80 protein-coding genes and 1 pseudogene are annotated in these 93,723 nt (G+C 69.7%); 32 read left to right on the forward strand and 49 right to left on the reverse strand.

Translation table 11 applies throughout. From position 1 onward, the window contains the following. From WU80_RS02435 to WU80_RS02445, 3 genes are all read left to right on the forward strand, one after another. The coding region (locus WU80_RS02435; RefSeq protein ID WP_156371776.1) for a hypothetical protein at window positions 1-265 on the forward strand (265 nt) is incomplete at its 5' end. 83 nt (window positions 266-348) lie between these two features. After that, a complete protein-coding gene (locus WU80_RS02440; RefSeq protein WP_055398712.1) occupies window positions 349-1,176 on the forward strand; it encodes an SDR family oxidoreductase in 828 nt (275 codons plus the stop codon). 67 nt (window positions 1,177-1,243) lie between these two features. After that, a complete protein-coding gene (locus tag WU80_RS02445; RefSeq protein ID WP_055398714.1) occupies window positions 1,244-2,095 on the forward strand; it encodes an SDR family oxidoreductase in 852 nt (283 codons plus the stop codon). Between the two features lies 1 nt (window position 2,096). On the opposite strand, the gene WU80_RS02450 is transcribed toward WU80_RS02445, so the two are convergent. From WU80_RS02450 to WU80_RS02460, 3 genes are read right to left on the reverse strand one after another with little or no spacing between them, the layout of a single operon-like run. Continuing rightward, a complete protein-coding gene (locus WU80_RS02450; RefSeq protein ID WP_055398716.1) occupies window positions 2,097-2,966 on the reverse strand; it encodes a glycine betaine ABC transporter substrate-binding protein in 870 nt (289 codons plus the stop codon). Then, window positions 2,963-4,162, reverse strand: coding sequence for an NADP-dependent malic enzyme (locus WU80_RS02455; protein ID WP_055398718.1), 1,200 nt, complete (start codon window positions 4,160-4,162; stop codon window positions 2,963-2,965). The genes WU80_RS02450 and WU80_RS02455 overlap by 4 nt, the downstream gene beginning before the upstream one ends. Window positions 4,163-4,203: 41 nt before the next feature. Then, entirely contained in the window at window positions 4,204-5,193 is a 990-nt protein-coding gene (locus WU80_RS02460) for a malate dehydrogenase (protein ID WP_055398720.1), read from the reverse strand. 167 nt (window positions 5,194-5,360) lie between these two features. On the opposite strand from WU80_RS02460, the gene corA reads away from it, so the two are divergent. Further along, window positions 5,361-6,464 carry a magnesium/cobalt transporter CorA gene (gene corA, locus WU80_RS02465; RefSeq protein ID WP_055398927.1) on the forward strand — a complete coding sequence of 368 codons (1,104 nt, stop codon included), beginning with the start codon at window positions 5,361-5,363 and terminating at the stop codon, window positions 6,462-6,464. Window positions 6,465-6,541: 77 nt separating this feature from the next. On the opposite strand, the gene WU80_RS02470 is transcribed toward corA, so the two are convergent. From WU80_RS02470 to WU80_RS02495, 6 genes are read right to left on the reverse strand one after another with little or no spacing between them, the layout of a single operon-like run. Next, window positions 6,542-7,135, reverse strand: coding sequence for a suppressor of fused domain protein (locus tag WU80_RS02470; protein ID WP_055398722.1), 594 nt, complete (start codon window positions 7,133-7,135; stop codon window positions 6,542-6,544). Next, window positions 7,132-8,304, reverse strand: coding sequence for an ABC transporter ATP-binding protein (locus WU80_RS02475; RefSeq protein ID WP_055398724.1), 1,173 nt, complete (start codon window positions 8,302-8,304; stop codon window positions 7,132-7,134). Before WU80_RS02475 ends, WU80_RS02470 begins: the two co-directional genes overlap by 4 nt. Window positions 8,305-8,309: 5 nt before the next feature. Continuing rightward, on the reverse strand, window positions 8,310-9,149 hold the full coding sequence (locus WU80_RS02480) for a carbohydrate ABC transporter permease (RefSeq protein WP_055398726.1): 840 nt from the start codon (window positions 9,147-9,149) through the stop codon (window positions 8,310-8,312). Further along, a complete protein-coding gene (locus tag WU80_RS02485) occupies window positions 9,139-10,056 on the reverse strand; it encodes a carbohydrate ABC transporter permease (RefSeq protein WP_055398929.1) in 918 nt (305 codons plus the stop codon). The genes WU80_RS02480 and WU80_RS02485 overlap by 11 nt, the downstream gene beginning before the upstream one ends. An 11-nt stretch (window positions 10,057-10,067) precedes the next feature. Further along, window positions 10,068-11,450: an extracellular solute-binding protein gene (locus WU80_RS02490; protein ID WP_156349385.1), complete on the reverse strand. Its 1,383-nt coding sequence runs from the start codon at window positions 11,448-11,450 to the stop codon at window positions 10,068-10,070. Between the two features lie 49 nt (window positions 11,451-11,499). Then, window positions 11,500-12,021, reverse strand: a complete 522-nt coding sequence (locus WU80_RS02495; protein WP_055398731.1) for a general stress protein — start codon at window positions 12,019-12,021, stop codon at window positions 11,500-11,502. Between the two features lie 161 nt (window positions 12,022-12,182). Between WU80_RS02495 and WU80_RS02500 the strand changes: the two genes are divergently transcribed. From WU80_RS02500 to WU80_RS02520, 5 genes are all read left to right on the forward strand, one after another. Beyond that, a complete protein-coding gene (locus tag WU80_RS02500) occupies window positions 12,183-12,794 on the forward strand; it encodes a DUF4190 domain-containing protein (protein WP_055398733.1) in 612 nt (203 codons plus the stop codon). Between the two features lie 49 nt (window positions 12,795-12,843). After that, entirely contained in the window at window positions 12,844-14,151 is a 1,308-nt protein-coding gene (locus WU80_RS02505) for a magnesium transporter MgtE N-terminal domain-containing protein (RefSeq protein WP_055398735.1), read from the forward strand. Then, window positions 14,148-14,693 (forward strand): DUF1003 domain-containing protein, encoded by a 546-nt coding sequence (locus WU80_RS02510; RefSeq protein WP_055398737.1) that lies wholly within the window; start codon window positions 14,148-14,150, stop codon window positions 14,691-14,693. Before WU80_RS02505 ends, WU80_RS02510 begins: the two co-directional genes overlap by 4 nt. Window positions 14,694-14,798: 105 nt before the next feature. Further along, window positions 14,799-16,118, forward strand: a complete 1,320-nt coding sequence (locus WU80_RS02515; protein WP_055398739.1) for a lytic transglycosylase domain-containing protein — start codon at window positions 14,799-14,801, stop codon at window positions 16,116-16,118. 44 nt (window positions 16,119-16,162) lie between these two features. Continuing rightward, window positions 16,163-17,308 carry an Mrp/NBP35 family ATP-binding protein gene (locus tag WU80_RS02520; RefSeq protein WP_156349380.1) on the forward strand — a complete coding sequence of 382 codons (1,146 nt, stop codon included), beginning with the start codon at window positions 16,163-16,165 and terminating at the stop codon, window positions 17,306-17,308. Window positions 17,309-17,327: 19 nt separating this feature from the next. Here WU80_RS02520 and tatB read toward each other — a convergent pair whose 3' ends face one another. The 4 genes from tatB to sigE form a co-directional block, all read right to left on the reverse strand. Continuing rightward, complete coding sequence (tatB, locus tag WU80_RS02525) at window positions 17,328-17,717, reverse strand: Sec-independent protein translocase protein TatB (RefSeq protein WP_055398743.1); 390 nt, start codon at window positions 17,715-17,717, stop codon at window positions 17,328-17,330. Further along, complete coding sequence (locus WU80_RS02530) at window positions 17,718-19,244, reverse strand: S1C family serine protease (protein ID WP_055398745.1); 1,527 nt, start codon at window positions 19,242-19,244, stop codon at window positions 17,718-17,720. Window positions 19,245-19,430: 186 nt separating this feature from the next. Then, a complete protein-coding gene (gene rseA, locus WU80_RS02535; RefSeq protein WP_055398747.1) occupies window positions 19,431-19,826 on the reverse strand; it encodes an anti-sigma E factor RseA in 396 nt (131 codons plus the stop codon). A gap of 131 nt (window positions 19,827-19,957) precedes the next feature. Then, window positions 19,958-20,716, reverse strand: a complete 759-nt coding sequence (gene sigE, locus WU80_RS02540) for an RNA polymerase sigma factor SigE (RefSeq protein WP_055398749.1) — start codon at window positions 20,714-20,716, stop codon at window positions 19,958-19,960. A gap of 202 nt (window positions 20,717-20,918) precedes the next feature. On the opposite strand from sigE, the gene WU80_RS02545 reads away from it, so the two are divergent. The 5 genes from WU80_RS02545 to WU80_RS02565 all read left to right on the forward strand — a co-directional run bounded on the left by WU80_RS02545 (window position 20,919) and on the right by WU80_RS02565 (window position 25,557). Further along, on the forward strand, window positions 20,919-21,587 hold the full coding sequence (locus WU80_RS02545) for an O-methyltransferase (protein ID WP_055398751.1): 669 nt from the start codon (window positions 20,919-20,921) through the stop codon (window positions 21,585-21,587). A gap of 105 nt (window positions 21,588-21,692) precedes the next feature. Then, a complete protein-coding gene (locus WU80_RS02550; RefSeq protein WP_055398753.1) occupies window positions 21,693-22,331 on the forward strand; it encodes a TetR/AcrR family transcriptional regulator in 639 nt (212 codons plus the stop codon). After that, window positions 22,321-23,235 (forward strand): ABC transporter ATP-binding protein, encoded by a 915-nt coding sequence (locus WU80_RS02555; RefSeq protein WP_055398754.1) that lies wholly within the window; start codon window positions 22,321-22,323, stop codon window positions 23,233-23,235. Before WU80_RS02550 ends, WU80_RS02555 begins: the two co-directional genes overlap by 11 nt. Then, window positions 23,232-24,875, forward strand: a complete 1,644-nt coding sequence (locus tag WU80_RS02560) for an ABC transporter permease (RefSeq protein WP_156349381.1) — start codon at window positions 23,232-23,234, stop codon at window positions 24,873-24,875. Before WU80_RS02555 ends, WU80_RS02560 begins: the two co-directional genes overlap by 4 nt. A gap of 7 nt (window positions 24,876-24,882) precedes the next feature. Beyond that, entirely contained in the window at window positions 24,883-25,557 is a 675-nt protein-coding gene (locus WU80_RS02565) for an isoprenylcysteine carboxylmethyltransferase family protein (RefSeq protein ID WP_055398756.1), read from the forward strand. A gap of 13 nt (window positions 25,558-25,570) precedes the next feature. Here WU80_RS02565 and glgC read toward each other — a convergent pair whose 3' ends face one another. Further along, window positions 25,571-26,785 (reverse strand): glucose-1-phosphate adenylyltransferase, encoded by a 1,215-nt coding sequence (glgC, locus tag WU80_RS02570; protein WP_055398759.1) that lies wholly within the window; start codon window positions 26,783-26,785, stop codon window positions 25,571-25,573. Window positions 26,786-26,998: 213 nt separating this feature from the next. Between glgC and glgA the strand changes: the two genes are divergently transcribed. Further along, window positions 26,999-28,162: a glycogen synthase gene (glgA, locus tag WU80_RS02575; RefSeq protein WP_055398761.1), complete on the forward strand. Its 1,164-nt coding sequence runs from the start codon at window positions 26,999-27,001 to the stop codon at window positions 28,160-28,162. A gap of 29 nt (window positions 28,163-28,191) precedes the next feature. On the opposite strand, the gene WU80_RS02580 is transcribed toward glgA, so the two are convergent. From WU80_RS02580 to WU80_RS02610, 7 genes are all read right to left on the reverse strand, one after another. After that, window positions 28,192-28,365: a DUF3117 domain-containing protein gene (locus WU80_RS02580; protein ID WP_003878471.1), complete on the reverse strand. Its 174-nt coding sequence runs from the start codon at window positions 28,363-28,365 to the stop codon at window positions 28,192-28,194. Window positions 28,366-28,557: 192 nt separating this feature from the next. Continuing rightward, complete coding sequence (locus WU80_RS02585) at window positions 28,558-29,136, reverse strand: DNA-3-methyladenine glycosylase I (RefSeq protein WP_055398765.1); 579 nt, start codon at window positions 29,134-29,136, stop codon at window positions 28,558-28,560. A gap of 2 nt (window positions 29,137-29,138) precedes the next feature. Then, window positions 29,139-29,480, reverse strand: coding sequence for a DivIVA domain-containing protein (locus tag WU80_RS02590; RefSeq protein WP_055398767.1), 342 nt, complete (start codon window positions 29,478-29,480; stop codon window positions 29,139-29,141). A gap of 50 nt (window positions 29,481-29,530) precedes the next feature. Continuing rightward, on the reverse strand, window positions 29,531-30,508 hold the full coding sequence (locus tag WU80_RS02595; RefSeq protein WP_055398769.1) for a glucosyl-3-phosphoglycerate synthase: 978 nt from the start codon (window positions 30,506-30,508) through the stop codon (window positions 29,531-29,533). Beyond that, window positions 30,505-31,380 (reverse strand): dihydropteroate synthase, encoded by an 876-nt coding sequence (gene folP, locus WU80_RS02600; protein ID WP_055398933.1) that lies wholly within the window; start codon window positions 31,378-31,380, stop codon window positions 30,505-30,507. Before folP ends, WU80_RS02595 begins: the two co-directional genes overlap by 4 nt. Window positions 31,381-31,477: 97 nt before the next feature. Further along, window positions 31,478-33,262: a long-chain-acyl-CoA synthetase FadD6 gene (gene fadD6, locus WU80_RS02605; protein WP_055398771.1), complete on the reverse strand. Its 1,785-nt coding sequence runs from the start codon at window positions 33,260-33,262 to the stop codon at window positions 31,478-31,480. A 57-nt stretch (window positions 33,263-33,319) separates the two neighbouring features. Further along, window positions 33,320-33,862, reverse strand: coding sequence for a TIGR00730 family Rossman fold protein (locus WU80_RS02610; RefSeq protein ID WP_055398773.1), 543 nt, complete (start codon window positions 33,860-33,862; stop codon window positions 33,320-33,322). Between the two features lie 60 nt (window positions 33,863-33,922). On the opposite strand from WU80_RS02610, the gene WU80_RS02615 reads away from it, so the two are divergent. After that, window positions 33,923-36,037, forward strand: a complete 2,115-nt coding sequence (locus WU80_RS02615; RefSeq protein ID WP_055398775.1) for a hypothetical protein — start codon at window positions 33,923-33,925, stop codon at window positions 36,035-36,037. Here the strand turns inward: WU80_RS02615 and dapE are convergent, their stop codons facing one another. Next, window positions 36,038-37,102: a succinyl-diaminopimelate desuccinylase gene (dapE, locus tag WU80_RS02620; protein WP_055398777.1), complete on the reverse strand. Its 1,065-nt coding sequence runs from the start codon at window positions 37,100-37,102 to the stop codon at window positions 36,038-36,040. 36 nt (window positions 37,103-37,138) lie between these two features. Here dapE and dapD point away from each other — a divergent pair, with 36 nt between their 5' ends. Beyond that, a complete protein-coding gene (dapD, locus tag WU80_RS02625) occupies window positions 37,139-38,092 on the forward strand; it encodes a 2,3,4,5-tetrahydropyridine-2,6-dicarboxylate N-succinyltransferase (RefSeq protein WP_156349382.1) in 954 nt (317 codons plus the stop codon). A gap of 6 nt (window positions 38,093-38,098) precedes the next feature. Here the strand turns inward: dapD and WU80_RS02630 are convergent, their stop codons facing one another. The 5 genes from WU80_RS02630 to WU80_RS02650 form a co-directional block, all read right to left on the reverse strand. Continuing rightward, window positions 38,099-39,394, reverse strand: coding sequence for an MFS transporter (locus WU80_RS02630; protein ID WP_055398781.1), 1,296 nt, complete (start codon window positions 39,392-39,394; stop codon window positions 38,099-38,101). Between the two features lie 89 nt (window positions 39,395-39,483). Continuing rightward, window positions 39,484-40,899, reverse strand: a complete 1,416-nt coding sequence (locus tag WU80_RS02635) for an acyl-CoA synthetase (protein WP_055398783.1) — start codon at window positions 40,897-40,899, stop codon at window positions 39,484-39,486. Window positions 40,900-40,928: 29 nt separating this feature from the next. After that, window positions 40,929-41,837 carry an alpha/beta fold hydrolase gene (locus tag WU80_RS02640; RefSeq protein ID WP_055398785.1) on the reverse strand — a complete coding sequence of 303 codons (909 nt, stop codon included), beginning with the start codon at window positions 41,835-41,837 and terminating at the stop codon, window positions 40,929-40,931. A gap of 49 nt (window positions 41,838-41,886) precedes the next feature. Then, complete coding sequence (locus tag WU80_RS02645) at window positions 41,887-44,142, reverse strand: CaiB/BaiF CoA-transferase family protein (RefSeq protein WP_055398787.1); 2,256 nt, start codon at window positions 44,140-44,142, stop codon at window positions 41,887-41,889. Continuing rightward, the gene (locus WU80_RS02650; protein WP_055398935.1) at window positions 44,139-45,608 is read right to left on the reverse strand and encodes an aldehyde dehydrogenase family protein; all 1,470 of its coding nucleotides are present in this window, start codon (window positions 45,606-45,608) and stop codon (window positions 44,139-44,141) included. The genes WU80_RS02645 and WU80_RS02650 overlap by 4 nt, the downstream gene beginning before the upstream one ends. A gap of 199 nt (window positions 45,609-45,807) precedes the next feature. Between WU80_RS02650 and WU80_RS02655 the strand changes: the two genes are divergently transcribed. From WU80_RS02655 to WU80_RS02695, 9 genes are read left to right on the forward strand one after another with little or no spacing between them, the layout of a single operon-like run. Further along, on the forward strand, window positions 45,808-46,983 hold the full coding sequence (locus WU80_RS02655) for a cytochrome P450 (RefSeq protein ID WP_055398938.1): 1,176 nt from the start codon (window positions 45,808-45,810) through the stop codon (window positions 46,981-46,983). Beyond that, the gene (locus WU80_RS02660) at window positions 46,983-48,170 is read left to right on the forward strand and encodes an acyl-CoA dehydrogenase family protein (RefSeq protein ID WP_055398789.1); all 1,188 of its coding nucleotides are present in this window, start codon (window positions 46,983-46,985) and stop codon (window positions 48,168-48,170) included. Before WU80_RS02655 ends, WU80_RS02660 begins: the two co-directional genes overlap by 1 nt. 14 nt (window positions 48,171-48,184) lie before the next feature. Beyond that, window positions 48,185-48,730, forward strand: coding sequence for a MaoC family dehydratase N-terminal domain-containing protein (locus WU80_RS02665; RefSeq protein WP_055398791.1), 546 nt, complete (start codon window positions 48,185-48,187; stop codon window positions 48,728-48,730). After that, a complete protein-coding gene (locus WU80_RS02670) occupies window positions 48,730-49,128 on the forward strand; it encodes a Zn-ribbon domain-containing OB-fold protein (RefSeq protein WP_055398792.1) in 399 nt (132 codons plus the stop codon). Before WU80_RS02665 ends, WU80_RS02670 begins: the two co-directional genes overlap by 1 nt. 10 nt (window positions 49,129-49,138) lie before the next feature. Next, a complete protein-coding gene (locus WU80_RS02675; RefSeq protein ID WP_055398794.1) occupies window positions 49,139-50,272 on the forward strand; it encodes an acyl-CoA dehydrogenase family protein in 1,134 nt (377 codons plus the stop codon). Next, window positions 50,269-50,727, forward strand: a complete 459-nt coding sequence (locus WU80_RS02680; RefSeq protein ID WP_055398796.1) for a MaoC family dehydratase — start codon at window positions 50,269-50,271, stop codon at window positions 50,725-50,727. Before WU80_RS02675 ends, WU80_RS02680 begins: the two co-directional genes overlap by 4 nt. After that, window positions 50,724-51,893, forward strand: coding sequence for a lipid-transfer protein (locus tag WU80_RS02685; protein WP_055398797.1), 1,170 nt, complete (start codon window positions 50,724-50,726; stop codon window positions 51,891-51,893). Before WU80_RS02680 ends, WU80_RS02685 begins: the two co-directional genes overlap by 4 nt. Before the next feature lie 12 nt (window positions 51,894-51,905). After that, the gene (locus tag WU80_RS02690) at window positions 51,906-52,976 is read left to right on the forward strand and encodes a zinc-binding dehydrogenase (RefSeq protein ID WP_055398799.1); all 1,071 of its coding nucleotides are present in this window, start codon (window positions 51,906-51,908) and stop codon (window positions 52,974-52,976) included. Then, entirely contained in the window at window positions 52,973-53,581 is a 609-nt protein-coding gene (locus WU80_RS02695; RefSeq protein ID WP_055398801.1) for a TetR/AcrR family transcriptional regulator, read from the forward strand. Before WU80_RS02690 ends, WU80_RS02695 begins: the two co-directional genes overlap by 4 nt. A gap of 4 nt (window positions 53,582-53,585) precedes the next feature. On the opposite strand, the gene WU80_RS02700 is transcribed toward WU80_RS02695, so the two are convergent. The 3 genes from WU80_RS02700 to pruA form a co-directional block, all read right to left on the reverse strand. After that, window positions 53,586-54,332 (reverse strand): MBL fold metallo-hydrolase, encoded by a 747-nt coding sequence (locus tag WU80_RS02700; protein ID WP_055398802.1) that lies wholly within the window; start codon window positions 54,330-54,332, stop codon window positions 53,586-53,588. 167 nt (window positions 54,333-54,499) lie between these two features. Further along, window positions 54,500-55,450, reverse strand: a complete 951-nt coding sequence (locus tag WU80_RS02705) for a proline dehydrogenase family protein (protein ID WP_055398804.1) — start codon at window positions 55,448-55,450, stop codon at window positions 54,500-54,502. Next, on the reverse strand, window positions 55,450-57,081 hold the full coding sequence (pruA, locus tag WU80_RS02710; protein ID WP_055398806.1) for an L-glutamate gamma-semialdehyde dehydrogenase: 1,632 nt from the start codon (window positions 57,079-57,081) through the stop codon (window positions 55,450-55,452). The genes WU80_RS02705 and pruA overlap by 1 nt, the downstream gene beginning before the upstream one ends. An 81-nt stretch (window positions 57,082-57,162) precedes the next feature. On the opposite strand from pruA, the gene WU80_RS02715 reads away from it, so the two are divergent. After that, the gene (locus WU80_RS02715) at window positions 57,163-58,767 is read left to right on the forward strand and encodes a CdaR family transcriptional regulator (protein WP_055398808.1); all 1,605 of its coding nucleotides are present in this window, start codon (window positions 57,163-57,165) and stop codon (window positions 58,765-58,767) included. Between the two features lie 5 nt (window positions 58,768-58,772). Then, window positions 58,773-60,497 carry a fatty-acid--AMP ligase FAAL21/FadD21 gene (gene fadD21, locus WU80_RS02720; RefSeq protein WP_055398810.1) on the forward strand — a complete coding sequence of 575 codons (1,725 nt, stop codon included), beginning with the start codon at window positions 58,773-58,775 and terminating at the stop codon, window positions 60,495-60,497. Between the two features lie 8 nt (window positions 60,498-60,505). On the opposite strand, the gene WU80_RS02725 is transcribed toward fadD21, so the two are convergent. The 7 genes from WU80_RS02725 to fdxA all read right to left on the reverse strand — a co-directional run bounded on the left by WU80_RS02725 (window position 60,506) and on the right by fdxA (window position 73,501). Next, window positions 60,506-60,820, reverse strand: a complete 315-nt coding sequence (locus WU80_RS02725) for a hypothetical protein (RefSeq protein WP_055398812.1) — start codon at window positions 60,818-60,820, stop codon at window positions 60,506-60,508. Continuing rightward, window positions 60,817-62,082, reverse strand: a complete 1,266-nt coding sequence (gene sat, locus WU80_RS02730) for a sulfate adenylyltransferase (RefSeq protein ID WP_055398814.1) — start codon at window positions 62,080-62,082, stop codon at window positions 60,817-60,819. Before sat ends, WU80_RS02725 begins: the two co-directional genes overlap by 4 nt. A gap of 50 nt (window positions 62,083-62,132) precedes the next feature. Continuing rightward, window positions 62,133-62,819, reverse strand: coding sequence for an adenylyl-sulfate kinase (gene cysC, locus WU80_RS02735; RefSeq protein WP_055398816.1), 687 nt, complete (start codon window positions 62,817-62,819; stop codon window positions 62,133-62,135). Window positions 62,820-63,006: 187 nt separating this feature from the next. Beyond that, a complete protein-coding gene (gene pks2, locus WU80_RS02740; RefSeq protein WP_082459673.1) occupies window positions 63,007-69,390 on the reverse strand; it encodes a type I polyketide synthase in 6,384 nt (2,127 codons plus the stop codon). 204 nt (window positions 69,391-69,594) lie between these two features. After that, on the reverse strand, window positions 69,595-71,958 hold the full coding sequence (locus WU80_RS02745) for an APC family permease (protein ID WP_055398943.1): 2,364 nt from the start codon (window positions 71,956-71,958) through the stop codon (window positions 69,595-69,597). A 77-nt stretch (window positions 71,959-72,035) separates the two neighbouring features. Beyond that, complete coding sequence (dapC, locus tag WU80_RS02750; protein WP_156349386.1) at window positions 72,036-73,163, reverse strand: succinyldiaminopimelate transaminase; 1,128 nt, start codon at window positions 73,161-73,163, stop codon at window positions 72,036-72,038. Window positions 73,164-73,174: 11 nt separating this feature from the next. Further along, window positions 73,175-73,501: a ferredoxin gene (gene fdxA / locus WU80_RS02755; protein ID WP_055398945.1), complete on the reverse strand. Its 327-nt coding sequence runs from the start codon at window positions 73,499-73,501 to the stop codon at window positions 73,175-73,177. A gap of 372 nt (window positions 73,502-73,873) precedes the next feature. On the opposite strand from fdxA, the gene WU80_RS02760 reads away from it, so the two are divergent. After that, on the forward strand, window positions 73,874-74,206 hold the full coding sequence (locus WU80_RS02760) for a hemophore-related protein (RefSeq protein ID WP_055398820.1): 333 nt from the start codon (window positions 73,874-73,876) through the stop codon (window positions 74,204-74,206). Between the two features lies 1 nt (window position 74,207). On the opposite strand, the gene WU80_RS02765 is transcribed toward WU80_RS02760, so the two are convergent. The 4 genes from WU80_RS02765 to mshB form a co-directional block, all read right to left on the reverse strand. Further along, window positions 74,208-74,972: a maleylpyruvate isomerase N-terminal domain-containing protein gene (locus tag WU80_RS02765; protein ID WP_055398822.1), complete on the reverse strand. Its 765-nt coding sequence runs from the start codon at window positions 74,970-74,972 to the stop codon at window positions 74,208-74,210. Window positions 74,973-75,012: 40 nt separating this feature from the next. Continuing rightward, window positions 75,013-77,640: a bifunctional FO biosynthesis protein CofGH gene (locus tag WU80_RS02770; protein ID WP_082459674.1), complete on the reverse strand. Its 2,628-nt coding sequence runs from the start codon at window positions 77,638-77,640 to the stop codon at window positions 75,013-75,015. Between the two features lie 94 nt (window positions 77,641-77,734). After that, the gene (locus WU80_RS02775) at window positions 77,735-78,196 is read right to left on the reverse strand and encodes a hypothetical protein (protein WP_055398826.1); all 462 of its coding nucleotides are present in this window, start codon (window positions 78,194-78,196) and stop codon (window positions 77,735-77,737) included. Between the two features lie 93 nt (window positions 78,197-78,289). Further along, complete coding sequence (mshB, locus tag WU80_RS02780) at window positions 78,290-79,204, reverse strand: N-acetyl-1-D-myo-inositol-2-amino-2-deoxy-alpha-D-glucopyranoside deacetylase (protein WP_055398828.1); 915 nt, start codon at window positions 79,202-79,204, stop codon at window positions 78,290-78,292. Window positions 79,205-79,260: 56 nt separating this feature from the next. On the opposite strand from mshB, the gene WU80_RS02785 reads away from it, so the two are divergent. Next, window positions 79,261-79,875, forward strand: a complete 615-nt coding sequence (locus WU80_RS02785) for a TetR/AcrR family transcriptional regulator (RefSeq protein ID WP_055398831.1) — start codon at window positions 79,261-79,263, stop codon at window positions 79,873-79,875. An 18-nt stretch (window positions 79,876-79,893) separates the two neighbouring features. Here WU80_RS02785 and WU80_RS02790 read toward each other — a convergent pair whose 3' ends face one another. The 7 genes from WU80_RS02790 to WU80_RS02820 all read right to left on the reverse strand — a co-directional run bounded on the left by WU80_RS02790 (window position 79,894) and on the right by WU80_RS02820 (window position 91,286). After that, window positions 79,894-81,771: an ABC transporter family substrate-binding protein gene (locus tag WU80_RS02790; protein ID WP_197280994.1), complete on the reverse strand. Its 1,878-nt coding sequence runs from the start codon at window positions 81,769-81,771 to the stop codon at window positions 79,894-79,896. A 45-nt stretch (window positions 81,772-81,816) separates the two neighbouring features. Continuing rightward, the gene (gene typA / locus WU80_RS02795; protein WP_055398836.1) at window positions 81,817-83,706 is read right to left on the reverse strand and encodes a translational GTPase TypA; all 1,890 of its coding nucleotides are present in this window, start codon (window positions 83,704-83,706) and stop codon (window positions 81,817-81,819) included. A gap of 142 nt (window positions 83,707-83,848) precedes the next feature. Next, window positions 83,849-84,580, reverse strand: coding sequence for a respiratory nitrate reductase subunit gamma (gene narI / locus WU80_RS02800; protein WP_055398947.1), 732 nt, complete (start codon window positions 84,578-84,580; stop codon window positions 83,849-83,851). After that, the gene (gene narJ / locus WU80_RS02805) at window positions 84,573-85,229 is read right to left on the reverse strand and encodes a nitrate reductase molybdenum cofactor assembly chaperone (RefSeq protein WP_055398838.1); all 657 of its coding nucleotides are present in this window, start codon (window positions 85,227-85,229) and stop codon (window positions 84,573-84,575) included. Before narJ ends, narI begins: the two co-directional genes overlap by 8 nt. Continuing rightward, entirely contained in the window at window positions 85,226-86,842 is a 1,617-nt protein-coding gene (narH, locus tag WU80_RS02810; protein WP_055398841.1) for a nitrate reductase subunit beta, read from the reverse strand. The genes narJ and narH overlap by 4 nt, the downstream gene beginning before the upstream one ends. Continuing rightward, window positions 86,843-90,532: a nitrate reductase subunit alpha gene (locus WU80_RS02815; protein WP_055398844.1), complete on the reverse strand. Its 3,690-nt coding sequence runs from the start codon at window positions 90,530-90,532 to the stop codon at window positions 86,843-86,845. Window positions 90,533-90,881: 349 nt separating this feature from the next. Further along, entirely contained in the window at window positions 90,882-91,286 is a 405-nt protein-coding gene (locus WU80_RS02820) for a (deoxy)nucleoside triphosphate pyrophosphohydrolase (protein WP_055398846.1), read from the reverse strand. A 300-nt stretch (window positions 91,287-91,586) separates the two neighbouring features. Here WU80_RS02820 and WU80_RS02825 point away from each other — a divergent pair, with 300 nt between their 5' ends. Both WU80_RS02825 and WU80_RS02830 read left to right on the forward strand, forming a co-directional pair. After that, the gene (locus WU80_RS02825) at window positions 91,587-92,408 is read left to right on the forward strand and encodes an aspartyl/asparaginyl beta-hydroxylase domain-containing protein (protein WP_197280989.1); all 822 of its coding nucleotides are present in this window, start codon (window positions 91,587-91,589) and stop codon (window positions 92,406-92,408) included. Between the two features lie 509 nt (window positions 92,409-92,917). After that, window positions 92,918-93,202, forward strand: coding sequence for a 4a-hydroxytetrahydrobiopterin dehydratase (locus WU80_RS02830; RefSeq protein WP_055398847.1), 285 nt, complete (start codon window positions 92,918-92,920; stop codon window positions 93,200-93,202). On the opposite strand, the pseudogene pimE reads toward WU80_RS02830, so the two are convergent. After that, window positions 93,199-93,723: pseudogene (gene pimE / locus WU80_RS02835) on the reverse strand (mannosyltransferase); the annotation flags it as partial. The gene WU80_RS02830 and the pseudogene pimE sit on opposite strands and share 4 nt — an antisense overlap.

A 93,723-nucleotide genomic window follows, 5' to 3' on the forward strand; every position in this document is an offset into this window, starting at 1 on the left:
GATGTGTATAAGAGACAGGCCCAAGCGCCGGCTCAACGAGACGCTGGACCGCTACCCCGGTGCCACGGAGTTCTTCTGGGTGCAGGAGGAGCCGGCCAACCAGGGCGCGTGGCCGCGGTTCGGCCTGGAGCTGCCGGAGCTGCTGCCCGACAAGCTGACCGGGCTCAAGCGCATCTCGCGGCGGGCCATGTCGGCCCCGTCGTCGGGGTCGTCGAAGGTGCATGCCGTCGAGCAGCAGGAGATCCTCGACACCGCGTTCCGCTGATCGCGTACGCGAACCACCCGCGCGTACCTCGGACCGTCGGTACCGGCTAGCCTCGACGCAACTAGACATAAGGAAGGGTGCGCATGCAAGGGTTCGCCGGCAAGGTCGCCGTGGTGACGGGTGCGGGTTCGGGTATCGGGCAGGCGCTGGCCGTGGAGCTGGCCCGCTCGGGCGCCAAGGTCGCGATCAGCGACGTCGACGTCGAGGGCCTGGCGGAGACCGAGGCGCAGTTGAAGGCGATGGGGGCCGAGGTCAAGGCGGACCGGCTCGACGTGACGGAGCGCGAGGCGTTCTTGGCCTACGCCGACGAGGTCAAGGAACACTTCGGCAAGGTGAACCAGGTCTACAACAACGCCGGCATCGCCTACACCGGCGATGTCGAAATCAGCCAGTTCAAGGACATCGAGCGGGTGATGGACGTCGACTTCTGGGGCGTCGTCAACGGCACCAAGGCGTTCCTGCCGCACCTGATCGCCTCCGGCGACGGTCACGTCATCAACGTCTCCAGCGTGTTCGGGCTCTTCTCGGTGCCCGGCCAGGCGGCGTACAACGCGGCCAAGTTCGCGGTCCGGGGGTTCACCGAGGCGCTGCGACAGGAGATGGTGGCGGCCGGCCACCCGGTGGCGGTGACCACCGTGCACCCCGGCGGCATCAAGACCGCGATCGCCCGCAACGCCACCGCCGCCGAGGGACTCGACCCCGAACAACTGGCCAAGCTGTTCGACAAACGGCTCGCCAGGACCAGCCCGAAACGCGCCGCCGAGGTCATCCTGGACGCGGTCCGCAAGAAGAAGGCCCGGGTGCTGGTCGGCACGGACGCCAAGCTCCTGGACGTGATGGTGCGGGTGGCCGGCCCCTACTATCAGCAGCTGTTCGGCCCCGTCATGGGCCGGTTGATGCCCAAGCAGTGAGACCCGCCGTGGCGCGGCCGGTGGTCACCGGATAGCCTGACCCAGCACGCCGCCACTAGGAGTCCATATGGAAGGGTTCGCCGGCAAAGTTGCCGTCGTCACGGGCGGGGGATCGGGGATAGGTCAGGCCTTGGCGCTGGAGCTGGGCCGAGCCGGGGCGAAGCTGGCAATCAGCGACGTCGACATCGAAGGATTGGCAGAGACCGAGGAGCAATTGCATGCCCTCGGCGTGCCGGTCAAAGCCGACCGGCTCGACGTGACCGAACGCGAGGAATTCCTCGCGTATGCGGACGCGGTCAAAGAGCACTTCGGCCAGGTCAATCAGGTCTACAACAACGCCGGCATCACGTTCGTCGGGTCCATCGAAGACACCCGATTCAAGGACATCGAACGGGTGATGGACGTCGACTACTGGGGCGTCGTCAACGGCACCAAAGCGTTTCTGCCCCACCTGATCGCCTCCGGCGACGGCCACGTCATCAACATCTCGAGCGCGCTCGGGCTGTTCGCGGCGCCCGGGCAGGCCGCCTATGTCTCGGCAAAATTCGCCGTCCGCGGCTTCACCGAGGCGCTGCGACTGGAAATGGTGGCGGCCGGCCACCCGGTGCGGGTGACGACGGTGCACCCCGGCGGCGTGCGGACGGGGTTCGCCCGCAACGCCATCTTCGCCGAGGGGCTCGACCAAGACACCTTCGCGGCGATGTTCGAGGAACAGCAGGCCAAGACCACACCGACGCGAGCGGCTCAGCTCATCCTGGCCGGGGTGCTCAAGAACAAGGCCCGGGTGTTGGTCGGGCCGGACGTCAAGGCCATGGACCTGGTGACGCGGTTGACGGGTTCGAGGCCCGAGCGGCTGGTGAGCGGGCCGGTCATGGGCCGGGTGAAGCACGCCGTCGCGCGGCTGCTGCCCAAGCGCTGATTCAACGCCCCAGCGGGTGTTCGGCCAGCCAGCCGCCGGCCACCGCCTGCGGATCGGCCCCACCGGCCACTTGGCGGCGCATGTCGACCAGGGCCGCGGTGTCCAGCACGCCGGCCACTTCGTTGATGGCCAGCAGTTGCCGATCGGCCAGGGCGTTGCGGCGATAGAGCGGCACCACGTTCTCGGCGCGTATCAACGCGGGCTTGCCGTCGACGAGCGTGACCAGGTCGGTGGGCAGGCCCGGGTCGGCGGTTGTCGTCCACCCCGCGGTCAGCTGGCCAACCCGCACCGCGGCGAACATCGTTGTGTCGTCCGGGAATTCGCGCGCGTCGGGCAGCCGGCAGCTGCCCACGGCGGACGGGGCGCGGCGCCCGCTGACGGTGCCGAGACTCAGGCCGCCGCAGTGCTTCGGCAGCGTGCTCAAGTCCGCGCTGACGTCGCTGCCGCCCCACGCCTTGGCGGTGGCGCCGGTCACCAACAGCACGGGCTTGTCCTCGGCGGCCGTCGTGTAGTCGCCCGCGGCGACGCCCTCGGGCAGCGCGGCCACCATCGCGCGGTAGACCTCGGCGTCGGACATGGCCGTCGCGCCGGGCTGCAGGCTCTGCAGCGTGCGGCCGGTCAGGGCGGGCACGACCGTGAACGCGCCCGAGTCCAACCGCGCCATCGGATCGTCAGCGCTCTCGGCGCGCGCCGCGAACCCATAGGACCGCAGCGCGGCGACGTAGACGCCAGCCAGCAGCGTGGACTCGGGGTCCGTCGCCGAACCGACCACCAATTCCGGGCGGGGGCCGTGATCGCCGCCGTCGGCCCCGCAGCCGGCCACCGCGAGCACGGTGGCGAGCAGCGGCGCCGCCAGCCAGCCGGTTCTCACCCCGCGATGTCTGCGGGGTCGGCGGCCAGGGCCACCGCCGTGGCGACCGCGTGCCCGACGCGCAGGTCCAGCGGGCTGGGGACGATCCGGTCGGGGGCCAGGTCGTCGCTGACCACCGAGAAGATCGCCTCGGCCGCGGCCACCATCATCTTCTCGGTGATCCGGCGCGCCCCCGCGTCCAGCGCCCCGCGGAAGACGCCGGGGAAGGCCAGCACGTTGTTGATCTGGTTGCAGAAGTCGCTGCGCCCGGTGGCCACCACCGCCGCGTACTTGGCGGCGACCTGCGGGTGGATCTCCGGGTCGGGGTTGGACAGCGCGAACACGATCGCGTCGGGCGCCATGGTGGCGATCATCTCCTCGGGCACCACGCCGCCCGACACCCCGAGGAACAGGTCGGCGCCGCGCAGCGCTTCCGCCATGCTGCCGGTGAGGCCGTCGGGGTTCGTGCGCTGCGCCAGCACGCTCTTCACGCTGTTCATGTCGGCGCGCCCGGGGTGCAGGATGCCGCGCGAGTCGACCACGGTGATGTCCGAAACCCCCATGGCCAGAAGGAGATTCGTGCACGCGACGCCCGCGGCCCCGGCGCCCGAGACCGCCACCCGCAGCGACGTCATGTCGCGGCCGAGCAACTTGGTGGCGCCCATCAGCGCAGCCAACGCGACGATCGCCGTGCCGTGCTGGTCGTCGTGCATCACCGGGCAGTCCAGCGCCTCGATCACTCGACGCTCGATGTCGAAACAACGCGGCGCGGAGATGTCCTCGAGGTTGACGGCGCCGAAGGTCGGGCGCAACCGCACCAGGGTTTCGACGATCTCGTCGGGGTCCTTGGTGTCCAGCACGATCGGGATCGCGTTCAGGCCGCCGTACGCCTGAAACAGGGCGCACTTGCCCTCCATCACCGGCAGCGACGCGGCCGGCCCGATGTCGCCGAGGCCCAGCACGGCGCTGCCGTCACTGACGACGGCGACCAGCCGGTTCGCCCACGTGTACCGGGCGGCGTGGCTGGGGTCGGCGGCGATCGCGCGACTGACCTGCGCGACGCCGGGCGTGTAGGCGATCGACAGCGCGCGCTGGGTGTCCAGGGGGGCCGTCGGGCCTACCGAAAGCTTGCCGCCTACGTGTGCCTCGAAGATCTCCGCATCGGTGATCGCGCCGGCTTCGGCGCGCGTCTGTATCGATTCAATCAACTCGGACACGCGCTTCAGGGTACTGACTACCGGTTAGTAGACCTAATGGGTCAGATGAGACCCAGCTCGGTCACCGCTTTGCGCTCGTCGACCAGCTCCGCGGTGGTTTTATCGATGCGGCCGCGGGAGAAGTCATCGATGTCCAGCCCCTGCACGATCGACCAGTCGCCGTCCTTGGTGGTCACCGGGAACGACGACACGATGCCCTCCGGCACGCCATAGGAGCCGTCGGAGTAGACCGCCATCGACACCCAGTCACCCTGCGGGCTGCCCAGCAGCCAGGACCGGGCGGCGTCCACGGTGGCCGACGCGGCCGAGGCGGCCGAGGAGGCGCCGCGCGCGTCGATGATCGCCGCGCCGCGCTTGGCCACGGTCGGGATGAAGTCGTTCTCGATCCAGTCCTGGTCGTTCACGACCTCGGCCGCGTTCTTCCCGCTGACCTCGGCGTGGAAGATGTCGGGGTACTGGGTGGCGGAGTGATTGCCCCAGATCGTCATCTTCTTGATGTCGGTGACCTGCGCGCCGGTCTTGCGGGCCAGCTGCGAGATGGCGCGGTTGTGGTCCAGGCGGGTCAGCGCCGAGAACCGCTCCTTGGGGATGTCCGGTGCGTTGCTCAGCGCGATCAGCGCGTTGGTGTTGGCCGGGTTGCCGGTCACTCCGATGCGGACGTCATCGGCGGCGACGGAGTTCAGCGCCTTGCCTTGCGCGGTGAAGATCGCGCCGTTGGCCTCCAGCAGGTCGCTGCGCTCCATGCCCGGGCCGCGCGGCCGGGCGCCGACCAGCAGGGCGAGGTTGACGCCGTCGAAGATCTTGTTGGCGTCCGCGCCGATCTCGACCCCGGCCAGCAGCGGGAACGCGCAGTCGTCGAGCTCCATCACGACGCCCTCGAGGGCCTTGAGCGCCGGTTCGATCTCGAGCAGGCGCAGCTCGATCGGGCGATCGGGCCCGAGCAGCGAACCGCTCGCCAGGCGGAACAACAGGCTGTAGCCGATCTGGCCGGCGGCGCCGGTGACGGCGACCTTGAGAGGACTTGCGCTCACGTCGAAATACTCCTTGTGGAGATAGTCATGCAGATTCGGGTCTCGGCACGAAACTAGCGCACCCTTCTCGGCCGCCAACCTCCGGCCGGATCGTCACGCTTCGGGAAGACGGGACGCGTAGCATGGAGCACCGCTCGTCCAGACCTGCGCTGCGATCGGAGGTGGATGTGTTCCAGGGCTTTGACGCATTGCCTGAAGCGCTTCGGCCCCTCGCGCACGAGCCGCACCCGCCGCAGCCGGACCCCCAGCCCCAGGCCACGCACGAGACGTTGGTCGACTGCGCCGTCTACGCCGACGGCCACCGGCTGCCCGGCAAGTTCAGCTACGCCGAGGCCCGCGACAAGGTGCGCGAGCTGGAGGCGCTCGGCCAGGACGCGTTCGTGTGGGTCGGGTTGCGCGAACCCGACCAAGCTGAGATGCAGGAAGTCGCGGACCTTTTCGGGATGCACCCGCTGGCGGTGGAAGACGCCGTGTGCGCACACCAGCGCCCCAAGCTGGAGCGCTACGACGAGACGGTGTTCTTTGTCCTCAAGACGGTCACCTATGTCCCGCACGAATCGGTGGTCAAGGCCCGCCAGATCGTGGAGACCGGCGAGATCATGGTCTTCGTCGGGAAGGACTTCGTGATCACCGTGCGCCACGGCGAGCACGGCGGCCTGTCCGAGGTGCGCAAGCGGATGGACGCCGATCCCGAGCAGCTGCGGCTGGGCCCGTTCGCGGTGATGCACGCGATCGCCGACGACGTGGTGGACCACTACCTCGAGGTGAGCAGCCTGATCGAGTCCGACATCGACAGCATCGAGGAGGTGGCGTTCGCGCCGGGCAGCAAGATCGACGTCGAGCCGATCTATCTGCTCAAGCGTGAGGTCGTCGAGCTGCGCCGGTGCGTCAGCCCGCTGTCCGTGGCGTTCCATCGGATTCAGGTGGAGAACAAGGACCTCATCTCCAAGGAGGTGCGGCGCTACCTGCGCGACGTCTCCGACCACCAATCCCAGGCCGCGGACCAGATCACCAGCTACGACGACATGCTCAACTCGCTGATCCAGGCGGCGCTGGCCCGCGTCGGGATGCAGCAGAACAACGACATGCGCAAGATGGCCGCCTGGGCCGGTATTTTGGCGGTGCCCACCATGGTCGCCGCCATCTACGGGATGAACTTCCATTTCATGCCCGAGTTGAACTGGACCTGGGGTTACCCGGGGATCATGGCCGCGATGACGCTGGCCTGCCTGGCCCTGTACTTCCAATTCCGGCGCAACAACTGGCTCTAGGCTTCTCTCGCGAGCAGACGCGGAATCGCACGCTTTCGTGATGTTTCATGCGAGTCTGCGTCTGCTCGCGGACGAGCTCAACGCGGTTGTGCGGCGGGGCGATTCGGGTTCAACACGTCCACCCCGTCGTTCTGCCACGCCTGGCGCATGGCCTCGGCGCCCTTCAACCGCACCCAGGCCGCTTCCGTCGCGGTGATCGGGGTCGCCGAGAGGAATTGCACCGGATCGCGGGGCGGTTCCAGCGGCAGGTCGTCGATGTCGCTGGGCCCCAACAACACCGCGGTGAACGGCACCGGCCCCGCGGACCCCGCCCACAGCGGGGAGCCGAGATCGACCAACGCGTCGGCGGTCAACACCAGGCCCTCGACCGCCGGGGTCGCGGCCAGGACCGCGAGGCTGCGGGCGACGCCGGTGACCGGTCCCGGATCGCGCAGGCTGAGGACGACTTCGGCGCGCGGGCCGCGCGTCTGGTCATCGACGATCTGCGTCGGGTCGGTCATCGGATAGCGCGAACAGCCCAGCGACACGTAACGCACCACCCCGTCGCTGCCGCGGAAGCGCAACACCTCGATCGGTTCGGTGCCCAGGAACGTCACGCTCGCCGAATCGGGCTCCGCGTCGGCGAAGTGGCGGTGCAGGTGGGCGCGCACCCGATCCAGGACGGGGCTCACGGCTCCCCGGCGTTGGTCAGGTTCACGCCGGAGCGCGCGTCGAAGACGGCCAGCTTCGTGGTGTCGAATGCCAACTCGATCGAGTGCCCCATCGCCGCTTTGGATTCCGCGGAAACCCTTGCTACGAACTGGTTTTGGTGCGCGTCGGCCTCGGCGGCCAGCTCGTCGAGCTGAGCGGATTGCGCGGCCCAACCGGAGGTGGAGAAGTAGACGTACTTGTCGGCGCCCAGCGACTCGACCAAGTCGACCTTCACCTCGAACACGAGCGCCCTTATGCGCTGGTAGCCGTCGATCAGTGCGGCGTCCTGGAGATGTTCGGGCCGCACCCCGACGATGACGTCCTCCGGGGCCGGGTGCCTCGCGACGGCCGCCTGAACTTCCGGGGCCAGCATCACCTCCCCGAAGGGCAGCGTCAGCCCGACGGGCGTCAATGTGGCCGGGAAGAAATTCATGGCCGGCGAGCCGATGAAGCCCGCGACGAACAGGTTGGCCGGGTGCTCGTAAAGCTCGTCCGGCGCGCCGATCTGCTGCGCGACGCCACCGTGCATGACCACCACCCGGTCGCCCAGCGTCATGGCCTCGGTCTGGTCGTGGGTGACGTAGACCGTCGTGGTGCCGAGGCGCTTTTGCAGCCGGGCGATCTCGCCACGCATCTGGACGCGCAGCTTGGCGTCCAGGTTGGACAGCGGCTCGTCCATCAGGAAGGCCTTGGGGTGGCGCACGATCGCCCGGCCCATCGCCACCCGCTGTCGCTGCCCACCGGACAATTGGGACGGCTTGCGGTCCAGGAGTTCGGTCAGGTCAAGGGTTTTGGCGGTTTCCTCCACCTTGCGTGCGATCTCCGCCTTTTTCATCTTCGCCAGAGTCAGCGGGAACGCGATGTTCTGCCGCACGGTCATGTGGGGGTAAAGCGCGTACGACTGGAAGACCATCGCGATGTCGCGGTCCTTGGGCGCCTTCTCGTTGACCCGCTCGCCGCCGATGCGCAGCTCCCCCGACGAGATGTCCTCAAGGCCGGCAATCATGTTCAGCGTCGTGGTCTTGCCGCAGCCCGACGGCCCGACCAAGATGAGGAACTCGCCGTCGGCGATGGTGATGCTGAGATCCTTTACCGCCACGGCGCCGTCCGGGTAGCTCTTGCTGACGTGGTCCAGCACAATCTCGGCCATCGCAGCTATCCCTTCACCGCGCCAGAGGTCAACCCGGCGATGATTCGTCGTTGGAAGATTAGAACAAAACCGATGATCGGGACCGTGATCACGATGGCGCCGGCCGCGATCGACCCGGTGGGATCCTCGAATTGCGAACTGCCACCGAAGTTCGCGATCGCCACGGGCGCGGTGATCGCCGCCTTGGTGGCCGTCAGCGACAGCGCCAGCAGCAGGTCGTTCCATGCGAAGATGAACACCAGGATCGCCGCGGTCACCACCCCGGGCGCTGCCAGCGGGACGATCACCTTGCGGAAGGCCTGGGCCGGTGTGGCGCCGTCCATCTTGGCCGCCTTCTCCAGGTCCCACGGAATCTCCCGGAAGAACGCCGACAGCGTGTAGATGGCAAGCGGCAGCGCGAACGTGATGTAGGGCAAGATCAGGCCCGGCCAGGTGTCGAACAGGCCGACGAAGCGTTCGATGTTGAACAACGGGGTGACCAGCGAGATCGCGGGGAACATGGTGACCAGCAGGGTGGCGCCGATCAACACCCGCTTGCCCGGAAAGCTCAGCCGGGCAATCGCGTACGCCGCCATCGCACCGAGCGCCACCGCGATGGCGGTCGTGATCAGCCCGATCCCGATCGAGTTGATCAGCGCCGAACTGAACAGGTCACCCCGGAAGATGCCGCGGTAGTTCTCGAAGGACACCGACGACGGAATGAGCTTGCCGTCCTTGACCGTTGACGTCGGCTTGAGCGAGAGGCTGAGGATCCACACCACCGGAAGGAGTGCGTACACAACGACCACCGTGTCGACGACGGCCCAGACCGCGGCGCGCCCGGCGCCTCCCCCGTTAACGGCCATCGAGGTCACCGCCGGGCGCCGCCGCGCCGAACACCTTGATGTAGACCAGTGCGATGATCCCGACGCAGAGGAAGATCAGCACGCTGATCGCCGACCCCAGCCCGACGTTGAAGCCCTTGAACAGGTTGTTGTAGCCCAGGATTGACACCGAGTCGGTGTTGTTGGCGCCGGCGGTCAGCACGTAGATGTTGTCGAAGATGCGGAACGCGTCCAGCGTGCGGAACAGCAGCGCGACCACGACTGCGGGCTTGATGATCGGCAGGGTGATGCGCGCCAGCCGACGCCACGCCCCGGCCCCGTCGACCTGGGCGGCCTTGAGCAAGTCCTCTGGCACCAACGCCAGGCCGGCCAGCAACAGCAGCGACATGAACGGCGTGGTCTTCCACACCTCCGCGAGCACCACGATGCCCAGCGACGGAATCTGCTGGGTCAGCGGCGCGCTGCCGTGCGGCAAAAGGTTGGCCAGATAACCGGTTCCGGGCGTCCACGCGTAATACCAGCTGTACGACGCGACCACCGTGACGATGCCGTACGGCACCAGCACCGCGGTGCGCACCAGGCCCTTGCCCACCAGCGTGCGGTGCATCACCAACGCCAGCGCCAGGCCGAGCACGAATTCGGCGGACACCGAGACGGCCGCGATGCCCAGCGTGACGGCCAGCGCGGTCCACCAATAGCGGTCGGTCAAAACCGTTTGGTAGTTGGTCAATCCGACGAACGCGGTGTCGTCGGGGGTGGCGAGATTGTTGCGCTGCAGGCTCAGCCACACCGCGTAGCCGATGGGGTAGGCCGTCACCGCCAGCATGAGAGTCGCCGCCGGCGCGACGAGCAGGAAGGCAAGCCGCCGCTCCGACAACCGGTTTCGGCTGCGGGTGCCGGGGGCGACGGCGGCCTCATGCGGCTGCACGGCCGTGGCGGTCACGGCAACAGCCCCTTGCCGTCGATGGCCTTCTGCGCCTGCGTGGCGAGCTCGTCGGCCGTCCGCTCCGGGTCGATATCGGTGATGGGGCTCAGCGCCGCCGACAGCCGCAGCGACAACGCCTGGTAGACCGGCGTCCCCGGCCGCACGGCGGCGTCGGTGAGTTGCCGGCGGATGACCGCGTGCATGGGGTACTTGGCCTGGAATTGCGGGTCGGAGTACAACGATGTCCGCACCGCGGGCAGGCCACCCTCCATCGACACGTACTTCTGGCTCTGCACGCTGCGCAGGCAGCGCACCGCTTCGAACGCCTCCGCGCGGTGGCGGGTGGTGCTGGCGACGGCCAGGTTCAGTCCGCCGATCGTCACCTTGGCCGGCCGGTCCGGCGCCACACCGGGATACGGCGCGAAACCGAACACCTTTCGGCTGGCGTCGTAGGCGATGCGGTATTGCTCGTCGCTGGGCACGAACGTGCCGACGTCGTTGATGCTGCCGGCCAGGGCCGGATCCCGGTTCAGCGGCAGGAAGGGGACGCCGCCCTTCACCGCATTCTCCAGCATGGAGGCCAGCACGTACGGCCAGTTGACTTCCAGTGCGGCCTTGCCCTGTTCGACCGCCAGGCGCGCCGTGCCCTCGTCGGTCCGGGTGATCGACGGGTCGGCCCCCGGGGCGGTGGCGACCGACTTGAGGATGCGCAGCGCGTTGACTGTCGCGGCGCGGTGCGCGGGTGTGTCGGTCAAGGTGACCCGGCGGCCGTCCTCGGAAAGCACCGCACCGCCACCGCTGACCAGCAGCGTGTTGAACCACACCACCAGGCCCTCGCCCTCGTTCGCCTGCACGGCGATCCAGGCCGGCCGGCCCTCGGCGTGCAACCGGCCGGCCTCGGTCACCATCGCGTCCCAGTCCTGCGGCGGTTGACTCACCAAATCCGTTCGATACCAGAGCAATTGCGTGTTGGTGGCGACGGGAGCGCCATACAGCTTGTGCTTCCAGCGGGCCGTCGCCAACGGGCCCGGGAGGGTGTCAGCGGCGGCGTCGGCGTCGGCAAGGCCGGCGGGGTCATCCGAGAGTGGCAGCGCCCATCCGGCCTCGGCGAACTCCGCGGTCCACACCACGTCCAGCGCCATCACGTCCAGCCCGCGGTCGTGTGCGCTCAGGCGCCGCGCCAGCTGCACCCGCTGCTCGCCGGGTCCCCGCGGCAGGCTCACGTGCTGGATGGCGAACCGGCCCCCCAGTTGCTTGCTGCACTCCTGGGCGACGGCGGTGAATGCGGTCGAATCGGTGGACGGCGTGAAGAAACTGATCACCAACCCGTTGCCGGCGGACCCGCAGGCCGTCGCCGCCGCCGCGATGGTGACCGCCGCCAGCCCGATGACGCCCATCCGGCGCGCACGACGATTCACCACTGGGTCACACCTCTCGCGCGCGGCCTCAAATCGCCAAGCGCGCCAACAGGTCCCGTGCCCTCTCCGCGTTCTGCGGATCGCAGAGCACGTCATAGCGGCCGGCCACCAGCTGCATGGTCGAGCTGAAATCCCTTGTGCCGCGGGCCATCGCGTAGGGGACGGCGGAGGTGATCAACCCGAAGAAGACCCCGGCCACCAGGCCGGTGGCGAGCGCGGCCCAGGGATTCGGGCTGAAGAAGCCGAGTACCAATCCGATGAACAGACCCAGCCAGGCCCCACTCAGCACGCCGCCACCGAGCACCTTGGCCCAGGTCAGCCTGCCGGTGACCCGCTCCACCTGCATCAGGTCGACGCCGACGATGGTCACCTGCTGGACCGGGAACTCCTGCTCGGAGAGGTAGTCGACGGCGCGCTGCGCCTCGGCGTAGGTGGGATAGGACCCGACCGGCCAACCCTTGGGCGGCGTCGGGAGTCCGGGCGCGCGGCGGCCCGTCGCGCCCGCGGGCGTGGAGCCGGGGACTTGACCGGGCTGGAAAGGACTAGTCATTGCTGCTCATTCTCCTCCGCCCTGGCCGATGCCACATCTCGGACCTCCTAGCCTAGCCAGCGACCTGCACAAACAAAGCCGTCACCGCCCCGGCGAGGGCCGTGCGACGCGCGGCGGTTCGCCGCCGATCGGCCAACCCGGCATCGGCTAGGTTGAACACCATGACAGCGCCCGGCGACGGCTTCGGCGACCCCGCCCACGACGACCAGGCCAAACCGTCGTCCGCCGGCGGCAGCGGGGGCCCGGACCAGCCGGGGGCCGCGTGGGAACCGCCGGCGCCGGACTACCCGCCCCCGGCGTATCCGCCGCCGGGCTACCCCATCGAGTACCAACCCGGCTACGCGGGCCAATACCCGCCGCCCCCAGCCGGATACGGGCCACCGCCCGGCTATGACCAGCCGCCGGGCTACGGCGCGCCGCCCTACCAGCCGGGCCCGTCACAATTCGGGGGGCCGCCGGGCGGCTACGGGCCGCCACCGTATCCGGGCGGCTACTACCCCGCCCCGGACTACCTGGGCGGCTATGGCACCCCGAGCGGCGTCAAACCGGGCACGAACAAGCTCGCGATCGCCTCGCTCGTCACGTCGTTCACCGGCGTGTTCTGCTGCTGCGTCGGCTCGATTGTGGCGATCGTGCTGGGCGCGGTCGCGATCAACCAGATTCGGCGGACCCAGCAGGACGGCTACGGCCTGGCGGTGGCCGGCATCGTCATCGGCGTCGCGACCCTGGTGGTCACCACGATCGTCTTCCTGTTCGCGATGCACTCGCGTTAGCCGCATCCCAGCATCTGCCGTACCGAGCGCGGCTGCCTAGGCTCTCCCCATGGCATCGGTCAACAGGGTCTACATCGCCCGGCTCTCGCGGATGTTGGTGCTGGGTCCGCTCGGCGAATCCTTCGGCCGGGTCCGCGATGTCGTGATCAGCATCAGCATCGTGCGTCAACAACCGCGCGTCCTGGGATTGGTCGTCGACCTGGCGACGCGGCGCAGCATCTTCATCCCGATGCTTCGGGTCGCCGCGATCGAGCCGGAGGCCGTCACCCTCAACACCGGCAGCGTCTCCCTGCGCCACTTCGAACAGCGCCCGGGTGAGGTGCTGGCGATCGGCCAGGTGCTCGACACGCAGGTCAAGGTCAACGATCCCGCGCTGCCCGAATTGGCCGGCCTGGACGTCGTCGTCACCGACCTCGGGATCGAACAAACCCGCACCCGCGACTGGATGGTGAGCCGGGTCGCGGTCCGCAGCCAACGGCGGCTGGGGCGGCGCGGCCCCGTGCACGTCGTGGACTGGTACCACGTGCAAGGCCTGAGCCCGTCGGCGCTGGCGCTGCCGGGTCAGGGCGTGGCGCAGCTGCTGGATCAGTTCGAGGGCTGGAAGGCGGTCGACGTGGCCGACGCCATCCGCGGCCTGCCGCCCAAGCGCCGCTACGAAGTGCTCAAGGCGCTCGACGACGACCGGCTGGCGGATGTGCTGCAGGAACTGCCCGAACTGGACCAGGCCGACGTGCTCTCCGAGCTGGGCACGGAACGCTCTGCCGACGTCCTCGAGGAGATGGATCCCGACGACGCCGCCGACCTGCTCGGCGTGCTGAACCCGACGGACGCCGAGATGCTGCTGACCCGGATGGACCCGGACGATTCGGCCCCGGTCCGGCGGCTGCTGGCGCACTCGCCGGACACGGCGGGCGGGCTGATGACCTCGGATCCGGTGGTGCTGACGCCCGACACGTCGGTCGCCGAGGCGCTGGCCCGCGTCCGCGACCCCGACCTCACCCCCGCCCTGTCGTCCATGGTGTTCGTGGTGCGCCCGCCCACGGCCACGCCCACCGGCCGGTACCTGGGTTGTGTGCAACTGCAACGGCTGCTCCGCGAGGCACCGGCGGAACTGGTCGGCGGCATCGTGGACACCGACCTGCTCACCCTGACGCCGGAGACCCCGCTGGCGGCGGTGACCCGCTACCTGGCGGCCTACAACCTGGTGTGCGGACCGGTGCTCGATGATCAGAACCACCTGCTGGGCGCGGTGACGGTGGACGACCTGCTCGATCACCTGTTGCCGCACGACTGGCGGGTGGACATGCAGGCGCTCGACGCCGCAGGCCGGCTCGACGAACTGGGAGGATCCGCGTGAGCAAGTCCCCGGCACCCCGCCGGCTGCTTTCCACCCCGCGGACGTCGCGCAGATACTCGCCGCGCCTGGACCCCGAGGCCGTCGGCCAGATCACCGAGTCCATCGCGCGGTTCTTCGGCACCGGCCGCTACCTGCTGGTGCAGACCATCGTGGTGATCGTGTGGATCGCCGTGAACCTCTTCGCCGCCGCGGCCCGCTTCGACCCCTATCCCTTCATCCTGCTCAACCTCGCCTTCTCCACGCAGGCCGCCTACGCGGCGCCGCTGATTTTGCTCGCCCAGAATCGTCAGGAAAACCGGGACCGGGTCGCGCTCGAACAGGATCGTCATCGCGCGGCGCAGACCAAGGCCGACACCGAGTTTCTGGCCCGCGAGCTCGCGGCCGTGCGGCTCGCCGTCGGCGAGGTCGTGACCCGCGAATATCTGCGTCATGAGCTGGAGGATCTGCGCGCGCTGCTGGCCCGGCTGGACCCCGAATCCGGGGGCGCCGAGGGGGTACAGGGCGGCGACGGCGTGGACCGCGCCACTAAGAAATCGGGCTGAGAACCAGTTCAGACCATTGCGCCACTCTGGTCACAAGAGTTATGTATGGTGATCTAGTTCACGGCTGAAGAGCAGTTGACCAGCTCACATACCTAGGACGGTCGAGTGCGCATTGGGGGACGCCGGGGTGCACGCCCGGCCGCCGCAGCGGAGCGGCAAGGAGCACTTCAGGTGACGCGCACGCGCGCATTCGGCGTCGCCACGATCGCCCCGTTGGTCTTCGCCGGGGCGGTGAGCGGGGCGGCACCCTCGCTCCCCGAAAAGCTTCCGCAGGTGCACGCGAAAGTGGCCCCGGTGGCCGCGGTTTCCCCCACCGTTCCCGACCTCTCGGGCCCGGCGGTCGTGTCCGCCGACCGTTCACCCACCGCCTTCCACGTCGCCGAGCCCGCCCTGTCGGCTCCGCCGAAACCGATGATCGTGAATGCGCCTGGGGCGCTTGGCATTCCGAGCATCGCGTTGGCGGCCTACCGCAGCGCCGAACAGAAGATGGCCGTGGCCGCCCCCGGCTGCGGCGTCAGCTGGAACCTGCTCGCCGGGATCGGCCGCATCGAGTCGGGTCATGCCGGCGGCGGGGCGGTCGACGCGCGCGGCACTGCGGTCGTCCCGATCTACGGCCCCGCGTTGGACGGCACGCTGCCGGGCAACGAGATCATCCTGCAGAGCAGCACCGGCAATCGGCCCACCTACGCCCGCGCGATGGGGCCGATGCAGTTCTTGCCCGGCACCTGGGCGCGGTACGCCTCCGACGGCAAGGGCGACGGCGTCGCCGATCCGCAGAACCTGTTCGACTCCACGCTGGCCGCGGCGCGCTACCTGTGCAGCGGCGGCCTCAACCTCCGCGACCCGTCGCAAGTGATGGCCGCGATCCTGCGCTACAACAACTCGATGGCGTACGCGCAGAACGTGCTGGGCTGGGCGTCGGCGTACGCCACCGGCGTGGTTCCGGTCGACCTGCCTCCGATGACGGGCCCGCCGCCCCCGCTCGCCGACGCGCACCTCGAGCATGCCGAGGGACTCGGCCCCAACCTGCCGATGAACGTCAACGGGTTGCCGTTGGACGACCCCCTGGCGCGCATGCCGCTGATCGACCTCTCCGGGCCGCAGAGCCCCGGTCAGCAGTCGATGTTCCCGTGGATGACCCCCACGCCGCAGCAGGCCCCGACGCGTATGCCCGGCTGCACGGTGATCTGTGTCGGTCCCCAGAATCCGCCGCAGCCGGCCCAGCCGTGGGCGCCGCCGCCCATGGCACCGCCGCCGATGGCACCACCCCCGCCAATGGCCCCGCCGATGGCCCCGCCGCCACCGCCGGACGCGCAGGCTCCCGCGCCCCAGGCGGCCCCGGCCCCCGCGGCTGCGGCACCCAAACCCGCCGGCCCGCCGAACGCGGCGGCGCCGAAGCCGCCGGGACCCGTCGCGGGCGGCTGACCGCCGCCAGACGGCCCCATCGCGCACGCCTACACTCGGCGGTGATGTCTGGTCATGACGCTGCCGACTTGAGCGCAGCAATCCGCACCGCCCTGGGGAAGGTGATCGACCCCGAACTCCGGCGCCCGATCACCGAACTGGGGATGGTCAAGAGCATTGACACCCAGCCCGACGGCGGCGTGCACGTCGGGATCTACCTGACCACCGCCGCGTGCCCGAAGAAGACGGAGATCACCGAGCGGGTCACCAACGCGGTCGCCGACGTGCCGGGCACCGGCGCCGTCAAGGTCACCCTGGACGTGATGAACGACGAGCAGCGCACCGAACTGCGCAAGCAGTTGCGCGGCGATGCCCGCGAGCCCGTCATCCCCTTCGCCCAACCGAATTCGCTGACGCGGGTGTATGCGGTCGCGTCCGGAAAGGGCGGTGTGGGCAAGTCCACCGTCACGGTCAACCTGGCCGCGGCCATGGCGGCCCGCGGCCTCTCGGTGGGCGTGCTCGACGCCGACATCCACGGCCATTCCATCCCCCGGATGATGGGCACCACGGACCGGCCCACCCAGGTCGAGTCGATGATCCTGCCCCCCATCGCACACGAGGTGAAGGTCATCTCGATCGCCCAGTTCACCGAGGGCAACACCCCGGTGGTGTGGCGCGGGCCGATGCTGCACCGGGCGCTGCAACAGTTCCTGGCCGACGTCTACTGGGGCGATCTGGACGTCCTCCTGCTGGACCTGCCGCCGGGCACCGGGGACATCGCCATCTCGGTGGCCCAGCTGATCCCCAGCGCCGAGATCATGGTGGTGACGACGCCGCAGCTGGCCGCGGCCGAGGTCGCCGAGCGGGCGGGCAGCATCGCGATGCAAACCCGGCAGCGCATCGCCGGCGTCGTGGAGAACATGGCGGGCCTCACGCTGCCGGACGGCTCGACGATGCAGGTGTTCGGCGAGGGCGGCGGCCGGCAGGTGGCCGAGCGCCTGTCCCGCGCCGTCGGCGCCGAGGTGCCGCTGCTCGGCCAGATCCCGTTGGACCCAGCGCTGGTGGCCGCCGGCGATTCCGGCACCCCCATCGTGCTCAGCGCCCCGGATTCCCCGGCGGGCAAGGAGCTGCGCAGCGTGGCCGACAACCTGTCATCGCGACGGCGCGGCCTGGCGGGCGTGTCGCTGGGCCTGGATCCGACGCGGCGCTAGGTCCGATGGCGGCGACCCGCTAGGTCGCGTCGGCGTCGAACGGCGCCGGCCCGGGAGCCTGCACGGGCGGTGGCGACGGCTCCGCCGGCGCGGCCGCGGTGCCGTTGACGGGCCGGTCGAAGTTCCCCGTCAAGAACGAATCGTCGCCGTCCAGCAGGTGCTTGGTCAGCGCGGCGCGCGGCGTCATCCCGCGCAGCCGCTGCAGCTCGCTCAGCGGCGCGCGGAGCTCGTCGAACTCGGGCCCGAGGTCTTCGCGCAGCTGGGTTGTCACCCCGCTGAGGTAGTCGCGCGCCTGGCGCAGCGCGGTCGACGTCCAGCGGATGGCGCCGGGGAGCCGCTCGGGGCCGAGGACCACCAGCCCCACCACGACGAGGACCAGGATGTGCTCCCAGCTCAGGCTGCCGAACATCTAGCTGCCGTCGGGGTCGGGCTTGACGGTCAGGGTGACGTGCCGGCCGTCGCGGACCACCTCAATCGGGGAGTCCTGGCCGATGGTCAGCTGCCGGACGGCGACGACGAACTCGTCGGCGTCGGCGACGGTGCGGTTACCGACCTTGACGATGACGTCGTTCTCCAGGATCCCGCCCTTTTGCGCGGGGCTGCCGGCCTTCACGTTGGCGACCTGCGCACCGGAGGCGATCGCGTTGCTCACCGAGCGGGTGCTGATGCCCAGCGTCGGGTGCACGATCTTGCCGTCCTTGATCAGCGTCTGGGCCACCTGCTTGGCCTCGTTGATCGGGATCGCGAAGCCCAGCCCACTTGCGCTGTCGGACAACGACTTACCCGCGGTGTTGATCCCGATCACCTGCGAGTCCATGTCGATCAGCGGGCCACCGGAGTTGCCGTGGTTGATCGACGCGTCGGTCTGCAGGGCGTCGATGACGGTGTCGGTGTCCGAGCCCTCCCCCGACAACGGGACGGGCCGGTGCAGCGCGCTGATGATGCCGTGGGTCACGGTGCTGCGCAGCCCGAGCGGCGCGCCCGCCGCCAGCACCTCGTCGCCGACGCGCACCTTGTCCGAGTCGCCGAACCGGGCCACGCTCAGGTTGTCGACGTTGTCGACCTTGAGCACCGCCAGGTCGGTCTTGGGGTCGCGCCCGACCAGGTTGGCGGGCACTTCCTTGCCGTCGTTGAACACCACGGTCGTCTTGAACTGGCTGGGGTTGTTCGCCGCCTCGGAGATCACGTGGTTGTTCGTGATGATGTAGCCGCGGCCGTCGATCACCACGCCGGAGCCCTGCATGCCCTCCTGGTCGCTCTTGGACTCGATGGTCACCACCGCGTTCGCGGTTGCGGCCGCCACCTTGGCGAACCGGCCGGCCGGGCCCTCCCCGTTGCCGTTGGTCGACAGCGTCACCTTCGAGGTGGTGAACGCCTCGGCGACCTCGGCCGTCTTGCGCCCGATCACCCCGCCGATCACGCCGATCACCAGCGCGATCAGCAACAGCACCAGCAGCGCGAGGTAGGACACCTTGCCGCCGAACAGCACGTCGCGCACGCCCAGCTTGCCGCCGTAGCCCTGCGGTCCCCGCGGCCCCGACGGGGGGACCGCCGGGGTGCCCAACGCGGCCCCGGCCGACGGGTCCCGCCACGGATCATCGAGCTCGTCGGGGCCGGCACCGTCCTTCTCGGCGGCCAGCGCGCCGGCGTCAACGGGGTGGCGCTGCAGCGAGTCGGGGCTGCCGACCGGCCGGCTGAACGCCTCCTGGAGGACCGGATCGGCCGGCTCGTCGTGCGGGGAGAACTCGCCCTGGTCCCGGTACTTCTGCGGGCGGACGCGGTCGGCCAGGAAGGACCCGCGCAGTCCGGCGGGGCGGCTGAAGAGTTGACGCGATGCGGGGTCCACCGGCGGACGGGAGACGGGGCGCGGGGCTAAGCGGTTGCCGCTGTTCTTGCCGCTGTCCTGCTTCTGGTCGAAGCCTTGATCGGAGGTCACGTTATCCCTTTGGATCCTCTTCTTGAGCGCTCGAGACAGGCCCTGCACCGGGCGATATCCACGACACCGGCGTGGTCGTGTTCACCCTAGTATCCACGGTTCGTGGCGGGTCGCCCATGAGCGCGGGGGCGGGGTGCGCAAATTCGGCGGGGTCAACCATCGGCAGTTGCGCGGGAAGTCGCCGAGCTAGGGGCGCTTGCGCTGCTCACGGGCGTCGCGGTCAGCGAATCGGTCGGATGCCCGGGTGGTGGCGTCGTCGGGCGAATCGTAGGGAATCTCGGCGAGCATGCCGAGCAGCGTGCTGGGGATGCGGATGGGATGTGAGTCGCGCAGCGCGGCGCGGGCCCGGCTTTGGTCGTCGACCTCCGCCGCGCACTGCGGGCACAGCGACAAGTGATGCGCCGCCCGCAGGTGCGCGTTCATGCGCAGCTCACCGTCGACGAACGCCGCGATGGCCTCCACGGAAAGGTGCTCGGTGGAACCGAACTGGCGCGGCGCGCCGACGGGCGCATCGCTCTGAGAGGCGAACTGTGCGGGGAGCCAGGAGAACGCGCGCCGGAAGAGATGTCCTCGATCGGGCATCACCGGGTCCTTTCGTTGCGCCTACCCCTCGAATGTAGCGCGAGGCGGTGCGCAATATCGCGTGTCAATACCGCAAATCCGCTGGCTTATCCCCAAGCGGCGAACCCGGGTGTGCCGATTCGGGCGGTCGGCTACGCCGACTCGGCGTGGGCCGCGGCGCCCGGTTGGGGGTGCGCGGCCAGGTAGTCGCGCAAGGCCTGGCGGCCGCGGTGGATGCGGCTGCGCACGGTGCCGAGCTTCACGCCCAGGGTCGCGCCGATCTCCTCGTAGGACAGGCCCTCGATGTCACACAGCACGACCGCGGCGCGGAACTCCGGCGGCAGCGAATCCAGGGCCGCCTGCAAATCCGGGCCCAGCCGCGAATCGTGGTAGATCTCTTCGGGGTTGGGCTCGTCGGCGGGCACCCGCTCGTAGTCCTCCGGCAACGCCTCCATCCGGATGCGCGCGCGCCGGCGCACCATGTCGAGGAAGAGGTTGGTGGTGATGCGGTGCAGCCAGCCTTCGAACGTTCCCGGCTGATAGTTCTGCACCGACCGGAAAACCCGGATGAAGGTCTCCTGGGTGAGGTCCTCCGCGTCGTGCTGATTGCCGGAGAGGCGGTAGGCCAGCCGGTAGACCCGGTCGGCGTGCTGACGCACCAGCTCGTCCCACGAGGGCATCGTGGACTTGTCCCCGGTCGCGTCGAAAACCGCGGTGCCTTGCAAACCCTCGGACGGCTCCACCCACTCGTCCGCGGGGCAGTCCTGCGGGTGCGACATGCTGGCCGGGCCCAAAAGCGTGGTGATGATCAGATCCTCCGAATCCGTCCTGCCGAAAAGCGACAAGTCGTCACAGACGGCAACACGTAGCCGCCAGTCCGTATTCCCGTCCCAACGCGCTCCGCGATCCATAGGGACACCGTCGCGTATCGGCGTATGTGCGATATATGAACAATCTGAGCTCAGGCTGAGAAACCGTATCGTTACCAGCGCTGTGCAGGACATATCCGCGGCGGCGTGAAGTTAAACGCATCGGCTTCGCCGGGTGTGTCGTGCCGGGCCGCCTTAGGCGCGCCATGTCGGGCCGCACACCAGAGTGGAATACGCTGCGGGCATGGACGGCACCGACGCAGAAACCCCCGACCAGGCGGCGCCCAGTCGAGCCGAATCCCTCATCGCGCACGCCGAGGGGTCGATCTCGGAAGACGCCCTGCTGGCCGCCGCCCGCGAGCGCGCCGTGGACATCGGCGCCGGGGCGGTGACGCCGGCGGTGGGGGCCCTGCTGAGCCTGCTGACCAAGCTCAGCGGCGGCAAGGCCGTCGCCGAGGTGGGGACCGGCGCGGGGGTCAGCGGGCTCTGGCTGTTGTCCGGCATGGGCGACGACGGCGTCCTGACGACCATCGACATCGAGCCCGAATATCTGCGGCTGGCCAAGCAGGCCTTCTCCGAGGCCGGCATCGGACCGTCGCGCACGCGGTTGATCAGCGGCCGCGCCCAGGAGGTGCTGACCCGGCTCGCCGACGAGTCCTACGACCTCGTGTTCGTCGACGCCGACCCGGTCGACCAGCCGGACTACGTCGTGGAGGGCGTGCGGCTGTTGCGCTCGGGCGGCGTCATCGTCGTGCACCGGGCCGCCCTCGGCGGGCGGGCCGGCGATCCCGCCGCCCGCGACGCCGAGGTGGCCGCGGTGCGGGAAGCGGCGCGGCTCATCGCCGAGGACGAGCGGCTCACCCCGGCCCTGGTGCCGCTGGGCGACGGGATTTTGGCCGCGGTCCGCGACTGACCGCGCCGCCGCGGCGACGCGTAGACGACCGCCCGACGATCTATACGAATTCTTGACGCGACACCTCCTTGACTCGCGACTGAACAGACGTTTAGCGTACTGAACATGCGTTCAGCCGACCTGACCGCCGCCGCCCGGATCCGCGACGCGGCCATCGAGCAGTTCGGCCAGCACGGCTTCGGGGTCGGGCTGCGCAAGATCGCGGAGGCCGCCGGCGTCAGCGCCGCGCTGGTGATTCACCACTTCGGCTCCAAGGAGGGCCTGCGCAAGGCCTGCGAGGACTACATCGCCGATCAGATCTACAACCAGAAGTCCGAGGCGATTCGCTCCAACGACCCGGCCACCTGGTTCGCGCAGTTGGCCGAGATCGAGGAGTACGCGCCGCTGATGGCCTACGTGGTCCGCAGCATGCAGACCGGCGGCGAGCTGGCGAACATGATGTGGCGCAGGATGATCGACAACACCTCCGCCTACATGGAAGAGGGCGTGCGCGCCGGCACGATCAAGCCCAGCCGCGACCCCGAGGCGAGGGCCAAATACCTGGGCATCACCGGCGGCGGGGGGTTCTTGCTCTACCTGCAAATGCACGAAACCCCAACGGATCTGCGGGCAGTCCTACGCGACTATGCCCGAGACATGGTGCTGCCGGCCCTGGAGATCTACACCGAGGGATTGATGGTCGACCGGACCATGTACGACGCGTTCCTGGCCGCCGAAGATCAAGGAGGATCACATGACGATTGACAATGCAGCGCCCATCGAAATTCACGGCCTGATAAAGAATTTCGGGTCGGTGCGCGCGCTGGATGGCCTCGAGCTCTCGGTGCGCGAAGGTGAAGTGCACGGCTTCCTCGGCCCCAACGGCGCCGGGAAGTCGACGACGATGCGCATCCTGCTGGGCTTGGTCAAGGCGGACGGCGGCAGCGTGCGGCTGCTGGGCGGCGATCCCTGGACCGACGCGGTCGCGCTGCACCGCCAGATCGCCTACGTGCCAGGCGATGTCACGCTGTGGCCGACGCTGACCGGCGGCGAGACCATCGACATGCTGGCCCGCATGCGCGGCGGCATCGACCACAAGCGTCGCGCCGAGCTGATCGAGCGTTTCGACCTCGACCCACACAAGAAGGCGCGGACCTACTCGAAGGGCAACCGGCAGAAGGTCTCGCTGATCTCCGCCTTCTCCTCGCGGGCCCGCCTGTTGCTCTTGGACGAGCCGAGCAGCGGCCTGGACCCGTTGATGGAGAACGTCTTTCAGCAGTGCGTCGCCGAGGCGCGTGACGACGGGGCAACGGTCTTGCTGTCCAGCCACATCCTGGCCGAGACCGAGGCGCTGTGCGAACGGGTGACCATCATCCGGGCCGGCAAGACCGTCGAGAGCGGGTCGCTGGACTCGATGCGCCATCTGAGCCGCACCTCGATCAAGGCCGAAATGACCGGCGACCCCGGCGACCTCACGCGCATCAAGGGCGTCGAGGACGTCAGCGTCGAGGGCAACACCGTGCGCGCCCAGGTCGACGGCGAGAGCCTCGGAGAATTGATCCGGGCGCTGGGCGACGCGGGCGTGCGCAGCCTGGTCAGCCAGCCGCCGACCCTCGAGGAACTCTTCCTGCGCCACTACGACACCGCGGACAAGGTGGCCGCATCATGAGCACCGCAACCCTGGATCGGTCGCACCGGCCGGCCCACCCCGCGCCGCCACGTCGGCCGAACTTCGCGGGAACGCTGGGCATGCTGCGGCTCTACTTGCGGCGCGACCGCATCGCGCTGCCCCTGTGGGTGCTGCTGCTGTCGGTGCCGTTGGCAACGGTGTACGTCGGCAGCATCGAAAAGGTCTACCCCACCCAGGCCGCCCGCGCCGGGTTCGCGGCTTCCATCATGGCAAGCCCCGCACAACGCGCGCTCTACGGGCAGGTCTACAACGACAGCCTTGGGGCCGTTGGCATTTGGAAGGCCGGAATGTTCCACATGCTGATCGCGGTGGCCGTCATCCTGACCGTCATCCGGCACACCCGCGCGGACGAGGAGGCCGGCCGCACCGAACTCGTGGACTCGACCGCGGTCGGTCGCTACGCCAGCCTCAGCGCCGCCCTGCTGTTGTCGTTCGGTGCCAGCATCGCCACCGGAGCGATCGGCGCGGCGGGGCTGCTCACCACCGATGTCGCGCCCGGCGGGTCGCTCGCCTTCGGCGCGGCGTTGGCCTGCTCCGGGCTGGTGTTCACCGCCGTCGCCGCAGTGGCCGCGCAGCTGTCGCCGAGCGCGCGGGTCGCGCGCGGCACGGCGTTTGCGATCCTGGCGGCCGCCTTCACGCTGCGCGCCCTCGGCGACGCGGGTTCCGGTGCGCTGTCCTGGCTTTCGCCGCTGGGCTGGTCGCTGCAAGTCCGCCCCTACGCGGGTGACCACTGGCCGGTGCTGATGCTGCACCTGGTAACCACCGTCGCGCTCACCGCGGTGGCGTATCGGCTCCTCGCCGGCCGGGACGTGGGCGCGGGCCTGTTCGCCGAGCGCCCCGGCCCCGGCGCCGCCGCGCCCGCGCTCGGCAACGTGTTCGGGCTGGCGTGGCGGCTGGACCGCGGGGCGCTGGTGCTGTGGACCGTGGGCCTGTGCCTGTACGGCCTCCTGATGGGCAGCGTGGTGCAAGGCATCGGCGCGCAGCTCGGCGACAGCAACGCCGCCCGCGACATCGTCGTCCGAATGGGCGGCACCAACGCCTTGGCGGAAGCCTTTATCGCCGTCGCGTTCACGATGCTGGGCATGGCCGCGGCCGCGTTCTCGGTTTCGCTGACCTTGCGGCTACATCAGGAGGAGTCGGCCCAACGCGCCGAGACGACGCTGGCCGGCGCGGTGTCGCGCGATCGGTGGCTCGCCAGCCACGTGCTGGCCGCGTTGCTGGGCTCCACGGTGGCGATGCTGGTCAGCGGGTTGGCGGGCGGCCTCGTCTACGGCGCCGCCGCGGGGGACGTCGGTGGCAAGGTGGCCGTTGTCGTGGCAAGCGCGGCCGTTCAACTGCCCGCCGTGTGGCTGATGTGCGCGGTGACCGTCCTCTTGTTCGGTGTCGCACCGCGATTCACGCCCGTGGCCTGGGGCGTTCTCGTCGGCTTCGTCGCCCTGTACCTGATCGGTTCCCTGGCCGGGTTCCCGCAGTGGGTGCTCGACTTCGAGCCGTTCGCTCACATCCCGCGCGTCAGCAAAGATTTCACGGCCGCGCCGCTGTTGTGGTTGCTCGCCATCGATGCCACACTGATCGCCCTGGGAGCCGTGGCTTTTCGACGACGCGATCTGCGCGGTTAGGAGCGGCATGAAGATCGGTGTTCGATTAGCGGTGTCTTCGATCCTCGGGATCGCCGCCTACGCCCTGGTCCTATTCGTGCCGGCCGGCACCATCCGCTATTGGCAGGGATGGGTGTTCATCTCCATCTTCACCGTGGTATCGATCATCCCGACAATCTATTTGGCGCGGAAACACCCGGACGCGCTGCAGCGCCGCATGCACGCGGGACCACAGGCGGAAAGCCGAACCGCCCAGAAGATCATCAGCGCCGGCGCGTTCGGGATCCTCTTCGTGATCATGGCGTTCAGCGCGTTCGACCATCGGATGGGCTGGTCGACGGTCCCCGTATGGCTGTGCCTGGTCGGTGTGGTCCTGATAGCGGCCGGGCTGGGGCTCTCGATGCGGGTGATCATCGAGAACAGCTACGCCGCCGCCACCGTCACCGTGGAGGAAGGCCAGAAGGTGGCCTCGGAAGGTCTCTACAAGTCCATCCGCCACCCGATGTACGCCGGGAACGTGATCATGATGGTGGGCATGCCGCTGGCGCTGGGCTCGTACTGGGCGCTGCTGTTGATCATCCCGGGCGTCGCGCTGCTCGTGCTGCGCATCCTGGACGAGGAGAAGCTGCTCTACACCGAACTGCCCGGCTACCGCGAGTACGCCGAGCACGTGCCCTACCGGCTGCTGCCGAACGTGTGGTAGCCGCCCGGCGCGGCTAGATCCAGACGCCCTTGCCCACCGCGACCACACCGCCGGCGCTGATGGCGAAGCGTTCGCGGTCCTTCTCCAGGTCCACGCCGACCATCTCGCCGGGCCCGACGACGACGTTCTTGTCCAGGATGGCGTGGCGCACCACCGCGCCCCGGCCGACCCGGGCGCCCGGCATGATCACGCTGCCCTCCACGATCGCGCCGTCGTCGACCACGACGTTGGACGACAGCACCGAATTGCGCACCGACGCCGCGGAAATGATGCTGCCCGCCCCGACGACCGACTCCTGCGCCGAGCCGCCGTTGACGAACTTGGCCGGCGCCAGGTTTTCGGACTCGCCCCGAATCGGCCAGCGCTTGTTGTAGAGGTTGAAGACCGGGTGGACCGACACCAGGTCCATGTGCGCGTCGTAGAAGGCGTCGAGCGTTCCCACGTCCCGCCAGTAGCCGCGGTCGCGGTCGGTTGCCCCGGGCACCTCGTTGTCCCTGAAGTCGTACACCGCGGCCAGCCCGTCGCCCACCAGGCGCGGGATGATGTCACCGCCCATGTCGTGATCGGAGTGGTCGTCGTCGGCGTCCGCGCGGATCGCGTCGATGAGCACCTTGGTGGTGAAGATGTAGTTGCCCATCGACACGTACGTCGAGTCGGGGTCGTCGGGTGTTCCCGGCGGGTCCAGGGGCTTCTCCACGAAATCGCGGATGCGGCCGGAGTCGTCGGAGTCGATGCACCCGAATGCGGTGGCCTCGCCGCGGGGCACCCGGATGCCGGCGACCGTCGCGCCCGCCCCACTTTCGATGTGGAATTGGACCATCTGCTCCGGGTCCATCCGATACACGTGGTCGGCGCCGAAAACGACTATGTAGTCGGGATCTTCGTCGTAGATCAGGTTGAGCGACTGGTAGATCGCGTCGGCGGAGCCGGTGTACCACCGGGGGCCCAGCCGCTGCTGCGCGGGCACCGGGGTGATGTACTCACCGGCCAGCCCGGACAACCGCCAGTTCTGCGAAATGTGACGGTCCAGTGAATGCGACTTGTACTGAGTGAGAACGCAGATGCGCAAATAGCGCGCGTTCACGAGGTTGGACAGCACGAAGTCGATCAATCGGTAGGCGCCGCCGAAGGGAACCGCGGGCTTGGCCCGATCCGCGGTCAGCGGATACAGCCGCTTGCCCTCACCCCCGGCCAGGACAATGCCCAGCACGTGCGGCGCTTCCCTCATGGGTCAAACCTATCGGCCCTCGGGAAACGCTGCCAGGGGGACCGCGCTATTGGCGGTGTTCTGTGCGGCTGTCCGTCAAGGTATTTGGTCCCGCCGGCCGGTCACCCAGAACCGGGCCCGACTCGCGGGCCTCGTCACCGCCGCGCGGCTCGATATTCGGCGTCTTCTCGGCCCGACTCGCGGGCCTCGTCGCCGCCGAACTACCGTGCGGGTATGCGGGTGGCGATGATGACTCGGGAGTACCCACCGGAGGTCTACGGGGGAGCCGGGGTACATGTCACGGAACTGGTCGCCCAACTGCGCCGCCTGTGCGCGGTCGACGTGCACTGCATGGGCGCGCCGCGGCCGAACGCCTTCGTGCACCAGCCCGATCCGCGCCTGCAGGGCGCCAACCCGGCGCTGTCGACGTTGTCCTCGGACCTGCTGATGGCCAACGCCGTATCGGCGGCCACCGTGGTGCATTCGCACACCTGGTACACCGGCATGGCCGGTCACCTGGCCGCGCTGCTTTACGACCTCCCGCACGTGCTGACGGCGCATTCGCTCGAGCCGCTACGGCCGTGGAAGGCCGAGCAGCTCGGCGGCGGCTACCGGGTGTCGACGTGGGTGGAGCACACCGCGGTCCAGGCCGCCGACGCCGTCATCGCGGTCAGCTCCGCCATGCGCGAGGACATCCTGCGGGTCTACCCCGCCCTCGATCCCAGCGTCGTGCACGTCATCCGCAACGGCGTCGACACCGGCGTCTGGCATCCGGCGGGGCCGATGCAAACGGGTTCGGTGCTGGCGGAACTCGGGGTTGACCCGCAGCGGCCGACCGTCGCGTTCGTCGGCCGGATCACCCGGCAGAAGGGCGTCGCCCAATTGGTGGCGGCGGCGCACCACTTCGATCCGCAGGTGCAGGTCGTGCTCTGCGCGGGCGCCCCCGACACCCCCGAGATAGCCGACGAGATCCGGTCCGCGGTGGCGCGGCTGGCCCACAACCGGCAGGGCGTGTTTTGGATCAGGGACATGCTGCCCATCGGCGAACTACGCGAAATATTATCGGCGGCAACAATTTTCGTGTGCCCCTCGGTGTACGAGCCGCTCGGCATCGTGAACCTGGAGGCGATGGCCTGCGCGACGGCGGTGGTGGCGTCCGACGTCGGCGGAATTCCCGAGGTGGTGGCCGACGGGGTGACCGGTTCGCTGGTGCATTACGACCCCGGCGACCCGACCGGGTTCCAGGTCCGGCTGGCCGAGGCGGTCAACGAGCTCGTCGCCGACCCCGAGAAGGCGAAGCGTTACGGCGAGGCGGGACGTCAGCGCTGCGTCGAGGAATTCTCCTGGGCCCGGGTGGCGGAGCAGACCTTGGACATCTACCGAAAGGTGTGCGCCTAGGGCCGCGGGCAGCCGTGCGCGGGCGCGCGTCAGCTGGAGCTCGTGACACCCTTGAGTTCGTCACCGAGTGCGGCGGCTTCGTCGGGCGTCAGCTCAACGACCAGTCGACCGCCTCCCTCAAGTGGTACCCGCATCACGATGCCGCGCCCCTCCTTGGTTGCTTCCAGAGGACCGTCGCCGGTCCGGGGCTTCATCGCCGCCATCGAGTGCTCCCTCCAGGTTCGAGCCGGCCCGCCCTTGCGGACCCGGTCGGCGCCGAGCATGCCCCGCCAGCGATTTTCCAGCCATACCCGACATCGAACTGCCAAATCACGCCTCCATTGTTCCCTATCCAGGTCACGAGTTGTACAAAGACCCGGTTCTCGGGGTTTGCCGGCCACTCGCGGCCCGCGCCGTCACCGGGGGGAAGGCACCCAGCAGCCCTGGATATGGTCGTCGACCATCCCGGTGGCCTGCATCAACGCATAGGCGGTGGTCGGGCCGACGAAGCGGAAGCCGCGCCGCTTGAGCTCGAGGGCCATGGCCTTCGATTCCGCAGTGGCCGAGGGGATTTCGGAGCCGTCGGCCGGGCGGGGGCAAGGTTCCGGCGCAAACGACCACAGCAGCTTGGACAGGTCCGCCGGGGTGCCCAGCTCGGCGGCGGCGCGCGCGTTCGCGATCGTCGCGTCGATCTTGGCCCGGTTGCGCACGATTCCGGTATCCGCCATCAGCCGCTGCACGTCGGCGTCGGTATAGCCGGCGACCCGTTCGAAATCGAACCCGGCGAAGGCGCGCCGGAAGTTCTCCCGCTTGCGCAGGATGATCAGCCACGACAACCCGCTCTGGAAGGCCTCCAGGCTCATCCGCTCGAACAGCGCCACCCCGTCGTGCACCGGGCGGCCCCACTCCTGATCGTGGTAGTCGCGGTACATCTCGAAGTCGGGTCCGGGCCGAATGGCCGCCCAGCCGCACCGAACCAGCCCGTCATCGCTCACATCTAGTCCTGACGCTCCTCGCCGCCCTCGGGTTCCCCGGGTTCGTCCTCCGCCGCCGCGGGGGCGTGCACCGCGGCCAGCTGGCCGCGCAGCGCCTCGAGCTCGCGGGCGAGCCGGTCCAGGACCCAGTCCACCTCGCTGGTCTTGTATCCGCGCAGCACCTGGGTGAACTTGACGGCGTCGACGTCCGCGCCGGTCACCCCGTAGGCGGGCAGCACCGTCGCGGTGGTCCCGCGCGGCAGGGGCGGCAGCTGCTCACCGCGACCGAACAGCAGACTCGCGGCACCGAACAGCACGATCGCCACCAGCACCAGCACGACCAGATACAGCAACACCAACGCCACGCCGTCGATACTGCCCTATGCCACCGACACCGCGACGAACCAGCGTGGCCTCAGCGCGGCCGCAGGACCGTCATGGGCGGGCGGTCCGCCAGCGACACCGGCGACGTGTGCTGGGTGTAGCCGAAACCCTCCCGGTCGTCGGCGAAGAACTGCGTCAACCCGACCCCCGAGTCGGGGACCCCGCAGCGCGACAGCATGGTCGCGATGACCTGGCGGCTCATTGCCCCCAGCTCGGCGAGCGGACGGTTGCGGTGGGCGCGAACCCCGAGGTTGACCTGGGCGATCGCCTCCAGGCCCAACCGATCGAAGGTGTCCAGCAGCAGGCCGATCTCCACGCCGTAGCCGGGCGCGAACGGCACCGACGCGAGCAATTCGCGGGTGGCGGCGTACTCCCCGCCGAGCGGCTGCAGGATGCAGCCAAGCTCGGGCCGCAGCGCGGCGAGCAACGGCCGGGCCACCAGCTCGGTGACGCGTCCGCCGCCGGTGGTGCCCGCGGCACCCCCGACGTCGCCGACCTGCAGCGGCCGCCGGTAGAAGCTCTTGACCAGGTGGATGCCGTCGCCGGTGAGCAGCGGGGCGACCAGCCACGGCACGAACATCGGGTGCGGGCTGATCAGGTCGGAGTCGACGAAGACGACGATGTCGCCGCTGGTGGCCGCGAGCGAGCGCCACAGCGCCTCCCCCTTGCCGGGCCGGACCGGCACCTCGGGTAAGGCCTGCTCCCGGCTGACGACGCGGGCGCCGGCGGCGACCGCGCGGATCTCGGTGTCGTCGGTGGAGCCGGAGTCCAGCACGATCAGCTCGTCGACCAGGCCGTCCACCAGCGGCGAGATGCTGTCGACCACCGATTCGATGGTGTCCTCTTCGTTGAGCGCCGGTAGCACGACCGAGATGGTCCGTCCCGCCTTGGCGGCCTCGAGTTCGGCGAGGGTCCAGCTCGGACGGTTCCAGCTGCGATCGGCCAGCCACGCGTCACCGGGCCCGGCGGCCAGCACGGCGGCGTCGCTGAACAGGTCGGACGCCGTCATGCCAGCCCCCTCACCGTGCGCGCCGGCGGCCGCACGCCCTGGATGGCGGCCACCATCTCCAGCACCCGCCGGGTCGCGGCGACCTCGTGCACCCGAAACATCCGCGCGCCGGCGGCCGCCGCCATCGCGGTGGCCGCCAACGTTCCCTCCAGCCGCTCGGTCAATTCCACACCCAGAGTCTCCCCGACGAAGTCCTTGTTACTCAAAGCCATGAGCACGGGCCATCCGGTATTAACAAGATCGCTCACATGGCGCAACAGCAGCAGCCCGTGAAAGGTGTTCTTGCCGAAGTCGTGGGCCGGGTCGATCAACACCTGGTCGCGGGCCACCCCGCGGGCGACCGCGCGCTCGGCCGCGGCGGTGACCTGACGGATGACGTCGTCGACGACGCCGCGCGTGGTGGTCCCGTAGCTCACCCGGAACGGACGCGTGCGGGGCAGCGCACCGCCGGTGTGCGAGCACACCAGGCCGGCGCCGAACTCCGCGGCCACCTCGGCCAGGGCCGGGTCGATGCCGCCCCAGGTGTCGTTGATCAGGTCCGCCCCGGCCGCGCAGGCCACCTTGGCCACCTCGGAGCGCCAGGTGTCGACGCTGATCAGCTGGTCCGGATAGGCGCCGCGCAACCACTCGATGAACGGGATCAACCGGGCGATCTCGGTGTCCGCATCGACGTCCTGGCCCGGCCCGGCTTTGACGCCGCCGACGTCGACGACGTCGGCGCCCTCGGCGATGGCGCGGTGCGCGGCGTCGCGGGCGGCCTCGTCGCTGAAGGTCGCCCCCTTGTCGTAGAACGAATCCGGGGTGCGATTGACGATCGCCATGATCAGCGGGCGATCACCGGCGACCGGGCGGCCGCAGAACGTCGACTGCACACGTCCATGGTGCCCGGTCACCGCGCCGGGCGCGGCCCGGGGATCGACTGTGCGGCCAGCCGCACGCTCGACGCCGAATGTGCGGCCAGCCGCACACTCAGCCCTTGGGGCGCTTACCGTCGGCCACTTCGTCGGGGTACTCGTCGTAGTAGGGCACGTAGCCCTCGTCACGGCCGGCCAGCACGTACAACGGGTCCTCAACGTCGGAACCGTAGGCCTGCTCGCGCAGCTCGACCTTGCGGCTCTTGAACGTCGTGGTGTGCTCGAGGGACTTGACCACCCGCACGAACAGCGGCAACGCGTAGGCGGGCAGCTGGCCGTACACCGCGGCGGCCAGGGACTTGCCGTCGAACTCCGCGCCGTCGCGCAGCTTGACCGCGGCCATCCCGGCGCGACCGCCGGTGCGGGGAATCTCGACCCCGAACACCGTGCACTCCTCCACGGAGTCGTCGGAGGCCAGCGCGGCCTCGACCTGCGTGGTGGCGACGTTCTCCCCCTTCCACCGGAAGGTGTCGCCGAGGCGGTCGACGAACGCGGCGTGACCCATGCCCTGCGGGCTCATCACGTCGCCGGAGTTGAACCACACGTCGCCCTCGCGGAAGGCGTTGCGCACCAGCTTCTTCTCGCTCGACTCCTTGTCGGTGTAGCCGTCGAACGGCTGCAGCCGGTTGACCTTGCTGAGCAGCAGGCCGGGCTCCCCCGGCGGCACCCGCCGGACCCGCCCGTTGTCGTCGCGCAGCGGGGCTCCGGTGTCGGGGTCGTACTCCACGTAGGCCAGCGGCATCGGGAAGACCCCGGTGGTCCTGGGCACGTTGAAGATGTTGATGAACGCGGTGTTGCCCTCGCTGGAGGCGTAGAACTCGCAGACCCGCGCGATGTCGAACCGGTTGGTGAACTCGTCCCAGATCTCCGGGCGCAGCCCGTTGCCCGCGATCACCCGCACCCGATGCGCACGGTCGGTGGGCTTGCGCGGCTGGTTGAGCAGGTACCGGCAGATCTCGCCGATGTAGATGAACGCGGTGGCTTCCGCAGCGATCACCTCGTCCCAGAACTTCGACGCCGAGAACGACTTGCCCAGCGCCAGCGTCGCCCCGGAGTTGATCACCGACGAGAGCGCGACCGTCAACGCGTTGTTGTGGTACAGCGGCAGGCAGCTGTACAGGGTGTCGGAGCTCTTCAGCCGCAGCCCGATGCCGCCGAACGCCGCGAGCGCCTTCAGCCACCGCAGGTGGGTCATCACGCTGGCCTTCGGGAAACCCGTTGTGCCCGAGGTGAAGATGTAGAACGCGGTGTCCCTGGCCTGCACGGCCGACGCCGAGGCGGGGTTGGTGGCCGGGGCGCTGGCGGCGAGGCGTTCCAGGTCTTCGACGGTCATCGTTTCCGTGTCGCCCGAGCCGCCGCACTCGGCCACCGCGCTGACGAGGTCGGTCTCGGCGATCAGGACCTTGGCCTTCAGCAGGCCCAGGCTGTGCGCCAGCACCTCGCCGCGCTGGTGGTAGTTGAGCATGCCGGCGACCGCGCCGCACTTGACCGCCGCCAGCATCGCCAGCACCGCGTTGGGCGAGTTGCGCAGCATGATCGCGACGACGTCGCCGTGGCCGACGCCGTGCGCGGCCAACACCGCGGCGTACCTGTTGGCGGCGGCGTTGGCGTCGCGGTAGGTCAGTTGCTGGTCGCCGAACCGCAGGAAGACCCGGTCGCCGTAGCGGGCGGCCCGTTCCTGGAACACCGTGCCGATCGACTTCTTCGAGCCCGGCTGGGCCAGCAGCCCGGTCCTCGCCCCCCGCACGATCGCCGGGAAATCGGCCAGCAGGCGCGGCGCCCGAGCTGCGATATCGGTCAGTTTGACCGCGGTGCGCGCTCCCCCGTCGTGATCGGCCACGTCATCCCTCGATTCTGCGTAAACAATCCGGCGGTCAGCCTAGTAGGGGCCGCGCACTCATTCGGGCGCGCAGGCCTCCAGGGCGGCGCTCACCTTGTCGACCAGCAACAACCGGTCCATCGCCGGCTGCCCGACGTAGCCGCTGTCGAGCAGCCCGCACAGCCAGGCCCACAGGCCCTCGTAATGCCCGATCGGATCCAGCAGGACGATGGGTTTGCGGTGCAGGCCGAGGTAGCCGGTGGTCCACGAGTCCAGCAATTCGTCGAGGGTGCCCACGCCACCGGGCAGCACGACGAACGCGTCGGAGCGGTCCTCCATGACCTGTTTGCGCTCGTGCATGGTCTCGGTGACGATCAGCTCGTCGGCCTCGGTGTCGGCGATCTCGCGGCGCATCAGGATCTGGGGGATGACGCCCACGGTCCGGCCGCCGCGGGCGCGCGCCGCGGTGGCGACCGCGCCCATCGCCGACACGCGGCCGCCGCCCCACACCAGGGTCCAGCCGCGCTCGGCGATCGCCTCGCCGAGTTCGGCAGCGACGGCGAGCAATTCGGGATGTTCCGGTCCGGACGCGCAGTACACGCACACCGCCCAGTCGCGCATACAACGAAAGGTAGACCAAGCTTGCTGCGGGCGGCACACCGCGCGCCATAAAATCCGGCGATGCCGATTCGATGGAACGTCCCCCAGCACGCGTCGGCCCTTCAGCGGCTGGAGGCGGCGCTGGCGACCGGCCGCGGGAGCGTCGTGCTCGGCCCGGACGGCTGCGGCAAGTCGACGCTGGCCCGCACGGCCGCCGAGGATTTCGGCGACCGCCACCCCGGCACGCGCGTGCGCTGGGTCACCGGCACCCCGACCGAGCGCGCGGTTCCCTTCGGCGCCTTCAACCACCTGGTGCAGATCGCCGAGCTGGGCAAGCCGGCCGCGCTGTTGCGGGCCGCGCGGGCGTCGCTGGACGGGCCCGACCTATTGCTCGTCGTCGACGACGCCCACGACCTGGACATCCTGTCGGCCACGCTGGTGTACCAGCTGGCGCGGGCCGGCGCGGCCAGGATGATCGTCACCGGCCGCGCCGATTCGTCCCCCGAGGCCGTCGCGGCGCTGTGGACCGACGGCCTGCTCCCCCGCATCGACATCGAGCCGCCCGGCGACGCCGGCACGCCGGCCTCGATCGACGCGTTCCTCGCCGAGATACCCGAAGCGGCCCGGTCGGTGCTCGAGTACCTGGCCGTCGCCGAGCCGCTGGCGCTCGCCGACCTGACCGCGCTCACCTCCGCGGAAGCCGTTGCGCAGGCGGCCGATTGCGGGGCGGTGGAAACGCGGGAGCGCGGCGGGGCCTCGGACGACCCGGTGGTGTACACGGCCCACCCGCAGTTCGCCGAGCGGGCGCGCGCGGCCCTCGGCGGCGACGGCGCGCGGCGGCGGCGCACCGAGTTGGTGCGGCTGCTGTCGCAGCATCCCTCGGACCACCTCAGCGACCGGCTCCGGCTGGCCGGCCTGGCGCTGGACAGCGACGCCCCCCAGCCGACGGCCGAGGTGGTCGCCGCCGCGCAGCAGGCGCTGCGGCTGGGCGACCTCGCGCTCGGGGAACGGCTGGCGCGCGCGGCGCTGGAGCGGTCCGGCGGGTTGGCGGCGCGGCTCGCGTTGGCGCACGCCCTGGGGTGGCAGGGCCGCGGCCGCGAAGCGGACGCGGTGCTGGCCGGCCTGGATCCCGGCGCGTTGACCGAAGCCGCCCTGATGGACTGGGCGCTGCTGCGCGCGGCCAACCAGTTCTGGATGCTCGGCGAGCCCGAGCGGGCGACCGCGTTCCTGCGGACCATCCGCGGCCGCATCACCGACGCGGGCCCGCGCACCACGCTCGACGCGCTGAGCGCCACGTTCGCGATGAACGCCGGCAACGTCGCGCACGCCGTCAAGGTCGCCGGCGAGGTGCTGGCCGCCCCGGAGGCCGACGACCAGGCCGTGGCCTGGGCGGCCAGCGCGGCGGCGCTGTGCGCGGCCCGGCAAGGCCGTTTCGATGATGTCGAGCCGCTGGCCCAGCGCGCCCTGGCCGCCGAGCATCCGGGGTTGCTGCGCTTCACGATTGGGCTGGGGCAGACCACCGCGTTGTTGATGGCCGGCCGGCTGGACGCGGCCCGCGAACTAGCCCAGCAGTTCACCGATTTCGCCGAATTGCAGCAGCCGGGCCGGGCGATCGGTGAGGTGCTGCTGGCGCATGTGCTGCTCGCCGACGGCGAATTCGACCGGGCCGCAGCGTTACTCGGCCCGGCGGCCGGCACGCTGCAACGCACCGGCTATTCGTGGGGGCCGCTGTCGTTGACGCTGCTGGCCACCGCCCTGGCCCAGCGCGGCGATGTGGCGGCCGTGGGAAAGGCGTTGGCCAAAGCGGAATCCCGGCACGGAACCAAATCAGCGCTGTTCGCGCCGGAGCTCGGCGTCGCGCGGGCGTGGCGCCTGGCCTCGATGCGCGACTCGCACGGCGCCGTGGCCGCCGCCCGCGATGCCGCCCGGATGGCCGAACGCGGCGGCCAGCGGGCCGTCGCGTTGCGCGCCTGGCACGACGCCGTGCGGCTCGGCGACATCCGCGCGGCCGACCCGCTGGGCCGGCTCTGCGACGAGATCGATTGCGTCGCAGGCAAACTCGCGCTGGCGCACGGGCAGGCGCTGGCCGCCGGCGACGGGGCGGCGCTGCTGGCGGTGTCCGAGGACCTGGCCGCGGTGGGGATGCGCGCTGCCGCCGCCGACGCGGCCGCGCAGGCCCAGCGCTGCCGGGGCTGACTAGCCGCCGAGGTAGCCGCGCAGCATGGCCACCGCGGCGGTGATGTTGGCGACCGGCACGCTCTCGTCGCGCTTGTGCGCCAGGTTCGGGTCACCTGGTCCGAAGTTGACCGCCGGGATGCCCAGCTGGGCGAACCGCGCGACGTCGGTCCACCCGTACTTCGCCCGGACCTGCCCGCCGGCGGCCTCGACCAGGGCCTTGGCGGCGGGCTGGGACAGCCCGGGCAGCGCACCCGCGGCGGCGTCGGTCTGCTCGATGTGCACGTCCAGGCCGTCGAACACCTCGTGCACGTGCTCGAGCGCCGCGGCCACCGACCGGTCGGGGGCGAACCGGAAGTTGACCGTGACCGCGGCCGCGTCGGGAATCACGTTGCCCGCCACGCCGCCGTCGATGCGCACCGCGGACAGGCCCTCGCGATACTCGCAGCCGTCGATGTCCACGGTGCGGGCACGGTAGGCGGCCAGCCGGTCCAGCACGGCGCCCAGCTTGTGAATGGCGTTGTCGCCCAACCATGATCGCGCCGAATGCGCGCGCGTCCCGGCGGCCGAGATCACCACCCGCAGCGTGCCCTGGCAGCCCGCCTCGATGTAGCCGCCGGTGGGTTCGCCCAGCACGGCCACGTCGGCGGTCAACCAGTCCGGCAGCTCGCGCTCGATGCGGCCCAAACCGTTTGCGGCCGCGTCGATTTCCTCACAGTCGTAGAACACCAACGTCAGGTCGTGGACCGGGTCGGCCACCGTGGCGGCCAGATGGAGGAAGACCGCGTCACCCGATTTCATGTCCGCGGCGCCGCATCCGTACAGGTCGCCGTTCTCGCGGCGGCTGGGCAGGTTGCCGGCGACCGGGACGGTATCCAAATGCCCGGCCAGCAGCACCCGCGACGGCCGATGGTTGCGGGTGCGCGCCAGCACGGCGTTGCCGTTGCGGACGATCTCGAACCCCGACGTCTGGGCGCGTAGCGCGGCCTCGACCTCGTCGGCCAGGCGCGCCTCGTCCCGCGATTCGCTGGGAATGTCGACCAACGCCGCGGTCAGCTCGATGGGGTCCCCGCGCAAGTCCAGCACGGGTCCAAGGTTATCCGCTGCCGCGCGGCAAGTAACCTGACCGCCGTGACTTCAGCTGTAGGCATCGGGCTGGCGACGCTGGCCGCCGACGGATCGATCCTCGACACGTGGTTCCCCGCACCGGAACTGACCGAGTCGGGCACCGGCGGCACCTCGCGGCTCGCGCTGTCCGACGTCCCGCCGGAGCTGGTCGGGCTCGTCGGCCGGGACGACGACCGCCACACCGAAACCATCGCCGTGCGCACGGTGATCGGCTCGCTCGACGACGTGGCCGCCGACGCCTACGACGCCTACCTGCGGCTGCATCTGCTGTCGCATCGGTTGGTGGCGCCGCACGGGCTGAACGCCGGCGGCCTGTTCGGGGTACTGACCAACGTGGTGTGGACCAACCGCGGCCCGTGCGCGATCGAAGGATTCGAGGCCGTGCGGGCCCGGCTGCGCCGGCACGGCCCGGTGACCGTCTACGGCATCGACAAGTTCCCGCGGATGGTCGACTACGTCGTGCCCACCGGGGTGCGCATCGCCGACGCCGACCGGGTGCGCCTCGGCGCCCACCTGGCGCCCGGTACGACGGTGATGCACGAGGGCTTCGTCAACTACAACGCCGGCACGCTGGGCGCGTCGATGGTGGAGGGCCGCATCTCGGCCGGCGTCGTGGTGGGCGATGGATCGGACGTCGGCGGCGGCGCGTCCATCATGGGCACGCTGTCCGGCGGCGGCACCGAGGTCATCTCGATCGGCAAGCGCTGCCTGCTCGGCGCCAACGCGGGGCTTGGCATCTCGCTGGGCGACGACTGCGTTGTCGAGGCCGGCCTGTACGTGACCGCGGGCACCAAGGTCGCCACGCCCGACGGCCAGGTGCTCAAGGCCCTGGAGCTGTCCGGCGGCAACAACCTGTTGTTCCGCCGCAATTCGGTCAGCGGGGCCGTCGAAGTGGTGGCCCGCGGCGGTCAGGGCATCGCCCTCAACGAGGACCTGCACGCCAACTGAGGCCGGCTAGACCTCGGCGGAGACCCTGTCGGCGGCCGGGGCGGCGCCCAGCGCGGTTCCCCTGGTTTCGGGCAGCAGATACACCGACACGAAGCTGGCCGCGACGAGGCCGGCCATCATGAGCCCGACCGCCCACCCGCCGTAGGTCGCCAGCAACGTTCCCGCGATCAGCGGCGGCACGGCCGCGCCGAGGATGCCGGCCAGGTTCATCGCCACCGCGGCGCCGCTGTAGCGGTAGCGGGTGGCGAACAGCTCGGGCACGAACGCCGCCGTGGGCCCGTTGGCCACCGCCGCGGCGCCGAACATGCCGATGACGGCGACCGCGTAGAGCACCGGCTTGCCGGTGTCCAGCAGCGGGATCACCGCGAACGCCCAGGGCAGGCACGCCGCGAGGCCGCACAGCATCACCCGGCGCCGCCCCACCCGATCCGAGAGCCACGCCGAGAACGCCACGAACCCAATGCTGGTGAGCCCGCCCAGGGCGCCGACACCCCAGATGAAGCTGCGCGAATAGCCCAGATGGTTGTGGGCGTACATGACCAGGAAGGTGTTGCCCAGGTAGACGAATCCCATCCCGCCCAGGAATGCGCCCGCGACCAGCACGATCTCGCGCCGCTGGAACCGCAACAGCTCGGCCAGCGGCGCCTTGGGCACCAGGTCGCGAGCCTTCTCCTCGACGAACAGCGGCGTTTCGTCGATGTTGAGCCGCACATAGAGGGCGATGCCGATCAGCCCGCTGCTGATCAGAAAGGGCACCCGCCACCCCCAGTCCATGAACGCGGGGCTGTTCTCGCCCATGGTCAGGTTGACGGCGAGAAAGGTCAGGCTGGCCAGGATGCCGGCGGTGCCACCGCCGAGCAGGGTGAACATGCCGTACCAGCCGCGTTTGCCGGTGGGCGCGTACTCGGCGCTCAGCAGGACCGACCCGGCCCATTCGCCGCCGACGGCAAACCCCTGCATCAACCGCAGGACGATCAGGATCAACGGCGCCGCGATCCCGATCGTCGCGGTGCCGGGGACCAATCCGACGCTCACGGTCGATACGCCCATGATCAGCAGCGTCGCGACCAGCGTTTTCTTGCGTCCGAGGCGGTCGCCGAAGTATCCGAAGACGGCCGCGCCCAGCGGGCGGGACAGGAACGCCGTCGCGAACGTCGCCATGGCGGCGACGGTGGCCAGCGTCGCGCCCAGGCGCGGGAAGAACACCGTGGGAAACACCAGGGCCGCCGCGGTCCCGTAGATCAGGAAGTCGTAGAACTCGATGGCCGACCCGACGAGGCACGCGGCCGCTATTCGCCGCATGGGGGTCCTGGGCCGATTCACGGTTACGACGGTAGGTGAAGCCGCCCGGTCTTGCCCGGCGCGCAAGCTGGCAACTTCCTGCGGATGGGTCAGCCGTCGGACAGCAGCTGCTTCTTGAGCACCTTGCCCATCGCGTTGCGGGGCAGCGCGTCGACGAGGCGCACCTCGCGCGGCCGCTTGTGCACCGACAGCTCCTGCGCGACGTAATTGATCAGCTCGTCGGGGTCGGCCGAGCCGACGACGAACGCGACGATGCGCTGGCCCAGGTCTTCGTCGGGCATCCCGACCACGGCGGCCTCGGTTACCCCGGGATGCCCGAGCAGCGCCGTTTCGATCTCGCCGGCGCCGATGCGGTAGCCGCCGGACTTGATCAGGTCGACCGACTCGCGGCCCACGATGCGGTGCATCCCGGCGGCGTCGACGACCGCGACGTCACCGGTGCGGTACCACCCGTCGGCGTCGAACGCCTCGGCGGTGGCCTCGGGGCGGTTCAGGTACCCGTCGAACATCGTCGGACCCCGAACCTCAAGGCGCCCAACGGTTTCCCCGTCGTGCGGCACAGGGGAGCCGGTGTCGTCGAGCAGGCGGGTTTGCACGCCGGTGAGCGGCAGGCCCACCCAGCCGGCGCGCCGCTCGCCGTCCGCGCGGGTGGACAGGGTGATCAGCGATTCGGAGGCGCCGTACCGTTCGACGGGCTGGTGCCCGGTGAGCCGCTCCAGCCGCTCGAACACCGGCACCGGCAGCGGTGCGCTCCCCGAAACCAGCAGCCGGGCCGGGCGCAGCGCGCGGGCGGCGGCCTCGTCGGCGACCAGCCGCGACCACACGGTCGGCACGCCGAAATAGAGGGTGCCCCCGGCCTCCGAACAAGCCGCAGCGTAGCCCGCCGGCGTCGGTTTTCCGGTGTGCACGAAGCGATTTCCCACCCGCAGCGACCCGAGCAGGCCCAGCACCAGCCCGTGCACGTGGAACAGCGGCAGGCCGTGCACCAGCACGTCGTCGGCCGTCCACTGCCAGGCCTGCGCCAGGGCGTCCAGGTCGGCGGCGATCGCGCGCCGGCTCAGCACCACCCCCTTGGGCAGCCCGGTGGTGCCCGAGGTGTAGATGATCATCGCGGTGGCGTCGGGCGACGGCTCGGGGTAGCGGTGCCACGACCGGGCGTGCAAGCGCACCGGGATGTGCGGCAACCCCTCCGGCTCGTCCGGCACCGGACCGAGCCAGGCCTGCACCGCCGAATCGGTGAGCATGTGCCGGCGTTCGGCGACGCCGACGTCCGCGGGCACCGGAACGAACGGCACGCCGGCGATCAGGCAGCCGGTGACCGCGAGCACGGTCGCGGCGGTGGGGGTGGCCAGGATCGCGACCCGGTCCGCGCCGGCCACCCGCTCGGCCACCGACGTGGCGGCGCCCACCAGGTCGCTGCGGCTCAACACGGCGCCGTCGATGCGGACCGCGTCGGCGATGTCGGTGGCGGTGACCGCCGCGGGATTCAGGGAAGCCAGCAGCACGTGAGCAGGCTACCCGGCCGCGGAGCGGGTCAGCCCTGCTCGTCCCAGATCTTGGTCAGGGTGGACAGGATCTCCTCGCCGCGCCCGAGCCCACCCAGGTGGCTTTCGCCGGGGAGCACGATCAGCTCGCAGTCGGGCAGCAGGGAGACCACGTGCTCGCCGTGCGCGAACGGCACGATGTGGTCGCTGTCGCCGTGCCACCAGCGCACCGGCACCTTGACCTCGTCGAGCCGGAATCCCCAGTCCTGGGTGAACAGGATGATGTCGTTGAACGGGGCCGCCAGTTGCTTGCGGCTGCCGTTGAGCAGGTCGTCGAGGAACATGGCGCCGAACTCCGGCCGGGTCAGCAGGCGCCGGTCGCCCTCGGGCGATATCGCGGCATACAGATACAGCGCCGGATTGGCGACCGGACGGATCATCCGGACCACCAGGCTCGCGCCGATCCGCAGCGGGTCGCCGCCCAGCCGCAGCAGGGGTGCGACCCGCTTGCCGAGGTTCATCAGCCCGCTGGTGATGCCCTCGTCGCCGAGGAAGGGCGCGACGCCGCCGAGCACGCCGAGGGCGACGACCCGGTCGGACAGCACCGCTGCGGACGCGAGCGCGTACGGCCCGCCGCCGGACAGGCCGATGACGGCCATCTTGTCGATGCCGAGGGTGTCCGCGATGGTGCGCAGGTCGTCGCCGAACGCGCGGATGTTGTGGTACCGGTGCGGCGTCGACGAGCCGATACCCGGGCGGTCCAGGCCGATCAGGCGGATGTGGTGGTTCTCGGCGTAGACGCGGGCCTCGACCGGGATCTGGCGGCGGGCGCCGGGGGTGCCGTGCAGCCAGAACATCGCGCGGCCCTGCGGGTCACCGAATTCGGCGAAGCCGATCTGGCGGTCCTCGCCGACGGCGATGTTTCCTTCGAGCTTCGGGCGGGCGATCTCGATGACCATGCCAGCAGCCTCGCATGTGACGGGGGAGTTTACGAAATGCTCACCGGCCTCAGGCGTTGAGCGGCCGTTCGCCGATCACCCTCTCGGCCCGCAGGTCCGCGACGTCGGCCGCGGACAGGCCCAGACCGGCCAGCACTTCGTCGTTGTGCTGGCCGAGCGTCGGCGGGGCGGCATGGTGGTGGCGGGCCGGGCCGGGGGTGATGCGAAACGGCCAGCCGGGATAGCGGTGCGGCCCGGTGATCGGGTGGACGAGCTCCTGGTAGTAGTCGCGGGCGTCGAGCTGGGCGATCTCATACATGCGCTCGCCGGTGATCACCCGCTCGGCCGGGATGCGTTGCGCGTGCAGGGTTTCCACGATGTCCGCGGCGTTCTGGCCGCGGGTCCAGGCGGCGACCAGCTCGTCGAACGCGTCGTGGCCGAGCAGTCCCTCGTCGGGCAGCGACAGCGCCACCCACACGTCGTCCTCGTTCGTTGGGTAGACGCCCTGCAGGTAACCGCGCCGACGGTTGCCCTCCCGCGCTTGCACGACCCCGTTCATCGAGAACTCGATCACCGGTTCGGCGGTCACGGCGGCGGCGACCTCGATCTGGGCAACCTCGATCAGCTGGCCCTCGCCCGTGCGGCGCCGGTGCTCGAGCGCCGCCAGCAGCGCGACCCCGGCGTGCACGCCGACGACCGGATCGGCGGGCCCCTGCGGGTTGCACGGCGGCCCGTCCGGATACCCGGTGACCGCCGACATCCCCCCGGTCTGCTCGAAGTTCAACGCCCACCCCACGTAATCGCGCCAGGGGCCCTGCAAGCCGAAACCCGGCATCCGGATCATGATCACGTCGGGCTTCAGCGCTACCAGCGATTCGTATTCCAGACCGAACTGCTCCACCACCCGCGGTGAAAAGTTCTCCACGACAACGTCGGCCTGCGCGGCCAGCCGCCGGACGATCTCCAAGCCGCGCCGCGAGGTCAGGTCCAGCGTGAGGTCTTTCTTGTTGAGGTTGGTGGCCTGCCACAGGCCGCTGCGCTCGTACCAGTCGTCGCCCTCGAAGGGAAACGCGCCGGAGTAGCGAAACCCGTCGGGCCGCTGGATCGACTCGACCTTGAGGATGTCGGCGCCGAACGCGCCCAGGTAGCAGGTCAGGTATGCACCGGCCCAGAATGTGCTCAGGTCGAGCACCTTCAGCTTCGCGAACGGAAGGGCGCCCGGCGTCCACGGAGACACCGAATGATGCGGCACCGAAGGGCCTTTGGTAAGCCGGAACGGCGGACCGGGGCGCAGAAATCCACCGGCTGTGTCGCTCCCGTCCCACCCGGCGGTGTCGCTCCCGCCCCACCCACCCGTGATGAAGAACTCGCGCTTGGCGTATTGCGGACAGTCCAGCACGGTGGCCCCGTCGTTGACCGGGGTGGCCGGAATCCGCATTGCCTGGCTCAGGTCGACGATCTCGGCGACGGTCTGCTCGGCGAGCAACGGCTCTGCGCGCGAATAAAATTCGGCGCGTTCCGGGCCGCCCAGCATGATCGGGATCTGCTGCTCGCCGAACTCGGGCAGGCCGAGCATCGCGCACACGTCCAGCCAATGCTGACCCGTCAGGCAATTGATTCCGACCCAACCGTCGGCGGCGCGGACCACCCCAAGCATGGGAGCGCCGCGAGCGTTGGCGGGCAGGCCGAGGCTCTGCATCTTCTGGGCCATGAGCATGGGATACGGCAGCGTCGACAGCAACGATTCGAATTCCGAAACATCCACCTGCACAACATCATCGGAAGGGCAACGTAGGGCGGTCAACGCGCCCAGCGCACCGTAGGCACCCGCGACGTACTCGGCGATCCGCGCGCCCACCTGCACGGGCGGGCGGTCGGGGTCGCGGGCGCTGACCCAGCCCGAAGCCGCCTGCAGGGTCAGGGAGGTCGCCGGCCGGTCCCGCCACGGGCCGGACTGTCCGAACGCGGAGACCCGCAGCAGCACCAGGTTTGGGTTGATTTCGCCGAGGCTGTCGCGGCCGAACCCCCAGCCCTCCAGCGTTCCGGGCGGGAAGTTTTCGATGAGCAGGTGCGCACCCGCGATCAGCTCGCGGGCATCCCGAAACGGCGCAATTCGCTTGCCGGCGTTCAGGTAAGCGAACATGCCGGAGCGCTCGGGGTCGGGGACTCCATGCGGGAACGGGCCCCAGTGGCGCAGCGGGTCCCCGCCGGGCGGCTCGATCTTGGTGACCTCGGCGCCGAGGTCGACGAAAAGCTTTGCGGCGTAGGGGCCTGAGATTTCGGTGGCGAGTTCGACGACGTGGAGCCCGGCGAGGGGTCCCGTCATGCCGGGATCCCGATGGCCTTCACCTCCATGTACTGGTGCAGCCCGCTGATCCCGCCGCTCTCCCGCCCGAACCCGCTCAGCTTGAAGCCGCCGAACGGCGCGTCACCCGGCCCGATGCCGTTGACGGCGACCTGACCCGTGCGCATGCGCCGGGCAATCGCGACGGCCCGGTCCACGTCGGTGCCCCACACGGCGCCGGAGAGCCCGTAGCACGAGTTGTTCGCGATCGCGACGGCGTCGTTGTCGTCGCGGTAGCGCAGCACCGACAGCACCGGCCCGAACACTTCCTCCTGCGCGATCGTCGAATCCGGTTGCACGCCAACGAGAATCGTCGGCTCGAAGTAGTAGCCGACATCCAGGCCAGCCGGGCGGCCCCCGCCGGTCGCCAGCTTGGCCCCCTCGTTGACCGCGCCGTCGACGTGGGCCTGCACCCGGTCGCGTTGCGCGGCGCTGATGAGCGGACCCATCTGGACGGCCGGGTCGTTGGGGTCGCCAACCTTGACGTCGCGGGCCAGCGCGACGAGACGGTCAACGATGTCGTCGTGCAGCGAATCGGGCAGCAACAGCCGGCTGTGCAGGATGCAGGCCTGCCCGGCGTGCAACGAACAGCAGTCGAACAGCATCTGCTGCAGCATCTCGTCGGTCACCTGCGTGTCGTCGAGGATGATGCTGGCCGACTTCCCGCCGCACTCCAGCAGGAGCCGCTTCATGGCGTCGCCCGCGGACCGCATGACCTCACACCCGACGGCCGAGCTGCCGGTGAAGCTGATCATGTCGATGCGTGGATCCGTGGTGAGCAGTTTGGCGGCCTCAAGCCCCGAGGGGGTGACGACATTGACCACGCCCGGCGGGATGTCGGTCTCCTCGTCGATGATGCGCGCGAGCGCGAGCCCGGCCAGCGGCGTCAACGGCGACGGCTTGAGCACGACGGTGTTGCCGGCGGCCAGCGCGTTGTTCACCTTCATGACGTTGAGGCAATGCGGGAAGTTCCACGGCGTCAGGATCGATACGACGCCCAGCGGCTCGTGGCGCAGCAGCGTCGTTCCGGCGCCGATCCCGGTGACCGGCTCGTCGACCAGCTTGGTGGCGAGCTGGGCCGCGTGCATCGACATGTAGCCCGCGCCGTCGATCTGCATCATGCGCTCGTTGCCGACACAGCCCCACTCGATCTGGGACAACGCGAAGATCTCGTCGGCGTGCTTCAGCAGCGCCGCGCCAAGCTGATTGAGGCAACCGGCGCGCTGCTCGGGACCCATTGCGCCCCATGGCCCGTCGTCGAAGGCCCGGCGGGCGGCGGCGATCGCCGCGCCGACCTGGGCGACGCTCGCGTCGGGGGCGGTGCCGATGGCCCGCTCGGTGGCCGGGTCGATGTCGTCGTAGCGACCGTCCTCCGGCTCGACCCATCGCCCGTCGATGTAGAGCTGATAGGTGTCGACAAGGGATCGCGGAGTTTGTAGCTCGGTCATGCGTTTCCTCACCCGAACGTCGGTCATCTAACCACTTGGTGTACACCCATGCCCTGTTGCCGTCAATCACTAACTGCGCGAATTGCGCGCTATTTTCGCGTTTTGTGGCGGTATTGACAGCGCCGGGCGGGGCGGGTAGACACAAGGCCGCAAGACACTTTGCATCGATGTGTCGGATCGCCTGCTCAGGGAGGCCGCCGTGCGGACTACTTTTCCACTGCACTCCCCCGACTTCTACGCCGGCGATCCCTACCCGGCCTACCGCGAGCTGCGCGCGACAACGCCGGTGTGCTGGAACGACGTCACCAACTTCTGGGCGCTGCTGAAGTACGAGGACATCCGGTTCGTGTCGAGCAACCCGGCGCTGTTCTCGTCCACCAAGGGCGTCACCATCCCCGATCCCCAACAGCCGAGCCCGGTCCAGCCGGGCAGCCTGATCTTCACCGACCCGCCGCGGCACCGGCAGATGCGCAAGTTGATCAACTCGGGGTTCACCCGGCGGCGGGTGGCGGTCCTGGAACCCAAGATTCGCGAGATCGTGCGGGGCATCCTCGACGACGTCCAGCCCGATTCCGTCCACGAGTTCGCCGAGGAAATCGCGGCCCCGCTGCCCACCCGGATGATCGCCGAACTGATCGGCGCGCCGCCCGACGACTGGGAGCAATTCCGCGCGTGGTCGGACGCCGCCACCGGCACCGCCGACCCGGAGATCGAACTCGACCCCCTGGTGGCCATGGGTCAGCTGTTCGAGTACTTCCAGAAGTTGATCGCGGCCAGGCGAACCGATCCGCGCGACGACCTGTTGTCGGTTCTGGCCGGGGCCGAGATCGACGGGGTTCGCCTTAACGACGAAGACCTGCTCAACTTCGCCTTCCTGTTGTTGGTCGCGGGCAACGAGACCACCCGTAACCTGATCGCTCTGGGCACCTGCGCGCTGATCGCCCACCCCGACCAATGCCGCCTGCTGGCCGAGAATCCCGCGCTGATCCCGGGCGCCGTCGAGGAAATGTTGCGGTGGAACAGCCCCGTGGTCCACATGGCGCGCACCGCGACCACCGACGTCGAGATCCGCGGACAGCGGATCGCGGAGGGCGACGTGGTGGTGATGCTCTACGGGTCCGCCAACCGGGACGAGGACATCTTCGGGCCCGACTCCGAGCAGTTCAGGGTGACCCGGCACCCCAACCCGCACATCGCGTTCGGGTGTGGTGAACATTCCTGCGTGGGTGCACAATTGGCGCGGCTGGAGGCGTGCGTGATGTTCGACGAGTTGCTGCGCCGCTTCCCCCACCTGGAGCTGGTGGGGGCGGTGGACCGGATGCGCGCCACCATGGTGCCCGGCGTCAAGCGGATGCCCGTGCGGCTGGGGGCCTGATGGATCTGGAGTATTCGCCAGAGCAGGAGCAGCTGCGCGCCGAGATCCGCGCGACGCTGGAGCAGGTGATGACGCCCGAGCGCAGCGCCGCGATCGGCGAGAACATCGAGGGTGGCCCCGCCGTCCGGGAATGTGTGCGGGCCCTGGCCGCGGCCGACCTGCTCGGCGTCGGCTGGCCCAAAGAGTATGGCGGACGAGGCTTCTCGGCGATCGAGCAGTTCATCTTCTCCGAGGAGGCGCGACGGGTCAATGCCCCCATCCCGCTGGTGACACTGAACACCGTCGGGCCGACGCTCATGCAGTGCGGCACCGAGGAGCAGAAACAGCGGTTCCTGCCCGCGATCCTGGACGGCAGCGTCGAGTTCGCGATCGGCTACTCCGAACCGGAGGCCGGCAGCGATCTGGCCGGCCTGCGCACCACCGCGGTTCGCGACGGCGACGAGTACGTGATCAACGGACAGAAGATGTTCACCAGCGGCGCGGCATACGCCGACTACATCTGGCTGGCCGCGCGCACCGACCCGAACGCCAAGAAGCACAAGGGCATTTCGATCCTGATCGTGCCCACCTCGTCGCCCGGGTTCTCCTGGCAGCCGCTGCACACCATGCCCGGCATCTCCACGTTCTACACGTTCTACGACAACGTGCGGGTGCCGGCCAGCGCGCTGGTGGGCGGCGAGAACCAGGGGTGGCAGCTGATCACCACGCAGCTGAATTTCGAGCGGGCGGCGCTGGGCAATCTCGGCGCGCTGGAACCTTTGTTCGAGCGGACGCTGCAGTGGGCCACCAGCACCGAGTTCGACGGCGCCCGCGTGATCGACCAGCCGTGGGTGCGGCTCGCGCTGGCGCGGGTCGAGGCCCAGGTGGCCGCCTACAAACTGGTGAACCTGAGGGTGAACGCCGCGATGACCAAGGGCGTGCTGAGCATGGGGGAAGCGTCGGCGGCCAAGGTGTTCGGCACCGAGCTCACCCAGCAGGTCGCCCGCCAGCTGCTCGAGGTGCTCGACCGCAACGGCGTGCGCCGCGGGCCCGGCGCGCCCCTGCGCGGCGCCCTGGAATCCGCGTACCGTCAGGCGGTGATCAACACCTTCGGCGGCGGCGCCAACGAGATTCAGCGTGACATCATCGCCATGGCCGGATTGGGCATGCCGCGAGCTCCCCGTGATCTTCGCGCCACCGCACAGTAGGAGGACAGCAGCACGTGACCGACTCAGAAACCGTCAGCGCCAAGGTGCGGGCCCTCGTCGGCCAGCCGACCGGCGGCACCGGAAAGCCCTCGGTGGCCCCGGATCCGGTCAACCAGCCGATGATCCGGCACTGGGCGTACGCGATGGCCGACATGAACCCCGTCTACCTCGACCCCGAGTTCGCCGAGAAGTCGCGGTTCGGCGGCATCGTGTCGCCGCCGGTGATGTTGCAGACCTGGACGATGCCGTCGCCGATCCTGGAGGGCATCGGCGATCGTGGGGGTGCACCCATCGAAATCAAAAGCAACCCAACGGCGTTCCTCGACGAGGCCGGCTACACCAGCACGGTGGCCACCAACTCGGAGTTCGAGATCGAACGCTACCCGCGGCTGGGCGATGTCATCAGCGCTACGACGGTCTACGAAACGGTTTCCGAGGAGAAGAAGACGGCGCTGGGCACCGGGTTCTTCCTGACCTGGCTCACGACCTACACCGACCAGAACGGTGAGGTGCTGGGACGCCAGCGATTCCGGGTGCTGCGATTCAGGCCGGAGCGCTGATGGCCGCCCGACTTGCGCCGGCCATCACCGCCGACACCGAGTTCTTCTGGAACGGGTTGCGGGAGAACAAACTCCTGATCCAGCGCTGCGGCGGATGCGGACAGCTGCGGCATCCGCCGCGACCCATGTGTCCACACTGCCGTTCCCTGGACTGGGACACCATCGAGTCGTCGGGCCGCGGCACCGTCTACAGCTACGTGATGCCGCACGAGCCGAAGTTCCCGTTCTTCGAATATCCGTACGTGGTCGTGCTCGTGGAACTCGAGGAGGGAATCCGGCTGGTGTCCAACCTGACCGGCATCGCCCCGGCCGACGTCACAACCGGAATGCCGGTCGAGGTGTACTACCAGGGTTTCGATAACGACCTGGTGTTGCACCAGTTCCGGCCGGCGAGCTAGGCGAGCGCTGATGGACTTCACCTTCACCGAGGAGCAGGAGACCATCTCCAAACTCGCCCGCGACCTCTTCGAGCGCCGGGCGGCACCGGAGCGCCTGGCCGAATTGGAGGCCGGCGACGTTCGTTTCGACGCCGCGCTGTGGCGGGAGCTGGCGGCCGCCGACCTGCTTGGGACAGCCCTGCCGGAGTCGGATGGCGGCACGGGCGGTGGCTTCGTGGAACTCGGGGTGCTCCTGGCCGAGGTCGGCTGGGCGGTCGCGCCGGTGCCTGCCTACGCCACGCTGGTCCTGGGGGCCGACCCGATCGCGCGCCACGGCAATGCCGAACAGCGGCAACGCTTCCTGCCGGGCGTCGTCGCCGGAGACCGCATCCTCACCGCGGGACTGGCCGAGCCGGGCCGCTCCGACGCGACGGCTCCCGCGACCACCGCGCGCCGCGACGGCGGCAATTGGCGGCTCGACGGCGCCAAGGAACTGGTCCCGGCCGCCCAGCTCGCCGACACCGTACTGATCCCGGCCGCGATCGACGACGGTGATACCGGCCTGTTTCTGTTACCGGCCGACGCCAACGGCGTCGAGATCCGGCCAGCGGCCACCACCAGCCGCGAGCCGCACGCCGACGTATACCTCGATGGCGCAACGGTTTCGGACGCCGACCGGATCGCCGGGCCCGACCTGATCGAGTCGCTGCGCACCCGCGCGTTGGTCGCGCTGTGCGCAATCCAGCTCGGTGTCGCGGAGCGCGCCCTGCGGATCGCGGCCGAATACACCAGCGGCCGAGAGCAATTCGGCCGGCCCATCGGCAGCTTCCAGGCCGTGCAACAGCGCATGGCCGACGCCTTCATCGATGTCGAAGCGATCCGGTGGACCACGTGGCATGCGGCCTGGTTGATCGCGGACGGTCGGTCCTTGGCGCAAACCCACCGCGCCGCGCGCATCGCGAAGTTCTGGGCCGCCGAGGCCGGCGCCCGCGTCGCCGCCACCGCCCAGCACGTCCACGGCGGCATCGGCATCGACACCACCTACCCCCTGCATCGCTATTTCCTGTGGGCCAAGCACAACGAGCTCACTCTCGGCCCGGCCACGGCCCAGCTGGCCCACTTGGGTGCGACGTATGGCGCCACGTATTCGGAAGGACTTTCATGACGACCACCGCGACCCGCACCACCACCCTGCGCTGGGCCGACATCTCCGTGGGCGACGAGGTCACCCCGCTCGAGGTCCCCATCACCACGACGATGATTGTTGCCGGGGCGATCGCCACCCGCGACTTCATGCCCGTGCACCACGACCGCGACTACGCCAACAAACAGGGCTCGCCCAACCTGTTCATGAACATCCTCACCACCAACGGCTACTGCGTGCGGTTCCTCACCGACTGGGCCGGACCGGAAGCGATGGTCAAGAAGCTGTCGATCCGCCTTGGCGTGCCGTGCTTTCCGGACGACCCGCTGCGCTTCACGGGCAGCGTGACCGCGAAGACAGAGGGCACCGGCGGCGAGAACTTCGTCGAGGTGACGTTCAAGGGGTCCAACAGCCTGGGCGACCACGTGTCGGGCACCGCGATCCTCAGCCTGCTCGACGAAGGGGACCGAGCGTGAGCGGCTCGCTGCCGGGCGCCGCGGCCATCGTCGGGATCGGCCAGACGGAGTTCTCCAAGGAATCCGGCCGCAGCGAGCTGCAATTGGCGTGCGAGGCCGTGAGCGCCGCGCTCGACGACGCGGGCCTGACGCCCGGCGACGTGGACGGCATGGTCACCTTCACGATGGATTCCAGCGACGAGATCGACATCGCCCGCAACGTGGGCATCGGCGACCTGAGCTTCTTCTCACGCGTGCACCACGGCGGCGGCGCGGCCGCGGGCACCGTCGTGCACGCCGCGATGGCCGTCGCAACCGGCGTCGCCGACGTGGTGGTGTGCTGGCGCGCGTTCAACGAGCGCTCGGGTTTCCGGTTCGGCGGCAGCGGGCGCAGCATGGCCGAAACCCCTTTGTTCCTGGCGCATTACGCGCCGTTCGGGTTGCTCACGCCGGCGGCCTGGGTCGCGATGCACGCCCAGCGCTACATGTCGACATACGGGGTCACCAACGAGGACTTCGGCCGCATCGCGGTGGTGGACCGCGCGCACGCCGCCCGCAATCCCGACGCGTGGTTCTACCAGCGCCCGATCACGCTGGAGGACCACCAGAATTCCCGCTGGATCATCGAACCGGTGCTCCGGCTGCTGGATTGCTGCCAGGAGAGCGACGGCGGGGTCGCGCTGGTGGTCACCAGCGCGGAACGCGCGCGCGACCTGCGGCAGCCGCCGGCGGTCATCACCGCGGCCGCCCAGGGCGCGGCCGGCAACGGCGAGATGATGACCAGCTACTACCGCGACGACATCACCGGCCTCCCCGAGATGGGCGTGGTCGCCGAGAGGCTGTGGCGCGATTCGGGGCTCAAGCCGCAAGACATCCAAACCGCCTTCATCTACGACCATTTCACGCCGTTCGTGTTCACCCAGCTCGAGGAGCTCGGGTTCTGCGGGCGCGGCGAGGCGAAGGACTTCGCCACGGTCGAACGGCTGTCCCTGGGGGGAGACTTCCCGATCAACACCAACGGCGGGCTGCTGGGCGAGGCCTACATCCACGGCATGAACGGCATCACCGAGGGGGTGCGCCAGGTGCGCGGCACGTCGTACAACCAGGTCGACAACGTCGAACACGTCCTGGTCACGTCGGGCACCGGGGTGCCCACCAGCGGGCTGATTCTGGCGCCCGCGGACTAGAGGGGGATCGGAATGCCCAAGCTTGCACTGCTCACCGCCCACGGCGGGCCCATCGAGCTTGCCGACTTCCCGTTGTCCACCCCGGCGCCGGGGACCGCGGCGCTGCGGCTGCGGATGGCCGGCATCTGCGGCTCCGACTTGCACATCTTCCGCGGCGAGCTGCCGCTGCCGTGCCCGTTCGCCATGGGCCACGAAATGGTCGGCGAGATAGCCGAACTCGGCGACGGCCTGACCGCCGACGCCACCGGCAAGCCGCTGGCCGTCGGCGATCGCGTGGTGACGCCGTACTTCTGGTTCTGCGGGCAATGCCACGCCTGCTCCCGGGGCCGGTCGTACGCGTGCCAGAACCTGATGGCCGGCGAGTACCGCACCCACGACCAGGAACCGCACTTCGTCGCGGCCTACGGCGAGTACTACTACACCAGCCGGCGCCAACCTCTGTACAAGGTGCCCGAGGGCCTGCCCGACGCGGCCGTCGCACCGCTGAACTGCGCCCTGGCCCAGGTGCTTTTCGCGCTGCGCGATGTGCGGCTGGGCGACACGGTCGTCATCCAGGGCGCCGGCGGGCTGGGCATCAACGCCGCGGCCGTGGCACGCACGGCCGGGGCCGCCGAGGTCATCGTCATCGACAAGATCCCCGAACGGCTCGACGTCGCGGCCGATTTCGGCGCCACCCACTGCATCGACGCGAGCGCGATCTCCGCCGCGGAGGTCGCCGAACAAGTCCGCCAACGCACCGACGGCATCGGCGCCGACTGGGTGCTCGAGGTCGTCGGCGTCCCGGGCGTGATTCCCGAGGGCGTCGGGTTCCTCAACAACGGCGGCACGCTTCTCGAGGTCGGCAACGTCGGCATGGGACGCACCTTCGAGCTGGACCCCAGCGCGCTGGTCTACGGCAACAAATCCATCCGCGGCGTGATGTTCTACGACCCCGTCACGCTGGCGGTCGGTCTGACCTTCCTGCAGCACACCGACTTTCCGTTCGACCGCCTGATGCCCGAACCATTCCACCTCGCCGACGTCAACGCCGCCTTCGCCTCGGCCGATGCGGGGCTGGTGCCCCGGGGGGCGTTGGTGCCGTGACGACGCAAGCGGCCCAGGCCATCGACACCCGCGAGCTGATCGTGGAGTCCGCGTACGCCTGCTTCGGCAAGCAGGGGCTGCAGAAGGCGACGATCGTCGACATCGCCAGGACGGCAGGGGTTTCCCGCAGCACCATCTACGAGTACTTCTCGGACAAGGGCGCGATCATCGAAGCGTGCGCCGAACACGCTTCCGAACGCTTCTATCTCGAGATGTCCAAGGCCATGGACTCGGGTGGCTCGCTGGAGGAAAAGCTCGCCCAGGCAGCCGTTTTCGTGACGCAGGCGCGGCGGTCCATCGCGTCCGAGAAGTACTTTGACGAGGACGCGATCAGCCTGCTGCTGACCAAGGACGCCGCCGTGCTGCTGCGCGAGTGCGTCGACTTCTTCGCGCCCTACCTGTCGGCCGCCCGGCTCACCGGCGAGGTGCGCAAGGACCTCGACATCGAGGCCGCCGCGGAATGGTTTGCGCGCATCCTGTTCTCGCTGTTCAGCACGCCGTCCTCGATCCGGGACATGGACGATCCCGAGGTGGCGGCCGACTTCGTGCGCGCGCACGTGGTGCGTGGCTTCGCGGGCGACCGGCCGCGGCCCCGTCGCGCGTAGCGACTCAGCGCCGCTGCCCCGGCCACACCGTCTCACCGGCGTGAACCGGCCGGCCGTGGCCGGGCAACAGATGCGCAACCGGCAACTCCTCCAAGCGCTTTCGCGTGGCGGCGGCGCTGGCGGCGTCGACGATTTCCGGTGTGTGCCAAACCTTGCCGCGGACGGTCAGCACGGCATCGCCGGACAGCAGCGTGCGCGTCGTCGGGTTCCACAGCGCGATGCTGTCATCGGTGTGCCCGCCCGCGTTGATGACGGTCCACTCCGGCGCGCCGGGCAGCGACTGGCCGTCGGCCAGTCCCCCGCGGGGGGATGCCCCCGTCCAGCGCATGCCGGCCGGCGTGCCGTATCCGGCCAACCGGGCGCCGCCCAGGAACCCGCCGAAACCGACACGATCGAGCGGCTGGTCGATCAGCGTGGGCCAGATGCTCGCGGCCCGGCCCAGGGTCGGCGTGCGCGGCCTCGCTCCGTCGAGGTAGGTCAGCGTTTCGGCGGGCAGCCAGATCGGAGCGGGGTAGCGGGCGGCCAGTTCCGCCGCGCCGGCGACGTGGTCGCTGTGCCCGTGGGTGGCCACCACCGCGTGCACGGTGCCGCCGAGCCGATTCAGCGTCGCCGCCAGATCGCCGGCGACCCGCGGCAACCCGGCGTCGACCACCACCGCCCCGTCGTGGCCGTGCAGGACATAGCAGTTGAAGACCCAGCGCGAGAACCGGGTGATGCCGAGTTCGGGCATCTCCTCGATGATCAGGCTCATGGCCGAAAGGCTACGCCCGATCCGCCGCGGCCAACGAGTGTGAATCGTGGGCTTCGAGCGTGCGGCCAGGGCGGTGATCGTCGGCGTGTCGGCGCCCTGGGCGCACGCTCAATGACCGCAAATGTAGTGACGGCCCGCTGCGCCCGGCTTCGCCGCGCTTGCGACCGTCACGGCTGCGCCAGCGCCCGCAAGAAGAACGTCAGGTTGGCCGGCCGCTCGGCAAGGCGGCGCATGAAGTAGCCGTACCACTGGGTGCCGAACGGCACGTAGACCCGGACCCGGTTTCCCGATTCCGCCAGCCGCCGCTGCTCGCCGTCGCGAATGCCGTACAGCATCTGGTACTCGAAATCCGACCGGCCCGCTTCGCGCGCCAGCGCGGGCACCGCCTCGATGATCGCCGGGTCGTGAGAGGCCACCATCGGGTAGCCGGAGCCGGCCATCAACACCCGCAGGCAGCGCAGGTAGGCGTCCGTGACGGCGGCGGGGTCGCGGTGGGCGACCGCCGCCGGTTCGTCGTATGCGCCCTTGCACAACCGGATTCGCGCCCCGGCCGCCGCGAACTCCTCGCAATCGTCGAGCGTGCGCCGCAGATAGGCCTGCAGGGCCACCCCCAGCCAGCCGAACTCGGCCCGCAACTCGCGCACGATCGCCAGCGTCGAATCCGTCGTGGTGTGGTCCTCGGCGTCCACCGTCACCCACACCCCGGCCCGCTGGGCGGCCGAGCAGATCGACCAGGCATTCTCCCGGGCGATCTTCTCGCCGTTGCGATCGAGCGCCTGCCCCAGGGCCGACAGCTTCACCGACACCTCGAGCGGCGAGACGGCGGCACGGTCGTCGCACCGGCCCAGGCGGTCGATCAGATCGAGGTAGACGCGCACCGCCGCGCCGGCGTCGTCGGCGTCGGTGACGTCCTCGCCGAGGTAATCCAGGCTGACATAGCGGCCCGAATTACGAAGCGCGGCAGCGCTGTCCAGCGCGATGTCGATGGTCTCGCCGGGGACGAACCGATGCACCACGCGACGGGTGACCGACAACCCTTCGGCGGCCCGGCGCAACCCCGGGCGTCGGCTGGCGGCGATGATCGTCGGCCGCAGGGTGCTGGCGTACACGCGGCCCATCAGTCGGCCGCCATGTGCGGATAGGTGTGCCGCGTCGCCGGGACGAACGTCTCCTTGAGGGTGCGGGCCGACGTCCACCGCAACAGGTTCAGCACCGACCCGGCCTTGTCGTTGGTGCCCGAGCCGCGCGAACCACCGAACGGCTGGCGCCCGACGACCGCGCCGGTCGGCTTGTCGTTGACGTAGAAGTTCCCGGCGGCGAAGCGCAGGCGCTCCTGCGCGGTCAGCACCGCCTCCCGATCGTCGGCGATCACCGCTCCGGTCAGCGCGTATCGCGAGCCGGTGTCGATGACGTCGAGGATGCGCTCGTAGTCGTCGTCGGGGTAGACGTGCACCGACAGCAGCGGACCGAAGTACTCGGTGGCGAACGACTCGTCGGCCGGGTCATCGGAGAGCAACACCGTGGGGCGTACGAAATAGCCGACGCTGTCGTCGTATTCGCCGCCCACCGCGATGGTGACCTGAGCCGCGCTCTTCGCCCGCTCGATGGCCTTGACGTTCTTGGCGAAGGCGCGCTCGTCGATCAGCGCGCCCCCGAAGTTCGTCAGGTCGGTGACGTCGCCGTAGCGCAGCTCGGCGGTCTCCCCCAGGAAGTCGTCGCCGATGCGCCGCCACACCGACAGCGGGACGAACGCCCGCGACGCCGCCGAGCACTTCTGCCCCTGGTAGTCGAACGCGCCGCGAATCAGGGCGGTGCGCAACACATCCGGGCGCGCCGACGGGTGCGCCACGACGAAGTCCTTGCCGCCGGTCTCCCCCACCAGCCGCGGATAGCTCCGGTAGCGGCCGATGTTCGCGCCGACCTGCTGCCACAGGTGCTGGAAGGTGGCCGTCGACCCGGTGAAGTGGATGCCGGCCAGCCGCGGATCGGCCAGGGCCACTTCGGAAACCGCGAACCCGTCGCCGGTGACGAGGTTGATCACGCCGGGCGGTAGCCCGGCGGCCTCGAGCAGCTGCATGGTCAGATACGCCGACAGGGTCTGGGTGATCGACGGCTTCCACACGACGGTGTTGCCCATCAGCGCCGGCGCGGTCGGCAGGTTGCCGGCGATCGAGGTGAAGTTGAATGGCGTGATCGCATAGACGAATCCGTCCAGCGGGCGGTAGTCGCTGCGATTCCATTCCCCTGGCCCGCTGATCGGCTGCTGCGCCAGGATCTGGCGCGCGAACGCCACGTTGAAGCGCCAGAAGTCGATCTGCTCGCAGGGCGAGTCGATCTCGGCCTGGTAGGCGGACTTGGACTGGCCGAGCATGGTCGCCGCGGCGATCTTCTCCCGCCACGGTCCGGCCAGCAGATCGGCGGCCCGCAGGAAAACCGCCGCGCGCTCGTCGAAAGGCATTGCCGCCCAGCCGGCCTTCGCGGCGGTCGCGGCGTCGATCGCCGCCGCCGCGTCGGCGGGCCCGGCGTTGGTCAGGGTGCCCAGCGTCGCGGCGTGCCGGTGCGGCTGGACGACTTCGATGCGTTCGCCGTCGCCCATCCGGTGCCGACCGCCGATGACGTGCGGGAGGTCGATGGGGTGATCGGCCAGCGCGGCCAACTCGGCGCGCAGCCGGTCACGTTCGGGGGAGTGCGGGGCGTAGTCATGGACCGGCTCGTTGGCCGGCAACGGCACCTCGGTTATCGCGTCCATGCTGCCAGGATCCTCGCCGCGACGGCGCCCGGACTTAGCCGATCGGACAAGATGATCCGCCCTTGGTAGTATGATCGGACAATGACCGGGCTGGGCCAGCTGTTGCTGGCGCTGGACGCGACGCTGGTCAGCCTGGTGGAGGCGCCGCGGGGCCTCGACCTGGCCGTGGGCTCGGCGGCGCTGATCGACAGCGACGACGTGCGGCTGGGGCTGGCGGCCGCCGCCGGCTCGGCCGACGTGTTCTTCCTGCTCGGCGTGGCCGACGACGAGGCGCTGCGGTGGATGGACAAGCAGGCGCGCGAGCGCGTTCCGGCGGCGATCTTCGCCAAGGAGCCGTCGACCCGTTTGGTCACGGCGGCGGTCGCGGCGGGGTCGGCGGTGGTGGCCGTCGAGCCGCGCGCGCGGTGGGAACGGCTCTACCAGTTGGTCAACCACGTGCTGGAACATCACGGCGACCGCGCCGACGCGACCGAGGACTCGGGCACGGACCTGTTCGGGCTGGCGCAGTCGCTGGCCGACCGCATTCACGGCATGGTCAGCATCGAAAACGCCCAATCGCACGTGCTGGCGTATTCGGCATCCAACGACGAGGCCGACGAGCTGCGCCGGCTGTCCATCCTGGGCAGGGCGGGGCCGCCCGAGCATCTCGAATGGATCGGGCAATGGGGCATTTTCGATGCCCTGCGAGCCGGCGACGGCGTGGTGCGGGTGGCCGAGCGCCCGGAGTTGGGCCTGCGCCCGCGGCTGGCCATCGGGATCTACCGGCCCGCGGCGGACGCGCGGCGACCGCCGGAGTTCGCCGGCACCATCTGGGTGCAGCAGGGCGCACAACCGCTGGCCGACGACGCCGAGGAGATGTTGCGCGGCGCCGCGGTACTGGCGGGGCGCATCATGGCGCGGTTGGCCGCCCGGCCCTCCACGCAGCTGCGGCGGGTGCAGCAGCTGTTGGGCCTGATCGACGGCGAACCCGACGTGGCCGCCGTCGCAAGCGAACTCGGCCTGGCCGCCGACGGCGCCGCGGCGCTGGTCGGCTGGGACACCGCGGACGCGGACGCCGGCGCGGCCCGTCAAGTTCGGTTACCCGACGTGATGGCGCTCAGCGCCAGCGCTTTTCGGCCGGACGCCCAGGTGGCCTCCCGGGGATCCCGAATCTATGTGCTGCTGCCCCAGACGCCGACCCGCTCGGCCACCTCCTGGGTGCGCGGCACCATCGCCGGGATGCGCACCGAGCTCGGGATGCAGCTGCGCGCCGCCGTCGCCGCTCCGGTCACCGGCCTCGCCGGGATCGCCGCCGCGCGCGCCGAACTGGACCGGGTGCTGGACAGCGCTGCGCGCCATCCCATTTCGATGCCGCAGGTGACGTCGCTGGCCGAGGCGCGCACCACCGTCCTGCTCGACGAGATCCTCGGCCTGGTTGGCCGCGAGGAGCGCCTGGCCGACCCGCGGATCGTCGACCTGCGCACCCGGGAGCCGGCGCTGGCCGACACGCTGCGGGTGTATCTGGACAGCTTCGGCGACATCGCCGCCGCCGCGCGGTCGCTGCACGTGCACCCCAACACGGTTCGCTACCGCGTGCGACGGATCGAGAGGTTGCTGTCGACATCGCTTGCCGATCCCGAGGTGCGGCTGCTGTTTTCGTTGAGTTTGCGACTCCCGGGTGCACCCCGGCGGGAGGCGGTACCCTGACGGCCATGCCGAACGCGTCCGTGGTCGCCCTGCTGCGCGAGCGCGCGGGCCTGCAGCCCGACGATGTCGTGTTCGCCTACACCGACTACGAACGCGATTGGGAGGGCGTCACCGAGACGGTGACGTGGGCGCAGCTCTACCAGCGGACCCTGAACGTCGCGCACGAGGTCAAGCGGCACGGCGCCGTCGGGGACCGGGCCGTGATCCTCGCCCCGCAGGGGCTGGACTACATCGTGGCCTTCCTGGGCGCGATGCAGGCCGGGCTGATCGCGGTGCCGTTGTCCGTTCCGGCGGCGGGCTCGCACGACGAACGGGTGAGCGCCGTCCTGGCCGACACCACGCCAACCGTCGTCCTCACCACGTCCCCGGTGGCCGGGGCGGTTTCCGAGTACCTGGGGCCGGGCCCGGTTGCCGTCGAGGTCGACGCGCTGAACCTCGACGACCCGGGCGCGCCGAGCATCCGCATCAGCGGGGCCCCCGACACGGCGTACCTGCAGTACACGTCCGGTTCCACCCGCGTGCCCGCCGGGGTGATGATCTCGCACCGCAACCTGCACGTGAACTTCCGGCAGCTGATGACCGCCTATTTCGCCGAATTCAACGGCGTTCCCCCGCGCGGCAGCGCGGCGGTGTCCTGGCTGCCCTTCTACCACGACATGGGGCTGGTGCTCGGCGTCATCGCGCCGATCCTGGCCGGCTACCGCGCCAACCTGACCAGCCCGGTGGCCTTCCTCCAGCGCCCGGCGCGGTGGATTCAGGCCATGTCGATCGGCGTCCCGATCATCTCCGCGGCGCCCAACTTCGCCTTCGAGCTGGCCGTCCGAAAGACGACGGACGCCGACCTCGACGGCGTCGACCTCGGCAAAGTCTTGGGCATCGTCAGCGGCGCCGAACGCATCCACCCCGCGACGCTGGAGCGGTTCTGTAAACGGTTCGCCCCGTACGGCTTTCGCGAGAACATGATGCACCCCTCCTACGGTCTGGCCGAGGCCACCGTGTACGTCTCGAGCCGCATCGCGAGCGGCCCGCCCGAGATCGCGCACTTCGACGCCGAGAAGTTGTCCGACGGCACCGCCCAGCGGTGTTCGGCCGAGACCGGCTCACCGCTGTTCAGCTACGGCATGCCCGAGTCGCCGGCGGTGCGGATCGTGGACCCCGATACCCACCAGGAATGCCCGCCGGGTTCGGTCGGCGAGATCTGGGTGCACGGCGAGAATGTGGCCGCCGGCTACTGGCAGAAGCCCGAGGAGACCGCGCGCACGTTCGGCGGCATGCTGGCCGACCCGTCGCCGGGCACGCCCGAGGGACCGTGGCTGCGCACCGGCGACCTCGGCTTCGTTTCCGAGGGCGAGCTGTTCATCGTCGGCCGGACGAAGGACCTGTTGATCGTCTACGGGCGCAACCACTATCCCGAGGACATCGAGTCGACGGTCCAGGAGATCACCGGGGGGCGGGTCGCGGCCATCTCCGTCGCGCTGGACGAGACCGAGAAGCTGGTGACCATCATCGAAATGAAGAAGCGCGGCGATTCCGACGAGGAGGCGCTGCGCCGGCTCGCCGTCGTCAAAAACAATGTCACCGCGGCCATTTCCAACTCGCACGGTCTGAATGTCGCCGATCTCGTGCTGGTGTCACCGGGGTCGATTCCGACCACGACGAGCGGCAAGATCCGCCGGGCCGCCTGTGTCGAACAGTATCGCCGCCAGGAGTTCACCCGGCTGGACGCCTGAGCGGCCCGCTAGGTTTGCGATTCGTCCAGGAAACGGCCCATCACGTCCGGGCCGGTCGAGTGCATGTTGATCGACAGCTCGAGCAGCCGGTCCTTGGCCTTCTTCGGCAGTAGCTCGATGGACTTGGTGGTGGCGGAATCGTACTTGGCCCCCGGAAAGCGTTGCAACACAAGGTCCTTCTGCTCCTCGGTGGTGTAGATCTCCAGGAGCTTCATGCCGGCGAAGGCGTCCTTCGCCGAATCGGCCATTCCCGCTTTCGCCAGCGCCTCCAGCCGTTCCTCGTTGATCCAGACGTTGACCTTGATCTTCTTGGCGGCGCTCATGATTCGGCCCCCTCCAGCTGGTTGAGCGTGAACACCGGCAGCCGGTTCGCCAGGTATTCCTCGGTGACGAACGGTGAGCCCTGACCGTATTTCGCGGCGGACTCCAGCACGACCTCGAACACCTCGTGCCGCATGACCTGCTGGGTCGGCTTCACCTCGTCGGTGAGGATGCTGCGGATCAGGCTGCCGCTGAAGCTCTGCGCGTGTGTGTCGTGACCGCACAGCGCCGAGTTGGTCACCTCGCGGCATTCGGGGCAGTACCAGTTCTCCCGCAGGAACACCGGTTTGATGCCGAGGTCCGAGCGGTGATCCTGCAGCAGGTTCTGCGAGTCGTAGGGGTGGTAGAAGTCGCCGACGCCGGCGTGGTCGCGACCGAACATGTGGTGGGTGCAGCCGAGGTTGGTCCGCAGGATCGCGTGGAAGATCGCCTCCCGCGGGCCCGCATAGCGCATGTCCCACAGCGTGAAGGTCACCTTGTGCACGTCCTCGCGGAAGTAGCCGCTCTTGCGCAACTCGTCCTGCGTCAGCAGGATCGCCTCGTCGATGTAGTCCCCCACCCGCTTCTGGCCGATGATCGCGTTCACCAGCACGCCGGTGTTCAGGTTGTCGACGGGCATGTCCTCGTTCGCGGCCAGCCACGCCTGCTTCATCAGCGCCTCGTGACCGGTGTGCGGGACGTTGCGGGTCTGGTGGGCGACGACGTGTTTCCAGTCCTTCTCCGCCAAGGCGTCCTGATGCTGCTTGGGGGTGAGCCAGAAACTCTTGAACGGCTCGTTGAAGACCGGCTCGTTGATCAGCGTGATATCCCCGGCGATGAACCGGTTCGCGTACGCGAGCGTCTTCTTCACCCCCGGGTGCCGGGGATCGGTTGTGCCGTAGGTCTTCTCGGCGAAGTGCTGCAGGTCGTAGGAGTAGATCTCGGCGACCTCGAAGGTGGCCATCGGGGCCCCCAGGTACTCGAGGACGACGCTGCGGCCCTCTTCGATCCCCAGCTCCTCGATTTCGTCGGAGGACAGGTCGAACACGATCGGGATGCTCCACAGCGTGCCGTCCGGCAGCGCCATCTTGTCCAGCGTGGTGTCGACCTCTTGGCGGCCCATGAACCCCGTCAGCGGCGTGAAGAAGCCGTACGACAGGCTGATCACCTCGTGCGCGGTCGCCTTCGAAATGGGCACCCGGGGCAGGCCTTTGATCAGGTCGGCGGCGCCTGCCGTGGCCACCCTTTCCACGATCGGTTTCCCGTTGTGGCCCGTATAGCTCATCTGATGACCTCGCTTCGAGTGCGTGTTCGAGCAGTCCGCCTTGATGCCCGTTATCCCCGTTTGCTAAACCCCTCCTGGCTGCGGGCCAGGGCCGGGATCACACCCACCTTCTCCAGGTGGGCGATCACTTCCTCGGCCAGCGTGTCCGCGTCCTTCTGGCCGCCCTCGAGTCGCAACTCGGGCTGCACCGGAGCCTCGTACGGGTCGTCGATGCCGGTGAATCCCTTGATCTCCCCGGCCCGCGCCTTCTGGTAAAGCCCCTTGGGATCCCGCTTTTCGCAGATCTCTATCGGGGTGTCGATGAAGATTTCCTGGAAGTCGCCTTCGACCAGCGTTTCGCGGACCGCGTCGCGATCGCGCCGGTAGGGGCTGATGAAGGCGGTCAACGCGATGATGCCGGCCTCGCAGAACAGCTTGGACACCGCCCCGATCCGCCGGATGTTCTCCTCGCGATCCTGGGCGGAGAAGCCCAGACCGAACCTCTTGGCGAACTCGGCCCCGTGGCGCGGTTCGAGGGTTCCCGGGCCCGCGTTGAGCCCGTAGCGGACGTTGTCCCCATCCAGCAGATAGCTGCGGACGCCCCGCTCGTAGAGCTTCTGCTCGACGGTGTTGGCCACCGTGCTCTTGCCGCTACCGCTGAGCCCGGTGAACCAGAGGACGCAGCCCCGGTGCCCGTTGAGTTGTTCCCGGCTGCTGCGGCTGATGTGGTGTTCGTGCCAGGTGATGTTGTCCGACATGCTCAGCCCCTCACCACGTCGCTCGCCAGTCAAACCGGGGTGTAGCCATTCGGCTACTTAAGATGGCCAATTTACAGGAGATTTGACGGGCCCCGCCACCGCGCGGCGGCCGCCGGCTCGCCTGGCCGCGGGGTGGCCTTGCCCGACCGTGACGGCAACGATTACGACCGCGATGAGTCGAATTGCGTCAGGATGCCGACGGTGCGAGTTCGGTGGCGGCGAGCTCGTCGCACAGATGCTCCGCCAGATCCCGCACGGTGGTGATCTTGGTGGGGCTGATGCGCACGCCCGTTTCGGTTTCGATGCGGGTGCGCAGTTCCAAATTGCCGAGCGAATCCAGCCCGTAGTCGGACAGGGGACGATCGGGATCGATTGTGCGCCTGAGCAACAGGCTGATCTGGCCGGACACCAGCCGACGGATGGCGGTGGGCCATTCCTCGCGGGGCAACCCCTTGAGCTCGGCCAGGAATCTGCCCGTGTCCGGATCGCCCTGACCCGACGACCGGAACGCCTCGGCGAACCGGCTGCGCTGCGCGAACGAGGTCAACCACGGCGTTCCCGTGATCGGCGCGTAGCCGCAGTAAGCGCGGTCGTAGCGCAGCAGCGACTCGAAGGCGCGGAAGCCCTCGGCGGGCTTGATGGCGATGCCGGCGCCCTCCGCCAGGGCGGTGGCCCGCCCCACCTCGGACCACGCGCCCCAGGCGATCGCGCTGCCCGGCAGCCCCTGCGCGCGGCGCCAGTGCGCGAACGCGTCCAGCCAGCTGTTGGCCGCCGCGTAGGCGCCCTGCCCCGGGGAGCCGACGAGCGCGGCCGCCGACGAGAACGCGCAGAACCAGTCCAGCGGCTGCCCCGCCGTGGCGTGATGCAGGTTCCAGGCGCCGTAAACCTTTGGCGCCCAACACCGTTCGACCAGTTCGTCCGTGACGTTGGTCAACGTGGCGTCCTCGACCACCGCCGCCGCGTGCAACACGCCGCGCACCGGCAGTCCCGTCGCGGTCGCGCACGCCACCAGGCGTGCGGCCGTGCCCGGCTCGGCGATGTCGCCACACTCCACCACGATGTCGGCCCCGCCGGCGGTCAGGCGCTCAATGGCTTGCCGCGCCCGCGCGTCGGGCGCCGATCGGGAGTTGAGCACGAGCCGCCCGGCTCCCCGAGAGGCCATCTCACCGGCCAGGAACAGTCCCAGCCCGCCGATACCGCCGGTGACGATGTAGGCGCCGTCGCCGCGGAACGGCCGCACCTGTTCCGGGGGAACCGTGGCCACGCTGCGCCCGGCCCGCGGCACGTCGAGCACCACCTTGCCGGTGTGGCCGGCGGCGCCGACCAGCCGGACCGCGGCGGCCGCGTCGTGGATCGGGAAGTGGGTGGTCCGCGGCCGCGGCAACTCGCCGTCGCCCGTGCGCTGGTACACCGTGGTCAGCAGCCGTCGGACCGTCTCGGGATGGGTGACCGTCAGCAGCGCCAGGTCGACCGCGAACAGGGACAGGTTGCGGCGGAACGGATAAAGCCCAAGGCGGGTGTCGCCGTAGATGTCGCGCTTGCCCAGCTCGATGAACCGGCCGCCGAAGGCCAGCAATTCGATTCCCGCGCGCTGCGCGGCGCCGGGCAGCGAGTTGAGCACCACGTCGACGCCGTAACCGTCGGTGTCTCGGCGGATCTGCTCGGCGAACTCCGTGCTGCGCGAATCGTAGACGCGTTCAATTCCCATGTCGCGCAGCAGTTGCCGGCGCTGCGGGCTGCCCGCGGTGGCGAAGATCTCGCAACCGGCGGCGCGGGCGATCGCGATGGCGGCCTGCCCGACACCACCGGTGCCGGAGTGGATGAGGACCTTGTCGGTGGGTGCGACCCGGGCCAGATCGTGCAGGCCGTACCACGCGGTCGCCGCGGCGGTGGGTACCGCGGCCGCGGCGTCCAGCGGCAGGCCGGGCGGCAGGACGACCGCGTGCCGCGCGTCGGCGATGACGAACGTACCCCAGCAGCCGTTGCGGGAGATGCCGCCGACCCGATCACCCACCCTCGGCCCGGTGACGTCCGGCCCGACGGCGGTGACCACCCCGGCGAAGTCGCCGCCCAACTGCTGCTGGTAGCCCTCGAAGGTGGGATAGCGGCCGAAGGCGAGCAGCACATCGGCGAAGTTGATGGTGGACGCGGTGACGGCGACCTCGATCTCCCCCGGCCCGGGCGGGACGCGGTCGAACGCGACGAACTCCAGCGATTCGAGGTCGCCCGGGGTGCGGATCTGCAGGCGCACGCCGTCCCGCTCGTGGTCGACGACGGTGGTCTGGCGGTCGGCCGGACGCAGGGGAGCCGACCGCAGCCGCGCGGTGTGCCACTCGCCGTGCCGCCAGGCGGTCTCGTCCTCCTCCGAGCCGCTCTTCAGCTGCAGGGCAACATGTTTGGCATCGGTCGCGGCCTCGACGTCGATCTGGGTGGCGCTCAGGTGCGGGTGCTCGGAATCGATCACCCGCAGCAGCCCGCGCAGCCCGGTCTGCTCCAGGTTGGCCACGTCGCCTGTGGTCACGTTCGCGGCGTTCCTGGTCACCACGAAGAGCCGGGGTGATTCGCCCGGCAACTCGGAGAGCTCGCGGGCGATGGTCGCCAGGTGCGAGACGTAGTCGCGGCCGCCCCGGGTCGGGTCGGCGTCGCCGGCGGGTGGCGCGGTCACCACGACGACACCGGTCAGGCCCTTGAGCGGCCCGTGCCCGTTCGAGGCGGCCGGGCCGTTTCTCGCCAGCAGCGTGCGCAGCTGTGAGGCCTTCGCCGACCCGGGCGGCAGCGCCACCGTGGTGCATTGGGCGCCGTCGGACAACGCCTCGCCGAGTTGCGCCGTCAGCGGATCGGTCACCTCACCGGCGCTGAGCAGCAGCCACGATCCGGGCTCGCCGCGCGACGGGTCGGGAAGCCTGCGGGTCTCCCATTCGATGGTCAACAACCGCTCGCCCAGCAGCCGGCGCGCCCGGTCGCCCTCGGCGGCGCCACCGGCCAGGCGCAGCCCCTCGACGGTCAGCAGCACGGCGCCGGAGGAGTCCAGCACGTCGATGTCCGCCTCACACTCGCCGGGGCGCGACGACGTTACCCGCGCGAGGCAGTATTGCGCGTTGCGCGTCGAGGCATGACTGCGCAGGCGGCGCACGCCGACCGGTAGCAGCAGACCCTCCGCGCTCGCCTTCTGCACCTCGGGATGAACGACGACCGACTGGAAGCACGCGTCCAGCAGCGCGGGGTGGATGCCGTAACCCGACTGCTGGGAGCGGATCGCTCCTGGTAGCGCCACCTCGGCAAGCACGGTACCCGCGCCCGCATCGGAGTTGCGCGCCGCGGCCAGGCCCGAGAAGGCCGGGCCGTACTGAATTCCGATGGCGCCGAACGCCTTTCGCAGTTCGCCGCCGTCGGTGCCGGACGGGTGATTGGCGATCAACGTGGCCAGGTCGTGGGCGGGCGGCTGCCGCGGCGCGGCCCCATCGGTTACCGGTGGGGCGTGCAGGACCGCGGCCGCCCGGCGAACGCGTTCGCCATCGGCGTGGGTGTCCACGGTGAATTCCAGGACGCCGGGAGCGGTGACCGTGGCGGTCGACGATGCCGGAGTCTGCCCGTCCAGCAACAGCGTCTGGTCGAACGTGATGTCGCGGACCTCGGCCTGGCCGCCGAGGGTCGCCCGCGCGGCGGCCAGCGCCATTTCGCAGTAGGCGGCACCGGGAAGCGCTGCCACGCGGTGGATTTGGTGGTCGCCGAGCCATGGGTGCGCCTCGGTGCCGACGTCGGACTGCCAGACGTGGCGCTCGGGTTCCTCGTGCAGGTGGACGTGCGCACCCAGCAGCGGATGGACGGCCTGGACCGACGCGCCGTGCGCCTGCTCTTTCGCCTCGCGGCGCAACATCAGGGTGCGGTGCGTCCAGGCCGGGAGCGGGGCGTCCAGCAGGCGGCCGGTGGGGTACTGCACCGAGAAGTCGACCGCGGCGCCGGCGCTGTGCACGTCGGCGACGAAACCACGCAATCCGGCCGGCAGCTCTTGCTCCCGGCGCATGGCCGCCAGCGCCGCGATCGGCGTGTCGAGGGCGCCGGCGTTCTGCTCGACGGCATGGGTGAGCAACGGATGCGGCGCCAGCTCCCCGAAGACGCGGAACCCGTCCTTGAGGGCGGCCTGTACCGCCGCCGCGAATCGCACGGTGTGGCGCAAGTTTTCGGCCCAGTAGTCGGCGGTGAACGACGGGCGTTCGCGGGGGTTCCACAGCGTGGCCGAGTAGTAGGGAACGTCGGACTCCCTCGGCTCGAGGCCGGCGAGGGCCTCGAGGAGTTCGTCGAGGATCGGTTCCACCTGCGGCGAGTGCGAGGCCACGTCCACCGCCACCTCACGCGCCAGCACGTCCTGCTCGCTCCAGGCCGCGACCAGATCCCGGATCGTCTGCGCGTCGCCGCCCACGACCGTCGACGTGGGTGAGGCGACCACGGACAGGACCACGTCGGTGATGCCGCGGATGGACAGTTCCGAGAGCACCTGTTGGCCGGCCAGTTCCACCGACGCCATGGCGCCGCTGCCGGCGATGCGCGCCATCAGCGCCGAGCGGCGGCAGATGACGCGCACGCCGTCTTCGAGCGACAGGCCGCCGGCGACGACCGCCGCGGCGGATTCACCGAGCGAATGCCCGATCACGGCGCCGGGGCGCACCCCGTAGGACTTCATCGTCTCGGCCAGGGCGACCTGCATCGCGAAGATCGTCGGCTGCACGCGGTCGATGCCGGTGACCACCTCCGGCGCCGACATGGCCTCGGTGACCGAGAAACCCGATTCCGCGGCGATCAGCGGCTCCAACGTGGCGATCGTCGCGGCGAACACCGGCTCCCTCGCCAGCAGTTCGGCGCCCATCCTCGGCCATTGCGAACCCTGGCCGGAGAACACCCACACGGGCCCACGATCGTCCTGCCCGACGGCGGGCTGGTAGGGCAAATCCCCGTCGGCGACGTCGCGCAGGGCCGTGCCCAGCTCACCGAAGTCGCTCGCCGACACCACCGTCCGCACCGGCCGGTGCGCGCGCCGGCGCGCCAGGGTGTAGCCGAGGTCGCGCAGGCTTACGGTGCCGGCGTGCTCGTCGACCCAGGCCGCGAGGCGGGCGGCCGTGGCACGCAACTGTTCCGCCGACGTGGCCGACACGGCAAACAGCAACGCCCCGCCGGTGATCGGAGCCGGCTCCCCCGCCCCGTGCGGCGGCGCCTCCTCCAAGACGGCGTGCACGTTCGTGCCGGATATGCCGTACGACGACACCGCGGCGCGGCGCGGGTGGTGACCGTCGGTGGGCCAGGACGTATTGGCCTGCGGCACAAAGAGTTCGGTCTCGATCTCGGCCATCCCGTCGGGCAGGCGGGTGAAGTGCAGGTTCCGCGGCACCATGCCGTGCCGCAGCGCGAGGATCGCCTTCATCAGCCCCAGCGGTCCCGACGTCGACTGCAGGTGGCCGAAGTTCGTCTTCACCGAGCCCAGCGCGCACGGCCCCTCGGTCCCGTACACGGCGGCCAGGCTCGAGTACTCGATGGGATCGCCGACCGGCGTGCCGGTCCCGTGCGCCTCGACGAAGCCAACGGTGGCCGGGTCGACGCCGGCGGCCGCCAGGGCCTTCCGGTAGACGGCCACCTGGGCGGTTTCCGACGGCGCCGCGATGTTCACGGTGCGGCCGTCCTGGTTCGCGGCGGTGCCGCGCAGCACGGCCAGGATGCGGTCGCCGTCGCGCTGCGCGTCGTCGAGCCGCTTGAGCAGCAGCATGACGCAGCCCTCGCCGGACACGAAGCCGTCGGCCGCCACGTCGAAGGCGTGGCAGCGGCCGGTCGGCGACAGCATGCCCTGCAGCGAGCCCGACACGGACTTGCGCGGTTCCAGCGTCACGGCGACGCCCCCCGCGAGGGCAACGTCGCTTTCCCCGCTGTTCAGGCTGCCGCAGGCCTGGTGAACGGCCATCAACCCCGACGAGCACGCGGTGTCCACGGTGACCGCCGGGCCGTGCAAACCCAGCGTGTAGGCGACCCGCCCCGAGGCGAAGCTGTTGGAAGTCCCGGTGAATCCGTACGGCCCCTCGGCGGCACCGCAGTCGGCGGAGAGCAGTTCGTAATCGCCGTGGGTCAGTCCGACGAAGACCCCCGTCTGCGAGTGGGCCAGGCCCGCGGGATCGAGGCCCGCCTGTTCGATGGCGTCCCAGGACGTCTCCAGCAGCAACCGGTGCTGCGGGTCGATCGCGGTGGCCTCGCGCTCGGTCATGCCGAAGAAATCGCAGTCGAAGCCGCCGACGTCGTCCAGGAAGGCCCCCCACCGCGTCACCGACCGGCCCGGCACTCCGGGCTCGGGGTCGTAATACAGGTCGGCGTCCCACCGGTCGGCGGGAATCTCGCCGACGAAATCCTCTCCGCGCAACAAGGCCTCCCACAGCTGTTGCGGCGAGTCGATGCCGCCGGGAAGCCGGCAGGCCATGCCGATCACGGCAACGGAGGTGGCGGCGTTCGCGAGAGGCAACGTGCGGTCCCCTGTTCTCCGCTGGTGGGCGGTCGGCGGCCGTACGAATGCTCGGCAGAGCCCCCCCGTGCGCATGGGCGCACCACCGCTCACGCATCCGGGCTCAGGATTCGTAAAGTGCGGTATCAGCTTAGCGACCCGAACTCCGTGCGCTGCGCGGTTGGAAAATTTCGGGCGCACAACCGGTCTCGGGCCGGGATCGGGCGAAACTCGGGTGGCGCTGGCGTGCCCGCGCGCGCGGGGACGAAAGGACTTGGCGGGGAACCTTATTCGCGAAGGTTATGTCCCTCCGCCATCACCGGATTTGTCGGATTCGACAGCGTCGGCCGGGTCTTCGATCACCCGATAGGTCGGGTCCACCATCGTGATGGGCCGGGTGCCCGATTGCCGGGCCTTCCCGCTGACCCGCAAAACCTGGCCGGGCTGGATGTCGGCGCCACCGTGGCCGGGCCGGAAGGTGATCGTCAATTCCCCGCTGTTGTCCCCGACGACGACCTCGCGCAGGGTGCGCCCCCGGTCGTTGACGTCCTCGACCTCGCTGACCCGGCCCTCGACGGTGGCCCGTTGGCCGGAGATCAGGCCGGCCACCAGGATGACCGACGCCGGGCGCTCCGGGTGCTCGTAGGCGTCCACCTTCTCGTCCTCGCCCTTGGACACCCACGCCTCGAGCTTGTCGATCTCGCCGGCGATCCGTTGCTCGACGGTGTCGGGGTAGGCCTCCCTGATCCGCGATTCCACGTCGTACGGCACGATGGTCGCCGCCGCGTCGGGGATCAGGCTCACCGCGCTGGAGATCTTGTCCGCGGTGCGGTCGTGCAACAGCCGCCCCAGCAGCCGCCCGAAGGTCCGGCGCGGCAGGAGCACGGTCACGTTGGTGCGCGCTTGTTCGTCGCGGGCCTTGGCGACAAACAGCTGCGCGGCCCGGATGATCCGCCGGTCCGGGCAATCGACGACCCGCAGCGGGGTATCCAGATCGAAGTGGTCCCAACGCTTTCGCAGGACGGCGGCGTGGGCCGGGTCCACCATGAAGTGCACCGCCGTCAGCTCGTCGGCACGCAGTCCCCTGCCGTAGCGCAACGCTTCGATCACCGCCAGGTCGACGGAGTCGACGAACACGAACACCCGGTGCCGCGCGTACTTCACCAGCTCCGGGCGGTCGGTGCGGAACATCTCGAGAATGGCGGCCTCGGCGCGGTATTCGCGGTTGAGCCGGGTCAGGATGAACACCAGCAGCGGGAAAACCACGACCACCAGCCACGCGCCCTCGGTGAATTTCGCGACCGCGAAGATGCCGACCACGATCGTGGACAGGATCGCCGCGGACAGGTTGATCGCCAGGCGGCGGCGCCATCCCGGTTCGCGGTGCGTCAGATGGTGTTTGGTCATGCCGTAGCCGGCCATCGAGAACCCGGTGAACACGCCGATCGCGTAGAACGGGACCAGCGCGTTGACCGAGCCGCCCGTCACCACGAGCAGCACCACCGACAGCGCGGTCAGGGTGATGATGCCGTTCGAAAAGACCAGCCGGTGCCCGCGTTTGGTGAGTTGGCGCGGCAGAAAGCGGTCCTCGGCGACGAAACTGGCCAGCGCCGGGAATCCGTTGAAGCTGGTGTTCGCGCCGGTGAACAGGATGGCGGCGGTCGCGGCCTGGACCAGGGTGTAGAAGACATTGCCGAGCACGCCGTTGCCGAAGACGGCGCGCCCGATCTGCGAGAGCACCGACGGGTACTCGGTGAGATACGGCGTGGCGTGGGTGACGTGGGCCAGATAGGCGACGCCGGCCAGCAGCAGGCCGAGGATGGTGGCCATGGCGGTGAGCACTCGGCGGGCGTTGCGGCCCTGAGGCTTTCGGAAGTGATCCACGGTGTTGGAGATGGCCTCCACCCCCGTCAGGGACGAGCCCCCGTTGGCGAAGGCTCGCAGCAACACCAAGATCGTGGCCCCCAGCACCAGGCCGTTGCCCTGGTGAACGGGCACGGTTCCGGACAGGTGCGCGGGATCGTAGATCGGCAGATTGCCCAGGGCCGCGCGGATGACGCCGACCACGATGGTCAGGCCGACCATGCCGATGAAGGCGTAGGTGGCGAGCGCGAACGGCAGCCCCGCCTCCTTCAGCCCACGCAGGTTCGCGTAGCAGATGGCGAGCACCACCCCGACCGTGATTTCCAGGCTGTACGGGCCCAGCGAGGGGACGGCCGACACCACCGCGACCGTCCCGGCCGCCGACTGCACCGCGACGGTGACCACGTAGTCGATCAGCAGCGCGGCGGCGGCGATCTGCGCCACCCGGGGCCCGAAATTCTCGCGGGCGACGATGTAGGAGCCGCCCGCTCGGGTGTACGCCATCACCACCTGGCGATACGAGGCGGCCACCAGCACCAGGATGAGCAGGATGACACCGGTGATCGGAAGCAACAACACGAAGGCGGCCAGCCCCGCGTGGGGCAGCAACTCGATCAGGATCTGCTCGGGGCCATAAGCGACGGACGAGACCGCGTCCGGCGAAAGCGCGCCCAGGGCAACCGGATTCGACAACTTCTCGGAGGCGATGTCCTCGGTGACCAGCGGCTTGCCCAGGAACACCCGCTTGGCGATGTCCCCGACCGAAAGCGGGATCCGTAGCTTGCCGGCCGACGTGGTCACGACCACCGTCCTTAACTCGAGCGGGCGAACACCTCCGATGCATTGTGCACGGTCGCCGCCGTCCCGGTGGCGGCTTGCTAGGCCAGCCGGTGCACCGCGGCGGCGATCCGCTCGTCGGTGGCCGTCAGCGCGACGCGGACGTGCTGTGCGCCGCGCGGGCCGTAGAAGTGGCCGGGCGCCACCAGGATGCCCCGTTCGGCCAGCCAGGTGACGCTGTCGGCGCATGGCTCGGCGCGGGTGGCCCACAGGTACAGGCCGGCCTCGGAATCCTCGACGGCGAATCCGGCGGCGCGCAGGGCCGGCAGCAACGCGGCCCGCCGCCGCTCGTACCGTTCGCGCTGCGCCCGCTCGTGGGCGTCGTCGTCGAGGGCGGCCACCATGGCCGCCTGCACCGGCGTCGGGACCATCATCCCGGCGTGTTTGCGCACCGCCAGCAGCTCGGCCACCAGATCGGGGTCACCGGCGACGAACCCGGCGCGGTAGCCGGCCAGCGACGAGCTCTTCGACAGCGAGTGGATCGCGAGCAGCCCGGCATGGTCGCCGTCGCACACCGAGGGATGCAGGATGGACAGCGGTTGGGCCTCCCAGCCCAGCCCCAGGTAGCACTCGTCGGAGGCCACGATGCTGCCCCGGTCGCGCGCCCAGCCGACCACCTTGCGCAGGTGGTCGACGCCCAGCACACGCCCGGTGGGGTTGCTCGGCGAGTTCAGGTAGACCAGGGCCGGCGATTGCGGGCCGAGCTGGGTCAGCGAATCCGCGCGCAGCACCGTCGCGCCGGCCAGCCGGGCCCCGACGTCGTAGGTCGGGTACGCCAGCTCGGGCACCACGATCGCGTCCGCGGGCCCGAGTCCGAGCAGGCTCGGCAGCCAGGCGATGAGTTCCTTGCTTCCGATCACCGGCAGGACGGCGGCCTCGGTCAGCCCCGTGATGCCGAAGCGCCGCGCCAGGGCGGCGACCGCCGCCTCGCGCAGTCGCGGGGTGCCGGCGGTGGCGGGGTAGCCGGACGCGGAACCTGCGGCCGCCAACGCGTCGGAGATCACCGGCGCGACCGGATCCACCGGGGTGCCGACGGACAGGTCGACGATGCCGTCGGGATGCGCGACGGCCAGCGCCTTCGCCTCAGCCAGTGTGTCCCAGGGGAATTCCGGCAGGGCCGCCGAGACCCGCCCGCGGGTGGCTCGCGGCCGCGCCCCGGGCTTATCCAGCACCGGCCCGCTCAGTCGCCCTCGCCCTGCGGCGGCAGGTCCTTGACCACCTGCGGGTCGTTCTCGGTCATGCCGACCTTGGCGGCGCCGCCCGGCGACCCGAGCTCGGTGAAGAAGTCGGCGTTGATCTGCGTGTACTGGCTCCACTGCTCGGGCACGTCGTCTTCGTAGTAGATCGCTTCGACGGGGCAGACGGGCTCGCACGCACCGCAGTCGACACACTCGTCGGGGTGGATGTACAGCATCCGCGCGCCCTCGTAGATGCAGTCGACGGGGCACTCCTCGATGCATGCCTTGTCTTTGATGTCGACACAGGGCTCGGCGATCGTGTAGGTCACAGACGTCTCCTCCATGTACTGCGGTGTGGGCTGCTCTTCGGCTCGCGCCCGGTGCTTCCGGCCGCTCCAGACAAAGCTTTCGGTTACTGATACTAGACGTTGCACATACACGTCAACCACTTGGCACGCCCGTTGAATCGACGATTTAAGACCACCAGTCTCGCAAGCCGCGACCGGGGCCCGTTTCGCCAAGGGCGAACACCGCCCCCGGGCCGCCGACCTGCGCATAGTCGCAGTCCAGCCGGGTTCGGCGATATTCGTTGAGATAGAAGCACGGTCGTGGCGCCTGGTAGCCTCGACCGGAAGACGGCAACCGCTGGGCAGATGTCGTCGCCTTTAAAAGCGGTGCATTAACGGGGAAGGTGTCCACACATGAGGCTGTCGTTGACCAAATTGACCGTTGCGGTGGGTAGCGCTGCAGTGGCGTTGACCGCCGGCGCCGGGATCGCATCCGCGGACCCGTCGGACGCGATCATCAACACCACGTGCAACTACGGGCAGGTGATCGCGGCGCTCAACGCCACCGACCCGGCGGCCGCCGCGCAGCTGAACAACTCGCCGATCGCGCAGTCCTACATCCGCAACTTCCTGGCCGCGCCGCCGCCGAAGCGCCAGCAGATGGCCCAGCAGATCCAGGCGATGCCGTCGGCGATGAAGTACTACGACGACATCAACCAGGTCGCCGTCACCTGCAACAACTTCTGAGTCAGTAACCGCTGAGCAGGCCGCGGACGCGGCCCAGGGTTTCCGGTCCGACGCGGCTGCAGATGCGCGACGGGTCCGCGGGCTTACGACCCCAGAGCAGCAGCACGCGCGCGGCCGGATCGGTTTCCAGCGTGGCGGGTCCCTCGGGTTGCCTGAGTTCGATGGCGGTCCGGTCCGCCTCGGCGCTGATCAACACGTCGTCGGTGCCGGGGGTCCGCAGCCGCGCCTCGACGCGTTCGTCCGGCCGTAGCCGCTTGGCGCCCTTGACCAGCAGCGGCTTGCCGACCGCCAGGACGCTGTGGGTGGTCATCCAGGGCTCGGCCAACCGCGCCTGAGCGGCGGCATCATCACCGGTGATGTCCCAGCCATGCAGCACGAGCTCCTCGCGCATGTGCTCGGCGAACCAGGGCACCTTCATGGTGCGGCCCGTCCAGGCCACGTCGGTGTCCTGCGGCACGGCGTCGGCCTCCGCCGAGACGGCGCTCAGGGTGGCCATCCGGTCGAGCAGGGCGTCCCACAACTGGGCGTCGGTCAGGGCGCGCAGCGGTCCCTCGCGCTCCTCGAAGGAGCGCGTGCCGACGGTTTCACCGGCCAAGTGCGCGCCCAGCACCCGGGCGAGCTCCTCGGCGTTGCCCGCCTGATGGATGACGATGTCGCGCACCGTCCATGCCTCACACCAGGTTCCGGCGTCGGGCCGCCGCCGCTGCACCGCGTCGACGAACGGCCGCCACTCCGGGAACCGGTCCTCATCGATGTCTTGCTTCACGGCGTCGGTTATACCCGCCGCCGGTGACACGCAAGCGCCGCTACGCCGCCCGCGGGGCGTACGTCGTGGTGCGCTGACGCGCCGGGCGCCCGATCCCTTCGGCGATGGCCGTCAGCTCTTCGACGGTCTTGGCCGACCCGTGCTCCGAGCCGGCCATCCGCGAGATGGTCTCCTCCATCAGGGTGCCGCCCAGATCGTTGGCGCCGCCGTTGAGCATCACCTGGGTTCGCTCGACGCCCAGCTTCACCCAGCTGGTCTGAATTTGGGATATCCGGCCGTGCAACATGATTCGCGCCAGCGCGTGCACGGCCCGGTTGTCGCGGTGGGTGGGACCGGGCCGGGCGGCGCCGGCCAGATACAGCGGCGAGCTCTGGTGCACGAACGGCAGCGGCACGAACTCGGTGAACCCGCCGGTGCGATCCTGGATCCCGCGCAGCACGTTGAGGTGGGCGACCCAGTGCCGCGGGCTGTCCACGTGGCCGTACATCATCGTCGACGACGAGCGCAGGCCCACCTCGTGCGCGGTGGTGACGATGTCGATCCATTCCGACGTCGGCAGCTTGCCCTTGGTGAGCACCCAGCGCACCTCGTCGTCCAGGATCTCGGCGGCGGTGCCGGGGATGGTGTCCAGCCCGGCCTCGCGCAGGCTGATCAGCCACTCGCGCACGCTCAGCCCGCTCTTGGTCACGCCGTTGGCGATCTCCATGGGCGAGAAGGCGTGCACGTGCATAGACGGCACCCGCGCCTTGACGGCGCGGACCAGGTCGGCGTAGCCGGTGACCGGCAACTCGGGGTCGATCCCGCCCTGCATGCACACCTCGGTGGCGCCCTCGACGTGCGCCTCCCACGCGCGGTCGGCCACCTCTTGCGTCGACAACGAATACGCGTCGGCGTCACCCTTGCGCTGCGCGAACGCGCAGAACCGGCAACCCGTGTAGCAGATATTGGTGAAGTTGATGTTGCGGTTCACCACGAACGTCACATCGTCACCGACGGTGTCGCGGCGCAGCGAATCCGCCAGCGCGGCAACGGCTTCCAACGCGGGCCCGTCGGCGGTGGCCAGCGCCAGGTATTCGCCGTCGGTGCAGCCGGCGGGATTGCGCTCGGCCGCCCGCAGCGCGGCGAGCACGTCGGTGGCTAAGCGCTCTGGCGCTTTGGCGCCCTGGGCGGCCAACTCGTGGACGTGGGCGCGGATCGATTCCCAGTCGCCGAATGCGCTGTCCAGATCGCTGCGGGCTTCGGTCGCGCGGCCCTCGGTGTCGATCGCCTCGTTGAGGTCGGTCCGCCCGGCGGACGCGACGTCGTCGGGCTCCTGCCACGGCAGCCCCACCGGGTTGACGTCGCGGGCCAGCCCGGTAGCCGGATCGGCCAGCGCCATGACGTGGCCGCGCACCCGCGGGTCGATCCACGCCGCGCCCGCCTGCACGTATCTCGGCTGGGCGGTCAGCCGCTGCACCAGTTCGTATCCCGCCTCGGCGGTGACGTCGGCCAGCTCGTCGAGCGCGGGCCACGGCCGCTCCGGGTTCACGTGGTCGGGCGTCAGCGGCGACACCCCGCCCCAGTCGTCGACCCCGGCGCCGACCAGGGCCAGGCACTCGTCGCGGGACACCAGGTTCGGCGGCGCCTGGATGCGCATGCCGGGACCGAGCACCAACCGCGCGACCGCCACCGTCGCCAGGTAGTCGTCAATTCCCGCGTCCGGGACGGCGGCCATCGCGGTGTGCTCCTTGGCCCGGAAGTTCTGCACGATCACTTCCTGGACGTGGCCGAACTCCTTGTGGGACTTGCGAATCGCGTGCAAGGTCTCGGCCCGCTCGGTCAGCGTCTCGCCGATTCCGACCAGCAGACCGGTCGTGAACGGAATGGACAACCGGCCGGCGTCGGTGAGCGTGCGCAGCCGGACCGCCGGATCCTTGTCCGGACTGCCGTAGTGCGCAAGCCCTTTCGTTTCGAACAACCGACGCGACGTGGTCTCGAGCATCATGCCCATCGACGGCGCCACCGGCTTGAGCCGCGCCATCTCCGACCAGCTCATCACGCCGGGGTTCAGGTGCGGCAGCAGCCCGGTCTCTTCGAGCACCCGGATCGCCATGGCCCGCACGTAGGACAGCGTGGAGTCATATCCGCGTTCGCCGAGCCACTGCTGCGCCTCCGGCCACCGGTCCTCGGGGCGGTCGCCAAGGGTGAAAAGCGCTTCCTTGCAACCAAGTTCGGCCCCGCGACGGGCGATGTCGAGGATTTCGTCGGGCTCCAGATACATCCCCGCCCCCTGCGCGCGCAGCTTGCCCGGCACGGTGACGAAGGTGCAGTAATGACACGTGTCGCGGCACAAATGGGTGACCGGGATGAACACCTTGCGCGAATAGGTGATCGGCAGCCCGCCGCCGGGGCCGCGCCGGCCGGCCGACGTCAGGCCCGCGTCGCGCACCCGCGCCGCGCTCGCGCACAAATCCGCGAGGTTTTCACCCCGCGCGGTCATCGCGACGGCAGCCTCATCGACGTTGAGCGCGACGCCGTCTCGGGCGCGGCGCAACACCCGCCGCAGCGCCGAGGCGCTGGTCTTAGGCGGAACCACAGGATTAGGAAGAGCGGTAGGCTCCTCGCCCGGAGTCAGCGGCACCTTCGTGTAACTTCCCCACGATCGAATTTCATCCGCGTGTCCCAACATGTGAAATTTTCTCCGACCCGTGCGGGCCCCGTCTGCGCAACAGTAAACAGTAGCGTCAGGGCCGCAACCCGGGACATCCCGGCCCGCGCGAACCTCAGGCCCCGCGACCCCGCCGCCACAGCACCCAGAACGGCGGCGCCACACCGAGCACGATCAGCAGCAGGGCCCCGTAGGCCAGCAGGCCGCGGCCGCCCAGGATGACGTCGTCCGCCGGGCCGCCCATGCTGATCACGGCCACGGTGAGCAGCCACGTCCACAACGGCAGCGCGGCCAGCCGCGACGACGTGGTCCACCGCCCGGCGGCCCACACCAGCGCGGCATTGACCAAGCCGGAAATCAGGCCGCTGATGGGAAACGGGACGGCCCCGATATAGGACGGCAGCAGCAGGGCCCCGGCAAGTGCGGAGAGGACCCCGTCGACCGCGAGCAGCGCCAGGACAACGAAACGTATCGCGGGGTCTGTCGCGCCGGCGTCCTCGGTGGATGCGGCGCGCGGCTTCGTTTCGGTCAGGTCGGGACGCTGTCGATGTTGGAGAGTATCGAGCCGATAACCCACTGCAGGCTGTCGAGCCGGTCCTGCCAATGCTGCTGATTAGGGTCCAGGTCGGGGTCCATGCGAAGTCCTTCCGTGGCTGCCTGATTGAAAAGCCTACCGCGTGTCGACCGCGCTGAAATTAAGCCCCGCAAGCAGATCTGTTTCCCAGCCGCGCCCGTCGCGCTCGCCCGCCGCGCCGGCGGCCAGCACATAGTGCTCCTCCGCCACGATCGGCAGCGCCATGTTGTTCGACAGCGCACAGGTCCGGCCGGTCGGGCCGATGACCACCTGGGTGGCGTGCGCGGCCAGTGCCGCCCGCTTCGCCTCCCACGCCAGCGGACCCGCCTCGACGACGGCGTCGATCTTGTCGTCCGAATAGCCGAAATCGAACTCGTCGCGCGGCGGAATCGCCCAGTGCGGCAGCAGATCGTTGTCGTCCAGCGTCTCCCACGCGGCCTCGAAGGCGCTCTCGGCCACCACGGTCCAGTAGAACTTCGGCACCGTCCATGGCTCGCCCGGAAAGTCGCCGGAGCCGGCCTTCAAACCGGCAGCGGCCACGGCGACCGTCGTGACCGTGTGGGCGTGGACGTGATCGGGGTGGCCGTAGCCGCCGCCCGGGTCGTAGGTCACGACCACGTGCGGGCGCTGCTCGCGAATGACCGCGACCAGCGCGCCGACGGTTTCCCGCTCGTCGGCGTCGATGAAGCGCTGGCGCCGCCGCGGGGGCGTGCCCCGCATGCCCGAGTCGCGCCAGCGCCCGGCGCCCCCCAGGTAGTGGGGCGCGCCGACGCCCAGCGCGTGCAGCGCCGCGGTGAGCTCGCCGATGCGGTAGCCCCCCAACTGATCCGCGCGGTCGACGGCCAGCTCGGCCCAGCGGTCCCCGATGACCTCGCCCTCCTCGCCGAGCGTGCAGGTGACGACCCGCACGTCGGCCCCGCGGGCCGTGTAGTGGGCGATCGTCGCCCCGTTGCTGAGGCTCTCGTCGTCGGGGTGCGCGTGGACGAACAGCAGCCGCGGAGTGTCGGGCATGACGGCACCCTACCCGCAGCAGTAGCGATAGGAACGCATGCGGCTACTATCGAGGAATGCCGCAGCTCACCCAGACCGCCCCGGCCGGCGGCCGGAGCCGCCGACGGGGCGAGGTCCTCGAACGGGCGCTCTACGAGGCCACGCTGGCCGAGCTGGCGGAGGTCGGGTACGGCGGGCTGACGATGGAGGGAATCGCGGCGCGGGCCCACACCGGTAAGGCGGCCCTGTACCGGCGGTGGGCCACCAAGTGCGAGCTGGTGCACGCCGCGTTGGTGCACACCCTGCCGCCGTTGCCCGAGGCGCGGCCCGGCCGTTCGGCCCGGGAAAACCTGCTGACGGTGTTCACCGCCCACCGCGACGTCTGCGCCGGCAAGACCGCCTTCCCCGGCATGGCCACCGTCAACCAGCTGCTGCACGAGCCCGAGATGCGCGCGATCTTCGCCGACGCGGTGGTGGCGCCGCGGCTGCGGATCGTCGAATCGATCCTGCAGGCCGCCGTCGCGGAGGGTGACCTCGACCCGGACATGATCACCCCGCTGACCGCGCGCATCGGCCCCGCGTTGATCAATCAGCACTTCCTGCTGACCGGGTCGCCACCCAACCGGCGGGAGCTGGCGCTCATCGTGGATGCCGTGATGCCGCCGCGGGCGGCGCGGGCGGCCCTGGACTAGCGAGCCGCCGGGGCCGGCTCAGGGCCCGGTCTTGATCCATTGGCCGGCGTCGCCGACGATGCCGACCGGCACCGCACCCGACAGGCCCACGTTCTGCACGCTGGGGCCGGCGGCGACGATCGTGGTGTCCTGCAGGATCGGCAACACGGTGGACATGTTCCACAGTCGCGGCTCGACCGCGGTGATCACGTCGTTGATGTTCTTCGTCCCGTTCAGCGCGGCGTCGATGTTCGACTGGACGCTGCGATCGCAGATGCCGGTGAGGTTGGACGGCGCCTGCACCAGCGCGTTGGGGTCCGCCGGCCGGCTGGGCTGGGTCGACGGCGTGGTGGCGGGGGTGCCCGGCCGACCGGTCGTCGGGGCCGCCGAGGTGGGCGCCCCCGGGGACGTCGGCACCTGCGTGGACTCCAGCGCCGGGCAGCCGTACCGCGAGGCCAGCCGCGTGGCCAGGTTCCCACCCGCCTGATGCCAGCCGACGATCGCGTCCACCTGGTTGTTGTTCAGCGCGTCGCGATACAGCGTGACCGGGTCCAGCGCCAGCACGCTGGCCGCGATGCCGACGTTGCGCAATTGGTCGGCGGCGGTGTTGGCCACCGCGACCGACGTCGGGTCGTTCGCGGCCACGCCGATGACCAGCGAAAGTTGTTGGCCGTCCTTGCTGATCCGGCCGCGGATGACCTCGGGCGGTCCCCCGGTGTTCGTCGGGGTGGGCGCCGGCGAGCCCGACGCGTTGCCCTCGACCTTGTAGCCGGAGCCCTCCAGCAGGGCCAGCGCCGCCGGCGTCGTCATCGCGGGCGGCGCGGTCGGCTCGTAGCCCGGGTCGCTGGGCGCCCGGATCTGGGCCTGGTCCAGCGTGACGGTGTTGTCGCTGCCCGCGCCCACCGCCGCAAGCAGGTCGACGTCCAGCAGCCCGAGGATCGCCTTGCGCACCTGCGCGTCGGACAGCTTGGGCTCGTTGGCGCGCAGCGTCAGCTGCATCACCCGCGGCGTCACGATCCGGGCCGTCCGCACGTCGGGGATGGCGGACAGCTGCGCGAACGCCGCGGAACCGCCATGCACCTGGGCCACCTGGGTGTCGCCGTTGCGCACCGAATCGGCCAGCGCGGCCGGCGCCCCGGCCCGCCGGAAGAGGATCAGCGCGGGCTTGGCCGGTGGGCCCCAGTAGCGGTCGTTGCGGGCCACCAGGATCTCGTCGCGCTGCGGATCGATGCTCTCGACCCGGAACTGGCCGCCGGTCACCGGAAGCGCCCGGGCCAGCCCGGCCGCGAAACCGCCCGGCACGTCCTTGACGATGTGCGCCGGAAGGAGGTTGGAGAACAGCTCCTTCCACGAGGGGTACGGCTGGGCGAAGGTGACCACCGCCTGCTTGCCGCCCTCGAGCGACTGCACGCCGGTGATGAGGTCGTAGCCGGCTGGGTCGACGACGCCGGGCTGGCTGACCATCTGGTGCCACAGGTACCAGAAGTCGTCGGCCGCGATCGGGGCGTTGTCCGTCCACTGCGCCTCCGGCCGGATCTTGTAGGTCACCGTGAACGGGTTCTGGTTGGTGACGTCGGCGGACTCCAGCAGGGTGGGGTCCATCTCCCAGCGCGAGCCCGTCGGCGTGGCGGGATCGGGCACCGGGCGGAACGCGCTCGGCAGGACCAGCGCGCTGATCGCCGCGTTCACCGGGGACAGGTCGGACAGCAGGTGCGGGTTGAAGCCGGCGCCGATCGAGTCGATGCCCATGATGATCTGGGTGGGCCGCGGCGGAGGTGGTGGCGAGTTGTGCGGCGTGTCGGTGCTCTGCGGCGCCGGCGGGGGGTTCACCGTGCACGCCGCGAGCGCCAGCCCGGTGAGCGAGACGAGCACGCCGACCGTCACGAATAGTCGGCGGACGCGGCTCGGCATGCCGATCAGGGTATCGAGCAGCTGCCCAGCAGCCCGCCCAAGCACGCGCGATTAACCCCGGGCCTTGGCCCGCGAGCGGCTGCGGGCCCGGGATGTGGCGTCCAGCTCCACCTTGCGCACCCGGACGATCTCCGGGGTCACCTCCACGCACTCGTCCTGGGCGCAGAACTCCATGGCCTGTTCCAGGTCGAGTTCGAGCGGCTTGGCCAGGGTCTCGATCACGTCCGCGGTCGAGGACCGCATGTTGGTGAGCTTCTTCTCCCGGGTGACGTTGATGTCGAGATCCTCGGCGCGCGGGTTGATCCCGACGACCATGCCCTCGTAGGTGTCCTGGCCCGGTTCGACGAAGAACTGGCCGCGGTCGGCGAGCTGAATCAGCGCGAACGGCGTGATGACCCCGGATCGGTCGGAGACCAGCGACCCGGTGTGGCGGGCGCGGATCTCCCCCGCCCACGGCCGGTAGCCGTCGAACACCGCGTTGGCGATCCCGGTGCCGCGCGTGATGGTGAGGAAGTCAGTGCGGAAACCGATCAGGCCGCGGCTGGGCACGATGAAGTCCATCCGGACCCAGCCCGCCGCGTGGTTGGTCATCTCCTCCATGCGGCCCTTGCGCGCGGCCATCAGCTGGGTGATCGCGCCGACGAACTCCTCGGGGCAGTCGATCGTCATCGCCTCGAACGGCTCGTGCAGCTGACCGTCGATCGTGCGGGTCACCACCTGCGGCTTGCCGACGGTCAGCTCGAAGCCCTCCCGGCGCATCTGTTCGACCAGCACCGCCAGCGCGAGCTCACCACGGCCCTGCACCTCCCACGCGTCGGGCCGGCCGATGTCCACCACCCGGATCGACACGTTGCCGACCAGCTCGGTGTCCAGGCGGTTGCGGACCATGCGCGCGGTCAGCTTGTGACCGGACACCTTGCCCGCCAGCGGCGACGTGTTGGTGCCGATGGTCACCGAGATCGCCGGCTCGTCGACCGTGATGCGCGGCAGGGCGTGGGCGTGGTCGGGGTCGGCCAGGGTGTCCCCGATCATGATCTCGGGCAGCCCGGCCACCGCCACGATGTCACCGGCGATCGCCTCGTCGGTGGGGCTGCGCTCGACGCCTTCGGTCGCGAGCAGCTCGGTGATCTTGGCGCTGGTGATCACGGGCAGGCCGTCGACCTCCCGCATCCAGGCGACCTGCTGGCCCTTGCGCAGCTTGCCGTTGTAGATGCGGATCAGGGCGAGCCGGCCGAGGAAGGCCGACGCGTCGAGGTTGGTCACCAGCGCCTGCAGCGGGGCCTCGGGGTCCCCCGACGGCGGCGGGATGTGCTCCATCAGCACGTCGAACAGCGGGTCCAGGTTGTCGCCGGCGGGCACCTCGCCGTCGGCGGGCTGCTCGGTGCTCGCGATGCCCGCGCGTCCGGACGCGTACAGCGTGGGCAGGCCCAGCGCGTGTTCGGCGGCCTTGGCGGCCTCGTCGTCGAGGTCGGACGCGACGTCGAGCAGCAGGTCGTGGCTGGCGTCGACGACCTCGGCGATGCGGGCGTCGGGACGGTCGGTCTTGTTGACGACGAGGATCACCGGAAGGTGCGCGGTCAGCGCCTTGCGCAGCACGAACCGCGTCTGCGGCAGCGGCCCCTCGGACGCGTCGACCAGCAGCAGCACGCCGTCCACCATGGACAGGCCGCGCTCCACCTCGCCGCCGAAGTCGGCGTGCCCGGGCGTGTCGATCACGTTGATGACCGTGACGGTCCCATCCGGGTTGACGCGGTGCACCGCGGTGTTCTTGGCCAGGATGGTGATGCCCTTTTCCTTCTCCAGGTCACCGCTGTCCATGATGCGTTCCTGGGTGTCGTCGCCGCGGTGGTGCAGCGCCCCGGACTGCCGCAGCATCGCGTCCACCAGGGTGGTCTTGCCGTGGTCGACGTGGGCGACGATGGCGACGTTACGGAATGGCACGTCGGTGATTGTGGCAGCGCGGGGCCGTCAAAGGCGAACCGGCAGGTGCGGCCCGCCCGCCGAACGGTGTGCGTCCGGGGCGGCCCGTCGCGGCGTTTCGCCACCCTGACCGCGCACCGAAAGCCCTGGATGCAGCCGGGCGCTACCAGCCGCGGCGGCGGGGCGCGGTGCCGACCAACTCGCCCTTGGCCGCCTCCTCGCGGCTGCGGTAGACGATGTAGGGCCGGAACAGGTAGGCGATCGGCGCGCTGAAGATGTGCACCAGCCGTGTGAACGGCAACAGCGTGAACAACACCATGCCGATCAGGGCGTGCAATTGGTAGTCCAGCGGCGCGTTGATCATCACCTCGCCGTGCGGCTGCAGGAGCCAGATCCGGCGGAACCACATGCCGACCGTGTAGCGGTAGTGGAACTCGCCGCCGTGCGGCCCGGTGCCGATCAGGTCGCAGTACAGGCCCACCACGATGGCCAGCACCAGCACGGTGTACATGATCTTGTCGTTGCGGGTGGTGGCCAGCGACACCGCGGGGCGGGTGAACCGCCGGTAGATCAGCAGGCCGATGCCGGCCAGGGTCGCGAAGCCGGCCAACGACCCGGCAATGACGGCCTGCAGATGGTAGAGGTGGTCGCTCAGTTTGAGCATTTGCGTCACCCGCGGGGGGATCAGCAGGCCCATCACGTGCCCGGCGAACACCGCCAGGATGCCGAAATGGAACATCGGGCTGGCCACCCGCAGCAGCCGCGACTCGTAGATCTGCGAGGACCGCGAGGTCCAGCCGAACTTGTCGTAGCGGTAGCGCCACCAGGTGCCGACGATCAACACCGACAACGTGACGTACGGCGAGATGTCCCAGAACAGCACGCTGTCAAACACCTTGCGCTCCTTCACGTCTGGGTGGCACGGTCAAGTTGAAGGGTTGCAGCCCAACGGCTTCCGCGGGCGGCCCGGCTTGGGCCAGGCGCTCCGCGCGGCGAACGTCGGAGTCGGTCGCCACGGGCAGCGTGGCGCACACCGCCGCCACGCATGCCTCATACGGCGACTCGGCGTCGGCGAGGGCGCCCCGCAACACGTCGAGGGGGACGCGGTGCTCGGTCAGCAGCCGCCGGCCGGCCTCGGGGTCGACGGTGGCGGCGAATTCGAGCACGACGGGCAGGTGGTCGGGCGCCTCGGAGCGCGGGGGCTGCACGCCCGCTTCCCGGTATGCGGCGGCGAACTCCACCATCTCGCGCCCGCGGTTACGGGTGTCCCCGGCGGTCCAGTACGTCAGGTACATCGTGCAGCGGCGCCGCATGTCGAAGGTCGCGACGTAGTCCATCGCGGCGGCCATCGGTTCGCGCGCGCGCAGTGCGGCCAGCGTCTGCCCGAGCAGCGCCGTCGCGGGCCCGGTGAGGTGGCCGAGCAGCTCCTCGACGGTGTCCAGCCGGGCCGGCAACTCGTCGTCCGGGTAGGCCAGCAGCAGCGACGCGGCCTGCCAGATCAGTCGGTCCCGCAGGGTGTCGGTGCGTCCGCGACGCAGCCTCATTGCCCCTTCCCCTGCGGAAACATCCCGGCGGGCACCTGGCCGCCGTCCCAGTTGAGCAGGTTCACCCGCCGCGCGCCGTTGGTGGTGGGCTCGCCACCGGGCCGCTTGAGCGCGTGGAACGTCTCCACGGAGACCGGCACCGGGTCACCCGAGGAGTACATGCCCGGCCCGCCGTCGCCGTCCAACGAGCAACCCATCTGCTCGAGGTCGCGGGCCTGCGGGCTGAAGGCGGTCGGAATGACGTACCGCTCTTCGTATTTGGCGATGGCGAGCAGCCGGTACATCTCGTAGATCTGCTCCTCGGTCATCCCGACGGATTGCGGGATGTGCGGCTGCGTTTCACGCCCCAGGTTGATGTCGCGCATGTACGACCGCATGGCCGCCAGCCGCCGCAGCACGCCCTCGACCACGGCGGTGTCCCCGGCGGTGAACAGCTCGGCCAGGTACTGCATCGGGATGCGCAGCGCGTCCAGCGCGCCGAACAGGTTGCCCAGGTCCTCGCCGTCGTGGCCGTCGCGGCTCACCGCGTCGACCACCGGCGACAGCGGCGGGATGTACCAAACCATCGGCATGGTGCGGTATTCCGGGTGCAGCGGCAGCGCCACCCGGTAGGTGTTGATCAGCGCGTGCACCGGCGAACGCTGCGCGGCCTCGATCCACTCGTCGGAGATGCCGCCCGCGCGGGCGGCGGCGATCACCTCGGGGTCGTCGGGGTCCAACAGGATTCGGCGTTGCGCCTCGTACAGGTCCGTCTCGTTCTCCACCGACGCCGCCTCCAGCACCCGGTCGACGTCGTAGAGGACGAGGCCCAGATACCGCAGCCGCCCCACGCAGGTCTCCGAGCAGATGGTCGGCAACCCGACCTCCATCCGCGGGTAGCACAGCGTGCACTTCTCGGCTTTTCCGGTCTTGTGGTTGAAATAGACCTTCTTGTAAGGACATCCGGAGACGCACATCCGCCAGCCGCGGCAGCGGTCCTGGTCGACCAGCACGATGCCGTCCTCGCTGCGCTTGTACATGGCGCCCGACGGGCACGACGCCACGCACGACGGGTTCAGGCAGTGCTCGCAGATGCGGGGCAGGTAGAACATGAAGGTCTCTTCCAGCCTGAGCTTGACCTCGTCGCTGACCTTCTTCAGGATCGGGTCGCCGGCCAGGATCTCCGGGGACCCGGCCAGGTTGTCGTCCCAGTTCGGCCCCCAGGACACCTTCATCGGCTCGCCGCTGATCAGGCTCTTGGGCGCGGCCGTGGGAAAGGTGTCGCCGGCGGGCGCCGTGGTCAGGTTCTCGTAGTCGTAGGTCCACGGCTCGTAGTAGTCGTCGATGATGGGCAACCGGGGGTTGGCGAAGATGCGCAACAATTTGTGGATGCGGCCGCCGTCGCGCAGCCGCAGCCGTCCCTTCTTGTCGCGTATCCAGCCGCCCCGCCACCGCTCCTGATCCTCGTAGGTGCGCGGATAGCCTTGCCCCGGGCGGGTTTCGACGTTGTTGAACCACACGTACTCGGTGCCGCTGCGGTTGGTCCAGGCCTGCTTGCAGGTGACCGAGCAGGTGTGGCAGCCGATGCACTTGTCGAGGTTCATCACCATCGCAAGCTGCGCCATGACCTTCATCTAGTAAGTCACCTCCTGGCTGCGCCGCCGCACCACGGTGACCTCGTCGCGCTGGTTTCCGGTGGGCCCCATGTAGTTGAAGGCGAACGCGTGCTGGCCGTACCCCCCGGCGAGGTGGCTGGGCTTGATGCGGACGCGGGTCAGCGCGTTGTGGTTGCCGCCGCGCTTGTTGTTGGTTTCGGTGCGCGGCGTGTCGACCGTGCGTTCCTGCACGTGGTAGACGAACACCACTCCGTCGGGCATCCGGTGGCTGACGATCGCGCGGCACACGTAGATGCCGTTGGCGTTGACGGCCTCGACCCAATCGTTGTCGCGCACTTTGAGTTTGGCCGCGTCGCCGGGGCTCATCCACATCGTCGGCCCGCCGCGGGACAGCGACAGCATGTACAGGTTGTCCTGGTAGGTGGAGTGGAACGACCACTTCGAGTGCGGCGTCAAATACCGCACGGTGAGCCCGATCCCGTCGTCGGTGGGGCCGAGCTCGGGCTGGCCGAACAGCCGCGTCATGTCCAGCGGTGGACGGAACACCGGCAGGTGTTCGCCCAGCTCCTCCACCCAGTCGTGGGCCAGATAGAAATGCATCCGCCCGGTCAACGTGTGGAACGGCTTGAGGTTTTCGATGTTGATGGTGAACGGCGCGTAGCGGCGGCCGCCGGTTTCACTGCCCGACCATTCCGGGCTGGTGATCACCGGCACCGGACGCGCCTGGGTGTCGGCGTAGCTGATGCGCCGCTCCTCGCTGCCCTCGGCCAGGTGCGCCAGCCGTTGACCCGTCCTCTTCTCCAGCTCGCGGAAGCCCTCGACCGCGAGCCGGCCGTTGGTGGTGCCGGATAGCAGCAGCAGCACGTCGGCCATCCGCGCGGCCGTGGTGATCGCCGGACGCCCGGCCGCCGCACCGGAATTCATCACGCCGAACTTGGCGGCCAGCTCCTCGACCTCCCGGAACGGATGCACGGTGATGCCCTTGGTGGTCAGCCCGAAGGTCTCGACGAGCGGCCCCAGGGCCCGCCACTTGTCATAGACGGCGCCGTAATCGCGTTCCACCACGGTGAGTTTGGCCATGCTGCGCCCTGGCACCGGCGTCGCGCCGGTGTGCAGCCAATCTTCCTCGGCGCCATCGGGATAGGCCATCGCGTCCGGGGTGTCGTGCTGCAGCGCGGTGAGCACAACGTCGCTGCGGGTGCCCAGGTGCCGCTTGGCCTGCGCGCTGAAGGCGCGCGCGATGGCGCCGAAAGCCTCGAAGTCCGAACGGGTTTCCCAGGGCGGATCGGTCGCGGCGCTGAAGGCGTGCACGTACGGGTGCATGTCGGTGCTGGAGATGTCGGCCTTCTCGTACCAGGTGGCCGCGGGGAGCACGACATCGGAGACCAGCGTCGTCGAGGTCATCCGGAAGTCGATCGACATCATCAGGTCGAGCTTGCCCTCGGGGATGTCGCCCTCGCAGACCACGTCGGCGGGCCGTATCCCGTCGGCCGGCGGCTCGGCCTGCACATTGGAATCGGTGCCGAGCAGGTGACGCAGGAAGTATTCGCCACCCTTGCCCGACGAACCGATCAGGTTGGCCCGCCACACCGTAAGCACCCGCGGCCAGTTGACCGGGTTGTCGGGATCGGTGACGGACAGCTTGAGCGTGCGGTCGCGGAGCTGCTCGGCGACGTACTCGGCGACGTCACGCCCGGCGGCGCGGGCGTCGTCGGCGACGTCCAGGCTGGACCGGTCGAACTGCGGATAGAACGGGCTCCAGCCCATCGCCGTGGCCGAGGCCAGCAGATCCATGGTGTGCTTGCCCGCGAACCTGCCGCGCCCCAAGGGGCTGGCCAGCTTGTCCGCCCCGTAGCCGTCGTAACGCCACTGGTCGGTGTGCGCGTACCAGTAGGAGGCGCCCGGCACCTGCCGCGGCGGACGCACCCAGTCGGTGGCCATCGCCATCGTCTGAAAACCGGTGAGCGGACGCACCTTTTCCTGGCCGACGTAGTGTGCCCAGCCGCCGCCGTTGCGCCCCATCGAGCCGGTCAGCATCAGCAGCGCGAGCACCGCCCGGTAGATGGCGTCGCCGTGGAACCACTGGCAGATGCCGCTGCCCATGATGATCATGGACCGGCCCCCGGATTCCTCTGCGCTGCGGGCGAATTCCCTGGCCACGCGGATGGCCTGCGCCGCGGACACGCCGGTGATGGTCTCCTGCCACGCGGGGGTGTTCTGCTGGGTCGGGTCGTCGTAACCCGTGGGCCATTCGCCGGGCAGTCCCGGCCGGGCGACCCCGTATTGGGCGAGCATCAGGTCGAAAACGGTGCACACCCGGTGCTTGCCGACGCGGCGCACCGGAACGCCCCGCGCGACGGTGGCGCCTTCGCCGTTGATCGTGTCGAAGCTGGCCAGGTGCACGAGCGCGGTGTCGTCCGACCGGAGGACGCTGAGCGCCGGCTTCAGCTCGCCGAGGTCCAGGTTCCACTTTCCGACGCCGTCCTCGCCGTACCGGAAACCCAGCGAACCATGTGGCACCGCAACCGAATTCGTCGCCTCGTCCCACACCGCGGGTTTGAGCGCCGCATTCTCGGAGCTCTTGAAGGCCTCGCCCAGGTCGGCTGCAGCGAGGTTCTTCCCCGGCACCAGCATCTCGCCGCGCTCTTCCAGTTTGATCAGGAACGGCAGGTCGGTGTAGCGGCGCGCAAAGTCGGCGAAGAACGGAATCTCCTTTTGCACATAGCATTCCGAGAGGATGACGTGCCCCATCGCCATGGCCAGCGCGCCGTCGGTGCCGGCCGCGCACGGCATCCATTCGTCGGCGAACTTGGTGTTGTCGGCGTAGTCGGGGCTGACGGTCACCACCTTGGTGCCGCGGTAGCGCGCCTCGGCCATCCAGTGCGCGTCCGGCGTCCGCGTGATGGGCACGTTGGAGCCCCACATCATCAAGTACGCCGCGTCCCACCAGTCGCCGGACTCGGGCACATCGGTCTGATCGCCGAACACCTGCGGCGAGGCCACCGGCAGGTCGGCGTACCAGTCGTAGAACGACGTCATCGGCGCGCCGATCAGCTCGAAGAACCGCGACCCGGCGGCGTAGGACACCATGGACATCGCCGGGATGGGCGAAAAGCCGGCGACCCGGTCGGGGCCATAGGTCTTGATGGTGTGGACGTGCGCGGCGGCGATCAGCTCGGTGGCCTCCGCCCAGGTGACCCGGACCAACCCGCCCTTGCCCCGAGCCCGCTGATAGCGCCGCCGGCGCTCGGGGTCGGCCTGAATGTCGGCCCACGCCAACACCGGATCGCCGAGGCGGGCCTTGGCCTCCCGGTACATCTCGACCAGCACGCCGCGGGCGTACGGATAGCGCACCCGGGTGGGCGAGTAGCTGTACCAGGAGAACGACGCCCCACGGGGGCACCCACGCGGCTCGTATTCCGGCCGGTCCGGGCCGACCGAGGGATAGTCGGTCTGCTGGGTCTCCCAGGTGATGATCCCGTCCTTGACGTAGATCTTCCAGGAGCAGGAACCGGTGCAGTTGACCCCGTGGGTGGAGCGCACCACCTTGTCGTGGCTCCACCTGTCGCGGTAGAACACGTCGGCCTCGCGGCCGCCCTTGCGCGTCACCGTGCGCAGGTCGGGCGAGAACTCGCCGGGCGTGAAGAACCGCCCGCTGCGCTCCAGCAACTCCTCGAGCGCGCCACCAACGTGTGGTGTGACAGTCAACAGCTACCCCTTCTACTTCGTGGGACACGCGTCGGGACCGCTGCTTCGATCCAGGTGCATCGAGCCGGAGAGTCGTCGGCCCGCGGGCAATGCCCGCTCGATCGGACACCGGCATCGGGCGCGGCGGACGGACCTATCGCCTTCGCGCGTGGCCTCTTAACGAAAAGTCGTTTGGTCAGCATCGGTTTTACGGACCCAGCGGCGCCCGGCGCCGTCATCACCCGACCACTTCCGGCGGGCACTTCAGGGTCAAGTGGTTATTACAAGTTCACGTTGGGGTTATACCTAAAGTTCACCCTGGCCACCTTCTGCGGCGCTGGATGTCAGCTGCGGAAAGGCTGTGGGCTTGTTATGAGGCGGGTTCGGCCAGCGCGCGCACCAGGTCAGCGACCCAGGTCCGGTCGGCGGGGACCCAGTCGACGTCCGGCAGCTCGGCCGCCGTCACCCAGCGCACGGCCCGGTGGTCGTGCGCGTGCGGCTCGCCACCGAGCAGCCGCACGCGGTACGCGCGCAGCGTCATGCGGTCCAGCGCGATGTCATCGCCCAGCCGGTCCCCCACCGCGACGTCGTTGACCGACAGCCCCAGCTCCTCGGCCAACTCCCGGGTCAGCGCGTCGCGCTCGGTCTCACCGGGCGCCACCTTGCCGCCGGGCAACTCCCAGCGGCCGGCCAGCTCGGGCGGCCGGGCGCGTTGGGCCACCAGGACCGTGGCCCGGCGGATGATCGCGCCGGCGACGACGATCTGGGTCGGCATGGCCAGACGGTATACGGCGGGTGGGTGCGGGCCGAAGGTGGTGAGTCGGCGGGGCGGGCGCCCCGAACCCGCCCGCTTGATTTTTCCGAATTCGGCCCGCGCGCTTGCGAAGCCGCATACGCTTTCGACACGAATCCAACAAGGTAGCGACACGTCACTCCATCGGGCAATTTGGCAAGGATGCATGCGACCTTGCTAGGGCGGCGGCAGACCCCAACTGCCGCGGTGTTTCATTTTTCTGGGTGCCGCGTCGTGACCCTCCTTACGCGTGCGCCCGAACCCCATCAAGGAGCCTTTCCCGTGACTGCGACAGATGCATCCGAGGTAACCATCGGCAGAGTGGCTAAGCCGGTCCACCAACGGCTGGTGGATCGCGGCCGAGAAATTGGCCTTTTGGCGTTGAAATACCTTGTGTTGGGCGTCGCCCAAGTCGCCATAAAGGTCGTCGACCTATCCGTCCCCCGACGGTTTTCTCTGGTCGAGACGACCCCGTTCATCGACCCGCGCCAATTCGAATGGCACGACACCCTCACGGCGGCCTACCCCGAAATTCGGTCCGAGCTGGAAGCTTTGTTGTCCCACGCCGAAACGATCCCGAATCACCAAGACATCGTCGAGGCGATACGGACCCTCACGGACGACGACAAATGGCTGAGCCACTTCCTCTACATCTATGGCCGGCGTTTCGAGAAGCAGTGTGCGGAGTGCCCGGAAACCACGGCCCTGCTCGAGAACATTCCGGGAATGAAGACCGCGTTCTTCTCCATCCTTTCGCCCGGCAAGCGGATACCCCCGCACAAGGGGCCCTACCGCGGCGTCATGCGCTACCACCTGCCCCTCCTCGTCCCCAGCCACGGCGACTGCGCCATCCGGGTACACGACGAGATCGCCAAATTCGAAGAGGGCGTCGCGATCATGTTCGACGACACGTACGAGCACGAGGTGTGGAACGACACCGAGGAAACCCGCGTGGTCTTATTCCTCGACATCGTGCGGCCGATGAAATTTCCCTTCAACTTGGTGAATTCGGCGATCATCGGTTTTGCCGGCTGGTCTCCACTGGTCAAAGGGATGCAAAAGAACCAGCTGACATTCGATCGCGCGGTCAAGAAGTCCGCTTAACCGCGTTCCGGTCCAGAGCAAAAGCGAGCCATTGCCGATTGAGCGCGCCGGGAGCGACTCGCGGCGTCGCGTTTCGGGTCGCACCCGGGCGGTCATGGCAGTCTAATTCGGTGACCCGGGCCGGGGCGCCGGGCCCGGGCAAATGGGCAGCCATTCCGGCCGAGCGCTCCGAAATGCCGGGACGCCTTTGTCCGTGCCGAGTTCGTCGTGCTTATTCGACATCCCTCGACGACAAAGGCGACGGTCTGTCCAATTGCGGTGGAAAGCCGAGTTGATCCATCTCGGGTGCGGCCGAAAGAACCGCCAATTGCCATTGGTCGGTGCTGTCGGCAGCAGCTGAAATCGCGCTCAGCGATTCGAAAGCACGTGGCCGGCCAATAGCGCTGGAACACATGGTCAATTGTTGCCGAATGCGACCGTAGTCACGCGCGCCGGATGCGGGGCGCGCCGCGTCGTTGGCGCGCACGGCCTACCGTCGAGTGCAGGCACAACGGAGAGGACGCAGCGATATGACCGTGTTGACGGACGAGCAGGTGGACGCCGCACTGCCCGATCTCGACGGGTGGGAGCGCATCGACGGTGCGCTGCGCCGGTCGATCAAGTTCGACAGCTTTCTCGCGGGCATCGACGCGGTGCGCCGGGTGGCCGAGCACGCGGAAAGCAAGGACCATCACCCCGACATCGACATCCGATGGCGGACAGTCACTTTCGCCCTGGTGACGCATTCCGCGGGTGGCATCACCGAGAACGACGTCGCGATGGCACACGACATCGACGAGATCGTCGGGGATTAGTCCGTCGGGGCGGACCGCCTGCCGCCGGCGGCGACCCACACCAGGGTCGCCACCGCCGCCACGATGTAGACCAGGCCCGCCCACGCCAGGTACCACGGGCGGCTGACCTGCCAGATCGTCGGTTGCGCAAAGCTCAGTAACCACGGCACACCGACGATGGTCAGCGCCAGCCAGCCCCAGCCCACGACCCGCGCGCCGGGGCGCTCGCGCGCAGGCCCGTGAATCGCCCAGATCATCAACGGCACCAACCAAACCCAGTGGTGCGTCCAGGAAATCGGGGACAGCAGCAGCCCGAACATCTCGACCACCAGCACCCTGCCCAGCCGGTCGGACGGATCCAGCGCCCGCCAGGCCAGGACGGCGACCACCGCGGTGGCGCCGATGGCGATCAGCACGGGCGGGCCAAAGCCCGCGTCGTGGCCCAGGATCCGGGAGATGCCGCCACGCCAGGACTGGTTGAACGACGTGGCGATCGGCCCCACCCGGTGCGCGTCGCCCAGCAACCGGGTGAAGTAGTAGCG

It is taken from the genome of Mycobacterium sp. UM_11 (assembly GCF_001414075.1).
Lineage (GTDB): Bacteria > Actinomycetota > Actinomycetes > Mycobacteriales > Mycobacteriaceae > Mycobacterium.

Coding starts and splice junctions, on each gene's coding strand:
- WU80_RS02440 (WP_055398712.1), top strand. CDS start 349: ATGCAAGGGTTCGCCGGCAAGGTCGCCGTGGTGACGGGTGCGGGTTCG.
- WU80_RS02445 (WP_055398714.1), top strand. CDS start 1,244: ATGGAAGGGTTCGCCGGCAAAGTTGCCGTCGTCACGGGCGGGGGATCG.
- WU80_RS02475 (WP_055398724.1), bottom strand. CDS start 8,304: ATGGCCGAGATTGTGCTGGACCACGTCAGCAAGAGCTACCCGGACGGC.
- WU80_RS02480 (WP_055398726.1), bottom strand. CDS start 9,149: ATGGCCGTTAACGGGGGAGGCGCCGGGCGCGCCGCGGTCTGGGCCGTC.
- WU80_RS02490 (WP_156349385.1), bottom strand. CDS start 11,450: ATGGGCGTCATCGGGCTGGCGGCGGTCACCATCGCGGCGGCGGCGACG.
- WU80_RS02495 (WP_055398731.1), bottom strand. CDS start 12,021: ATGACTAGTCCTTTCCAGCCCGGTCAAGTCCCCGGCTCCACGCCCGCG.
- WU80_RS02500 (WP_055398733.1), top strand. CDS start 12,183: ATGACAGCGCCCGGCGACGGCTTCGGCGACCCCGCCCACGACGACCAG.
- WU80_RS02505 (WP_055398735.1), top strand. CDS start 12,844: ATGGCATCGGTCAACAGGGTCTACATCGCCCGGCTCTCGCGGATGTTG.
- WU80_RS02520 (WP_156349380.1), top strand. CDS start 16,163: ATGTCTGGTCATGACGCTGCCGACTTGAGCGCAGCAATCCGCACCGCC.
- tatB (WP_055398743.1), bottom strand. CDS start 17,717: ATGTTCGGCAGCCTGAGCTGGGAGCACATCCTGGTCCTCGTCGTGGTG.
- rseA (WP_055398747.1), bottom strand. CDS start 19,826: ATGCCCGATCGAGGACATCTCTTCCGGCGCGCGTTCTCCTGGCTCCCC.
- sigE (WP_055398749.1), bottom strand. CDS start 20,716: ATGGATCGCGGAGCGCGTTGGGACGGGAATACGGACTGGCGGCTACGT.
- WU80_RS02545 (WP_055398751.1), top strand. CDS start 20,919: ATGGACGGCACCGACGCAGAAACCCCCGACCAGGCGGCGCCCAGTCGA.
- WU80_RS02550 (WP_055398753.1), top strand. CDS start 21,693: ATGCGTTCAGCCGACCTGACCGCCGCCGCCCGGATCCGCGACGCGGCC.
- WU80_RS02555 (WP_055398754.1), top strand. CDS start 22,321: ATGACGATTGACAATGCAGCGCCCATCGAAATTCACGGCCTGATAAAG.
- WU80_RS02560 (WP_156349381.1), top strand. CDS start 23,232: ATGAGCACCGCAACCCTGGATCGGTCGCACCGGCCGGCCCACCCCGCG.
- WU80_RS02565 (WP_055398756.1), top strand. CDS start 24,883: ATGAAGATCGGTGTTCGATTAGCGGTGTCTTCGATCCTCGGGATCGCC.
- glgC (WP_055398759.1), bottom strand. CDS start 26,785: ATGAGGGAAGCGCCGCACGTGCTGGGCATTGTCCTGGCCGGGGGTGAG.
- glgA (WP_055398761.1), top strand. CDS start 26,999: ATGCGGGTGGCGATGATGACTCGGGAGTACCCACCGGAGGTCTACGGG.
- WU80_RS02580 (WP_003878471.1), bottom strand. CDS start 28,365: ATGGCGGCGATGAAGCCCCGGACCGGCGACGGTCCTCTGGAAGCAACC.
- WU80_RS02595 (WP_055398769.1), bottom strand. CDS start 30,508: ATGACGGCGTCCGACCTGTTCAGCGACGCCGCCGTGCTGGCCGCCGGG.
- WU80_RS02610 (WP_055398773.1), bottom strand. CDS start 33,862: ATGCGCGACTGGGCGGTGTGCGTGTACTGCGCGTCCGGACCGGAACAT.
- WU80_RS02615 (WP_055398775.1), top strand. CDS start 33,923: ATGCCGATTCGATGGAACGTCCCCCAGCACGCGTCGGCCCTTCAGCGG.
- WU80_RS02630 (WP_055398781.1), bottom strand. CDS start 39,394: ATGCGGCGAATAGCGGCCGCGTGCCTCGTCGGGTCGGCCATCGAGTTC.
- WU80_RS02640 (WP_055398785.1), bottom strand. CDS start 41,837: ATGGTCATCGAGATCGCCCGCCCGAAGCTCGAAGGAAACATCGCCGTC.
- WU80_RS02645 (WP_055398787.1), bottom strand. CDS start 44,142: ATGACGGGACCCCTCGCCGGGCTCCACGTCGTCGAACTCGCCACCGAA.
- WU80_RS02650 (WP_055398935.1), bottom strand. CDS start 45,608: ATGACCGAGCTACAAACTCCGCGATCCCTTGTCGACACCTATCAGCTC.
- WU80_RS02660 (WP_055398789.1), top strand. CDS start 46,983: ATGGATCTGGAGTATTCGCCAGAGCAGGAGCAGCTGCGCGCCGAGATC.
- WU80_RS02670 (WP_055398792.1), top strand. CDS start 48,730: ATGGCCGCCCGACTTGCGCCGGCCATCACCGCCGACACCGAGTTCTTC.
- WU80_RS02675 (WP_055398794.1), top strand. CDS start 49,139: ATGGACTTCACCTTCACCGAGGAGCAGGAGACCATCTCCAAACTCGCC.
- WU80_RS02680 (WP_055398796.1), top strand. CDS start 50,269: ATGACGACCACCGCGACCCGCACCACCACCCTGCGCTGGGCCGACATC.
- WU80_RS02690 (WP_055398799.1), top strand. CDS start 51,906: ATGCCCAAGCTTGCACTGCTCACCGCCCACGGCGGGCCCATCGAGCTT.
- WU80_RS02700 (WP_055398802.1), bottom strand. CDS start 54,332: ATGAGCCTGATCATCGAGGAGATGCCCGAACTCGGCATCACCCGGTTC.
- WU80_RS02705 (WP_055398804.1), bottom strand. CDS start 55,450: ATGGGCCGCGTGTACGCCAGCACCCTGCGGCCGACGATCATCGCCGCC.
- pruA (WP_055398806.1), bottom strand. CDS start 57,081: ATGGACGCGATAACCGAGGTGCCGTTGCCGGCCAACGAGCCGGTCCAT.
- WU80_RS02715 (WP_055398808.1), top strand. CDS start 57,163: ATGACCGGGCTGGGCCAGCTGTTGCTGGCGCTGGACGCGACGCTGGTC.
- fadD21 (WP_055398810.1), top strand. CDS start 58,773: ATGCCGAACGCGTCCGTGGTCGCCCTGCTGCGCGAGCGCGCGGGCCTG.
- WU80_RS02725 (WP_055398812.1), bottom strand. CDS start 60,820: ATGAGCGCCGCCAAGAAGATCAAGGTCAACGTCTGGATCAACGAGGAA.
- sat (WP_055398814.1), bottom strand. CDS start 62,082: ATGAGCTATACGGGCCACAACGGGAAACCGATCGTGGAAAGGGTGGCC.
- cysC (WP_055398816.1), bottom strand. CDS start 62,819: ATGTCGGACAACATCACCTGGCACGAACACCACATCAGCCGCAGCAGC.
- pks2 (WP_082459673.1), bottom strand. CDS start 69,390: ATGCGCACGGGGGGGCTCTGCCGAGCATTCGTACGGCCGCCGACCGCC.
- WU80_RS02760 (WP_055398820.1), top strand. CDS start 73,874: ATGAGGCTGTCGTTGACCAAATTGACCGTTGCGGTGGGTAGCGCTGCA.
- WU80_RS02770 (WP_082459674.1), bottom strand. CDS start 77,640: ATGTTGGGACACGCGGATGAAATTCGATCGTGGGGAAGTTACACGAAG.
- mshB (WP_055398828.1), bottom strand. CDS start 79,204: ATGCCCGACACTCCGCGGCTGCTGTTCGTCCACGCGCACCCCGACGAC.
- WU80_RS02785 (WP_055398831.1), top strand. CDS start 79,261: ATGCCGCAGCTCACCCAGACCGCCCCGGCCGGCGGCCGGAGCCGCCGA.
- narJ (WP_055398838.1), bottom strand. CDS start 85,229: ATGAGGCTGCGTCGCGGACGCACCGACACCCTGCGGGACCGACTGATC.
- narH (WP_055398841.1), bottom strand. CDS start 86,842: ATGAAGGTCATGGCGCAGCTTGCGATGGTGATGAACCTCGACAAGTGC.
- WU80_RS02820 (WP_055398846.1), bottom strand. CDS start 91,286: ATGCCGACCCAGATCGTCGTCGCCGGCGCGATCATCCGCCGGGCCACG.
- WU80_RS02830 (WP_055398847.1), top strand. CDS start 92,918: ATGACCGTGTTGACGGACGAGCAGGTGGACGCCGCACTGCCCGATCTC.